This is a genomic window from Paenibacillus sp. J22R3 (genome assembly GCF_056269305.1).
Genome location: NZ_JBWDNS010000007.1, coordinates 57,672 through 171,769 on the forward strand (window position 1 = coordinate 57,672; position 114,098 = coordinate 171,769).

General features: G+C 51.1%; 111 protein-coding genes and 1 riboswitch (2 of these 112 cut by a window edge). Of the genes, 39 read left to right on the forward strand and 72 right to left on the reverse strand.

All coding sequences use genetic code 11. The features are described from left to right. A protein-coding gene (locus tag AC0YN4_RS26195; RefSeq protein ID WP_475837176.1) for a dihydroorotate dehydrogenase crosses the window boundary here: on the forward strand, positions 1–1,785 show its 3' portion. The gene continues 165 nt to the left of window position 1, outside the view; only the last 1,785 of its 1,950 coding nucleotides appear in the window; its start codon lies off the left edge, out of view; its stop codon occupies positions 1,783–1,785. Here the strand turns inward: AC0YN4_RS26195 and AC0YN4_RS26200 are convergent. After that, a complete protein-coding gene (locus AC0YN4_RS26200) occupies positions 1,760–2,995 on the reverse strand; it encodes an FAD-dependent monooxygenase (protein ID WP_475837177.1) in 1,236 nt (411 codons plus the stop codon). The two genes, AC0YN4_RS26195 and AC0YN4_RS26200, sit on opposite strands and share 26 nt — an antisense overlap. 18 nt (positions 2,996–3,013) lie before the next feature. Between AC0YN4_RS26200 and AC0YN4_RS26205 the strand changes: the two genes are divergently transcribed. Further along, positions 3,014–3,907 carry a nucleoside hydrolase gene (locus AC0YN4_RS26205; protein WP_475837178.1) on the forward strand — a complete coding sequence of 298 codons (894 nt, stop codon included), beginning with the start codon at positions 3,014–3,016 and terminating at the stop codon, positions 3,905–3,907. A 141-nt stretch (positions 3,908–4,048) separates the two neighbouring features. Here AC0YN4_RS26205 and AC0YN4_RS26210 read toward each other — a convergent pair whose 3' ends face one another. The 5 genes from AC0YN4_RS26210 to AC0YN4_RS26230 are packed head-to-tail and all read right to left on the reverse strand — an operon-like array spanning position 4,049 to position 6,971. After that, a complete protein-coding gene (locus tag AC0YN4_RS26210) occupies positions 4,049–4,975 on the reverse strand; it encodes a DMT family transporter (RefSeq protein ID WP_475837179.1) in 927 nt (308 codons plus the stop codon). Positions 4,976–5,004: 29 nt separating this feature from the next. Next, entirely contained in the window at positions 5,005–5,370 is a 366-nt protein-coding gene (locus AC0YN4_RS26215; protein ID WP_475783799.1) for a VOC family protein, read from the reverse strand. Positions 5,371–5,391: 21 nt separating this feature from the next. Then, on the reverse strand, positions 5,392–5,769 hold the full coding sequence (locus AC0YN4_RS26220) for a VOC family protein (RefSeq protein WP_475837180.1): 378 nt from the start codon (positions 5,767–5,769) through the stop codon (positions 5,392–5,394). A 1-nt stretch (position 5,770) separates the two neighbouring features. After that, positions 5,771–6,538 (reverse strand): sigma-70 family RNA polymerase sigma factor, encoded by a 768-nt coding sequence (locus AC0YN4_RS26225; RefSeq protein ID WP_475837181.1) that lies wholly within the window; start codon positions 6,536–6,538, stop codon positions 5,771–5,773. Positions 6,539–6,545: 7 nt separating this feature from the next. Beyond that, positions 6,546–6,971, reverse strand: a complete 426-nt coding sequence (locus tag AC0YN4_RS26230; protein WP_475837182.1) for a VOC family protein — start codon at positions 6,969–6,971, stop codon at positions 6,546–6,548. A gap of 251 nt (positions 6,972–7,222) precedes the next feature. Between AC0YN4_RS26230 and AC0YN4_RS26235 the strand changes: the two genes are divergently transcribed. Together AC0YN4_RS26235 and AC0YN4_RS26240 are read left to right on the forward strand one after the other, a co-directional pair. After that, the gene (locus tag AC0YN4_RS26235) at positions 7,223–7,720 is read left to right on the forward strand and encodes a HugZ family pyridoxamine 5'-phosphate oxidase (RefSeq protein WP_475837183.1); all 498 of its coding nucleotides are present in this window, start codon (positions 7,223–7,225) and stop codon (positions 7,718–7,720) included. A gap of 19 nt (positions 7,721–7,739) precedes the next feature. Then, positions 7,740–8,219, forward strand: coding sequence for a DinB family protein (locus AC0YN4_RS26240; RefSeq protein WP_475837184.1), 480 nt, complete (start codon positions 7,740–7,742; stop codon positions 8,217–8,219). Positions 8,220–8,327: 108 nt separating this feature from the next. Here the strand turns inward: AC0YN4_RS26240 and AC0YN4_RS26245 are convergent, their stop codons facing one another. After that, entirely contained in the window at positions 8,328–8,816 is a 489-nt protein-coding gene (locus AC0YN4_RS26245; RefSeq protein WP_475783793.1) for a YfbM family protein, read from the reverse strand. A gap of 195 nt (positions 8,817–9,011) precedes the next feature. Further along, the gene (locus tag AC0YN4_RS26250) at positions 9,012–9,803 is read right to left on the reverse strand and encodes a peptidoglycan-binding domain-containing protein (RefSeq protein ID WP_475837185.1); all 792 of its coding nucleotides are present in this window, start codon (positions 9,801–9,803) and stop codon (positions 9,012–9,014) included. A 317-nt stretch (positions 9,804–10,120) separates the two neighbouring features. On the opposite strand from AC0YN4_RS26250, the gene AC0YN4_RS26255 reads away from it, so the two are divergent. The 3 genes from AC0YN4_RS26255 (at position 10,121) to AC0YN4_RS26265 (ending at position 11,856) form a co-directional block, all read left to right on the forward strand. Next, a complete protein-coding gene (locus AC0YN4_RS26255) occupies positions 10,121–10,567 on the forward strand; it encodes a VOC family protein (protein ID WP_475837186.1) in 447 nt (148 codons plus the stop codon). 160 nt (positions 10,568–10,727) lie between these two features. Next, a complete protein-coding gene (locus AC0YN4_RS26260; protein ID WP_475837187.1) occupies positions 10,728–11,234 on the forward strand; it encodes a hypothetical protein in 507 nt (168 codons plus the stop codon). Continuing rightward, positions 11,227–11,856 carry a TetR family transcriptional regulator gene (locus tag AC0YN4_RS26265; RefSeq protein WP_475783789.1) on the forward strand — a complete coding sequence of 210 codons (630 nt, stop codon included), beginning with the start codon at positions 11,227–11,229 and terminating at the stop codon, positions 11,854–11,856. Before AC0YN4_RS26260 ends, AC0YN4_RS26265 begins: the two co-directional genes overlap by 8 nt. A gap of 60 nt (positions 11,857–11,916) precedes the next feature. On the opposite strand, the gene AC0YN4_RS26270 is transcribed toward AC0YN4_RS26265, so the two are convergent. After that, entirely contained in the window at positions 11,917–15,066 is a 3,150-nt protein-coding gene (locus AC0YN4_RS26270; RefSeq protein WP_475837188.1) for a discoidin domain-containing protein, read from the reverse strand. Positions 15,067–15,243: 177 nt separating this feature from the next. On the opposite strand from AC0YN4_RS26270, the gene AC0YN4_RS26275 reads away from it, so the two are divergent. Next, the gene (locus AC0YN4_RS26275; RefSeq protein WP_475783787.1) at positions 15,244–16,896 is read left to right on the forward strand and encodes a response regulator; all 1,653 of its coding nucleotides are present in this window, start codon (positions 15,244–15,246) and stop codon (positions 16,894–16,896) included. Between the two features lie 81 nt (positions 16,897–16,977). Here AC0YN4_RS26275 and AC0YN4_RS26280 read toward each other — a convergent pair whose 3' ends face one another. The 9 genes from AC0YN4_RS26280 to AC0YN4_RS26320 form a co-directional block, all read right to left on the reverse strand. Further along, positions 16,978–17,964, reverse strand: a complete 987-nt coding sequence (locus AC0YN4_RS26280; protein ID WP_475783786.1) for an aldo/keto reductase — start codon at positions 17,962–17,964, stop codon at positions 16,978–16,980. 31 nt (positions 17,965–17,995) lie between these two features. Continuing rightward, positions 17,996–19,627, reverse strand: coding sequence for a response regulator transcription factor (locus AC0YN4_RS26285; RefSeq protein WP_475783785.1), 1,632 nt, complete (start codon positions 19,625–19,627; stop codon positions 17,996–17,998). Continuing rightward, complete coding sequence (locus tag AC0YN4_RS26290; protein ID WP_475837189.1) at positions 19,599–21,401, reverse strand: sensor histidine kinase; 1,803 nt, start codon at positions 21,399–21,401, stop codon at positions 19,599–19,601. Before AC0YN4_RS26290 ends, AC0YN4_RS26285 begins: the two co-directional genes overlap by 29 nt. 46 nt (positions 21,402–21,447) lie before the next feature. Beyond that, positions 21,448–22,332: a carbohydrate ABC transporter permease gene (locus tag AC0YN4_RS26295; RefSeq protein ID WP_475783783.1), complete on the reverse strand. Its 885-nt coding sequence runs from the start codon at positions 22,330–22,332 to the stop codon at positions 21,448–21,450. A 13-nt stretch (positions 22,333–22,345) separates the two neighbouring features. Beyond that, positions 22,346–23,242: an ABC transporter permease gene (locus AC0YN4_RS26300; protein WP_475837190.1), complete on the reverse strand. Its 897-nt coding sequence runs from the start codon at positions 23,240–23,242 to the stop codon at positions 22,346–22,348. 99 nt (positions 23,243–23,341) lie between these two features. Next, a complete protein-coding gene (locus AC0YN4_RS26305; RefSeq protein ID WP_475837191.1) occupies positions 23,342–25,048 on the reverse strand; it encodes an extracellular solute-binding protein in 1,707 nt (568 codons plus the stop codon). 151 nt (positions 25,049–25,199) lie between these two features. After that, complete coding sequence (locus AC0YN4_RS26310; protein WP_475837192.1) at positions 25,200–26,876, reverse strand: glycoside hydrolase family 127 protein; 1,677 nt, start codon at positions 26,874–26,876, stop codon at positions 25,200–25,202. Between the two features lie 40 nt (positions 26,877–26,916). After that, complete coding sequence (locus AC0YN4_RS26315) at positions 26,917–28,245, reverse strand: glycoside hydrolase family 140 protein (RefSeq protein WP_475837193.1); 1,329 nt, start codon at positions 28,243–28,245, stop codon at positions 26,917–26,919. A gap of 36 nt (positions 28,246–28,281) precedes the next feature. After that, on the reverse strand, positions 28,282–29,424 hold the full coding sequence (locus AC0YN4_RS26320) for a glycoside hydrolase family 172 protein (RefSeq protein WP_475783778.1): 1,143 nt from the start codon (positions 29,422–29,424) through the stop codon (positions 28,282–28,284). A 331-nt stretch (positions 29,425–29,755) separates the two neighbouring features. On the opposite strand from AC0YN4_RS26320, the gene AC0YN4_RS26325 reads away from it, so the two are divergent. The 3 genes from AC0YN4_RS26325 to AC0YN4_RS26335 all read left to right on the forward strand — a co-directional run bounded on the left by AC0YN4_RS26325 (position 29,756) and on the right by AC0YN4_RS26335 (position 34,484). Continuing rightward, positions 29,756–32,326, forward strand: coding sequence for a bifunctional 2',3'-cyclic-nucleotide 2'-phosphodiesterase/3'-nucleotidase (locus AC0YN4_RS26325; RefSeq protein WP_475837194.1), 2,571 nt, complete (start codon positions 29,756–29,758; stop codon positions 32,324–32,326). A 215-nt stretch (positions 32,327–32,541) separates the two neighbouring features. Then, the gene (locus AC0YN4_RS26330) at positions 32,542–32,991 is read left to right on the forward strand and encodes a MarR family winged helix-turn-helix transcriptional regulator (protein ID WP_475837195.1); all 450 of its coding nucleotides are present in this window, start codon (positions 32,542–32,544) and stop codon (positions 32,989–32,991) included. Next, complete coding sequence (locus AC0YN4_RS26335) at positions 32,988–34,484, forward strand: DHA2 family efflux MFS transporter permease subunit (protein ID WP_475837196.1); 1,497 nt, start codon at positions 32,988–32,990, stop codon at positions 34,482–34,484. Before AC0YN4_RS26330 ends, AC0YN4_RS26335 begins: the two co-directional genes overlap by 4 nt. Before the next feature lie 61 nt (positions 34,485–34,545). On the opposite strand, the gene AC0YN4_RS26340 is transcribed toward AC0YN4_RS26335, so the two are convergent. From AC0YN4_RS26340 to AC0YN4_RS26400, 13 genes are all read right to left on the reverse strand, one after another. Then, a complete protein-coding gene (locus AC0YN4_RS26340) occupies positions 34,546–35,163 on the reverse strand; it encodes a DUF975 family protein (RefSeq protein ID WP_475837197.1) in 618 nt (205 codons plus the stop codon). 181 nt (positions 35,164–35,344) lie between these two features. Then, positions 35,345–35,872: a DUF2306 domain-containing protein gene (locus AC0YN4_RS26345; protein ID WP_475837198.1), complete on the reverse strand. Its 528-nt coding sequence runs from the start codon at positions 35,870–35,872 to the stop codon at positions 35,345–35,347. 102 nt (positions 35,873–35,974) lie between these two features. Then, positions 35,975–37,258 (reverse strand): hypothetical protein, encoded by a 1,284-nt coding sequence (locus AC0YN4_RS26350; protein WP_475837199.1) that lies wholly within the window; start codon positions 37,256–37,258, stop codon positions 35,975–35,977. Beyond that, entirely contained in the window at positions 37,239–37,790 is a 552-nt protein-coding gene (locus AC0YN4_RS26355; protein WP_475783771.1) for a sigma-70 family RNA polymerase sigma factor, read from the reverse strand. Before AC0YN4_RS26355 ends, AC0YN4_RS26350 begins: the two co-directional genes overlap by 20 nt. A 149-nt stretch (positions 37,791–37,939) precedes the next feature. Continuing rightward, positions 37,940–38,524, reverse strand: coding sequence for a DUF975 family protein (locus AC0YN4_RS26360; protein WP_475783770.1), 585 nt, complete (start codon positions 38,522–38,524; stop codon positions 37,940–37,942). An 80-nt stretch (positions 38,525–38,604) separates the two neighbouring features. Then, positions 38,605–38,781 carry a hypothetical protein gene (locus AC0YN4_RS26365; protein ID WP_475837200.1) on the reverse strand — a complete coding sequence of 59 codons (177 nt, stop codon included), beginning with the start codon at positions 38,779–38,781 and terminating at the stop codon, positions 38,605–38,607. Continuing rightward, positions 38,781–39,242: a flavodoxin gene (locus AC0YN4_RS26370; RefSeq protein WP_475837201.1), complete on the reverse strand. Its 462-nt coding sequence runs from the start codon at positions 39,240–39,242 to the stop codon at positions 38,781–38,783. The genes AC0YN4_RS26365 and AC0YN4_RS26370 overlap by 1 nt, the downstream gene beginning before the upstream one ends. Positions 39,243–39,507: 265 nt before the next feature. Continuing rightward, a complete protein-coding gene (locus tag AC0YN4_RS26375) occupies positions 39,508–40,086 on the reverse strand; it encodes a TetR/AcrR family transcriptional regulator (protein ID WP_475783767.1) in 579 nt (192 codons plus the stop codon). Positions 40,087–40,179: 93 nt separating this feature from the next. Further along, positions 40,180–40,944, reverse strand: coding sequence for an SDR family NAD(P)-dependent oxidoreductase (locus AC0YN4_RS26380; protein WP_475783766.1), 765 nt, complete (start codon positions 40,942–40,944; stop codon positions 40,180–40,182). Positions 40,945–41,208: 264 nt separating this feature from the next. Beyond that, positions 41,209–41,829, reverse strand: coding sequence for a DJ-1/PfpI family protein (locus tag AC0YN4_RS26385; protein WP_475837202.1), 621 nt, complete (start codon positions 41,827–41,829; stop codon positions 41,209–41,211). Between the two features lie 34 nt (positions 41,830–41,863). Then, positions 41,864–41,943: riboswitch (ZMP/ZTP riboswitch) on the reverse strand. Between the two features lie 182 nt (positions 41,944–42,125). Further along, positions 42,126–42,767, reverse strand: coding sequence for a DUF2306 domain-containing protein (locus tag AC0YN4_RS26390; protein WP_475783764.1), 642 nt, complete (start codon positions 42,765–42,767; stop codon positions 42,126–42,128). 63 nt (positions 42,768–42,830) lie between these two features. Next, positions 42,831–44,117, reverse strand: coding sequence for a ferredoxin reductase family protein (locus tag AC0YN4_RS26395; protein ID WP_475783763.1), 1,287 nt, complete (start codon positions 44,115–44,117; stop codon positions 42,831–42,833). 111 nt (positions 44,118–44,228) lie between these two features. Next, on the reverse strand, positions 44,229–45,320 hold the full coding sequence (locus AC0YN4_RS26400; protein ID WP_475783762.1) for a branched-chain amino acid aminotransferase: 1,092 nt from the start codon (positions 45,318–45,320) through the stop codon (positions 44,229–44,231). Positions 45,321–45,458: 138 nt separating this feature from the next. Between AC0YN4_RS26400 and AC0YN4_RS26405 the strand changes: the two genes are divergently transcribed. Then, complete coding sequence (locus tag AC0YN4_RS26405) at positions 45,459–46,346, forward strand: LysR family transcriptional regulator (protein WP_475783761.1); 888 nt, start codon at positions 45,459–45,461, stop codon at positions 46,344–46,346. A gap of 66 nt (positions 46,347–46,412) precedes the next feature. Here the strand turns inward: AC0YN4_RS26405 and AC0YN4_RS26410 are convergent, their stop codons facing one another. Together AC0YN4_RS26410 and AC0YN4_RS26415 are read right to left on the reverse strand one after the other, a co-directional pair. Beyond that, positions 46,413–47,231, reverse strand: a complete 819-nt coding sequence (locus AC0YN4_RS26410) for a helix-turn-helix domain-containing protein (RefSeq protein ID WP_475783760.1) — start codon at positions 47,229–47,231, stop codon at positions 46,413–46,415. 24 nt (positions 47,232–47,255) lie between these two features. Next, complete coding sequence (locus tag AC0YN4_RS26415; protein ID WP_475783759.1) at positions 47,256–48,062, reverse strand: VOC family protein; 807 nt, start codon at positions 48,060–48,062, stop codon at positions 47,256–47,258. A 284-nt stretch (positions 48,063–48,346) separates the two neighbouring features. Between AC0YN4_RS26415 and AC0YN4_RS26420 the strand changes: the two genes are divergently transcribed. Further along, the gene (locus AC0YN4_RS26420; protein WP_475783758.1) at positions 48,347–49,159 is read left to right on the forward strand and encodes a CPBP family glutamic-type intramembrane protease; all 813 of its coding nucleotides are present in this window, start codon (positions 48,347–48,349) and stop codon (positions 49,157–49,159) included. A gap of 57 nt (positions 49,160–49,216) precedes the next feature. Here the strand turns inward: AC0YN4_RS26420 and AC0YN4_RS26425 are convergent, their stop codons facing one another. Both AC0YN4_RS26425 and AC0YN4_RS26430 read right to left on the reverse strand, forming a co-directional pair. Then, positions 49,217–50,227: an ABC transporter substrate-binding protein gene (locus AC0YN4_RS26425; protein ID WP_475783757.1), complete on the reverse strand. Its 1,011-nt coding sequence runs from the start codon at positions 50,225–50,227 to the stop codon at positions 49,217–49,219. A 110-nt stretch (positions 50,228–50,337) separates the two neighbouring features. After that, on the reverse strand, positions 50,338–51,171 hold the full coding sequence (locus tag AC0YN4_RS26430; protein ID WP_475783756.1) for a helix-turn-helix transcriptional regulator: 834 nt from the start codon (positions 51,169–51,171) through the stop codon (positions 50,338–50,340). 196 nt (positions 51,172–51,367) lie between these two features. On the opposite strand from AC0YN4_RS26430, the gene AC0YN4_RS26435 reads away from it, so the two are divergent. Then, entirely contained in the window at positions 51,368–52,156 is a 789-nt protein-coding gene (locus AC0YN4_RS26435; RefSeq protein WP_475837203.1) for a TetR/AcrR family transcriptional regulator, read from the forward strand. Between the two features lie 46 nt (positions 52,157–52,202). On the opposite strand, the gene AC0YN4_RS26440 is transcribed toward AC0YN4_RS26435, so the two are convergent. Then, entirely contained in the window at positions 52,203–52,994 is a 792-nt protein-coding gene (locus AC0YN4_RS26440; protein WP_475783754.1) for an ABC transporter permease, read from the reverse strand. Then, the gene (locus AC0YN4_RS26445) at positions 52,991–53,878 is read right to left on the reverse strand and encodes an ATP-binding cassette domain-containing protein (RefSeq protein ID WP_475783753.1); all 888 of its coding nucleotides are present in this window, start codon (positions 53,876–53,878) and stop codon (positions 52,991–52,993) included. Before AC0YN4_RS26445 ends, AC0YN4_RS26440 begins: the two co-directional genes overlap by 4 nt. Positions 53,879–54,318: 440 nt before the next feature. On the opposite strand from AC0YN4_RS26445, the gene AC0YN4_RS26450 reads away from it, so the two are divergent. Genes AC0YN4_RS26450 through AC0YN4_RS26470 form a run of 5 tightly spaced genes read left to right on the forward strand, consistent with a single transcriptional unit; the run spans position 54,319 to position 58,994 of the window. After that, on the forward strand, positions 54,319–54,807 hold the full coding sequence (locus AC0YN4_RS26450) for a MarR family transcriptional regulator (RefSeq protein WP_475837204.1): 489 nt from the start codon (positions 54,319–54,321) through the stop codon (positions 54,805–54,807). Between the two features lie 26 nt (positions 54,808–54,833). Continuing rightward, entirely contained in the window at positions 54,834–56,282 is a 1,449-nt protein-coding gene (locus AC0YN4_RS26455) for an aryl-sulfate sulfotransferase (protein ID WP_475783751.1), read from the forward strand. Positions 56,283–56,316: 34 nt separating this feature from the next. Next, positions 56,317–57,372 carry an ABC transporter substrate-binding protein gene (locus AC0YN4_RS26460; RefSeq protein WP_475783750.1) on the forward strand — a complete coding sequence of 352 codons (1,056 nt, stop codon included), beginning with the start codon at positions 56,317–56,319 and terminating at the stop codon, positions 57,370–57,372. A 12-nt stretch (positions 57,373–57,384) separates the two neighbouring features. Then, complete coding sequence (locus tag AC0YN4_RS26465) at positions 57,385–58,218, forward strand: ABC transporter ATP-binding protein (protein ID WP_475783749.1); 834 nt, start codon at positions 57,385–57,387, stop codon at positions 58,216–58,218. Then, on the forward strand, positions 58,215–58,994 hold the full coding sequence (locus AC0YN4_RS26470) for an ABC transporter permease (RefSeq protein ID WP_475783748.1): 780 nt from the start codon (positions 58,215–58,217) through the stop codon (positions 58,992–58,994). The genes AC0YN4_RS26465 and AC0YN4_RS26470 overlap by 4 nt, the downstream gene beginning before the upstream one ends. A gap of 67 nt (positions 58,995–59,061) precedes the next feature. On the opposite strand, the gene AC0YN4_RS26475 is transcribed toward AC0YN4_RS26470, so the two are convergent. The 3 genes from AC0YN4_RS26475 to AC0YN4_RS26485 all read right to left on the reverse strand — a co-directional run bounded on the left by AC0YN4_RS26475 (position 59,062) and on the right by AC0YN4_RS26485 (position 61,723). Then, entirely contained in the window at positions 59,062–60,390 is a 1,329-nt protein-coding gene (locus AC0YN4_RS26475) for an amino acid permease (protein WP_475837205.1), read from the reverse strand. 81 nt (positions 60,391–60,471) lie between these two features. Continuing rightward, the gene (locus AC0YN4_RS26480; protein WP_475837206.1) at positions 60,472–60,810 is read right to left on the reverse strand and encodes a DUF5658 family protein; all 339 of its coding nucleotides are present in this window, start codon (positions 60,808–60,810) and stop codon (positions 60,472–60,474) included. Between the two features lie 118 nt (positions 60,811–60,928). Then, positions 60,929–61,723 (reverse strand): alpha/beta hydrolase, encoded by a 795-nt coding sequence (locus tag AC0YN4_RS26485; RefSeq protein ID WP_475837207.1) that lies wholly within the window; start codon positions 61,721–61,723, stop codon positions 60,929–60,931. 199 nt (positions 61,724–61,922) lie between these two features. Here AC0YN4_RS26485 and AC0YN4_RS26490 point away from each other — a divergent pair, with 199 nt between their 5' ends. The 4 genes from AC0YN4_RS26490 (at position 61,923) to AC0YN4_RS26505 (ending at position 65,677) form a co-directional block, all read left to right on the forward strand. Continuing rightward, positions 61,923–63,329 carry a glycosyl hydrolase gene (locus AC0YN4_RS26490; RefSeq protein ID WP_475837208.1) on the forward strand — a complete coding sequence of 469 codons (1,407 nt, stop codon included), beginning with the start codon at positions 61,923–61,925 and terminating at the stop codon, positions 63,327–63,329. Positions 63,330–64,206: 877 nt separating this feature from the next. Further along, a complete protein-coding gene (locus AC0YN4_RS26495; RefSeq protein ID WP_475837209.1) occupies positions 64,207–64,656 on the forward strand; it encodes a carboxymuconolactone decarboxylase family protein in 450 nt (149 codons plus the stop codon). Between the two features lie 93 nt (positions 64,657–64,749). After that, positions 64,750–64,893: a hypothetical protein gene (locus AC0YN4_RS26500; RefSeq protein WP_475837210.1), complete on the forward strand. Its 144-nt coding sequence runs from the start codon at positions 64,750–64,752 to the stop codon at positions 64,891–64,893. After that, on the forward strand, positions 64,859–65,677 hold the full coding sequence (locus tag AC0YN4_RS26505) for a sigma factor-like helix-turn-helix DNA-binding protein (RefSeq protein ID WP_475837211.1): 819 nt from the start codon (positions 64,859–64,861) through the stop codon (positions 65,675–65,677). Before AC0YN4_RS26500 ends, AC0YN4_RS26505 begins: the two co-directional genes overlap by 35 nt. Positions 65,678–65,706: 29 nt before the next feature. On the opposite strand, the gene AC0YN4_RS26510 is transcribed toward AC0YN4_RS26505, so the two are convergent. Then, positions 65,707–66,156, reverse strand: coding sequence for a YdeI/OmpD-associated family protein (locus tag AC0YN4_RS26510; RefSeq protein WP_475837212.1), 450 nt, complete (start codon positions 66,154–66,156; stop codon positions 65,707–65,709). Positions 66,157–66,179: 23 nt separating this feature from the next. Beyond that, positions 66,180–66,809 (reverse strand): hypothetical protein, encoded by a 630-nt coding sequence (locus tag AC0YN4_RS26515; RefSeq protein WP_475837213.1) that lies wholly within the window; start codon positions 66,807–66,809, stop codon positions 66,180–66,182. Positions 66,810–66,921: 112 nt separating this feature from the next. Here AC0YN4_RS26515 and AC0YN4_RS26520 point away from each other — a divergent pair, with 112 nt between their 5' ends. Continuing rightward, complete coding sequence (locus AC0YN4_RS26520; RefSeq protein WP_475837214.1) at positions 66,922–67,590, forward strand: phytanoyl-CoA dioxygenase family protein; 669 nt, start codon at positions 66,922–66,924, stop codon at positions 67,588–67,590. A 35-nt stretch (positions 67,591–67,625) separates the two neighbouring features. Here AC0YN4_RS26520 and AC0YN4_RS26525 read toward each other — a convergent pair whose 3' ends face one another. The 3 genes from AC0YN4_RS26525 to AC0YN4_RS26535 form a co-directional block, all read right to left on the reverse strand. Continuing rightward, positions 67,626–68,585: a D-2-hydroxyacid dehydrogenase gene (locus tag AC0YN4_RS26525; protein ID WP_475837215.1), complete on the reverse strand. Its 960-nt coding sequence runs from the start codon at positions 68,583–68,585 to the stop codon at positions 67,626–67,628. Between the two features lie 66 nt (positions 68,586–68,651). Further along, on the reverse strand, positions 68,652–69,473 hold the full coding sequence (locus tag AC0YN4_RS26530) for an ABC transporter ATP-binding protein (RefSeq protein ID WP_475837216.1): 822 nt from the start codon (positions 69,471–69,473) through the stop codon (positions 68,652–68,654). A gap of 26 nt (positions 69,474–69,499) precedes the next feature. Beyond that, positions 69,500–70,414, reverse strand: coding sequence for an ABC transporter transmembrane domain-containing protein (locus tag AC0YN4_RS26535; RefSeq protein ID WP_475837217.1), 915 nt, complete (start codon positions 70,412–70,414; stop codon positions 69,500–69,502). Positions 70,415–70,548: 134 nt separating this feature from the next. Here AC0YN4_RS26535 and AC0YN4_RS26540 point away from each other — a divergent pair, with 134 nt between their 5' ends. From AC0YN4_RS26540 to gdhA, 5 genes are all read left to right on the forward strand, one after another. Next, positions 70,549–71,532 (forward strand): diaminopimelate dehydrogenase, encoded by a 984-nt coding sequence (locus tag AC0YN4_RS26540; RefSeq protein ID WP_475783737.1) that lies wholly within the window; start codon positions 70,549–70,551, stop codon positions 71,530–71,532. A 121-nt stretch (positions 71,533–71,653) separates the two neighbouring features. After that, positions 71,654–71,989, forward strand: coding sequence for a hypothetical protein (locus AC0YN4_RS26545; protein ID WP_475783736.1), 336 nt, complete (start codon positions 71,654–71,656; stop codon positions 71,987–71,989). 45 nt (positions 71,990–72,034) lie between these two features. Then, positions 72,035–72,328, forward strand: coding sequence for a transporter (locus AC0YN4_RS26550; RefSeq protein ID WP_090984054.1), 294 nt, complete (start codon positions 72,035–72,037; stop codon positions 72,326–72,328). Positions 72,329–72,448: 120 nt separating this feature from the next. Next, entirely contained in the window at positions 72,449–72,676 is a 228-nt protein-coding gene (locus AC0YN4_RS26555; RefSeq protein WP_475783735.1) for a hypothetical protein, read from the forward strand. A 202-nt stretch (positions 72,677–72,878) separates the two neighbouring features. Then, entirely contained in the window at positions 72,879–74,255 is a 1,377-nt protein-coding gene (gene gdhA, locus AC0YN4_RS26560; protein WP_475783734.1) for an NADP-specific glutamate dehydrogenase, read from the forward strand. A gap of 68 nt (positions 74,256–74,323) precedes the next feature. Here the strand turns inward: gdhA and AC0YN4_RS26565 are convergent, their stop codons facing one another. Together AC0YN4_RS26565 and AC0YN4_RS26570 are read right to left on the reverse strand one after the other, a co-directional pair. Then, on the reverse strand, positions 74,324–76,147 hold the full coding sequence (locus tag AC0YN4_RS26565; RefSeq protein ID WP_475783848.1) for an ABC transporter ATP-binding protein: 1,824 nt from the start codon (positions 76,145–76,147) through the stop codon (positions 74,324–74,326). A gap of 82 nt (positions 76,148–76,229) precedes the next feature. After that, on the reverse strand, positions 76,230–77,975 hold the full coding sequence (locus AC0YN4_RS26570; RefSeq protein WP_475783733.1) for an ABC transporter ATP-binding protein: 1,746 nt from the start codon (positions 77,973–77,975) through the stop codon (positions 76,230–76,232). 100 nt (positions 77,976–78,075) lie between these two features. Here AC0YN4_RS26570 and AC0YN4_RS26575 point away from each other — a divergent pair, with 100 nt between their 5' ends. Continuing rightward, positions 78,076–78,774, forward strand: a complete 699-nt coding sequence (locus tag AC0YN4_RS26575; RefSeq protein ID WP_475837218.1) for a polysaccharide deacetylase family protein — start codon at positions 78,076–78,078, stop codon at positions 78,772–78,774. 333 nt (positions 78,775–79,107) lie between these two features. Here the strand turns inward: AC0YN4_RS26575 and AC0YN4_RS26580 are convergent, their stop codons facing one another. Together AC0YN4_RS26580 and AC0YN4_RS26585 are read right to left on the reverse strand one after the other, a co-directional pair. Next, complete coding sequence (locus AC0YN4_RS26580) at positions 79,108–79,389, reverse strand: hypothetical protein (protein WP_475783731.1); 282 nt, start codon at positions 79,387–79,389, stop codon at positions 79,108–79,110. 134 nt (positions 79,390–79,523) lie between these two features. Beyond that, positions 79,524–80,012, reverse strand: coding sequence for a peptide ABC transporter substrate-binding protein (locus AC0YN4_RS26585; protein WP_475783730.1), 489 nt, complete (start codon positions 80,010–80,012; stop codon positions 79,524–79,526). Between the two features lie 185 nt (positions 80,013–80,197). On the opposite strand from AC0YN4_RS26585, the gene AC0YN4_RS26590 reads away from it, so the two are divergent. Further along, positions 80,198–80,728, forward strand: a complete 531-nt coding sequence (locus AC0YN4_RS26590; RefSeq protein WP_475837219.1) for an SRPBCC domain-containing protein — start codon at positions 80,198–80,200, stop codon at positions 80,726–80,728. A 108-nt stretch (positions 80,729–80,836) separates the two neighbouring features. Next, positions 80,837–81,121, forward strand: a complete 285-nt coding sequence (locus tag AC0YN4_RS26595) for a YczF family membrane protein (protein WP_475783728.1) — start codon at positions 80,837–80,839, stop codon at positions 81,119–81,121. On the opposite strand, the gene AC0YN4_RS26600 is transcribed toward AC0YN4_RS26595, so the two are convergent. The 11 genes from AC0YN4_RS26600 to thiM all read right to left on the reverse strand — a co-directional run bounded on the left by AC0YN4_RS26600 (position 81,083) and on the right by thiM (position 91,749). After that, the gene (locus tag AC0YN4_RS26600; RefSeq protein WP_475837220.1) at positions 81,083–82,198 is read right to left on the reverse strand and encodes a GerAB/ArcD/ProY family transporter; all 1,116 of its coding nucleotides are present in this window, start codon (positions 82,196–82,198) and stop codon (positions 81,083–81,085) included. The genes AC0YN4_RS26595 and AC0YN4_RS26600 overlap by 39 nt on opposite strands. A 19-nt stretch (positions 82,199–82,217) precedes the next feature. Then, a complete protein-coding gene (locus tag AC0YN4_RS26605; protein WP_475837221.1) occupies positions 82,218–83,438 on the reverse strand; it encodes a Ger(x)C family spore germination protein in 1,221 nt (406 codons plus the stop codon). Positions 83,439–83,457: 19 nt separating this feature from the next. Next, positions 83,458–85,032, reverse strand: a complete 1,575-nt coding sequence (locus tag AC0YN4_RS26610; protein WP_475837222.1) for a spore germination protein — start codon at positions 85,030–85,032, stop codon at positions 83,458–83,460. A 137-nt stretch (positions 85,033–85,169) separates the two neighbouring features. Next, positions 85,170–86,051 carry an aminoglycoside phosphotransferase family protein gene (locus AC0YN4_RS26615; RefSeq protein WP_475837223.1) on the reverse strand — a complete coding sequence of 294 codons (882 nt, stop codon included), beginning with the start codon at positions 86,049–86,051 and terminating at the stop codon, positions 85,170–85,172. Between the two features lie 174 nt (positions 86,052–86,225). Continuing rightward, a complete protein-coding gene (locus AC0YN4_RS26620) occupies positions 86,226–86,663 on the reverse strand; it encodes a rhodanese-like domain-containing protein (protein WP_475783723.1) in 438 nt (145 codons plus the stop codon). Between the two features lie 97 nt (positions 86,664–86,760). After that, on the reverse strand, positions 86,761–87,657 hold the full coding sequence (locus AC0YN4_RS26625) for a LysR family transcriptional regulator (protein WP_475783847.1): 897 nt from the start codon (positions 87,655–87,657) through the stop codon (positions 86,761–86,763). A gap of 88 nt (positions 87,658–87,745) precedes the next feature. After that, entirely contained in the window at positions 87,746–88,798 is a 1,053-nt protein-coding gene (locus AC0YN4_RS26630) for a cysteine peptidase family C39 domain-containing protein (protein WP_475837224.1), read from the reverse strand. A 121-nt stretch (positions 88,799–88,919) separates the two neighbouring features. Beyond that, the gene (locus tag AC0YN4_RS26635) at positions 88,920–89,213 is read right to left on the reverse strand and encodes an RNA polymerase alpha subunit C-terminal domain-containing protein (RefSeq protein ID WP_475837225.1); all 294 of its coding nucleotides are present in this window, start codon (positions 89,211–89,213) and stop codon (positions 88,920–88,922) included. Between the two features lie 237 nt (positions 89,214–89,450). Next, positions 89,451–90,128, reverse strand: coding sequence for a thiamine phosphate synthase (gene thiE / locus AC0YN4_RS26640; RefSeq protein WP_475837226.1), 678 nt, complete (start codon positions 90,126–90,128; stop codon positions 89,451–89,453). Further along, positions 90,125–90,940 carry a bifunctional hydroxymethylpyrimidine kinase/phosphomethylpyrimidine kinase gene (gene thiD / locus AC0YN4_RS26645; RefSeq protein WP_475783719.1) on the reverse strand — a complete coding sequence of 272 codons (816 nt, stop codon included), beginning with the start codon at positions 90,938–90,940 and terminating at the stop codon, positions 90,125–90,127. Before thiD ends, thiE begins: the two co-directional genes overlap by 4 nt. Beyond that, positions 90,937–91,749: a hydroxyethylthiazole kinase gene (thiM, locus tag AC0YN4_RS26650; RefSeq protein ID WP_475837227.1), complete on the reverse strand. Its 813-nt coding sequence runs from the start codon at positions 91,747–91,749 to the stop codon at positions 90,937–90,939. The genes thiD and thiM overlap by 4 nt, the downstream gene beginning before the upstream one ends. A gap of 385 nt (positions 91,750–92,134) precedes the next feature. On the opposite strand from thiM, the gene AC0YN4_RS26655 reads away from it, so the two are divergent. Both AC0YN4_RS26655 and AC0YN4_RS26660 read left to right on the forward strand, forming a co-directional pair. Next, entirely contained in the window at positions 92,135–93,718 is a 1,584-nt protein-coding gene (locus tag AC0YN4_RS26655) for a class I adenylate-forming enzyme family protein (protein WP_475837228.1), read from the forward strand. Between the two features lie 77 nt (positions 93,719–93,795). Further along, the gene (locus AC0YN4_RS26660) at positions 93,796–94,122 is read left to right on the forward strand and encodes a hypothetical protein (protein WP_475783716.1); all 327 of its coding nucleotides are present in this window, start codon (positions 93,796–93,798) and stop codon (positions 94,120–94,122) included. A gap of 175 nt (positions 94,123–94,297) precedes the next feature. On the opposite strand, the gene AC0YN4_RS26665 is transcribed toward AC0YN4_RS26660, so the two are convergent. The 5 genes from AC0YN4_RS26665 to AC0YN4_RS26685 all read right to left on the reverse strand — a co-directional run bounded on the left by AC0YN4_RS26665 (position 94,298) and on the right by AC0YN4_RS26685 (position 103,300). Then, complete coding sequence (locus tag AC0YN4_RS26665; RefSeq protein WP_475837229.1) at positions 94,298–96,100, reverse strand: MBL fold metallo-hydrolase; 1,803 nt, start codon at positions 96,098–96,100, stop codon at positions 94,298–94,300. A 14-nt stretch (positions 96,101–96,114) separates the two neighbouring features. After that, on the reverse strand, positions 96,115–96,726 hold the full coding sequence (locus tag AC0YN4_RS26670; RefSeq protein ID WP_475837284.1) for a 2OG-Fe(II) oxygenase: 612 nt from the start codon (positions 96,724–96,726) through the stop codon (positions 96,115–96,117). A gap of 464 nt (positions 96,727–97,190) precedes the next feature. Next, positions 97,191–98,090 carry an AraC family transcriptional regulator gene (locus AC0YN4_RS26675; protein ID WP_475837230.1) on the reverse strand — a complete coding sequence of 300 codons (900 nt, stop codon included), beginning with the start codon at positions 98,088–98,090 and terminating at the stop codon, positions 97,191–97,193. A 53-nt stretch (positions 98,091–98,143) separates the two neighbouring features. After that, positions 98,144–99,046, reverse strand: coding sequence for a DMT family transporter (locus AC0YN4_RS26680; protein WP_475837231.1), 903 nt, complete (start codon positions 99,044–99,046; stop codon positions 98,144–98,146). 171 nt (positions 99,047–99,217) lie between these two features. Then, on the reverse strand, positions 99,218–103,300 hold the full coding sequence (locus AC0YN4_RS26685; RefSeq protein ID WP_475837232.1) for an S-layer homology domain-containing protein: 4,083 nt from the start codon (positions 103,298–103,300) through the stop codon (positions 99,218–99,220). 194 nt (positions 103,301–103,494) lie between these two features. On the opposite strand from AC0YN4_RS26685, the gene AC0YN4_RS26690 reads away from it, so the two are divergent. Continuing rightward, positions 103,495–104,229, forward strand: coding sequence for an ABC transporter substrate-binding protein (locus AC0YN4_RS26690; RefSeq protein WP_475837285.1), 735 nt, complete (start codon positions 103,495–103,497; stop codon positions 104,227–104,229). 84 nt (positions 104,230–104,313) lie between these two features. Here AC0YN4_RS26690 and AC0YN4_RS26695 read toward each other — a convergent pair whose 3' ends face one another. From AC0YN4_RS26695 to AC0YN4_RS26710, 4 genes are all read right to left on the reverse strand, one after another. After that, positions 104,314–105,159 (reverse strand): GNAT family N-acetyltransferase, encoded by an 846-nt coding sequence (locus tag AC0YN4_RS26695; RefSeq protein WP_475837233.1) that lies wholly within the window; start codon positions 105,157–105,159, stop codon positions 104,314–104,316. Positions 105,160–105,280: 121 nt separating this feature from the next. After that, a complete protein-coding gene (locus AC0YN4_RS26700) occupies positions 105,281–105,517 on the reverse strand; it encodes a hypothetical protein (protein ID WP_475783710.1) in 237 nt (78 codons plus the stop codon). Beyond that, entirely contained in the window at positions 105,498–106,094 is a 597-nt protein-coding gene (locus AC0YN4_RS26705) for a TetR/AcrR family transcriptional regulator (protein ID WP_475837234.1), read from the reverse strand. The genes AC0YN4_RS26700 and AC0YN4_RS26705 overlap by 20 nt, the downstream gene beginning before the upstream one ends. 189 nt (positions 106,095–106,283) lie before the next feature. Then, positions 106,284–107,123, reverse strand: coding sequence for an AraC family transcriptional regulator (locus AC0YN4_RS26710; RefSeq protein ID WP_475837235.1), 840 nt, complete (start codon positions 107,121–107,123; stop codon positions 106,284–106,286). Positions 107,124–107,300: 177 nt separating this feature from the next. Between AC0YN4_RS26710 and AC0YN4_RS26715 the strand changes: the two genes are divergently transcribed. The 3 genes from AC0YN4_RS26715 (at position 107,301) to AC0YN4_RS26725 (ending at position 110,425) form a co-directional block, all read left to right on the forward strand. After that, the gene (locus AC0YN4_RS26715) at positions 107,301–108,197 is read left to right on the forward strand and encodes a carbohydrate ABC transporter permease (RefSeq protein WP_475783707.1); all 897 of its coding nucleotides are present in this window, start codon (positions 107,301–107,303) and stop codon (positions 108,195–108,197) included. After that, positions 108,194–109,027: a carbohydrate ABC transporter permease gene (locus AC0YN4_RS26720; RefSeq protein ID WP_475837236.1), complete on the forward strand. Its 834-nt coding sequence runs from the start codon at positions 108,194–108,196 to the stop codon at positions 109,025–109,027. The genes AC0YN4_RS26715 and AC0YN4_RS26720 overlap by 4 nt, the downstream gene beginning before the upstream one ends. Before the next feature lie 75 nt (positions 109,028–109,102). Further along, complete coding sequence (locus AC0YN4_RS26725; RefSeq protein ID WP_475837237.1) at positions 109,103–110,425, forward strand: ABC transporter substrate-binding protein; 1,323 nt, start codon at positions 109,103–109,105, stop codon at positions 110,423–110,425. 61 nt (positions 110,426–110,486) lie between these two features. Here AC0YN4_RS26725 and AC0YN4_RS26730 read toward each other — a convergent pair whose 3' ends face one another. Beyond that, the gene (locus tag AC0YN4_RS26730; protein WP_475783704.1) at positions 110,487–111,320 is read right to left on the reverse strand and encodes an RMD1 family protein; all 834 of its coding nucleotides are present in this window, start codon (positions 111,318–111,320) and stop codon (positions 110,487–110,489) included. A gap of 195 nt (positions 111,321–111,515) precedes the next feature. Here AC0YN4_RS26730 and AC0YN4_RS26735 point away from each other — a divergent pair, with 195 nt between their 5' ends. Then, positions 111,516–112,229 (forward strand): VOC family protein, encoded by a 714-nt coding sequence (locus AC0YN4_RS26735; RefSeq protein WP_475837238.1) that lies wholly within the window; start codon positions 111,516–111,518, stop codon positions 112,227–112,229. A 56-nt stretch (positions 112,230–112,285) separates the two neighbouring features. On the opposite strand, the gene AC0YN4_RS26740 is transcribed toward AC0YN4_RS26735, so the two are convergent. Beyond that, entirely contained in the window at positions 112,286–113,245 is a 960-nt protein-coding gene (locus tag AC0YN4_RS26740; RefSeq protein ID WP_475837239.1) for a DUF4838 domain-containing protein, read from the reverse strand. Positions 113,246–113,268: 23 nt separating this feature from the next. Further along, positions 113,269–114,098: the 3' portion of a GNAT family N-acetyltransferase gene (locus tag AC0YN4_RS26745; RefSeq protein WP_475837240.1), read on the reverse strand. Its footprint extends 289 nt past the window's final position; only the last 830 of its 1,119 coding nucleotides appear in the window; its start codon lies off the right edge, out of view; it ends in the stop codon at positions 113,269–113,271.

The window sequence follows — 114,098 nt, forward strand, 5'->3', positions numbered from 1 at the left end:
CGCAGCCAAGCATGCGGCGTCGATTTCATCACGCCTGTCGGTCTGTCCGGCACGGTTGATCCTTCGGGCACCGCCCACCTAGCGGTGGCGCAGTTCGGTCTGGGCTTTATCGAGATCGGTCCGATTACGACGGAGCCCATCTTTGGTGCAAGCGCGGCGCCAATTCAGTTGAACCAAGGGGAACGAAGCATCACCTACCCGTCTTACAGCGACAATGACGGTGCAGCCGTTATTGCTGCGCGGATCGCCAAGCCCGGCCATAAGCTGCCGCTGTTTGCAAGACTGACACCGCTGCTGGGGAGTACGCCGGAGCAGTCGTTTGACCAGCTGCTGACTATGATTCGTCGGCTACGTAAGGCAGGTGCCGCGGGGTTTTATCTTGATATTTTGCAGCAGCCGGCATTATCAGAACCTATTATCGCGCTGCTCCAAATCATAGCGGCGTCGAATGTGGCCGAAGAGAACCGCTTGTTCCTCTACATCCCGCATGATCTATCAGAGCAGACGCTGCGACTCGTGCTCGATGCCGCTGATTTCACAGCGTGGAGCGGGGCCGTTGTGGGGGAAGCTCGTGCAAGTGATGGCGGACTCACAGTGCGGCCTGCAGATAAGCAGTCGTGCGTTGCGAGACTTGCCTTGCTGCGACGGTTTGGTCCACAGCACTTCGTGCTCAAAGCATCCTGCGGCGTCTATGAACCACAGGATGCCTTGGATTTGATCGCTGCTGGCGCCGACTACATCTTACTGCACGGCGGACTCATTGATACCGGACCGGGACTACCCAAGCGGGTCAACGAAGCCATCCTGTATGAGCGGGTCCGACACCTTCCTGATCCTAAGCCCGTATCCTTCTGGCGTCACTGGGGCTGGATGTGCTTACTTGGCATCGGGATGATCATTGGCGGAATGCTTGCCTGGATAATCGCGACCACAACGGTGCTGCTCCCCTATGATGAGGCGTTTCTAGGCATCAACCGGGATAAACTGCATCATCTGAATCACCGTCTGCTTCACTTCATGTCGCATGACCGCATTACGCTCGCCGGCACGATGATTTCCATCGGCGTACTTTATTATCAGCTTGGCAGGCATGGATTGCGGTACGGTATGCATTGGACGAGGACTGCTCTGCTCGTATCCGGTATTACCGGCTTCGCCAGCTTCTTTCTCTATCTCGGTTATGGCTACTTCGATCCGCTTCATGCAGTTGTGGCACTGATTCTTCTTCCTCTGTTTCTGCTAAGTATGCGCGCTAACCCCGACAAGCCGTTTCGCAATCCCGTCAACTTACGCAGCGACAGGATGTGGAAGCGGGCTATGTGGGGGCAGTTCTGCATGGTGGTACTTGGTTTTGCGCTCGTAATCGGCAGCATTACCATCTCCGGATTCGGTGTGACGCGTGTGTTTGTACCGCAGGACCTGGATTACATCGGACTCACGTCGGAACAGATTTCGGCAATCAATTCCCGGCTCGTTCCTCTTATCGCCCATGATCGTGCAGGCTTCGGCGGCGCTCTGTTTTCCGATGCACTGGCCCTGCTCACGATGGCATTATGGGGAATCCAACAAGGGGAACGCTGGTTGTGGTGGACCTTTCTAATCGGCGGAGCCCCGGCGTTCTTCGCTGCCTTCTCCGTTCATTGGCACATTGGCTATACGGACTTCGTTCACTTGTCGCCCGCCATCTTCGCCTTATTGCTTTATATAGTCGGCCTTATATTACTCTATCCTTATCTGACGCGATCACCGGTCACTGCGGTCAGCGAACCACAAAACCAACGATAGGATCAAACCGTTTCACGTAAGCAGCACCGGGCGTTGCGGCCATGACCGCATTACGGAAGCGGATAAGCAGCGTATGCTCAAGCTGCACCATTCTCCCCATGGAGCGCGATAGTCGAACAATTCTATAAGCTCGTGCCATACGTTCCTTCTCGTAAGCCCGCAGTGCAGCAGGTACATCCGTTCCCGCTCCCACCGAAGCATCTGTCTGCTGCAGGCATCGTGCCAGCACTACAGCATCCTCGATGGCTTGCGCACCGCCCTGCCCCAGATTAGGCAGCATCGGATGCGCGGCATCGCCGAGGAGCGTCATGCCGCCGGAACTCCACTGAGCGAGTGGGGCTCGATCTACAATGTCATGGGCAAGAATCGTCGCCGGCTCCGTCGCCTCAATCGCGTCGACAACCGGCTTGTACCAGCCGCGAAACAAGGCCATTAGCGCTGACTTACGCTCCGCTGTCGGCAGAACGGTTCCCTGCGGCGCATTAATCGCCGCAAACCAGAACACCCGGCCATTGCCCAGACTCGAGAATCCGAATCTTCTGCCTTGTCCCAGCGCTTCGAATCCGCCGCCTTCCGTTGCACCAACCGGGACCTCATCCAGTGTACATACCCCTCTTAAAGCGGTATAGCCGGCATAACGGAGTGGACTTGCACCGAATAACTGCTCTCGAATCGCAGAATGAATGCCGTCAGCTCCGATCACAAGCTCAGCTTTCTCTTGCGTTCCGTCATCAAACACAGCCGTTACCGCATCATCCGTCTGCTCACCATGAATCCATTGCTTACCGGTATAAACCGATGCTCCCGCCATGACCGCTCGCAGGAGAATCGACTGCAACTCCGCTCTATGAATGACATAGCTATGCGTACCGTATTTCTCCGCTTGCTTCGCAGCAGGAAGGCTCGTAATCAGCTTGCCGTCCCAAGTCCGAATATCCGCTTGCATGACCGGGGCGCCTGCTTCTCTGACACCGTCGCCAACACCTAACAAATCCAGTGCTTTCATCGCGTTGGCTGCAAGCACGATACCTGCTCCCGCTTCCCGCAGCGCAGCAGCTTTGTCGTACACCGCCACCTGCCAACCGCGCTGCTGCAGCGCCAAAGCCGAACACAATCCGCCAATGCCCGCGCCAATTACAATTGCTCGTCGCTTGTCCATGCTGCTCATCCCTTTCATCCCGCGATCTTCTCCAATCACTGGTTCCATCATACCCAAGGAGGAATGACGATGACTACCCTTAAAGTTTGGCTGGACACGGACATCGGCGGCGATATCGACGATGCGCTTTGTTTGGGTTATCTGCTGAGCCAACCGAACTGTACGCTGATTGGCATCTCCACCGTAGGCGGCGAGGTAGAGAAACGAGCCATGGTTGCGGACGCGATCTGCAAAGCTGCCGATCGGAGTGTTCCTGTGTATGCGGGAGCAGACAATCCGATCATGCCAACCAGTGTCTATCCTACGCCGGACGGTGCATCCAAACTGGCGAATTGGCCGCATGAGACGACCTTCAAGGCCAACCAAGCCGTAGATGCGATGCGTGCTGCGATCTATGAGAGCCCTCATGAAATGATGCTGCTCGCTGCGGGTCACCTCACCAATATTGCCCAGCTTTTTCTACTCGATCCCGAGATTCCGAAGCTGCTGAAAGGACTTTACATCATGAGCGGCGTATTCTCCGAAGAGCTCGAAGCCGGCCCTGATATGCCGATGGGGAATTGGAATTCCTGGATGGACCCGCATGCCTGCGCCATCGTGTATAACACGCAGGTAGCCATTCATCGCACGTTCGGTTTAAATGTGACTTCACAACTTGTCCTTGAGCGAAACGAGCAAGCAGACTTGTTCGACGCGCCGGTCATGCGGGCAGTGGAGGATTTCGGATCACCCTGGCTGGAGCAGCATGTGATGACATTCCATGACCCGCTCGCAGCGGCATGTTTATTTGAACCGAATCTCTGCGAGTACGCGTGCGGCTCTGTTGAAGTGGACTACACCCACGCGGATACATTCGGCCGGATGGCTTTCCAAGCTGGCAGCACAAGCGATAACCATGAAATTGCGACAACCGTCGACCGCAAGCGATTCTTCGAGCATTATTACTCCATTACTTCACTCTAACGCAGCACGCAACAAAGCCTCTTAACCGCAGCAATGCGATTAGGAGGCTTCTTAGTTACCTTTTTAGTACATACAGCAAGCGGCCTTCGATCTTTCGGATTTCGGATTTCACAATACACTCGCCTATCCGGCTTTATGGATTCAGTTCATAACATCCTTCTTCTCCCCCACCCCGAGCATGCTCCCCAGCTTCTGCACCGGAACACTGCACAGAATAAGCAGCGCGGCGAGGCCGTCCATCAGCGTCAGCCGTTCATCGAGCAGCAGCATGATAAACACCAGCGTGACAAACGGCGTAAAGAAGGTGAAGCTCGCAATGAGCGAAGCCGGCGAATAGCGCAGCGCCCGGAAATACAAGAGGAAGCCGAGCACGATGTTGCACATGCTTAACCAGAACACCCCACCGAAGTCGACAAGCCGGGGCAGCATGAGGTTCGAATAAACAAACAGGCCACCGGCGGACAGCACAAAGGCCACAACCGTGATGAAGAAGGTGCTGATCAGCATATCCTTCTTGTTTCTCTTCACCAGATTAGTGAACAATCCCCAGCTAACCGCCGCCAGAATCGCTAATACATCGCCGGTCAAATTCGTCAGCTTCAGCGCCGAAATATCCCCTTTTGTCATGAGCAGCACCGTCCCCGCGAAACCCATCACGATGGAGAGCAGCTTGTATCGGTTCATTTTCTCCTTGTGGATGGGGATCGCGAAGATGACAATAAAGATAGGAAACAGATAATTCAGCATGGATGCCTCGACCGCCGGAATCCGATCAAGCGCTTGCAGGTAGAGAGCATCATATAAGAACGCGAACAACCCGCACGACGCAATAAGCACCATTTGTCGCCATGACCACATGCGCAGCGTTCTCCATCGCACTTTATGCAACACGATGCCTGCGAATACGACAACTCCAATTCCATTCATATAAAATAACACCTGGTAGCTGTCCAATTGGCCCAGCACCAGCTTACTCACTGCCGCCACAGAGCCCCACAGCAGCAGCAAAATCGGCATGAGCACATAGGGGTTCCGCGATAATTCCGACTTCGACTGACTGACCTGCATCCTGTTCTACTCCTCACTTCATACGTTCCTTAGCGGCGGTCAAACCGGCAAATCATCAGCGCATTTCCTTCGCAATCCTTGAAGCTGAAACAGGCATGATCGCTATATGCCTTTATAGGTCCCGGTTCCACGCCCAGTTCAGCCAACCGTTGATGCGCCTGCCGAAGATCAGCCGTATCAAACGTGAATGGAGCCTGTGATACTGGCCCGGCGTCACCTTCTGATTGTAGCAAATGCATGACATAACGACCATCAATCGCAAGCTCAACGAACGCACGGTAATCATAGGCGGTTATTGTAAATCCGAGCGTGTCGCAGTACCATTTTGCCGCAGATTCCAAGTCCTTCACATAGTGCATGACCCCGATAATATCTTGCTTAATTAATGGCTGCATCTGCTTCACTCACCTCGTCTATTATTTAACAACCCCGTACTTATTGCCATCCGGATCGTACAGTGGGAAGCCGGTAATGCCGTCATCATAATGGACGATCTCCCCAATATCGGCCCCCTTGTCCTTTAAGTTACGGTAGGCCTCTTCCACATCGTCGGTATGAAAATTAAAATATTGCTCGACCTGATAGTCGTTCTGCGGAAACGCATGCTGCACGATGTTATACGACTTCACGAGACAGAACATGATGCGGTAATCATTCATCATCATCACGGTTGCTTTGGGCTCGTCTCTGCCTGTAATCTCGAAACCCAGCATCTCCGCATACCACCTTGTGGAACGCTCCAAATCACTCACCGGGACAAATATCCCTACGCCATATAAAGCCGGTTTACTCATATCATTGTTCCTCCTGCTCGGATTGAATCGTTCTGAAAGGCGTCGACACCATTAAGACATTGCCATCGGGATCTTTAAAATAAAACCAAGCTTGCCCTCGGACCACCGTGACCCGGTCAATCGCGATCCCAGCCCCGGACAACTCTCGGTAGGTACGGAACATCGCCGTCATATCCGCTTCGCGGAACGCTCTCACGAAGGATTCGAACAGCTCCGTGCCGGGCTGTCGATTCATCGCTGTTTCTTTCGGGGAACCGGCCGTGGTGTCCAGCCAGTGGAGCTGCCGTTCTGCTGCTTTCTTCAGCCGCGTACGCGCTCGGTGAAGCACAGCTTTGATCGCCGTAACCGGCTGCCCCAGTGCCCGTCCGGTCTCGGTAGGAGAGAAGCCGAACACGTCGGTCAGAAGAATGAGCACCACCTGCCTCGGCTCCAGCGCATCCATCAAGTATTCGAGCGACTCTCGCACATCATGACGATTCCATTCGGAATAAGCCAGGTTGTTATAGTCGGCCAGAAGCTCCGGCAGGAAGGCGATTTTGCGGCGGCGGCAGCTATCAAACCACGCATTGGCGGCAATACGGTACAGATATGGCTTGCTCAGCTCGCGCTCCGGCCAGCGAATGAATCTGCGATAGGCTTTGAGCATCACCTCTTGAAACAGATCCTCGCCATCCCAGGCTGAGCCGGCTAATTTGCCGCAATAGCGGAGCAGCTCCGGTTTGTACGGTGTCGTCTGCATCTCGAATGTTTCGTCATTGTAGGTTGTCATGGGGCGATTAACCGTTGTTATATTTCTGTTTGTGAGGATAGAACGTCGAATTCGGCAAATCTTCCACGATGCCGATCAGGTTGCCGTCCGGATCCAGACAATCAAAGAAACGGGTTCCGCTCGCATCCTCGACAATCGGCAGCACTTCCGCCCCTTTCTCACGAAGCGAAGCATGGGAGTATTCGATATCAAAGGACTCGAAATTATAATACGGAATCCGCACCCCGCCTCCCGCATCGAACTGCGTCGGTACCGGACACTCTACTTTCCATAGATTAATAAACGTAGCCTCACCCGGAAAAGCGAGTCCTGTGCAGCAGTCCGACAGATCGATCGTCTCCAGATCAAACATCCGTATGTACCACTCCGTGGAGCGCTGCATATCCGTTACAGGAATAAAGATACCGCTAATTCTGCTTACACTTCGTCGCATGAGACTCCCTCCTGATTGGAAATTCACTACACCTATCATAACGTGGTCAGAAGGCGCACAGATACGGGATCCAAATAATATTTTTCATACTGATCCTCGTATCATTTTCAGTAATCTATTGAATATTTACATATGCTGTTATAAACTAAATACTATTGATAATGATTATCAATACCAATTAATGCGGAGTCGCACCGATTGCATCTATTGCCGGAGGCGCTGTTTACTACCCACTACAAGGAGGCATTTCCATGAAACAGCCCAACATCGAAGAATCACGCGGGAAGTACATCGACTTTATCGAAAGCCGCAAATCGCTTATCATCAGCTCGCAAGATGCGGAAGGTACTCCTTTCATCAGCTATGCGCCATTCGTTAAAGTAGACGGCAAGCTCTACATCTACATCAGCCGTATCTCCGATCATTATCGTTTTGTAGAGAATAACGAGCGGATTCACGTGATGTTGATCAATGACGAGTCGGCTACGCCGAATGCATTTGCCCGTGAGCGCGCTCGCTGGGTATGTGAGTCGCAGAACCTCGGCAACGAAGGCTATGAAGCCATCTTCGCCGCATTCGATGAGAAGTTTGGCGACAAAATGATGGCGATGCTGCGCGGGCTCGACTTCTCCTTGTTCGAGCTGACCCCATCGGCAGGTCGATATGTAGTTGGTTTCGGACAAGCATTCGATGTCGATCTCGCCGGCGACCGTTTCGAGCATGTTGTCGTAGATCGCAAAGATAAATAATAATGAGGACGGTGTAAGCATGAGTTATGAAGCGGTCGGCCCTATTTGGCGCGTAGTTCGTGATCGGTTTCAGACAATGGTACAAGGATTAAACGAAGAAGAACTTCTTCTGGCGATGACACCCGGAGCCTCTTCCATCGCTCATATGATTCGGCATAACGCTGAGGTTGAATATATGTTCGCGGAGTGGTTCTTCGGTGCAACTGTTCCTGAGGGAACGGAATACATAGCAAGCGGTCAAAGCGGCGCGAAGAATGAGCATGCCCTTTCCCTGCAGGAGTTGATTGCGTTCTCTGCGGCAGCTGATGCTTTTCTGACGAAAGCGATGAAACAGCTAAGCGATGACGCTTGGGATACGATCGTCGAATCGAAGATCGGACCGTCCTCTCCGCGCGAAGCGCTTGGCCGTGCCATCTATCATACAGGTCTGCATGCCGGTCAAATCGGACTCATTCGCAAACATATCCCACAACCATCTTCAGCACAAATCATACATTAAGTACGTCGGGAGTTATTAACTCCCAACCTCTCATCATACCACCGTACATGCCGTTTGGTATTACGAGTACAAAGAAAGGGGCGAGCCTGTCTAGGCTCGCCTCTCTTGTTAGCTAATGTACAACAACATAGCCTGCTCGTTCTCAGCAGCCACCCGATAGTATTGAACCAACTCCCGATAGTAATCCATCACGTATTCACGATCACCGTCATCATCCCAGCTCAGTGAAGGGTAAAGATCTATCTCCCTCATATGCTCAGGATTATAGCGCTTTAGAAGGCTTTCCTCTGAAATAGTAGCCAGCGCTTCGTGAATTTGTTTTACCTGCGTAACGGTCAAATAACGTGTCGGCTCCTCTTCCTCGTCAGTCTCCTCACCAATCGGTGTACCTCCGAGAACGGTATGTACAAGTGGTTCCGTGCCTTCCCATGCAGCCCCATTGAGCAAATAATGAATGGCGTGCCATGACTTATCAAGATATAACGATTCGGTTTCACTTCCGCCGTTATATAACACATCTTCCAACTCCACTTCCCCTTGAAGCAGATCATGAAGTAAATCGGACGAGATTCGTTGTAAATTTCCTACCATGCTCATTGAAAACGCTCCTCTACCATCGGTTAAGAACTAAGTGAGAAAAATCTAAACTTATAAAGTAATATAAGTCGGTTTCTATAATTTGTAAATATTTATCTGAATGCCACTTTATGTGTCATTTCTTAGATCTGAGCAGCGCAATAAAAGAAGGCAGGTCCTCGTGTGGAGGACCTGCCTTTGTCTTATCAGCCAAGCTTAGTGGCCTTTGCTCTTGTTATCTGTATTGTCTTGATTGTCCTTACTGCCTTCATTGTTTTGATTGTCTTTACTACCTTGGTTATCTTGGTTGCCGCCTTGGCTTCCGCCCTGCGAACCACCGTTATCCTTGCCTTGCTTCTCAGTACCTTCTTGCTGCGACTTCTCTTCGACTTGGCCTTTCTCTTGTCCTTGCTCGGTGCCTTGTTCTTGTTTTTGCTCTACACCGCCGCCTTGACCGCCACCAGCACCGCCGCCTGCGCCGCCACCAGCACCGCCGCCTGCGCCGCCACCAGCACCGCCGCCTGCACCGCCGCCTGCACCGCCGCCTGCACCGCCACCTGCACCGCCGCCTGCACCGCCTCCTGCACCACCGCCTGCACCGCTGCCTCTACCGCCGCCGCGAATACGTTTAGCGCCACCCATGCCTCTGCTCTTCGCCTTCATCTTCACGCCTGACTTCTTAGCATCGTAAGCGTACACGATCGACTTCAGCGTACGTTTATCTACTTTGCCGGTCATCGGCAGGCCGTGCGACTTCTGATAGTATTTGACACCGCGAACAGTCAACGCATTATAGCGCCCATCGATCGGTCCGGAATAGCTGCCTAATGATTTCAGCATTCCTTGAATAACGTAAACATCCGGCCCCCTTGCCCCTTTTCCAATAGCCGAGCCGACATTTGGCGCACCAACAAGAAGGGTTAGCACCAACAAAAATGATCCAAGAAACTTAGCAGCCGATCTCAAGGATTTACCTTTAGATCCATGAGAACGTTTATTTGCTTCCATGTAACAAGACACCTTCCTTTTGGATGTAGTGAGCACGATTTGCCACAGACCTTACTATACCCAATACCTATTTTCCATTATGCTTCTTCGGGGTAAAGGTTTGGCAGTTTCGTTCGGATGCTTGAAACGGTGGTATTTGCAGAAACATGCCGAGTGATGGCGGTCCGTATGAGAGAACCCAAATTACTGGTATGATTTGTATGAACGCGCATCAGTGAGCAGGCTCATATACAAACCGCACGGTGCAGAGTATCCATAAGAATCTGCAGTTATCCCTGTATCCTGCAAATCCGTAACTTTTAAGGAGGACTCTCGTTATGATCCACAACCGCTCTGTACCAACTAACCATGTATTGCCGCATCTTTACTATGAGAATGTCGCAGAGGCGCTGGATTGGGTAAGCCAAACCTTCGGTTTCCAAGAACATTTCCGCTTCGAACTCCCGGACGGGCAGCTGCATGGAGCGATGATTTACCTCGGCGATGTATGGGTGATGCTGAAGAGTATCGGCCAGCTAACAGCCAGTCCGATCAAGCTCGGAGCAACGACACAGTCGTTAATGATCTTCGTGAGCGACATTGAAGAGCACTATAATCGTTCAAAATCAGCCGGAGCAAGCATTGCAGAGGAGCTCTTCGAAACGGAATACGGGGAGCGGCAATATGCGGCAGTGGATAGCGAAAACCATTTATGGCTGATCTCGCAGCATGTCAAAGACGTTGACCCTACTGCGTGGGGAGCTACTCTGGCAGCTCGAACATAAACAAGATAGCCGGGAGCTTCTCGATAAGAGAAGTCGCCCGGCTTTTTTTGCGCCGATTGACATTGGAAGCCATCTCCATTAAAATTTGATTAAGTAATCAATTTTTTGATTAAATGCTCAACGCACTGATAATCCGTATAATTAAAAAGGAGAATGTCTGATGAACGAACCTGTCAAAGAAGCCCCATCCTTATCCGGTTGGAGATCGCTCCCTCTAAACACGCTTGGTCTGCTCGCTGTATTAGCCGGTATTGCTTTTCCGCTGGTCACCTGGCTGCTCTTCCGAAATTCATGGGATTCTCCTGACTTTCATTGGTATGAATGGATCACCCCCATCGCGTTTCTGCTTGGCGGTGCAATGAGCTGGCTGGCAGCAGCGATGCTATTCAGCCGCAATGCTGTAGGCCGCGATGTGCTGGAGCTGGCGATCGCCATCGTGCCAATTACACTGGCGATGCGCTTGCTGATTGTGATCGTTGTGTTTATCGGTACGGTCGCACGCAAACTACTCGATGGATCGGTGGTCGAATTCTTCACAGGGCTGGAGATTACATCCGGCAAATTGCTTATTAATATCGCGCTAATCTTGGTTATCATCACGCTGATCATCATACGTACCAACGCTAAACCCAAACCAACACCACCGAAGGAGAACAAGGATGACTGAACGTAAGGAGGGCGAGAAGCAATCGTTTATAACCGAAGCAAGAAGGTCGCAAATCATGAACGCGGCCATCACTACGCTCGATGAAATCGGTTATGTGAATGCCAGCCTCGCCCAAATCGCTAAGAGAGCCGGTATCAGCACGGCGCTTATTTCGTACCATTTTAAAGATAAGAACGATCTGATGGACCATACGCTGATGATGCTAGTTCAGGAATCGTCCTCCTATGTGCTGAACAGAACGGCCACCGCGGCGACTGCCACGGAGAAGCTTCGTGCGTATATTTACGCCAGCATTGCCTATCAAGGCACTCGGCCTCAACATAACACGGCGCTGATTGAAATTGTATTTCACGCACGGACACCGGATAATGTGCCCTATTACAAGATTGGCGACGATGAGGAAGATCCGATGCTTGCTCGGCTCCAGCAGATCTTGTTCGATGGGCAAGCAACAGGCGAGTTCTGTGCGTTCAACGTCCTCATCATGGCAAGCACCATTCAAGGCGCGATCGGCGAGTATTTGGTGAACGCGAATCTGATCGCGCAAGTGGACATGGAAACGTACAGCGCTGAGCTGGTTCGTACGTTTGAACGCGCCATCCTCGCTTCGCCATCCGCGTAATGGAAGGCAACGAATAAACGGCTGCACGGGATGAATTCCATCCGGTGCAGCCGTTTTCTGTTAAGGCATGCTATTGACCATAATAAGGATCGGCTTCTCGGCAACGTTCACTGTTACCTTGCCTGCGGATATCGTAAGCGACGAGGCGTTGCCCGTACTGCTCTCGTTCAGCTGCACCAACGTAGCGGAAGTCGCACCGCTCACGGTGAGCTGATAATTCGAGACGACCGTGTTGTTGCTTGTAGGCGCCCACACGACATAAGCACCTGCTCCTGTTGTTGGATGCTTGATTTTATAGATGAGTACATTGCTGTTGCCGGATGCTTGCTCGCCATTGAACCGCATGCCGGTCAAGCGATTCTTCAAGGTGTTGATATAGTACCAGGCCGGCTTCTTCTGATACTGGGTGTAACCTGCAGCCGTATATTGATTGATGTCACAGCCGGACCAGGCCGAGCAGAAGAAGGTCAGCCCTGTTGTCAAATCCCATTGCGACGAGAACGGATTGGAATCGCGGATCGCGTAATAATGCATGCGATCTACTCCTGCCGCCAATCCGGCCATGTACGCACGAATTGTCCACATACCCTGTACCTCTAGGCTGCTATAAGGACCAATCGGAGGTGCATACATCCAGTTGCCCGCTTTGGTCCCCCATCCGAATTCGGAGAACCACACTTCCTTATCGGGTTCGTTCGTATCGCGCCATGCCGTTAAGGCTTGCAGTCTCCCTTTCAGGTTGTCGGCCTCAGGACTAATGCCGTTGCCCGAGCAGCAAGCGGCCGAGCTGCTGTAGTGATGAACGTTAATGACATCCAGCGGCAGCTTGCCGTCTTCACGGTTAGCCGAAGCCCATGCCTTCATACCAGCCAAGAAAGGAACATCGATCTGGAACAGGCCGCCCATGACCATGCGGGCAGTCGGATCTGCGTTCTTCACGCCAAGCTTATCGGCGTTCGCCATGCTGCGGCAATTGGCGTCGAAGTCTGCGCTCGACATCGCTGCGAGCTCTGCCGGCGAGAATTGCGCGGCTGCGCCCATCCAGTTCTTGTCGGGCTCATTCCAGTTCTCAAAGTAGCGGACCGAGTTCAAGCCGCTTAGTCTTGGTTGATCCGGCGCTAATTTGAGGTTCGCATCCGGGACCGTTTGACTGCCGTAGCGGGCAACAAACTGGTACATATGCTCGGCTTTAGCCACGTACGAATTCGGGTTGGTCGTGCTTGCCCCTGCCGGATATACCGGCTTATCTTCATGCCCCCAAGCAATGAAGTTCGGCGTTTGCCAGATGACCGGACTGACATCTACGCCAGCTGCTTTATGCGTGGCATATACATTGTCAAAGTTCCATGGATCGCCGGAGTAGCTCGGATTAAACTTCAGCAAATTGTTCGGATATGGGGCGGAATTGGTTTCATCCCATGGCCAAGGGTGGTATTCGCGCAACGCGCCGCCCACGGTCTGGATATCAACCGGTACATCATTAAATCCATTCACACCAAGGAATTTATCCACGGTATGTTGAACTCTCGGTGCATAAGGTCCGCAGTTTGCGCTCGGAGCCGAGGTAGTCGCGTTCACGACATTGGAGAGGGCAGAGATGAGCCCGACATCATCGGTTGTTTTCATCGCAAAATAATAGAGGACCTGCGGCTGAAGCCCCGTTACGCTGAACGATTGCGCAGAACCCGGCGTTCCCGGAATGGGCTCATTATTAGCCTGCGTCGCACTGCTCCAATTGCTTGCTGTAATTGGCGCTGTGCTGAAACGAACGTCGTAGGAAGAGGCATAACCCGCCGCACCGTCATCCCCCGGCGCCGTCCACTGCAGCGTCACCGATGTGGAAGATACGGTTCCTTTGGCCAGATTCGTGACAGCGCCCGGAGGTGTTGTATCCGGACCGCCGCCACCGCTCGCTGTGCCGTAGAGCACAATTTCAGCCATTTTGGCATCCAGGGAGCCCATGGTCAATCGAAGATAACGCGTATTCACGTTAACCGCATGCGGATTCCAGACCAGATAATTCGTCAATCCATCTGTGAATAAGGAAGTCCAGCTGCCAGGTGTACCTGAAGATACCCCATAACTTCCTGAACCTTGGTGGTCGTACAGATAGATATGGCTGAGCTGATAGGATTGACCTAAGTCAATCGTGACACTGGCAGGATAAGAGCTCGGATTCCAACCCGGGTGCCAATAGTTAGCCGGATTACCGCCCGCCCCGCCTAGCGGATTGCCTGCCAGCGTTTGCTCATCTACCAGAAGCTCTGCGCTGCCTAAACCGGATTCATTGGTGAGCATCGCCGGAGAGAGCGTGATCTTCGTACCGGTTCCCCCACCGCCGGTGGAGGATGTCGTGATGCTTGCAATATTCGATAGGGCCGATAGATTAGGAACCTCATCATTCGTGCGAATAGCAAAATAATAAGTCGTGCTTGCTGTTAAGCCTGTTATGTTCATGGACTGGCTGGTTCCCGGAGCAGCAGGCACCGGTTCGCCGCTCACTTGCGTGGCACTGCCCCAGTTAGCCGTTGTAATGGTTGATGTGCTGTAGCGTATGTCGTAGGAGGAGGCGGTACCTGTGGTTCCATCATCTCCCGGGGAAGTCCAACTAAGTGAAGCAGAGGTGGTCGTAGGCGAGCCGGCAGCCAAATTCACAACTGCGGCAGGCGCGGTCGTATCCGCACCGCCCGAGCCCGAAGAGCCATAGATCACGATTTCAGACATCTTCGATTGATCGGTCAGCATCGTCACGCGTACATACCGTGTGGATACATTAACAGCATGTGCATTCCACGCCAAATATCCGGTTAGCGGATCGGTAAACAGCGGTGTCCAATTCCCCGGCGATCCTGATGATACTGTATAGTTACCTGCACCTTCATGGTCAAATAAATAGATGGCACTCAAGGTATAGGACTGGCCCAAATCAATGTATGCGCTTGCAGGATATGTGCTGGCCGTCCATCCCGGATGCCAATACGTGTTCGTGCTGCCTCCGGCACCTCCAAGCGGGTCGCCCGCAGCACTCTGTTCATCCACTAACATGCCGGCAGTACCTAATCCGGATTCATTCACGACCATGGATGCTGTCAGCGTTAGCTTCGGGTCGACCGCGTAAGCCGTATTGGCCGGGCCCAAAGGAGAGAATACAGTCAGTAGGGCAAGACACATGATGAGTGTTGCGGGCACTAACCTTCGGATTCCATACATAAATGACCTCCTCCATTCTCAATATACGAACTCTTACAAACGCAGGCCCCCCTTTCAGTCCCAGTATATTCCTATTCTCCCGATCTAAAATAATAGGATTCCCACTATTCTTGCCGTATGATTACTTCTTTCGTTTCCCTCATAATATAAACAAATACTGGAATTTGGAGGGGTGGCATGTTCCGACTCTTGATTGTCGATGATGAACCCATTATCGTACGCGGACTATGCGAATTGTTTGAGGAATTGGCATCTGAAATGAGCTTGGATGTCTATGGCTCAGACTCCGCGGATGAAGCGCTGGAGTGGATGAAACGAATTCGAATCGATATTATTCTGACCGATATTCAGATGCCGGGGAAGAACGGAATTGAGCTGCAAGCGATTGTCAGAGGCAACTGGCCGCTCTGCAAAGTGATCTTCTTGACCGCCTATACCGATTTCGCTTACGCCCAGTCCGCGCTTCGTAACGGCAGTGTCGATTATGTGTTGAAAACGGAAGGCGACCGCCCCCTTATTCAAGCGGTGCGAAGAGCCTGCGAGCAAATCAAGCTGGATATGGACAATACGACCTTCTTCGAACAGGCTAAGCTGCAGTACCGGGCATCCCTTCCCATTCTTCGGAAAGAGCTGCTGCTAAACATGGTTCATGGTCATATGCCGGCTCCCCCCTCAGCGGATTCCTTGTCCAAGCTGCACATGCCCGTAAACCTGGCTGACCGCTTCTACCTCGTGATGGGCAGAGTGGATCAGTGGAACAAACCCTACTCCGGACCCGATCGCACGCTTCTCTTGTATGCGGTAAACAATATTGCCGATGAGCTGCTCAGGCATAAGGCAAACCTAATGAGTGTTCAAATCGAGGCAGACCGCTGGGTATGGCTCATTCAACCTAAGGAGGCTGCTGAACAAGAGAACGGTGAGAACTGTATCTCATTGGCTACCTTCATCCACGGGAATATCGAAGCCGTACAACTACATACGAAAGAAATGCTGAACCTGCCCTGTTCCTTCATCGTGCAATCCACTCCGATTACATGGTGTCATGCTGCTGAAACCTTTGATCGAATTCAGTGCAGAATGAGCCTGGGACTAGGCGCAGACGACGAGATGTTAATTATCGATGTCGAAGAGCGAGGACATGGACAGCCCTCCTCAACATTCTCTTTAAAAGCCTTTCGGCGCAAAGTCACCGAGCTCGAGACGCTCCTCGAGAGCGGCCAGCGTGAGCTTTTTCAGTCGCAGCTTCGCTCTTTGCTTCATTCGGTAGCCGCAACCCGGCCCCATTCGCAGAGCACCACGTATGAAATCTATTACCAGCTCGCCCTTATGATGATCTCCTGCTGTAATCGGATCGGCATGTGTGATGACGATCTTCCCTCCATGGATTTGGAGCTGCTGTTCCAGATGAAAGGCCTTTCCTCATGGTCGAAGATGGAAGCGATGCTCTTGCAATTCTCCCAACGATTCCTGCGCTTTAGAGACAAGCTCCGCACTAACCATACGCATGTGATTGTCAGAAACATTCACACCTACATCCAGCAGCATCTATCCGGTGATCTCTCCATCACCCATCTATCCGAAATCGTACACTTGAATCCCAATTATCTGTCCCGGCTCTTCAAACAAGAGAGCGGCGAATCCATCACGGCCTACATCTTCAACCTTCGAATGAATCGTGCCAAAGAGTTGCTGCTGCTGGATCCTTTGATCAAAATTCACGATATTGCCCATGCGGTCGGGTTTGAATCCCCTTCCTACTTCACGCGCATGTTTAAACGTGCAGCCGGTCTGGCTCCGCAAGAATACAGAGATATGGTGCTGAACTGAGAACAAGGGGCTTTCCACAAGTCGGAATGACTTGCGAAAAGCCCCTATTGGCGTGAAGCTGCAGCGCCATGGCTACCTCTGTTACATCGGACTTCCGCCCGTTAGGAACAGCAGCTGTTCCTTCGTCAGCGTTATCGTTCCGGCCGCGCAGCTATCCAGCATATATTCCCGCTTATTCGCTCCGGCAATCGGGAAGACCGGGATCGGCTGCGAGATCAAATAGGCGAGCGCAATGCGTGAGGCTGTCGTACCAAGCTCATCCGCAAGCTGTTTCGCACGATCCAGCCGGTCGAAGCTGGCTTCGTTGAAATAATGCGCTTTGACAATATGCGCGCTGCCGCCCATCTGAATGTCCTGCCCTCTGAAGTAGCGTCCGCCAAAGAACCCGTTCGCCTGCGAAGAGAAAGGCACAACCGCCAGGCCGATCTCCTTGTAATAGGCGAGCGACTTCTCGTCCATGATCGCAACCGTCGGATCATTAATGATCCCCTCATTGAGCACCGCGAGGTTCCACAGAGGCTGGCTCGCCGCGAAGCTCGCAATCCCTCTGCGCTCAGCATATTGGCGAGCTTCCTCGATACGCTGGGCACTCCAGTTCGAGCAGCCGAACGCGCGAATCTTGCCTGCGCCCACTTGTTCATTCAGCGTCTCGATGATTTCTCCTGCAGGTATCGACGGGTCATCTCTGTGCAGCCAGTACAAATCAATATAGTCGGTTTGCAGATGGCGAAGGCTTTGTTCGAGATCATGAATGATCTCTTCCTTGCTTAGCCGAGACACGGACATCGATTGCAAATCCGGATGGCCGCCCTTAGTCGCAAGGATGATCTTGTCTCTGCCTCCACGCAATCGGAGCCACTCCCCGAGTGTACGTTCACTCGTGCTCTTGCCTTTGCCAAGCCAATCTTCATAGACATTGGCCGTATCCAGAAAATTGCCCCCGAGCTCGGTGAATAGATCCAGCAATTCGTAAGCCTCTTCCTTCGGCAGCGTACCGCCATAAGCGGACGTTCCAAGACAGATAACGGAAGCCTCGAGCGGCGTTCCCGGTATAGTGCGCTTATTCATTCTAACTGCCTCCCCCATGATCCGTTGCCTGTTACTCCGATGACCGAATCGCTGCTTTCTCCCGATATTCTTGAGGAGAAAGGGTCGTCATTTTCTTGAAATAGCGGGAGAAGTAACCCGGATCCAGTCCGATTCGGATCGCAACCTCGCCAATCTTGAGCTGAGGATCACGAAGCAGCTCCTTCGCTTTGGTCAGCTTCAGCTCGGTGATGTACTCGGATAAACCGCTCCCCGTCAGCTGCTTGTACAATCTGCACAAGTAGCTGCTGTTGAGCCCCACCAGATCCGCCAATCGGGACAACGAGAGATCGCCTTCAATATGCTCATGGATATAGCCATGAAGCTGATCGACGACCTCATTGCTCTTCGCCGACTTATCCTGATCGAGCAGCGCGAAAATCACTTCGGCCGTTCGTTTGAGATAGTCGCCTGCCACCTGCCAAGACACATGTCCATCCAAATGAAGCAGTCGATTAATGGGTTGCTTGTGGGATACAGCCTCGTAAACGCCCCATCGATTCATGTTCGAAAGCAGCAAAGTCGCAATCATATAATACGTTTCCTGCACGATGCCATACGACCGCCCGGCTGTTCGCCCTAAGATGCTCTCCAGCAGCTGCAAGAAAGCATCCCGATTGCCGCTGTCAAGCAGGGTGCCCAGCTGGTTGAGCTCGCTGTGCCAGCGGGAGATGCTGGTCTCCGAATCCGGATCCTCCTCCTGCTTCTCGTAGAGCAGCATCCGATCGCCTTGTCCAAGCCCCCGAATAAGAAGCCTGTTCAAGCGTCCGTAATAATCCGGCAGCTCGTTCCAAGCAATCTCCTGCTCCGTCGAGGCTAACGAAATCGGTACACTGAGCAGCGATTCGCATTGATTCTGAATAAAATCGAGTGATTCCTGAACAAATCGGGATGGAACTTCAGCAGCAGCTTCGCCGCCGCCTACTTGAATGAACCAGAAGAAACGTGAGCGATCGCTCATCACGGGGACGAAGGTACCCGCATGGCTGAACACTTCTTCAGCGATATTCTGAACGGCGTACAGGAGCAGCTCCTTGTCCATTGTGGAATACTTCTCATCCCAGCGGTCTATCCGGCCTACGACAAGCATGAACGGTCGGTCAGCTCGCAGCCCGAGCTCCAGCTCTTGAAACCGCTTGGCTCTGGTCGCATCGTCGGCAAGCGGCTCGCCTTCTGCAAGCTCAGTCAGAAACCCTCTCTGCAGCACTGGCTGTGCCTGGCGCATACGGAGCTGCGCTTTCTCGATCGAGACTTGCACATGCTGTTCACCGTTCATGCCCGCAATGACATTGGCTACGGCAAGCACGATTTCCTCTTCATCGTCCGTCTTGAGCAAATACCCTGCGCTTCCCTGCCGAAGGGCCTCCTGCACGTACGAGAACTCATTGTGCCCGGATAGGAAAATCACTTTGCAAGCCGGCCATCTGCGCCGAATTTGGGCGAGCAGCTCAAGCCCTGTCATGCCGGGCATTCGGATATCGCTAAGCACAATATCGATTCGCGTCTGCTCCAGCCGTGCGATTGCGTCCATGGCCGAGCCTGCGCAATAAATATCCAGCTCGAGATGCTCCGCTTCCTCGAACAACTCCTTCAAACTCGAGACGATATACGGCTCATCATCTACAATCAATAGCCGGTGCATCATGTTCCTCCTTTACCGGAATATAGAGCTCGACTTTCAGCCCTCCGAGCGCCTCGCTGGTCGTTACGCGAATCCCGCTTTCCTTCCCATACATCAGTTGAAGCCGCTTGTGTACGTTGATCATGCCCGTAATTTCCAACTGCCCCTGCGAGTGGCTCAGTTTACGGTTCAAGGCGTATATATCTTCCTCGCTCATCCCTTTGCCGTTATCCTCGATGACAACGGTTAGCAAACCGCCTGCTTGCCTGAACGCAATGCGCAGCTGCCCTCCGGATACAACATCCTCCAGCCCATACTTATAGCAATTCTCGATAATCGGCTGCAAAGTCAGTCTTGGCACCAGCAAATCCGCATAATGCTCAGGCAATACTTCAATATCGATATGGATGCGGTCCTCAAACCGAATCTTCTGAATTTCCAAATACGATTGGGCGAAAGCCAACTCTTCTCGAAGCGCAACCTCGTCGGAGGCGTCGCGCGTAATGAATTTGAAATAGTTGCCTAAGTGCTTCGTGAACGGCTTCAGCTTCGGATAATCCTCTACCTTCACCATCCGGTTCAGAATGAAGAAGGTGTTATATAGAAAATGGGGATTGATCTGCGCCTGCAGCTGCTTCAGCTCCGAGCGCTGCGAACGGATTTGCTGCTCGTACACTTCTTCAATTAATACGTTCACTCGTCCGATCATCGAGTTGAACTGGCTGTACAAGTATTCAAATTCATCGCGGGTTGTGGGGTTAAGTCGCACATCAAGCTGCCCTTTCTCCACTTTGCGAAACGTTCGGACCAGCTGCTCAAGCGGCTTATGAATGACCCGGTAAATCCAGTACGAGAAGAACAATACGATAATGAACGAGGTGAGCGAAAGCACCCACAGCCATACGTTATATTTGGCAATCGGCCCAAGCGCGTTCTTCACCGGCATGTACATGACGAGCGTCATATCAAAGGAAGACTCGTGCTCCAAGGTAAGCAAGTACGATTTGCCTTCATAATCGACCGTATCCATAGCCGTCACTGTGTCGCCTTTCACGAGGCTCTTCGCAACTTGCCGTATATGTTCAATTAATTCGGCGTGATCGTCATTCGTGATCGACCAATCAAAGTCAGTGCCGAAAAGAATAGCCTGTTCGTCTTGAATATTGCTAAATTGCTGCAGCTCCTGCCGAATGGCCTTCTTCGAGATTTCTTCATTCAAGAAGAACGTGAGCGAATCGGGGTACCCGATATCGGGGTATTTCTGCGTAATGAACAGCCTGTCCTGCCATGACTGGACAATGGGATGAATGCGGTCCGTTTCATCGATGAGCGCCTTCAAATAAGCTTGATCCGCAGAATCATAATTGTTCTGCGAATTGATGACCTTGCCTAGCGTCGGTATATAAGCGTTGAAGCTCGCGATATAATTACTGGAATTCTTCACAAGCGCGAGCCGCTCCTGCAGCCTGATGATCGTCTGGGTCCGATCGTTATCGGACATGATTTCACTGGTTACGCTCAGCCTCTGCAAATCGCGGTCATTAATGAAGTCCCACTGCAGCCGCTGGATCCGTTCAAACTCCACAACGAGAGATTGAATATAGAAGTGGACTCGGCCTTTCATCGACTTCGTAATTTCATCGCGGACGCTGGCTGCGCCCCACTGATTCAGAAAGAGGCTTATCGTGTACATCGGAATAATGACGAGCATGAAGGCGATGACGAGCTTTCCGAAAATCGGGATTCGGAGCTTGGTGGTTCGTCTCAGAGGAATCGACTTCCTTTCGGATCTTAACATCTGGTCATTATAACATGCCCTCGCTCATCACCTTCGCTTGGCGTCGCTACTCCTTCACGCTTCCGAGCACGATGCCTTTGACGAAGAAACGTTGCAGAAACGGATAGATTAACAGGATCGGCAGCGCCCCCATGAAGATTTGAGCGGCCTTGGATGTGCGGTCAGATACCTGCGCAAGGGAATCCAAATCCTTCGCGGACTGCATCGCCAAATCAATCTTGATGACGACCGTGTGCAGATAGCTTTGAAGCGGATAATTCTCCGGGCGGTGCATGAAGATCAGCCCGTCGAACCAGGAGTTCCAGTGGTGCACGATGGTAAACAGCACGATCGTCGCAAGCGCAGGCATGGATAGCGGAACGAACACCTTCCACAGCACCGTCCACGCGCGAGCGCCGTCCACGAAGGCAGCCTCCTCCAGCTCCTTCGGCAATCCCCGGAAGAAGTTAAGCAGCAGGATCACATTAAACACAGGCACCGCGCCGGGGATGATCAGCGCCCAGATGGTATCCATTAAATGCGTCTTCGACACCACGATATAACTCGGGATCAAGCCGCCGCTGAACAGAATCGTCAGCACGAAGAACCAGGCGTAAACCGTGCGGTATTTGAACGTCCGGACTTCCTTGGACAGCGGATAGGCCAGCAGAATGGTCAGAAACATATTAACGAGCGTGCCAAGAGCAACCCGTTCTAGGGTAACGAAGAAGGATCTCGAGAACTCCGGTTTGTGAAGCACGTATTCGTAGGACTGCAGCGTGAAATCGACGGGCCATAACACGACGTCACCTGCGGCAGCCGCAGTCTTGTCGCTAAGCGAAATTGCGAAAACATGGAGCAAAGGCAGAATGCACAGAATGGACAATCCGATAAGAAACGTATAATTGGCTGCTTGGAACAGCTTGCGGCTGGTCGTTAATTGATAAGACAAGTTCGCGCACCTCCTAGAATATGCGATAGTTGGCCAAACGGTAGGCGAGTAGATAGGAAGTCGATATGAGCACGAACGAAACGAAGGATTTGAACAATCCGACCGCCGTCGCAGGTCCGAACTGCGCCTGCTCAAGTCCAAGGCGGTAGACCAGCGTATCAATGATATCTCCGCTTTCGAATACTTGCGGTGAATAGAGGTTGAAGATTTGATCAAAGCCGGCATTAAGCACATTGCCAAGGCTTAATGTCGTAAGCAGTACGATAATCGGCACCATGCCCGGCAGCGTCACATGCCAGGTTTGCTTCCAGCGGCTCGCTCCATCCACAACCGCTGCTTCGTAGAGCACCGGATTAATGGACGTGAGTGCAGCCAAATAGACGATCGTGGAGAAACCAAATTCCTTCCACAAGTCGCTGATGACGACCGTAAAGGGGAACCACCGATTATCGCCGAGAAAATAAATCGGCTCTACGCCGAAGAGGCCAAGGATGTGGTTCACGATGCCGCTCGATGGCGACAGAACATCGATCAGGATGCCGCCAAGGATGATCCAAGACAGGAAGTGCGGCAGATAGATGAGCGTTTGAATGCCCCGCTTGATGGCGGTCTTGGTCACTTCATTAAGCATGAGTGCGATGAGTACGGGAAACACGAGCCCCGCCGTGATTTTCATAACGGAAATATAGATGGTATTCCAGAGCACGGTTAACGTCTCCGGCATATCCCACACATACTGAAAATTCTCCCAACCGGTAAACTCCGAGCCGGAGTAGCCGAGCGCAGGGATAAAATGCTGAAATGCCATGACAATGCCGAGCATCGGGCCATAGCTGTAGATCAGCACGAGAATGACACCCGGAAGCAGCATCAAATGAAAGGGCATCTGGCTGATTCTATTCTTAACCATTGCGGTCCCTCCGTCTTTCGTATGTCGTATTTGCGGTAGATGAAAGAAGAAGAAGAAGGATAGGAAGATCACTATCGTTCTTCTTCTTTGTCTTCTGAATTATTTGCTTTGCTGCGCGGCCCACTCGGCCACTTCTTGCGTAATTTGATCGCCGCCAAGCTTCTTCCAGTCGGCTACGAATTTGTCGAAATCTTCGATTGGCGAGCCGAGGATGATTTTGGTGAACACTTCTTTTTGCATTTTATCAAGCGTCGCCATTTTCTCCGCCATGGTCTTCGTCTTGGAGCCATAGAACTTCGTGAAGTTGATGTTCTGATCCTTGTTCTGATAGATGCCGTCTAGGACGCTATACGCGCTTTCCGTACCGAACACGCGCACGGTGCCCCACGTTGTACGGTCTCCGCCTTGGAAGGCAACGATTTTGTCGTAATAGCCTTTCTCCTCCGGATTGAGCGGTGTTGCATCCTTGGAGTCGAGCGCGCTAATCACTTTCTTATAGTGGCCGTAGTTTCCGATCGGGTCGGAGCCTTTGACCATCATGACGTTCTCTTTGAAGTGCGCATATTCTTTGTCCCCTACGATTTCCGTATGGAACACTTTCGGATCTGCTTTACCGCCGTAGAGCTTCTCTTGGCTTGTGTTCAGCAGCTTGATGAGCGCTTCAGGATGCTCCATCTTCTTGCTGACAACCATGTACTCATTGAATTCCAACGCGCCGGTGTACTGAACCGGTTTATCGGTAGCGGAAATGCCCGGAAGCACGACCCAATCCGCATCCGCATTCTTCGTTACGCTATCTTGCAGCGGCCAAAGCGGATTCCACAGCGCACCGAAGTTCACGCCGATTCGGTTATTGGCATAATCCTCGCCGACCTTGCCGGAGTCCTTCACGCCGAATTCGCGATCGATAAGTCCCTTGTTCTTCATGTCTTGCAACTTAAGCAGCGCTTCTCTCACTTCCGGCTGAATACCGCCGTAGCCGATTGTGCCGTCTGCTTGCTGAACCCACGTGTACGGCTGTGCGCCGAATGCGTTGAATACGCCCGTTGCTTCCGCAACGCCGTTCTTGTACAGGTCCTTCGTCAGTCCCATACCGAACGTATCCTTCTTGCCATTGCCGTCCGGATCTTGATTCACGAATGCATCCATGACCTTCTCCAGCTCAGCCCATGTCTTAGGCGCTTCAAGGTTCAGCTTCTTCAACCAGTCTGCGCGGATATACATCAAGGACAGTCCGCCCTCGAAGGAGCCTTCATCCGGCGGAATCGCCATCAGTTTGCCGTCAAACGTCGCAGAAGCTTTGGCCAGCGGACCCATTTCGATCGATTTCTTCGTCAGCTCGGACGCGTATTTGTTATATACATCAGTCAAGTCGGCAATTAAATCAGCATCCACCAGCTGTTTCAATTGCGCGCCGTTTACTTTCATAATGTCCGGAATATCCCCGGAAGCGATTGCAACATTGAGTTTCTCATAGTATTGATCCGATGGAGCGATCCAATCGTATTTAAGCGTAATGCCAAGCTCATCCGCATAAGCTTTGGTCCAGTTGTTGTTCTCGAAGTCGTCGCCTTCATTGAACGCCATGGATGGATCTTGGTCACGAATGGCCGTAACGGTAATCGCCGGATCATACTTTGCATTAATGTCGATTGTTTCTTCAGCCGCGTTGGCCGAATTGTTGTTGCCTGCAGCAGGTTCGTTTGCCGCATCGGTACCGGACGTATCATTCGATTTGCCGCATGCTGAAGTAAATACGACCATGGTCATTACCGTCAACAGCAAAACGTGTTTCATAGATTTCATCTTTGCAACCTCCCGTTTATATATACGCTGTCATTCTTGCTGCTTCATCATACCGAACTCACCGGGAGGCGAAAATATGAATGTATTGACATGAAATGACCAATCTTTACTTTAGTAAACGAAAGAGTACGGAAGTCAATACATTCCTTATCTAGCGGAATAGAATCGGCTTCTTAGCTAGGGCATCCTGTTTCGCAGCCTTGCGGATAGGACGATAGATCGGCGAGAATTCGTGCTTATTCTTCTCATCCCGATAAACCGCGTTTCCGAGGGGCGTAAGCTTAGATCCGGCTTGAATGGATGCAGCGTCGACGTCATGCGGCCCATGAAGAAGAAGCGCACCATGACGCAGCGTAACCGGAGCTTGACATTCTGATTCACTGCTGCTTCGAATCGGGACTTGCTCCAGCTCGATGTCGAAGGAAAGCTCGAGCTTCGCCCCTGTTGCAAGAATCACCGCCGGAGTTTCAATAAACCCGTTACTCAGCACGGCATCGTTCACCAACTCACCATTAAGGCGAAGCGCCGCTGAACCCGCCACGGAGTAGCTTGGCACGAATAGCCTGATCGTCTTGTGTGGAATGGAATCCGGACATTGCACGACGGTAAGTGATGCATAACCTTCATAAGGGTAACGCGTCTCCAGCTCAATCGACACCGTGCCTTCTGCAAACGAAAGCTCCGCTTTGTTAGCATGATAGAAGGGCACTGTTACTTCGTCGTCTCTCAGCCAGTAGCTGTATTCCGCAGCGCGTGAGAGTCCTTCTCCACCGCGCATCGTGCAGCACCAATACGCTTCGTACACATTCTCGAGCGCGTATAGGGAAGGCTCCTCTTCACGCGTACAGCAATCGCAGCCGAAGCCGCCGTTCTCGCGCTGACCGTGGCTGATTGCGTTGTAATAGATGAGATGCGCCGTCTCCAGATAATGTAGATGATCTGTATATCTCCATAGCTCTACGGCGGCTACGAATGAGTCCACGACTGCACAAGGCTCTGTCCACCATGGGCGGTTGAACCAGTTGCGATTCGCATAATTCTCCGTCTTACCTTCGTTTAAATATAAGGAATAAATAGACTCCGCCGCATGAAGCAGCTTCTTGTCCCCGCTCATGCCGTAATAGCGAAGAATGCCCCGCAGCGCGGATAACGTCGCATGTGTTTGCGCGTTGATACCCGCGAGATCGATCGCGAGGAAACGCTCGATCATTTCTTGGACGGTCGCTTCGAGCTCCGGCCATTGCAGCAGCTCATAAGCATGTGTCGCCCCATCGAGCATGATGAAGGCGCAGCCGATGTCCGTCGACAGGTACCAGTCGCGAACCGTCTTGTCGGCGAGCGTGCCGGACGCTTCGCCGCCCTCCGCCCGCTCGGACGGATCGGTCGGATAGTGCGCGAAGTGGCTGTGGGCGGGCAGCAGCAGGTTCTTCACGACGCGCCCGATTTGGTCCAGCACTTCCGGCTGCTGCTTCCAAGCATACAGCTCGCACAAGGCGCGCAGAAACCAGCTGTTGCCGGAGAGCTGCTGCTCATCGGTAATCCCCTCAGGCAGAATATTCCCAAAATAGCCAAGTCCATTCAAATAGAACGGAAGCTTCGCCAAGATGGCGTCCAAGTGAACGGCATCCTGGCCTGTTGCGCGGGCGGTCAAGATTTGGGCGAGCAGCGTTCTGCCTTCATTATCGCCCGGCCAATCATAGCTCGATGGCTTAAAGACTTCCTCCGGGCTATATAGAGGGTCTGCCAAACGAGCCGCATTCGCTCTTAAACGATCAAGCAAATCCCCTTGCACGGCGATCTGTTCCAATTGGACTGTATTTCGAATCATACCGATTCCCCTTCTCTCCTCGTATTGTTCCAGTTACTGCTTACTGCTCTCCGCGGTTCACAGCAGCATCGTCCAGTATTAAGACCCAGTCCTCGCCAATTCCTGAAGTGGGCGGCACGAACGATCTAATGCCGTGGTTCGGAATCTCCTGATTATGTACGCTCGCGCTCAGCGTCTCGCCCGTACGCGGATCGTACCAATAGGCGCGAACCCGGTCGCCTGTTATACGCCCCATATTCACTTCGAAAGGCTGCCCGGTCGCACTGTAAACATACAAATAACCGCGCCCTCTTGCCGCCCGAATATGATTCGCCCCTTCAAGCTGATCCGTGATCAGACTCTGATCCGGCACCAGCTCCAGCAAAGGCCGCGATTCGAAGAGCGCCCGCACATGCTTCATCTGGTCGGCACCTGGGCGGCTGAGCGCTTCCCGCCAGTGCAGCTTCGCGCCGCTGTAAGCCAGACGGCCCGGCTCATAAAACTGCCATACGCTCGTATGGCCGTAAACATGGCCGAAGGCGCCGGCCATGACCGCCCAGTATGCCGCCTGCCGAACGTCATAATCGAGGAAGAAACCAAGCTCCTCGTTCCAATTCACGGAGTGATCCTCATAACGGGGTTCCCCATCAATTGTCGGCTTAGGCGGATAGATATGATAGTCCTTAGCAATCAGGTTATAGTTCGCCAAGTGCCGCCCGAAATGGCCGGATTGATGCGTGTGATAATCACACCAGTCGTCGTGATGGAACCAAATCGAGGAGGAGAAGCCGCCCATCGGATGGTAAGTGATCAGATGATTGCCGCCATCTCCTTCGCGCAATCCTCCTGCCATCGCCCGCCACACTGCAATACGCTCATCCGGATTCCGATCTCCGCCGAGAATCCATACGATATTCGGCTTGTCTTTGTATCGCTCACCTACGTAACGACCGAATTGGCGGGCATTGTCCACATTGAAGATCTCAGGCCCTTTGGCAAAAGGATTTCCCAGCAGCACTTTGTCTCCCCAAGTCGGCACGATGCCAACAATGAGATCAAGCGATGCCGCATAATCGACGACGTAGTCGATATGCTTCCAATAATCGTAGCGATCCGCAATTTCCGCGGGAAGCGAGGGATCGAAGATGCCCGCCTCATTCTGCAGCAGCGGCACCTCGCCGTACGCGTTCTGTTCGGCCAGCCCTTCAAGCTCGAAGAGAATGACCGCTTGTACGACATTGAAGCCCTGCTCCTTACGGGTTTCCAAATACACTGCGGTCTGCTCGCGGTCCAACCGGTGGAACAGCTCCCATGCAGTATCGGCCATGTAGAAGAAAGGCGTACCGTCTTCTTTGACCAGAAATCGTTTATTCTCAGCTATGTTCAGCATTGTCCCGTTTCGCACCTTTCGAACTGATTTACTTTGTTAGCCTTGCGGTCGCTGTGTCCGCCACTCGTTGCCCCACAGCTTCGTTCCGCCGCCGAACGCTTTGCGGTATTCGTGCCGCCAATAATGCACATCATGCAAATTGAGCATCGGCATGTTCTGCCTGCCGGCCCGATCAGGCAGCTTCGGATAAGGCTTATGCGGCTCTGATTGATACCAGTACGCAACGGTCGCAAGGTCCAGCGTCAGCACGTTTCCGTGACCATGTTCCATACTCGCGCGCAGCGATTTCTCGAAATACACCGGATCCTCCAGCATGAATCGGTAGCAGTGCGTCCGTCCCAGAAACCCGGTTTCCCCTTCATTGATCTTGGCGATGCCGAAATACGGATGCATGAACACTTCCTTCGGACACCACGCGGTATTAAAATAATCCTCCGTTCCCGTGCCATGCAGCGATCCCGGCCATTCTTCGCCGTCAATCATCCACATATCGTCGCCTTCCCCGTACCACATCGGACTCGGATTATCGACGAAGTAATTCAGCCCGACGAAATGACCTTTTCCTTCTATATCTGCAAACACGTAATTGTTCTTGTCATCCAAAGTCGGCTTCAGCGGTACGATCTCAAGCAATCCCTCGTTCTCGCCATCCTCCGGATCTGCTTCTGTCAGTTCGCGGCGCCAGTGCGCGTGGAATCTGCCGACATCATCCCCGAGCTCGTCATGCTCTTCATAATCCACATAGTAATAAAGAGCATCCATCGGCGTGTCCGAATCATTCTCCACCGTAATGACAGCCCCTTGACCGAACGGCATCGGAAAATAACAATTCAGTCCTCTTCCTCCTTGCGGAGCCGCTGCCAGCGGCAAAGAAAGGAACGGATAGGACTGGCCCCAGCCTTGTCCGAAGAAATCCCCGATCGGTGATTCCACGCTCGGCTCGGTCTCCCCATCCCAGTACATGCGCAGCACTGCATGCCGGCGAATCATGGGATCACTCGTGCTGATGGTCATCCAGATATGGCGGATAATGCCCGATCCTTCAATCCGTGCGATTTCCCGGACCTCTCGCGCCCCGATCGGCACGGAATCCTTGTTGAAGCCCGCTCGGTCATAGCTCGATATCCGTTTCGTTCTTCTTCCGTTATGAAGCTTGTAAAGGCCATCTAGTATGGACATGATGATCGCTCCTCTATGGATATAATAGAAATGATCCGATTTGATAAATCCGCTTACCCCAAAAAAACTCCTATCCTCAGGTGGACAGGAGTTATCGAATCTCGGCTGCTATGTAGGTTTGGCGTTCGTTTCCTATCTCGATTATAGAGCCTGCGCAAGCACGCCTACAACGTGAAATCGTTGACTCTTGTTGTCTTTCATTTACCTTTTTGCCGATCGTCGATTACATTTTTTGACGGTGGTCTTTTCGGGTGACTTCAACTAAGATAAGAGAGGTTCATTAATCGATTCAAAAATTTTTGAACAAACTTTACTAGGGGAGTGGAGCAGCATGAGAAACAGAGAGACGAAAAGAGCTGGCAAGTTTGTTGCAACTACATTAGCAGTAGGAATGCTCGCAGTACCATTTAGCGGGATCGTTTCCGCAGAAGCAGCAGACGCTTCGACTTTGAAGCTTAGCATTATGGAAACAACGGACATTCATACGAACCTGATGTCCTACGATTACTATAAAGATGCTGCAGCTCCAACCGTAGGTTTAGCAAGAACAGCGAACCTGGTCAAACAAGTTCGTGAACAATCCCCGAATACGTTCTTGGTCGATAACGGAGACCTGATTCAAGGCACGCCGCTCGGCACGTACAAAGCGAAAGTCGCTCCGCTGAAAGCAGGCGAGATTCACCCGGTTTACAAAGCGATGAATCTGATGGACTACGACGTAGCTACGCTTGGCAACCATGAGTTCAACTACGGCCTAGATTACCTGAACCAAGCGATCAAAGGCGCTAACTTCCCTTACATCTCCGCTAACGTCTATGTGGATGATAAGGATAACAACCCTGACAATGATAAAAACAAATTCGAGCCCTACAAGCTCATTGAGAAGAAGTACAAAGACGAATCCGGCCAAGAGCAAACGCTCAAGATCGGCGTCATCGGTTTTGTGCCTCCGCAAATCATGGACTGGGACAAAGCTTCGCTTGAAGGCAATGTCATCACGAAGGACATCGTCGAAACCGCTGAGAAATTCATTCCTGTCATGAAGGCCGAAGGTGCAGATATCATTATCGCTATGGCGCACACCGGCTTTAACGGCAACGCGCAAGCACATGTGAAAGCAGAAGATGCTGTCTTGCCGCTTAGTAAAGTGCCTGGCATTGATGCGATTACTTTCTCCCACACGCATAAGGTATTCCCGGCAGTTGACGAGAAATCCCTTGATGCCCTGTTCAAAGACGCTTCTGGCAAAGTATTGCCTGGCGTAGATAACGCTAAAGGCACCATCAACGGCGTTCCTGCTGTACAAGCCGGTTACGGCGGCAGCGACCTCGGCGTCATCGATCTTACGCTTGAGAAGCAAGACGGCAAGTGGAAAGTGGCGGCTTCCCAGTCTTCCACGAAATCCATCTATGACAAAGTAGCGAAGAAACCGCTTGTTGAAGAAGATCCTGCTATCGTAGCAGCTGTTAAAGCGGATCATGATGCGACTATTCAATATGCAAACAACCCAATCGGTACGACGACTTCGCCGATTCACAGCTATTTTGCCCTAGTTCAAGACGATCCATCGGTCCAAATTGTAACGAACGCGCAGAAATGGTACGTGGAACAATATGTGAAGGACAACTTGCCGCAATACAAAGACACGCCGATTCTGTCGGTTGGCGCTCCGTTTAAGGCAGGCCGCAATGGCGTAGAAGAATATACGGAAATTAAAACAGGCCCTCTTGCCATTAAGAGCGCAGGCGATCTTTACCTCTACGACAACACGATGAAAGCCATCCTGGTTAAAGGCTCTGTTGTGAAAGAATGGCTGGAAATGTCGGCAGGCAAGTTCAATCAAATCGATCCGACTGTCAAAGAAGAGCAAGCTTTGCTGAACGCCAGCTTCCCTGTATACAACTTTGATGTCATTGACGGCGTAACGTATCAAGTCGATGTTACGAAGCCGGCGAAATATAAAGTAGACGGTACGGTTAACAATGCAGATTCCAGCCGTATCATCAACCTGAAATACAAAGGTAAAGCAGTAGACCCGAACCAAGACTTTATCGTCGTAACGAACAACTACCGTGCAAGCGGCGGCGGCAACTTCCCAGGCGTTAAAGGAAGCAAGTATATCATTGATTCCACAGAAGAGAACCGCCAAATTCTGATGGATTACATCACAGATAACAAAGAGATCAACCCGTCGATCGACAACAACTGGTCCATCGCGCCAATCTTCGGTGATGTGAATGTAACGTTCGCTTCTTCGCCGAAGGCAGAAGGTTATGCGAAAGCCACAAGCAACATTCGTTACTTGGACAAAACCGATGACAAAGGCTTCGGCATCTTCTCCATCAACTTGAACAAATCGTTCCGTGACGTACCTGCTTCGCACTGGGCTTACGCATCTATTCAGCGTCTAGCCGCTAAGCAAATCGTTCAAGGCAAGAACGAAACGGACTTCGATCCAAACGCGCAAGTTACGCGTGCGGAGTTTGCAAGCATGCTTGTGAAAGCATTGGGCCTTAAACCAACCGCGACTGCAGCATCGTTCAAAGACGTTCCGGCTGGCAGCTGGTACGCTGACGCGGTAGCAGCAGCTTACGGCAATGGTTTGGTTAAAGGCATCAGCAGCGATCTGTTTGCTCCTGCAGCAAGCATCACGCGCGAGCAAATGGCCGTGATGGCTAAGAACGCGCTGGATCTTCAAGCAGCGGAAGCTGCAGCTGCGGCTGCTGTTGTATTCACAGACAGCGACATGATCAGCACTTGGGCCAAATCCAGCGTCGATGCCGTTACAGGCAAAGGCATTATGAATGGCCGCGGCAACAATACGTTTGTTCCGAAAGCAACATCGACACGCGCGGAAGCAGCTAAAGTGATCGATCTGCTCATGGCAAGCGCAACAAAATAATAAATGAAGTGCAGGTCTAAGACCCGCGAGATGGACACTTGAATTCAAGTGACCTCTTGCGGGTCTTTTTTTGACGAGGATTAAGGGTACCCTAATCAGGTACCTTTTTCTATTTTATATATCAATATTGACATATGAATTGGATCGGAGCATAATACTTCGTATGCGAAAGTTCGTATGCGAAGTAACTGCAATTAAGCAGGAGGTGGACGAAAGTGGACGATGAACAGCGAATGCTTCACATTTTTCATAGCTACCGCGAGGTGAATCAAGCCTTCTTCCAAGTGATGAAGAAAGTGGCGCAGCAGCATGGAATCACGCCGATTCAGCTCATCGTCATTCGCATCCTGAGAGACCATCCGGAGATCAAACTGACGGAGCTGGCCGAGAAGCTGAATCTTGGCAGCAGCACGACTAGCGGCATTATTGATCGCATGGTGCGGGATGAGCTTGTATACCGCGAGCGGACCGAGGCAGATCGACGGGCCATGACGCTCACGCTTACCGATAAAGGACGAACGTTGTGGGAAGAATCGAACGAGACTCGTACGCTGATGTTCCAGCCTCTTCTTCAATTGTCCGAGGAGGACCAGCTTCAATTTCTCCGTATCCAAACTGAAATTTTAGGCATCTTAAGAAAAGTGAAAGAGGATGGTGCTATATGACCAGCATGATAAGCTCAACCCTGCGCAAAGGTCCGATCATGGCCTCGCTGCTCCTTGCAGCATTCGTAGCGTTGCTCAGCCAAACCGTATTAAATGTCGCCTTACCCAAAATGATGGAGGACCTCAACGTAAACGAGAGCACGATTCAGTGGCTGTCCAACGGCTACATGCTCGTAAACGGCGTTCTCGTCCCGATCAGCGCCTTCTTGTTCAACCGGTTCTCCACACGCAAGCTGTTCTTGGTGGCCTCTTCCTTGTTCGCCGTTGGTACCATCATATGTGCCTTCTCCGGCGACTTCGGCGTACTGCTCTCCGGACGCCTTGTGCAAGCTGTCGGCGCCGGCATCCTTATGCCGCTCATGTCCGTCGTCATTCTCACGATCTTCCCTGTAGAAGAACGCGGCAAAGCGATGGGGATGATGGGAATCGCGATGATTTTCGCACCGGCCATTGGTCCTACGATGTCCGGCTGGGTCGTCGAGCATTATAACTGGCATGTCCTGTTCTACATCATCATGCCGCTAGCTATCTTGGCCGTCATCATCGGTGCCATCTTCATGAAGGATGTTATTAAGACCAGTCTTCCTAAACTCGATTCCCTTGGGGTTGTGCTATCCACCATCGGCTTCGGCGGACTCTTGTACGGCTTTAGCGACGCTGGCTCGGCCGGCTGGGGAAGTGCAACCGTTATTGTCTGCCTGGCATTGGGCGGGCTGTCTTTACTGCTCTTCGTCATTCGGTCACTTACGGCAGAGAAACCGCTGCTTGACTTGAATGTATTTAAATATTGGATGTTCTCCTTGACGACACTGATCAACGCGATCATCACGATGGCCATGTTCTCCGGTATGATTCTGCTTCCGATCTTCCTGCAGAACATCCGCGGCTTCTCCCCGCTGGACTCCGGTTTGCTGCTGCTTCCGGGAGCCATTCTAATGGGGATTATGTCTCCAATCACGGGGATGATCTTCGATAGAGTCGGCGCTCGTTGGCTGGCGGTTGTCGGTCTCGTCATCACGACGATTACAACCTATGAATTCAGTCATTTGACGGCGGACACCACTTATAATCACATGATGCTGATCTATACGCTGCGTATGTTCGGGATGTCGATGCTCATGATGCCAATTCAGACAGCCGGCATGAACCAGCTGCCGCGCCGCCTGAACGCTCACGGTTCGGCCATGTCGCAGACGCTTCGCAACGTCTCCGGCGCACTCGGCACCGCGATTCTGGTTACGCTTATGACGAACAAGTCGGCGTCCCACGCCAAGGAGCTCATCATTGCTGGCCAAATCGATACGACCGACCAAACCAAAATGGCAGAAGTCACGCAAACGGCGATGATCTACGGCATCAATCATTCCTTCATCGTAGCAACTTGGCTGACCGTGGCCGCACTCGTTCTGGCGTTCTTCATTCGCAAGGCGAAGCCGCATGAAGAGCCTGCAGCTGCACGCACGGACTTCACTGATTTTGCCGATGTAGATTAAGGAACGACAAAAGGCCGGAAATTCTCCGCTTAAGGAGATCCCGGCCTTCTTTATTGCCATTCTATGCGACGATATGATCTTCTTGCATGCCACCGCCACTTCGCAGATCCTCATAGAAATGCGCCATCGACGTGCTGAAATACGGTCCCAACCAGAGCAATCCAATCCCAAGCGTTGGGAGGCATAACAAGAACCAGCCGAAGAAGGATAAGTAGAGCACAAACAGTCTCCATTTGTGACCTGCCATCATGGCTTTACTGCGGTTAATCGCTTCAGTTGGCGCCATGCCCGGGTTATCCCCCAGGATATAATAGGACTGCGAGTAACGAAGTGCCGCGATGATACCGGGAACGATGAGCAGCAGCGTCCAAAGGAACGTAAATACCGACATGATGACGTAAAGCACCAGCGAATCTCTATATCGCTCAAAGCCTCTAAGAACACCGGCGGTTTCCGGCACGTTCCTTCGAGCATAATCTAAGTAATGATTGTAGATCCCATACGTTAACGGAGCTTCCATGAGGATACTGATGATCCACCCAATATAATCAATTTTTCCGGTGACGGTACTAACGATAATCGAAATGACCACGAACAATAAGAAGTGCAGAACAGCCGGTTTCCAATTTCCGGATAAGCTTTGCCTCGCTCTGGCACGGATTTGAGGACGAGTGAGCATGTGTCGAATTTCCCCCTGGCATACAATAGTGGATTGCAAACCTATCTTACCTTGCCAAGCCGAGGCTTCACAACCCTTTTATTCCCGCCGTTTAGTTAGAATTACCCATTCTACAAGGACAAAATCGATGACGATCGCCGTCCAAATATTCACATTCAGTACCTCTTCAATCATCCCCTCTCTACCTTCCGGCAGAGAAAACCCGTTCAACACACCATAGGTTAGCAGCAGAACCGGAACTGCCACGCGCGCACACGGCCACCAGCGTAACCCCGTAACTGCGAATCATCCACTTGCGATGTTCGTCAAACCTCCGAAGCGCCGCCGTACGATACCCTTTCCAGCTCGTAAACAGCCATAGGCTGGTCAACACGAGGAAAGACACCGCTTTTGTAAAATCCTCGACATACAGAATGACCACCAGCGATAGCATTCCGCTTAGAAAAACACTGCCGACGTACACACGTCCCAATTGCCGATGCACGCTATGATACTGCCTGCGGATATGCCCGACGAACTGAACCCAGCCCGTAAGCAGAGCGACAAAAGCAAAGCAGATATGCGCAACAAGCGCCGGATATTGAATGGTCGCGGAGGCGATGCTCACCCGACTGTTATCCGAATCAAATGTCAAATAAGGGAGCATGAATGGAATCATCACCCCAAGCGAAACAACGAGCAGAATCCACCAACGCCTATTCGTCCTCACAACTACCACGCCACCTAGGTTTTCTTTTCATTGTACCTGCTCATTCTATCGAATCCGTAAAGGAATTCTAAAAAAAGGCTAAACAAGAATCGCGCCTGCATCCTAGGATGGGTTAAGCACAAATGACCAAGGTCCGCGGATCACCACTCCCGGCCGGTTTATTGTTAAGCTGACCCGCTTGCTGCCCGGCTCCATGTCGACCTCCATATAAACAACCTTCCCCGTCTGCTCATCCAGCTTGAACATGCTGCTCCTATTTAATCCGAAGTCATATAGCGACGCTGTAGCCTGATCGTCATCATGCATATCCAGGTAAAGTCGCAGAGCAGTCTCGTTTATACGTTCCACTTTCGTAATCGTGACCGGAAAACCGGCGATCTCGAAGGTCTGATTCAGATGCTCGTTTGCAGCGGTTGGCACCTTGATCTGCGCCTCATCGTTATACGTAACGCTTATTTCAGGAATTGTTAGCGTATAGCGCTCACTAACAGCTTGCTTTGGCACGCTAAAGAAAAACTCGCTTGCCGGACTGCTGACACCGGGTATTTTCTCGATCTCCAGGCTCTTGCCCGTTTCATCCGCCACCTGCAGCTTCAGGCTCTCATCATGCAGGTACACGCCATTAATGCCATAATCATAGACGTTGAAATCATCAGAATGACGAGAAACCAAGGAAACTCTAACCTTCTCGTCCATCCGGTCCGTAATCGCCGTTATGGAGACTCCGGCAGCTGTATCCGTTGCACCTAATTCCGTATAGCTGGCGTAAGTCGCGGCCCTCGACAGTTTAACTTCTACTTCAATAGCGGGATCAAGCGGCAGGATCAGTTTAACCTGCCCACTAAGATCCAACTTTTTTTTATGCCAGAAGTCAGACGTCCATTGCGCTCCGCCCTGAACGGCCATAGAAGAACCAAGGGTGAACTTCATTCCCTTCTCATTCACAATCTCAATCTGTTTGAACCGCGGCACATCCTTGCCTGCCATCGTGAGATAGGTCATCTCTTCGTCGGACATAAATCCCGTAATGAGAATCGACCCTTCCCCGACTTTCACCGTAATCGGCTGCTTCATCACATACCGTTCCATAGGAACAGCTTCTTCTTTCACAATGCCGATGCCGGGCACGAATTGCAATGCCTTCTGAATGGCTGCCCATACTCTCGAGTGATCTACAAGCGCCGCAGTCATGAGGATAACGATTATTGCTGCTGCAACTGCGATCAATCTCCTCTTCCTCGCCGGTTTCACTCTGCTGCTTATAGAACCGCTAATGGCCTGTTCTCGTTCCGCAGCAGCTTTCTGAATGCCTAACCGGCTTCGCTGCCCCAGCTCGGAAGGTATAGGTATCGTTTGCAATCGGTCTTTAATTGGATTTGAACTCACGACTATCGCCCTCCTCTACTCGCATGCGAAGCTTCTTAAGCGTCCGATACAGCAATGTTTTCCCAGTCCCCAGTGGAATGCCCATGATTTCCGCCACTTCTCGAATCGTAAAATCATAATAAAATCGCAACATAATGATGTGCTTCTCCTCTGCCGTCAAGGACTCGATCAGATCCTGCAGCGACACAGACAGCGGAATATCTTCTTCGTCCGTTACCGTTATAGAGTCCAAGTAGTCTGCGCTCCATTGCACTTCTTTCTTCCTTTTACGAAGCATATCGATGGAGCAGCTGATGGCGATTTGAATGAGCCATGTTTTGAAATACTGAGGCTCCTTTATATTCGCGATCGCTTTATACGACTTATAGGCTGTTTCTTGTACAACATCAAGGGCGTCCTCTGGACTTCCCAAGTAAACATAAGCCGTTCGGTAAATATCCGCTTCATACTGCTGAAACAGCTCTAAATACGCTTGCTCATCACCTTGCTGAGCTTTCTTGACCCGTTCAATAATCCTCATCACCTGCTTCACATTTACCTTCCTAACGATTAGACGCACAAAAGGGGCATTTGGCTCTGCGAATTGAAATAAAGGCTGCAACATCAAAAAAGCCGAGAACCTCCGCTAACGGAGTTCCCGGCCTTCACTCATCCTTTAAGACTCAAGCCGTACGTTTCTTGTTACTTTGCAATATCCTCGTAGAAGTGTCCCGCCGCCGTACTGACATAAGGGCCTAGCCAGAGGTATCCGATCCCGAGCGTTGGAATGCACAGCAATGCCCATCCGATGAAGGACAGGTAGAGCGTAAACAATCGCCATTTGTTCCCCGCCATCAACGCTTTGCTGCGGTCAATCGCTTCAAGTGGCGATATCCCTGGATTATCCCGCAGTATAAAATAAGATTGCGAGTAGCGAAGCGCCGCGATAATACCCGGAACGATCAGCAGCAGAGCCCACAGCATCGTAAAGATCGCCATGACAACGTAAACAATGAGCGACTCCTTGTAACGCTGAAATCCGCGAAAAATCGCTGTCGCCTCCGGCACCTTCCCCCGAGCGAAATCCAAATAATGATTATAGATCCCATACGCTAATGGAGCCGTCAGCAGAATGTTGATGATCCAGCCAATGAAATCAATTTTATTCGTGATCGTGCTAATGAGGCCCGAAACCACCATGTACAACAAGAAGTGAAGTACGGCCGTCTTCCAGTTGCCGGATAAGCTTTGCCTTGCTTTCGCTCGAATCTCAGGACGACTCAGCATACATCAGTTCCCCCCGAACCAGTATCGTTTAGCTTCAAACTATACTACGTGGGAGAAATCCGAATTAGTCCAAGTCTGCGTTAATTCGTCGTTTCTTTCCCTGGAGCGACTTCATTTACATCCCTGCCGCCAATAGGTCGGGCGAGCAGCTCAATTAGCGATAGTGGAGTATCCGCCTTTTCGATTTGATTCCGCATATCCGAACGATCGTCCTCCATCTCTTGCACTGATTTATACAGATTATATAGCAGTCCCATTATACAGATCCTCCAACCCCGGCAAGCGCGCTGACAAATTGTCTGCCAAACTGTATGCAGATTTCTTTCTCAGCGGGGCTTGGTCCGAATTCTATTTTTAGCCCTTCCAGCACAACCTCTGAGCCCAGTTCCTTGAGTTTATCCATCAAGATATCTACAGCAACTCCGTAAGCAGAGTAAGAGGAATCGCAGGAGCCGAACACGGCGGATTTAGTACCTTGCAGCTGCAAGCCGGTCATTTGCCCATAGTAATCAAGAAACTCATCCGGCAGTTCTCCGTCCCCCCACGTATACGCGCCAAGGACAATACCATCGTAAGCCGCCAGGTCGGCAGCAGCAGCATCCATCACCATCTGAACCTTGAGAGTTCCGCCTGCCTCGCGAATGCCTTGTGCAATTGCATCCGCCATATCCTCCGTATTACCTGTCATGCTCGCATAAACCAGCAGTACATTTGCCATGCCTACAACACTCCTCTACCCTATGTCTCCATAGTCCATTGCTTGGGTATGCGTTCCTTACGTCCCGCATTTCCTCTCTCATATTATTTGATAATGATTCTCATTGTCAATTAATCTTTTGAAAATAATTCCCATGCCATGATGACGTTTGTCTATTTGGAGAACACTCTGCAAGGGTAAGGGGGGTTCACTTGTGCGGCGAAACCCCATATAAAAAGCCGAAACCCCTTATATAGAAAGGAGTTCCGGCTTTCGGGACAATCATTTAATGGTACAAGATGCTCTTGGCCATATCGGCTATGCGGTAAAGCTTGTCTTTCTCCGTAAGTGATCGCGTCAGCACTCGCAAGCCAAGCAAATTGTTGTGCAGGCTTTCGGCGAGCTCCTCCGCGCTGCGCTTCGACGTAAAGTCGCCTTGCTGCTGACCCTTGCCAATAACATCTACAAGAATTTGCTCCCAATAATCGAAGCTTTCGCTCACCCTGGCTCTTGCCTCGGGATCAATCGAAGCCAGCTCAACCGCCATATTCACCATCATGCAGCCGGCGGGGTTATCCTCGCTTGTGCCCTGAATCGTGTAATCGAATATGAAATCGATCGCCTGACTAGGCGTGGAGTTCGGAATGAGGGCACCAAGTCGGTTATTGGTCAATGTTTTGTACCGATCAAAGGCCCTTAGATATAGCATATGTTTATCACCGAACGTATCATACAAGCTCCTGCGGTGAATGCCCATACGCTCGACAAGATCATTAATCGATGTTTTCTCGTAGCCCTGCTCCCAGAACAGCTTCATTGCCTTCAGCAGTACGACGTCTTCTTCGAATTCTTTCGCTCTAGCCATAAGCATACCCCTTTCCAGTCGATTTTACCATATTGAGAACAATCGGTAAAGAATCCCCTGACAAGGTGTCTTCTACTCCGGCGACTTTTGGGCTTATCGATATACCGGTGCACCGAACGGGGATGAGCCGCCGCCGCCGTCAACACTGATTTCGGCGCCTTGCACGTACGAAGCATCATCCGAAGCCAGGAACAAAGCAACGTTTGCGATTTCTTCCGGTTCACCCAAACGGTTTAGCGGAACCGATCGCGTGAGTTTGGCTTCCATTTGCGCAAGCCCTTCCGGCTGACCCCAGATCGGAGTGCGTGTAGGACCTGGCGCGACTGTATTTACGCGAATGCCGCGCGGCGACAGCTCGGATACGAACACTCTAGCCATGCTGGCAACTGCAGCTTTGCTCGCCGCATAAGCCGCCCATCCCGGGCTTCCTGCATTGGCAAGCACTGAACCATTCAGAATCACCGAAGCACCTTCCTTCAGGTGAGGCAATGCAGCTTGCACCGTGAAGAATACGCCTGTCACGTTCACGTTCATAACCTCTTGGAATAAGGCTAGTTCCGTTCCACCCAGTGGAGTATGACCACCAATGCCGGCATTAGCGAATACGACGTCCAGTCGGCCGAATTTCTCGACTGCTGCAGCTGTTGCTTTCTCCAAGCTCTGCGGATCGGTCGTTTCGGCTTGAATGCCGAAGCTATTCGCCGTGCCCAGCTCCTCCACTGCTGCGTCGAGTTTAGCTTGATTACGACCTGTGATGACGACTCTAGCTCCTTCGGCTACAAACAATTTCGCAGTCGCAAACCCGATCCCGCTGTTACCACCTGTGATGAATGCTACTTTACCGTTTAATTTACCCATTATGAATCGCTCCTTTGTCATGTGCTTTATTATGCTTCCTTTTTCGAGAATGATCGTTCTCGAAAAGGTTAAAAAAAATTGTACTGCAGCCACACTCCATTTACCTTTCGGGAATGATCGTTCTAGTATTCCCAATAAAAAAGGAATGCATCTCATGGCTCGATTGCTTCCTTCTTGCTTACGAGATCATCTTAGCATATTGAGAACGATCAGTAAAGAATTATTTTAAGAACTAGCCCACTGCTGTGGACTAGTGCAATTTCTTTAGGAACGTGACCAATCATATTCCATCAAGCTCGCTGCCAGAAGCGCGCGCTCCTCGCCCAGCAGTTTACCGATCACATAAAGGGACGCATCGATCCCTGCTGAAACGCCGGCTGACAGAATAATCTTCCCATTGTCCACGTAACGCGCTTCTTCGTGAATAACAGCCGATTCCGGTGCTATTGCTCGAAGCTCATGCATCGCCAGCCGGTTCGTAGCTAGCTTCAACCCATCTGCCAGCTGTGCTTTCACAACAAGAAGCGCACCTGTGCAAACGGACAGCACCAGCTCGGCTTCTCCCGCAATCTTACGGATCCAATCCGTCATGACCGTATTGTGCATTTCGGTTTTGGTGCCCGGGCCTCCGGGGATGACGAGAATGTCCGGCTTCGGACAGTTCCGAAAGTTGTAAGCCGGGTTAATGCTCAGGTTGCCAAGCGCTTGAATCGGGCCATCGTGTTCCGCCACGGTGAACACGTTCAAATCTCGGCCATAGTTACTTCCGGATAGGAAAGCTTCGAATGGCCCTGCAAAATCCAACACTTCCACGCGATCAAAGATCAGAATCGCTACATTCCTTGCCTGCCGCACCTGCTCCTGCTCCATTTCATCATCTCCCATGAAATAATAAAAAGTGCTCAGTCCAAAAGACCAAGCACTTCGCCCAGGCGTACGGCATATGAAATATGTGCTCCCTCGTGGTACTCCACGTTTACGCCAGTCACACACACCGAATACTGCCTTTATTGTAGTCCGAATATTCCCACAAATCAATCGTGAAGTTCTTGCTACCACACTGGGAGCCCGCCTCGCATCTGCATAGTTCGCCCCAGACCGGCTCGGGAAATACAAATGTTGCAGAAAAGAGCCCCGTGAATCCTCAGCCACTGCTCCGACCATCTATATGATGACTGGATCTACATTCCCTTGCTCCTTCGCCCATATACGACCCGAATGACGAACTCGGCTGCAAGCAGCAGGAACAGAATCGCCCCATAAACGCCGATGGTGTAGCTGTGCGTGTAAGATACGCCGAATCCTTGGTGAACCACGTACGTAATCGCATGGATGCACAGATTCGTATAACAGAACGCGTAGCTTCTGACCATCCAATTCCGGTGGGCGATGCGCTGTTTTCGTCTTACTTTCACGATCGCAATCACCGTCATGGCCGTCCACAGCATGCTCAGCAGGTTAAACGGAACGCTGTTCAGCTTGCCACCGGTCGCATAAGGTGCCATGTAGCCGGAAGTTAGCACCACAACAAGGATCACGCCAAAATAAACATACCCGATCGCTCGGTGGGCGCGCCGGTATTGGGTTTGAACCTTCGAGGCAAAATTAACCGCTCCCGCAACCATCGCGATGCTCGCGCAAACCACATGAACATACATCACATTAAGCCAAACCGGCTTGTTTAAAGAGTGCTTTAAGTTGATTTTGTGACTAAGAAAACGATCCGCCTGGGGATCTACGAAGAAATTGATGGTGATCACATATACGATAAAGCCGATCGCAATCGTCAGCATGCACAGATAGAGAATTTTGGATTTCTGCATAGCTAAGTTGTACCTCGTTTCAACATTAGAGCTCTGCCGCGGACCTTCGCACACGCACAGCGCTCATCGGAACCGGAATTGTTCATAGTGAATCGAACCCGTGGGAACGCCGCTACGCCGAAATTCCAGCTGGAACGCCGCAAGCATCGGAGCCGGTCCGCACATATAGATCTGTTTTGCCGCCACAGCCATCTTACCCTGCATCGTGCTGACTACACGCTCGGCAGTGAGTCGCCCCTGTTCCGCAGAATAGTGGACATGCACCTTGAGGTTATCGTGCCGCCGCTCGGCTGCACGTATCTCGTTCAGAAACAGCGCTTCCTCTTTCGTTCGCACCGTGTAGAAGAAATCAACATGATGGGGAAGACGCTCCGGCATATCTCGAATCCAGCTAAGGAATGGCGTCACGCCAATACCGCCGGCGATCCATATTTGATTCGTATCGCCTTTGCGGTAATCCATAGTGCCATAACCGCCTTCAACAACGGCTCGCGCGCCTGATTTCAAGTTTCGGTTCAGGTAATCGGTATAATCACCGGCGGATCGAATCGTCAGCCTGAGGCCGGACTCCTTGGGTGAGCTGCTGATGGTGAAGGGATGCCACTCGGACAGCACCCTGTCTCCTTTGAACCGGATAAACAGAAACTGCCCTGCTTCAAATCGCAGCTGTTTCTTCTCCGGAAAGAGCGTCACCTCGACTGCTCCTGCGCTCAACTGCCGTACTTCGCTCACTTTATAAGCCGCTCTTCGCCTTACGAATCTCGCTATGAGCTCCGTATATAAATAGGAGGTTATCCCGACAACGATCGCAATCATCAAGAGTGTAAACGGCACGGTAGTCGTTCGAACGAGCGGATCAACCAGCAGCGAATGCGCCGTGCCGATAATGAAGAAGAGCCCGATAAACCGATGCGTGATTCGCCAGCCTCGGTAGCCTATTCGCACAATCCGCCGAACCACCGGTATCCTCGGTGCCAGTGAAAGGAGAATGAGAAGGACAAAACCTCCAAATGCAATATAACCGGGAGCTCGTCCGGGGGGGATCTCATTAGGATTAAGCGGCATCACAAGCAAATGAAGAAAGAGCAGCAGGAACACAAATATACCCGCGTTTCGATGGACGACATACAGCTTATCCAAGCCGCCAAATAATCGTTCCAATACCCGGAATCTCGTTGCGAGCAATAAAGTGAAGGCCATCATCATCATCATTGTAGAGCCAATTACTTCGCCTAGATAACGCTGGGAAAACGCAGGCTGTTGGCTATTATCCATAGGTGGAAAAGCAATCCACACGGCGGCATTAACAAGCGGTAGCAAGAAGATTAGAAAATGGCGAGGCTGCAGCATGCACGTGCTCCTTTTCTCGAGTGAAATCCTTGTCTACTTCTGATTCTACCATAGACCTCACTCGAAAAATCTCACAGTACGATGAATATCTGCCGCGCCCCGCCACAATTATTACTTCTCGCTGAATTCGACTTTCTTCACCCAACCGAACGGATCAGCAACGGCACCGGTTTGGATGCCTGTCAGCGTGTCATAGATGGATTTCGAGAGCTGCCCGGTCACGCCTTCGCTGATCACGAGCTTCTCTCCGTTCCAGTTCATCTCTCCAATAGGCGAAATAACCGCAGCTGTTCCGGTTCCGAAAGCCTCCTCCAGCGTGCCGTTACGACCCGCTTCATAAAGCTCCTCAATGGACAGCACTCTCTCTTCAACAGGAATGTCCCAGTGCTTCAGGAGTTGGATGACCGAATTCCGTGTAATACCCGCCAAGATGCTGCCGTTCAGTGCAGGCGTTATAACCGTTCCATTGATCTTGAAGAATACATTCATGCTGCCGACTTCTTCAATATATTTGTGCTGCGTGCCATCGAGCCAAAGTACCTGCGTATAGCCTTGCTCCTTAGCGGCTTGCTGCGATTTCAAGGCTGCGGCATAGTTGCCTGCGGTCTTCGCTTCACCTACGCCGCCCACAACTGCGCGAACATACTGGGATTCCACGTGGATTTTGACCGGATTAATGCCCTCGGGATAGTAGGCACCGACAGGCGACATGATAATGATAAATTGGTAATTCTCAGATGGAGACACGCCAAGCGTCGCTTGCGTAGCAATGACGAACGGTCGAATATAGAGCGATGTGCCTGCAAGCTCCGGAATCCAGTCTTGATCGACTGCAATGAGCTGCTCCAGAGCATCAATCGCCACATCAATATCCAGCTCAGGTACACTCATGCGATCATTGGAGCGGTTCATACGGGCAAAATTATCGCGCGGACGGAACAGTTGAATGCCGCCGTCTTCGGTCTTGTAGGCTTTCAAGCCTTCGAAGATAGTTTGTCCATAATGGAACACTTTCGCGGCCGGATCGAGTACGATCGGCTGGTAGGGCGTGATGCGCGGGTTATGCCAGTCTTGCTCGACACTATAATCCATTACAAACATGTGATCCGTAAAATAAATCCCGAAACCAAGCTGATCCTGCGCTGGCTTGGTCTTCTTGTTCTGACTGCGTTCAATCGAAACGGCTTTATTGGCTGTTGTCATGGTTTATTCACTACTCCCTTACTTTCATGATTGGTGATTGCATAATACAACTTGTTGAGGTATATATAAAATATCTATTATGTTCACTATCCATACCTTTAGAGTATGTAAATAGATCTTCAAATTGGGGATGCTTACATGGATTTTCGACAGCTAAAATACTTCTTGGCCATCGCGCACGAGAAGCAAATTACACGAGCGGCGAAGCTGCTGCATATGGAACAACCGCCCCTCAGCCGTCAGCTTATGCTGATGGAAGAAGAGCTCGGTGCGCAACTGTTCGAGCGGAGCCGAACCCAGCTCACGTTAACCGCTGCTGGGCGGCTGCTCAAGGATCGGGCGGAGTCGTTGCTGCTGCAATTAGACGAGACGATGAAGGAAGTCAAGGAGCTCGAGCTTGGCGTACGCGGTACGCTCTCGCTCGGCGCGGTTGTTTCCTGCGTCTCCATTCTCCCTCGCCCGATTCAGCAATTACGAGAGAAATACCCGCAGGTTACGTTTAAGATTTCCGAGGGCGATCATTATCTGCTCGGCGAAATGCTGGAGCGGCGCTCGATTGAGCTCGTCATATCCCGATTGCCCTTTGAGGCACATCTGCTTCCGAATAAATTGGATATGCTCCCGCTCCCTTCCGATCCCTATGTTGCCTTGATGCCTGCCGCGTGGGCTTCTCCTGGAAGAGGGAACGATATCAGCATTGAAGAGCTCGCCCAATATCCGCTGCTCACGTTAAAGACCGATAAAACGATCAAAATGCACGAACAGGTTGTCAACGAGTTCCGTCGTCACGGCTTCGAACCGAATATCATCTGCGAATGCTCCAGCGTCGCCATTATTATGTCCCTAATTGCCGCAGGAATCGGCGCAACGGTGTTTCCGAAATCGGTTATTTCCTCGTTTCCCTCCGGGGACGTCATCACGCTCAGTATACGCGACGCCGATTTCCAATCCGAGGTCGGAATTCTATGGCTGAAGGATCAGCTGCTGTCCAAGCGGGCGCAGCATTTTATTGAGTGCTTTCAATAACCTAGCGAGCAAACAAATGAAAGGCCGATATCGCTCCGTTCGAAGGAGAATACCGGCCTTTTCTTATTATTCAAGCTCCTCTTCACGCTCTTCTGTTCCACTGCTGTGAATGACCGGAATCATCCACTGATAGCGCTGACGCTCGTGAAGTTGATGACGCTCCAGATTAGGTCCATCCGGCTCGAAGCCGAACGATTGCAGAACGAGCATCAAGCTGAAGCAGGCGTAAGGATCGTTCGATAAACAATCCAGCGTCACGAACAAGGTCGGCTGCATCCGCTCCAGCTCGATTTCGAAACGTGTCTCCTGCTTCCAGCTATTCGGCATGTTCGTTTTTGAGGGCAATCGGAATCCGACCTGCCCGATCATCTCGTCGCCGATGATTTGCTGCTGCCGCACGAAGGCTTCTTGCGCAACCAGAATCCCGTGCTTGCTTAAATATGCCGCGCTCGCTTCTATGGCTTCCGCATAAGGCTGGAGCTGACGCTTCACGCGATGCCGGAACCAGAGCATGCTCGTCGCATGAGACCACCTCACAAGCTGGACATGCTCATCGACCGCATCAACTACGCCATTCAAGTATTGCTTCGCTACATTCAGAGCCAGCAGCTTGGCATCTACATCTTGGCGCCATTTGCGCAGCCATCCTGTCTGACCCTCTGTACCGGCGATAAGATATTGCCGAATCTCGGACAAGGCTATATCTGCCTGTCGAAGCGTATGAATTTTCAATGCGCTCGGTATTTGTTCTTCTTGATAATAGCGATACCCGTTATCCGCGCGGTAGCTGGGCTGGAGCAATCCTTCTTTCTCATAATAACGGAGCGTGCTGGCAGGCAGACCCGTTCGCTCGGCGAAGCTCTGAATCGTCATGCCCGTTCTCAAGCGGATCCCCTCCCTGCAGCTTTATTAATAGTAGCTCCAAACGTTTAATCGATTGCCGTCCGGGTCGTAGAAATGGAATCCTTTCCAGCGCTCCCCGATAATTGCTGAAGCTTCAATTCCCTGATCCTTCAGCCAAGCATTCGTCTTATATAGATCCTCTTGCTGCTTGATATGAAAATATAAGCGTGCGCCGGGATTGGCCTTACCTATAGGCTGAGCCTTCTCCTCTTTGAGCTGCTCCAACCATACAAAGTCCCATTTGCTTTTCTGATCGCGCATCAAGGCAAACCCCTGGTCCTGATAGTTTTTCTTCGACCGGCCCCAGCCGAAAACCTGCTCGTACCAAGAAATAGAAGCTTCCAGGTCAGATACACCAAGCCATAACGGCTTAGCTGCATACTGCACGATGCGAGCGTCAGGGAATTTCCCTTCCAGCTTGCGGTCTTCGCTTAGCGTTAGGCGAACATTCCCGAATGCCAGAATATCGGCAGACCAAGTGCCATCAGGCATCTCGAACGGTTCGGTACAAGTAACATCCTGTGATCTAAAGTAATCCAACGTCTCACGGAGATTAGCCGTACGGAAGCAGAATCGGCAGTTTCCTTCGGCATAATCGTTCAGAGTGAAATGCTCAAGCTCGCTTTCGAAAGATTTCAGGTTTGCTTGTCCAACGCCGGGCAATTTGAAGAAAGCCTTCCGTCCGACAGGTCCGTCGCCTGTCCCTTTCAATCGCCAACCCATTTTCTCGCGATACCATTCCACGGCTTCGTCAAATTGCTGCCAAGGTACCATAATAAATCCGCCGTCGAATTTAAAGTAAGGTGTCTCCATCCATTCCAACCTCCGCTTTTGGGAAATTTTTGCTAAGACGATCATACACCTTAAAGTTACTTGAAGGTCAACAGCGATTTTAGCCCGAGTAACCGATAACATCCGCTCGAACTTCCCATTATGTTCGACATCCAGACAATGCTATTTACGAGATTTACAGTTAGTAGAATTTACCTCATGCAACGTGGTAGAAAATGCCTTCATCCCAGCATAGACTCTCCGTTCCACGAATATGTTGTCTTGAACCTTCGAAATGTGGAAAGCAGTTAAAGGGGCGAACCTGAATGATGAGACGATACCTTGGCATGCTTGCGAATGTAGCGCTGTATGTGGCCATGATAGTTGCCGCGATTGTGATCTACAATGCGGCCGTAAATCCGCTGCTCGGGTGGGGAACCTTCGGGGAGGGCGAACAATTGCCTGCGCAAGTCTTTATCGTGCTGGGGCTGTCCGCCTTGTTGTGTTATCTGGCCTATCGCGTGAAATATAGGCTGATCGTACCGCAGACACCGCCGCCCGGCTTCCTACGGATGCAGCAGTATCTGCCGATTTCAACCTTACGAGCCGTACATATGATCACCGTCGGCATCGGGTTTGCCTTCTTCTTCACCGCCTCCCTCAAACTCCTGCTCCATCAAGGAGTAAGCGAGCTGGCAGCCTTCACGGATCAATATGCCGACGTTTCGACCGGCTACCTCATCATCTCTGCCGTTATCAACACCACGCTTGAGATCGTCTTGTTCATGGGCATCCTCTTCAATGAAGCACGCCGCAATGTGGCCGTCTTCTGGGCGGTTCTACTCGTTTCCATTATTATTGCCGCTCTACAGCCGGGAGGGATCGCCATGCAGCTGCTTGGCATTCCGCTAGGTTTCCTGTATGGCTACATGTATCTCCGCCTGCGTTCGATTTGGTCGGTAATTCTCATTGGGTGCTCCTTCAATGTGCTGTTCTTTGCTTTTGTCAAAACGTCTGCTTTCAACTGGTTCGATGAGCTTCATGACAGTTGGCTTATCGTCATCATTGCTGTTACAGCGGTCTATATGGCAGCAAGCGTCCTGAAGTACAACCCGAAGAAGAGTCCGAGTCCCTTGTAAGCACAAAAAAGCGTCTCTCCCATGAGAGACGCTTGTCTATGTAGACCGGAATCGTTTCTATTCTAAAGCTTCAAGTACAGCCTGCACGCCGTAGCTGTTGCCGATTGGACCGTAGCCCATAGCCAGCTCGCCGTTAATGGCGTAGGTTTGTTTATTTTGAACAGCCTTCAGACTTTTCCAGACGGTATTCTTCTCCCAATCGTCTGTCATTGCCGGCTGCGACTTGTCGACGTAATTGAAGTAGCCCAGGAAGAGGTGATCAGGATTAAGCTTGCTTAAACCCTCAAGCGAAAGCTCTACGCCTTCCTCCATAGCCGGATCGTTCGGCGCTTTCAAGCCAAGTCCGCCTCCGTAATACTGCGTCAAATACTTCGTTCCGCCAAGCCATACCGCATTGTTCCGAACTTGGACGAATGCTACTGTTCCTTCTACCTTCGCCAATTTCGTTTTGACATCTTGAAGTTTCGCATTGTAATTGTCGATGTATTGCTTCGCAACATCCTCTTGTCCGAGGATTTCCCCGAACTTCGTAACGACCGCCTGCCAGTTGCTCCATATATCTGTTTTGGCTTCATCAATAACGACCGTCTTTGCGATCTTCTCCAGTTGATCCGTAACTTCAGCGTTGATGCTGTTACCGGCGATGATCAAGTCCGGGTTATAGCTCAGCAAAGCCTCCATATTAACCGTTGTATTCTCGCCAACGACGACCATTTCACCCAGCTTGTCTACATAAGGCTTATAGCTGTCCGTATGCAGCGCCGATGACTTCTCCGTGAAAGGAAGCGCAAGCGCAGCCGACTTCAGATCAAACAGCAGAATCGAGTCGATATAACCCCAATGTACCACTGCCACTCTTTCCGGTTTCTTGGTAATTTCGATTTGGCCATTCGCTGCATCGATGGTACGCGGGAATGCGCTGGTCGACGCGTTGTTGCTCTCCTCCGCTTCACCGCTCGGCGCAGCATTAGACGCTCCATTATTATTCGAACCGGAGCATGCGCTCAGGATCAAAGCCAAACTCAACAGAGCGATTAGTACCAAATAAGATTGCTTTCTCAGGTGCATGTCAAGCTTCCCCTCTTCTATTCATCTCGATAACGATTCTCATTATCAACTAAAAGAGTACCATCAGACGCGGAATAATAGAATAGAGAAATTCCCGACTCTTCAATGGACTATTTCTTCTGATGCAGATGACCGACCATACTTGGCGCTATGCCTTTATATTTCTTGAACAACCGGCTGAAGTAATACGGGTCTGCGTATCCGACGCTCTTCGCAACGGCCGATACCGAAACCTGCTCGGTCAGCAGCCACTCATGCGCTTTGTTCATGCGGAAATGAATCAAATAATCGATTGGTCCGGTGCCTGTATATTTGTGGAATAAATAAGAGAAGTATTTGGGCTTCAGTTGATAGCGCTCAGCTAGCCCGGCAAGCGTCAGCGAATCCATGAAGTGGTCATGAATATGTCCGAGCGCGTCGTCGATTACCGAGTAGCTGTCTTTGTTCTGGCGGTTACGCTCAGACTGAAGCAGCTTGGCTACGTATTGGTAGAACAACGACTTCTTCGCAAGCATTCCCATATTGTCAGGAGCCGAAGCGGCTTGAAGCAGCTGCTCTTGCAATCGCAGCAGCTCAGGATCTACCGTAACCTCCAGCAGCGTAATATCATGGTTACGCTCTAAGCTCCCCGGCACTGCTTCCGCCGTGTTTGGCATATAATGCACGATGTTATATTGAAAGCCGCTGTCTCCCACGATGATCTCAAGCCTTCTGCCCGCTCCCCCAATCAGTATTTTGCCGGGCTCCAGCCGGTAGCGCTCCTCGTCATCGAAGATAAATTCGGCAGCTCCGCTAAGGGCGCAAATAATCGCGCATTTCGAAGTCGGCTTGTCCACATGCCCGCTGTATACTTCGTTCGCTTCAAGCTGTGTCCGGTACACGCCAAACAGATCAACAGATGTATGAACAAACCCTCTTGCCAGCTCTTCATAGCTGTAGGCCATGTGTATCCACTCCCTTCATTCTCCCCATCATATAACAAAATGTACAAGCTTACGAGACGACTGGTCGAGCAGCCGAGAGAATCGAGAGTTGTACCCGCAGTGCGGCCCAGCACCATCTCTGTGGCCGAAAATTATGATATACTGTTTACTACATATACACTTATGAAAGCGCTAAGCTGATGGAGGAATAAAGGCAATGTCCGACAATAAGGAACACAATGATGACGAAGCGATTCAAAGCTTACCGGAGAGCGTCAAACTGAGCTGGGGGATTATTAAGCCATCACGCCGAGGGCCTAAAGGCGAGCTTAGCATTCCCTTAATCGTAGACACCGCTGTCGCGATTGCCGATCAAGACGGTCTGTCCGCCGTATCGATGAGCCGCGTTGCCGGAGCGCTCGGTTTCACTACGATGTCCCTTTACCGATACATAACCAGCAAAGAGGATTTGCTGCTTCTAATGCAGGATAGAGTCTGTCCTCCCCCACCTGAAGCGGATTCGGACGCGCCCAAGAAACATTGGCGCGAGGAAATGCAGGACTACGTGCAATTCTGTATCCTTGTCTTTCGGGATCATCCCTGGTTCGCCGATATCCCCATTCGCAGCGTCCCTATGATGCCCGGCAATCTTCGCATTATTGATTGGATGCTTCGCATTATGCGTGACTTCCCGGTTAATGATTTTGAGAAAATGTCTTTCGTGCTCCTGATTAGCAGCTATGCGAGGGCATCCGGCATGATTGCCAGAGATATGGATTTGGTCATCAAGGCGGGCGACAGCTTCTCGACTTTCAGCGGATTGAGCTACACGGCCGCATTGAAGCAGCTCATTACGGAGAGCAGCTTCCCGGACCTGCATCCGATCGTCATGTCAGGCGCCTATACAGGTGAGGTTGAGAGTCCGATTGGAGACGATTTGGCCTTTGGGCTGGAGCGTATACTTGATGGTATCGAGCAGTATCTTGAGGTACGACGTCAAATGTAAAAAAGCAGCGATTAGAGCTCATTGGCTCGAATCGCTGCTTTTTATTTTATCGCTGGCCGGCCTTCCGGCGGAACGCGAGCGTGCACCATATTAAGGCCAGTATCAGGATGGACGTGCACCAGCCGATCGCCCACCAGCCGTTGTCTCCGATCGGCGTGCCCGAGAGCAGTCCGCGAATGGTCTCGATGACCGGCGTGATCGGCTGATGATTGGCTAAACCTTGCAGCCATGAAGGCATCGTACTGGTCGGCACGAAGGCGCTCGACAGATACGGAAGGAAGAGCAGCGCGAAGCCGTAGCCGCTTGCGGCCGACGGGCTTCCGGTCACCAGCCCGATCGCGGCGAATAACCACGTGAACGTCAGGATGAAGAGGATGATGACGCCAAGCGCACCCGCCCACTCTAACACGCTTGCGTCCGAGCGGAAGCCCACGGCCAGCGCAACGCCGATGACGATACAGGTCGCAAGCAAATTACGGACCAGGCTCGCGACCACGTGTCCAACGACGACGCTTAGTGAACGAATCGGCATCGTGCGGAATCGATCGATAATGCCGTTCGTCATGTCTGTCGCGACATCGACTGCGGTGCTGGAAGAACCGAAGCCTGCGCACAACAAGATGATGCCCGGTACAACGTAATCGACATAGTCGCCCGAAGGGTCGATGGCCCCTCCGAACACATACGTGAACAATAACATGAGCATAACGGGGAGCATAATCGCCATCACCAGCGACTCGACGTTGCGCAGACTGTGACGGAGACTGCGTCCGATGAAGACAAGATTAGTCACGCCGAAGGAAGCGGGCTTCGGTGCCCGTTGCTGTAAGGTTCTCATGCCGGTGACGCCTCCTTCTCCATGCTCGTTAACGCCAAGAAAACATCATCCATGCTCGGCTTGCGGATACTGAGCTGCGTGCCTTCAGGGAAGGAATGAACGACACTTCCAAGCGTTTGCCACACATCAACGATGGTCCCGCTCGTTGGCAAGGTTCGAAGCAGCTCATTGTCCTTATTGCGCAGCTCGATGACTTCGCCGCCCACACGCGCCTTCAGCTCGGCCGCTGTCCCGGACGCGACTACTCGCCCATGGTTTATGACCGCGATCTGATCGGCCAACTGATCTGCTTCCTCCAAATACTGCGTCGTCAGGAAGATCGTGATCCCCTGTTCCTTCAACTGCTGAATATTCGCCCAGAGTGCGCGGCGGCTCACCGTGTCTAGCCCCGTCGTCGGTTCATCCAAGAACAGCACCGGCCGGTGCACGACAAGACTGACTGCAAGATCCAGCTTCCGGCGCATTCCCCCGGAATAGGTCTTCACGCGTTTGCCTGCAGCAGCTTCCAGATCGAAGCTTCTGAGCAGCTCCGCCGTGCGGACGCGGCTTTCCGCTGCTGACAATCCGGACAAGCGGCACATCATGTTCACATTCTCCGCCCCCGTCAACACCTCATCCACTGCAGCGAACTGGCCGGTCAACCCAATCGACTGGCGCACCCCTTTCTTATCTGCCACAATGTCATACCCTTCAATTCGCGCACTGCCGTCATCTGGTTCGATCAAGGTCGATAGAATATGAATAAGTGTCGTTTTGCCGGCACCGTTTGGGCCAAGCAGCGCGAAGATCGTCCCTTTCGCGACCGCCAAGTCGATACCGTCCAGCACCGTTTGACTGCCGAAGTTCTTACGCAGCCCGGCGGCTTCTATTGCAAGCTTTGCCATTTATCATCATCCCCTCATTAATTGTGTATTGTGTAATCAGTATATTATGTACACAGTTAATTTACAACAAGAAAAAAAGGCCCGGTGCATCTTTTCGGATACAACTTGGACCTTTCTTCTTAAAACCATCGGACTTGCTGTAATTGGTGAGTGTTAGCCATCAAATAATGAATAATTCAAATAAAATATTAATACCCACTTGACTGATTGGAATTATTGGATTAGTATCAACTCATGATCCTTTAGCGGTCATTATTTTAGCACTAAAGTAATTGCATATGCCGATTGGATAACCAAAGGCCACAACAGTTCCCTTCACTCGGGATGACGTTGCGGCCTTTTTTGGCGCTCTTAAGGAAGATTGCTGCGGAAAGGAGAACATGGTGGACACTGACATTACATGGGAACAGCTGGAGGAAATTGATTGGCTCTTTAGGCGGATGGTTCGAAAGTTTATTAAGGAACGTGACAAGGTCTCCATTGAAGGGATTGCATTACCCGGCATCCTTATCCTGCACAAGCTCGTCCGCGATGGACAGCAGAAGCTTGGCGATCTGGCGGAACAACTCGATTTGACCTCCGGAGCGATCACAGCACTTTGCGACAAACTCGAAGAGAAGAGCTTCGCGAAACGTCATCGCAGGACGGAAGATCGACGCACTATTTTGCTCGATATTACGGATGAAGGACGTGCCTTATTGGCACGGAATCAAGATGTTGGGAAACAGTGCATCACCCTCCTATTCGGTTCATTCACAAAGCATGAACTCGACGCACAGAAGACTACATACACCCAAATTACCGACAATCTGGAGCATTTCGCAGAGACAGTGCTAAGCCTCGTCAACAAACCTGCGAAACCGCAAGAAGACGACACCCCTAAGACTAAGCCGGCGCCGGTACAACCAAGCCGGTACCTGCATTACTAATCCAACTTATCAGAGGAGAGATGAACATGGGACACCCTACTATTCACCCGACAGGAACAACCGTCTACTTACCGGAGAAAGCATGGAGCGGATACACCATCTATCAAGCAGCTGAAACCGGCGCGCTTCTAATCGACATGAGCGGCAAGGAAGTCCATCTGTGGCAAGGACTCCGCGGCTTCCCGAACAAAATTCTGCCAGGCGGCTTCGTAACCGGAAGCACCAAGGAGAGAGATCCGAGATACGGCTTCCAGGATGAAGCTGACGTTGTGCAGGTAGATTGGGATGGCAATATCGTGTGGCGCTTTAACCGCTATGAGCTGATAGAAGATCCCGGCTACGAGCCGGAATGGATGGCCAGAGCACATCATGACTATCAACGCGAAGGCAACCCGGTCGGCTATTATGCGCCCGGACAGGAACCGAAGACTGACGGCGGGCGCACGCTCATCCTCGCCCACAAGAACGTCTCCAAGCCTGAAATTTCCGATAAAGTGCTGCTGGACGACACGATTATCGAGGTGGACTGGGAAGGCAATATCATTTGGGAGTGGGCGGTCAGCGACCACTTCGAAGAACTCGGCTTCGACGAGGCAGCGAAGAACGTCCTGTTCCGCGATCCGAATGGCCGCCATTTCGGCAATGATACAGGCGGCGATTGGATGCACATTAATTCCGCGTCATGGGTTGGCCCGAACAAGTTCTATGATGCTGGTGATGAGCGTTTCCACCCGGACAACATCATCTGGGATGCGAGAGAATCGAACATTACGGCCATTACGGATCGACAAACAGGCAAGATCGTCTGGCAGCTGGGCCCGGATTTCTCGAAACCGGAGTTCAAGCATCTCGGCTGGATCATTGGTCAGCATCACGCCCACATCATCCCAAACGGGCTTCCCGGCGAAGGCAATCTGCTTGTGTTCGATAATGGCGGCTGGGCCGGTTACGGTCTTCCTAATCCCGCTTCTCCTTATGGCCAGAAGAACGCGGTTCGCGATCACTCGCGCATTCTCGAAATCAATCCGGTTTCCCTTCAGATTGAATGGCAATATACGCCGACTGAAGCCGGCTACCTAGCACCACTTGATTCTTATCGTTTCTATAGCCCTTACATCAGCTCTGCACAGCGGCTGCCTAACGGCAATACGCTCATTACGGAAGGCGCCGATGGGCGAATCTTCGAAGTGACAAGCAAGCATGAATTAGTATGGGAGTACATTTCCCCTTATAAGAACAAACGCAATTCGAACATGGTCTACCGCGCTTACCGTGTGCCTTACGAGTGGGTACCGCAGCTGTCCAAACCGGAGGAAGAAGCGATCCTGCCGATCGATATCGCCGATTACCGTGTACCTGGCGCTGCAGCGAAAGGGTCCAGCTCCATTGTGACCATCGCAGGCACAAGTTCCTTCGAGGAAGGTGCATTCTGCGTAGCCAGTACAGACGAGAAACCGGCGGGACAGGATTCCTAGTTTGATTCCACAATAGAAAAGTGAGGGGTTCTACATGAAAACAGCCAAAAAGAATCGTTCCTTATACAGCTTACTGATAGCCACCCTATTATTAACGGTCGTGCTGAGTGCGTGCGGCAAGGAGAAAGCCGCGAATACGAACGCAGTACCGGCGAACACCTCCCAATCGGAGGCCGTGAAGTCTGATCCGGTCAAGATTAAGATTGCCGATATTCTGACCAATCCCGTATTCCGAATCGCTAAGAATAAAGGTTTCTTCGACAAGTATGGCATAGACGCGGAGATCATTACGTTTGCCACGCCGGCTGAAGGGATCAACTCCCTCTTCATCAAACAAGCCGATGTCGCCTTTGGAGCGGATTTCCCGGTCTTAAATGCCGTAAGTAAGGGTGATTACTCCATTATTGCAGCTACAGGGACCAATACGGATCTCGCCGCCTCCCAGTGGAAGCTATTCGTCAGAGATGACGTGAAGCAAGTATCCGATCTGGCCGGCAAGAAACTCAGTACATTGCGAGGAACGTTCCTCCCCTACTTGTGGGATGAATATCTGAAGGAGAATAACATTGCTCTGGAGGACACGAAGCAGATTGGGCAAGGCGGCTTCGACGAAGCCTATGTAGCGCTCAAGAAAGGGGAAATAGATGCAACTTGGATTGTAGGCGCCGCCATGATCGGCAAGTTTCAAGCCATCGAAGGGGTTCACGAGCTGACGGATATGTCCAAGACGAAGGTGCGTATTGGCGGCGGCATCGTAGCGCCGAACAGCTTGATTCAGGAGCATCCGCAGGCGATTTCAAACTTCTTGCTCGCCCTCGATGAGGCATCTGCATATATCACAGCCAATCAGGAAGAAACGGCAGATATTCTTTATAAAGAAGTGAAGCAGCCCAAGGATGCCACGATTCGCGATCTGCCGACGAACAACTGGGAGATTGGCTTCAAGCAAGAATCCTTCGAGAGCTTATCCAGTCAAAAAGCCTATATGGTCAAAGTCGGCATCATTAAAGAAGACTTCGACCTCACGGCCAAGCTGAGTCTGGATGGCGTGAAGCAAGCACTGCCGGACCGTGTTACTTACGGCCAATAAGGGGGAATAGCGATGTCCGCAGCAACTTCGTCTTCAACTTCTTCTACATCATCGTCTTCGTTATCCAACACCATTACGATAGAACGGCTGAACAAAAGCTACGCCGACCACAAACCTGGTGCCGTCCACTATATCATCAAAGATATAGACTTGGTCGTCAAAGGCGGAGAATTCTTCGTCCTGCTTGGCCCGAGCGGCTGCGGCAAGTCGACGCTGCTGAACATCATTGCAGGGTTCGTATCCAAGACCGGCGGCAATCTGCGCGTTGGCGATGTCGAGATCGATAAGCCCGGCCGTGAACGGGCGGTCGTCTTCCAGCAGGCCGATTCCTCCCTTTTCCCATGGCTGACCGTACGTCAGAACGTAGAATTCGGACTCAAAATGAAAAAGATGCCGAAGGAGCAGCGCAAAGTGATTTCGGATCGATTCATCAGTCTTGTAGGCCTATTCAGCCACGAGAATAAATTCCCTCGCGAGCTGTCCGGCGGCATGAAGCAGCGTGTGCAGCTGGCGCGCGTTCTGGCCAATGACCCTGCTATTCTGCTGATGGATGAACCGTTTGGGGCACTCGATGCCATGACTAGGCGGACGATGCAGAAGGAGCTCAGCCAAATTTGGTGGGAGACGGGCAAAACCGTTATTTTCGTAACGCATGATATCCAAGAGGCCATCCTGCTTGGCGGACGTATTGCCGTCATGTCTTCCGGACCGAATGCCAACATCTCGGATATCTATGACATCCCGTTAGCCTATCCCCGCGACGCGTCATCATCGGAATTTCAATCGCTGCACAGGCGCATTCAGTCTCACTTCGATGCTGAGCTTGAAGGAGGGCTGCACCCATGAAGCAAACATGGCGCAATAAATGGATTACCCTCCCGTTACTGTGGGTATTGGCATTCTTCGCCTGGCAGGTTGGCGCTTGGATCTATGGGCCGGAGATTATCCCCGGTCCCATAGCGACATGGCAAGGCGCACAGGAGCTGCTCTCCGACGGCTCTCTCATGAAGTATATCGGCATCAGCTTCTACAGAGTCTTTACCGGCTGGGCGCTCGGCAGTCTTCTCGCCATTCCGATTGGGCTGACGATTGGCAAAGTAACGGCCATACGCATTTTCGCAGAGCCTTTTCTCAACTTCATTCGGTTCATTCCGCCTATTGCCTTCATTACCTTGTTTCTGGTCTGGTTCGGGATCGGAGAGCAGTCGAAGATCGCCTTAATTATGTACGCGACTCTATTTATCGTCATCATGAATACGTTAACCGGCGTACTCTCCGTAGAAGAGGACAAAATTCGTTCGGCACGCAGCATGGGCGCTTCCGAATGGCAGATTGTGCTGCATGTCGTCATCCCCGCGACCACCCCTTATATCTTCACCGGCATTCGGCTGGCTATGGGTACCTCCTATATGGCCATTATCGGTGCAGAAATGATAGCGGCGAATGAAGGCGTCGGCTTTCTGATTTGGAATTCCAGGCTGTTCTTCCGTACGGATTGGATCTTTGTCGGCTTGATCAGCCTTGGCCTCATGGGGTTCATTACGGATCGGATAGTCGGATGGATTGGGCGAAAAGCTTTATATCGATATGGCGTGGTCAGCTCCGCACCGAACCGCCGATGATAACAAAAGCCGTGATGCTGACTGTGAGGTCAGTTCATGGCTTTAGGTTTGTCAACCATGAAGCGCTTCAGCGGCGCTTGTTACCGCACACCATTCTGGACGCCATGAATACGAGCAGGATCAACGCTAAGCTGAGGCCGAGTCCAATGCGTTCATTGCGATGCAGGAGCGCGCCGGAGATTGCGACCAGAATTAGCACCATTCCGATATAGGCACCATAGGGATGCGATAAGGCTCGAAGCTTGCCTCTTGCCGCTTCATAGCGGCTGCGGCTGCGTAATTTGAGCGAAGAAGCAAGAATGAGGATCCAGTTCAGAATAAGCATGGCCCCGGCAGCCGTGCTCACATACTCATACATCGTATGAGGCAGCACGTACGAGCAAATAATGGTGACAGTCAGGGCAGCCGCCGTAATCCAGAGTGATTTTGCAGCGACGCCGCGAGAATTCAGCTGCTTCAGTGAACGCGGGGCATCGCCATCCTCCGCAAGCGAGACCATCACCCGGCTAACACCGAATAACGCCCCGACCATGGTAGAGAATGCTGCACTGATGATAACGAGATTAAACAGCGTGCCGAGATAGGGAATATGAAAACCAGAAAGCGCCGTTACAAACGGGCTGGTTGCGTCGTTGATTGCAGACGCCTCCGTCATTTTGAGTACCCCGAACAAGGCAAGCACGTAGACCACGACCAGCACCACCAGGAGCGTAAGCCCTGCCTTCGCAATCTCTTCCCCGCGCTTCAATTCCGAAGCCGTAACGCCGACGACCTCAATGCCTCCGAACGAGAAGAAGACAAAAATCATAGCAGACCACAGACCGCTAAAGCCGTGCGGGAACCAGTCATGCGCCCCAATAGGTTGAATCGGCACTTGAGGCGAAGCAGCGATCAAACCACACAGGAACAGCACGCCAAACAAGATAAACAGGATTAGAATGGACAGCTTGATGACGGCAAACACCAACTCGGTGGCTCCGAAGTTACGCACACCCATGAAGTTAATGCCAAACCCAAGCACGGCATAGACCACGGAAAAGACGCCCAGCGGGATATTAGGGAACCAATATTGCGTGAAGGTAGACAGCGCTACGATTTCGCTGGACATAATTAATACGCCGGCCAGCCAGTAGATCCATCCGGACATGAAGCCCGCCGAGCGGCCAAAAGCCAATCTCGCATAGGTCCGGAACGAGCCCTGCTGCGGGTCGTTCACGGTCATTTCGGCCAAAGCAGCAAATACGATAAAAGTAGCAACGCCCGCAATGATGTAACCGATGAGCACAGATGGCCCCGCCATCCCAATCGACAGACCGCTCCCTAGGAAGAAGCCTGCTCCGATAATCGAGCCCATTCCGATCAGCGAAAGCTGCCACCATGCTAATCTTTTATGCATCCCAAGTACCCTCCACGTCTAATCATCGCATTAGTATGCTCTGGTATAGTGGAGAAGTTGCGGTGTATCGAGAGCGCATTGTTAGAGCACAAAAGCTAGGAGCATCCATACGAGATGATACATGGCGAGCAGAGCGTAGATGAGGGTCACGATGAGAATCCATTTCTTGATAAAGGACGATTTTGATACATTTTGTATCAAATAGAACAGAAGTAACGGCAACATAATCTTATACGCGTAGAAGACGGTCGGATCGGTCTCGTACAAATAAGCAGCAAACGGATTCGCTTCCCTGATCGCGCGCAATCGAATGCCCATATCTGTCGCGAATGCATCAAAAAAAGATAAAACAACCAGCCATGTCAACGTGCTTTTACCCGGACGCAAGCTCCTGATAGCAACTTTCGCTCGAGCGGGCATCGTACCACCTCCTTATTTTTAGATACATATTGTATCATATTCTACCGAATAAATACACTCCCTTGCATCTAGCAAAAAAGAGCAGCAGCAACACCGTCGCTCTGCTCTTGTATGCTTCTCAATCTCTCGATGCCTCATACAGCTTCTGCGCCAGAAGTGCAGGCTGCGTTCTGAAGAAGGTCATATGATCGCCATGCGATCGAATCAGCCGGAACACGCCAAGTCGGCTCGACATATGCGGATGCCAGCCGTAGCCCTCTCCCTGCGGCAGCAAATTATCTTCCGTGAGATAGAGATAGCTTCTCGGGATGTTCAAACTGTAGAACTTCTTCAAGTCCAGCTTCTCAAAGGCAGGCTTCGCCGGCTCCGACTTCGCTTCGCTGTACAGCTGCTGCGCGAGCTTCAGGTCCGCCAAATTCGTGAACAGCTCGCGGAAGACCGGGAACGGCAGCACGAGCGCATCATCCGGCGAGGATTGTCTAAGCTGCTCGAACATTTGCTGCACAGGAGGCGGAAACTGATCCACCACCGATTGCCCGTCGCCAAGCACGAAACCATCCATAAAGACGAGCCGTTTGATGCGGTCGGGAACCTGCTCCGCCGTCTTCTGGATGACCGATCCGCCGAAGCTGTGCCCGACCAATATGATATCGCGCAAGTTATTCTTGATAATGAAATCCACTACCGCTTGCGTAATCATGGCATGCGTCACATTCTTGTTTGGATCGCTCCCATGGCCGGGGTACTCAGGGGTATATACGCGATGACCCATCCTGCGGAGCATGACGGCAACCCCATTCCAGAAGCTGGCATCCGCCCATGAACCGTGGACGAGAACGAAGGTAAGCGGCTGCTCGCGCTCCTTTGCTCTTTGCTCCATCACATACTGCCAACCGGGAATCCACTCACTCACGCTATTCCTTATATCGAGATACATGACCTTTATTCCTTTCGTACATAGCATTGGTTTATAGCCTAGTCTATGTCCGAAGCGGCTTGGGGGTGCTTTCCATGGCGGTACTTCCATTTGATATATGTACATTCAACCGACATATAAATTCAGCTATAGTGAAAGAACAATAATCCATTCCAACAATTGAGGGAGATATCCGATGGAAACAAGAACAAGTTGTTCGATTGTCGTTCAGGCCGACGAAGGCCGTTTGCAAGGCGTTGCAGTTGCACAAGAGACACCCGGTTACAGCGGATCCGGTTACGTGAATGGCACGGAGAATGAAGGAGATTGGCTGGAGGTTGATGTACAGATTCAGGAGGAAGGCTTCTATGAGCTTAGTGTCCGTTATGCCGTACCGGACGGCTATCGCTCCAATGCGCTCCTCATCGATGGCAATTGCTATGGCTATGTAAGATCTCGTCCGACCGAAGGCTTTGTAACGGAGCGTCAGTGCAGCGTTTTTCTAGAGGCTGGCACACATACGCTTGCCATGCTCAAAGCCTGGGACAGCGGCGTGGAAGTCGACTGCTTCCTGTTATCCGCAGTGGACACGCCCGAGCTCAGCCGTACGCCGCGCCAATTGATTAACCCTAAAGCAACGGCAGAAACCGTGTCGCTGTGGAACTACTTGAACAGCCAGTTCGGCAGCAGCCTCCTTACGGGTCAGCATACCGCTTCGGGGTTTACACCCGTGAAGGAATTCACTTATATCGAGCGTGTGACCGGCAAACAGCCTGCCATTCGCGGATTTGATCTGATTAGCTATACGCATGCTACCGAAACAGCAGATCCAACCCCGCATAAACTGCTCGAAATTGCAGAGAACAAAGGCTCCATCGAATCCGCTATCGAGTGGACAACCGTGCATAATGGGATCGTAACCTTGACTTGGCACTGGTATGCGCCAACCGGCGGGACGGACAAAACGTTCTACACGAAGAACACCGATTTTAACCTTCCGCTCGCTTTGCAGTCTGATTCGCAAGAGCATCAGCTGCTGCTGGCTGATATCGATGCCGTTGCGGAGCAATTGAAGAAGCTGCAAGATGCCAATGTCCCTGTGCTATGGCGTCCTTTGCACGAAGCTGACGGCGCTTGGTTCTGGTGGGGAGCATTCGGTGCCGAGCCATGCAAGCAGCTATGGCGATTGCTGTACGATCGACTGACGAATCTGCATCAGCTTCATAACTTGATTTGGGTCTGGAATTCTCATGTGGAGGAGTGGTATCCGGGAGAAGGCGAAACCGACATCGACAGCTGCGACATCTACGCGCCGTCAGCCAATTACGGACCGCTGCGCAAGCCGTTCGAGCAAGTGGACGCGCTGGCCGGGGGCAAGAAGCTCATTGCACTCGGTGAGAACGGATCGATTCCGGATCCGGATCAGCTCCTCGCGAGCCGCACGCCTTGGCTGTGGTACATGACATGGGGCGAAGGCTTCGTGCTTGATGGTCAATCCACGACTGACGAACAGCTGAAGAAGGTCTATCATCATCCGAGCTGCATTACGCTTGATCGACTTCCGAATTGGAGAGATGTCGGTGAAGCTGGGGAGCAGCAATAGCTGAACAATAAGTCTCTGAGCGCGCCCGCTCGAAGTTAGGCTGAAGCGAAACCTACATTTGTTCAAAATGGTAGGTTTCGCTTTTTGCTTGCTATTAAGTCCCCTAATTCAATTGGAAAGTACCTAGGGAAATCAGATACTCTTCCCTTCCGACAAACCCCTTGTGATGTAAAAACTACACTTCAAACGGAGAATTTGTGGAAGTGTATGTAGTTAACGTGCAGCCCATACAATTGAACTACTGAAAATTAGATGTTTTCCGTACATATATAGATTTGACTTGTACTCCATACATTTCACATACCACGCGAGGCATGAAAAGCGAGATTGTATTGTACTCCGTGCATGCTAACGTCGAGTCATGCAGTAGGTGTGATCTCGTACCCTAACACTTTGGTACCTTTGCTCGAGATGACGGGACGAAGTTTACCTTGAAGACCAGTTTTCGGATATGGCATAGTGTCGTGCGATAATTGCGAAAATCTAACGAACTGTTAGGGCGTTAATAGGTCAATTTTCGGGGCAACGAAAATCTAACGAACCGTGGAGGAGGCCTTATTTGGAGATAATCCGGTCCCAAAAACTCAAAATCCACCAAATAGCCCCTCCACGGTCGTTCGTTAGCATTATTTCGGAGCCATCATTGGGCAAATAAGCCCCGTACGGCTCGTTAGAACATTCCGCACTCCTGAACTGCTCAGCCAGCAGCCCCTTCGGGGCTACGCAGTCTGCCCAAGAATTTCTCGGGCAGACAGGCTCCGAGCGCGCTCGGAGTTTTTTTTGCATCCGAGGTGGCGGCACTGTCACAGAATAAGAGCTTCAATTGTCTAAATAGATGTAATAACCAATTCGACTAGAATCCACGGGAGGAATCGATATGAACTTACGAATGAACGCATCCAAAGCCAACCCAACAGCTTACCAGGCGATGCAACAACTAGATGGAACGGCAAAGGAGTTAATTGCAGACAAGGTAATCTATGAGCTCATCAAAATCCGGGCTTCCCAAATCAATGGCTGCGCGTTCTGCGTGGATATGCATACAACCGATTTGCGGAACATGGGTGAAAGCGAGCGTCGGCTAAACCTGATCGTCGTTTGGCGTGAATCTCCTCAATTTACAGAGAAGGAACGTGCTGTACTCGGATTGACCGAAGCGGTTACGCTGATCTCCGAAGGCGGCGTGCCGCAGAACGTGTACGACGAAGTCCTTAAGCACTTCGACGAAAGCGAGTTTGTTGCCCTGCTGCTCGCCATCAATGCAATCAACGGCTGGAACCGGATCGCGATTGCTACAGGCATGTACCCGGACTGTTTTGCGAAATAAGTGAACGAATCTGACAAGCCACCCCGCCACGGGTGGCTTTCTTTCATGCTCTTATCTTGATAAAATGCATCTAGAATCGGAGGGTGATGCGCCTTGACGTCGATCGATCACACGTTGGAAGCGGAACAATTATACCGCGAGCACAAGACGCTGCTTACCTCCATTGCTTATCGCATGCTCGGCTCAATGAGTGAGGCCGAGGATGCCGGATCAAGATGTGTTCGTCACGATAAGTAAGCTGGGTAAGCTCGATATGACTCACCCGAGAGCCTACCTGGTCAAAATGGTTACCAACCGCGTGCTCAATGTAATGAAAGCAGCGCCGCGCAATCGCGAGAGCTACACCGGCCACTGGCTGCCGGAGCCTGTCATCGAGCTTGGCACCGCGGCCGCGGATACGCCGCTTGCGCGCGTCATTCAGCACGAGCAGCTTGGCTATGCCATGCTCGTGCTCCTGCAAATCTGCACGCCCCAGGAGCGTGCCGTCTTCGTGCTGCGTGAATCATTCGGCTACGAATATGCCGACATCGCGTGCATGCTGGATAAGTCCGAGGCCGCCTGCCGCAAAATCTTCAGCCGTGCCTCCGCGAAGATCGGCCACTTATCGCGCACGCGCAATGAACCGACCATGGACTCGTCAGTCGAACGATTCGTTCAGTCTTTCACGCAAGCGATTCATACCGGCCGATTAGAGGGCTTCATTCATCTGCTGACCGAAGATGCGGTCATGATCAGCGACGGCGGCGGTATTGTCCGTGCCGCCATCCATCCTATTCTGGGTCGCAGCCGGATCAAGGCTTTCTTCGAGGGGATTGCAGGCAAAGGCTCCCTTATCGGGCAGCTCCACCTTGTATCGATCAGCGGCCAGCAAGGACTGCTTCTGCAGCGGGAGAATAGACCTCCCTTTGCGCTCGTGTTCGAACCGAGTGAGGATTTCAGCGCCATTAGAGCTGTTTATATGGTCTCTAACCCCGAGAAGCTTACGCGCATTAGCGGGCTTGATCAGAAACAGAGCTGCTGAGGTCACGCCTCGGCAGCTCTGCTTGGTTCCTATGGAATGCGGCTCTCGCTTAACGCCTGCACAGATTTCTCGATACGCCGCTGCCTGGTTTCGGCCGTCTTCGCACCGTCGATGGAAAGTACGATTCTGCGCTTGTTACTGTAAGACAAGCCGTCGAAGAATACGCGGGATGCCGGTGCATCGCCGAGCGCAGCAGCGAAATCTCCAGGCACTTCAAGCTCCCGAGGCTCGGTATCCAGCTCAAGCTCGACTTCAATTTCTTCTCCTGCCGCAACACCGGCGCCTTGGCGATGCTCCGCGCTGAGCGGAAGCATGAAGCGTCCGTTCATTGTAGCAACCGTACTGCGGTAACTATACGAGCCAATCTTCACCTTAACAGCCGGCTTCTTGCTTGTCCCAAGTGACGCCACTACTTCACTCGGCACCTCAAGCCCGGTTGCGGTCTTGCCGCCAAGCTCGACTACCGTTCGAAATTTCATTCCCTTCGCCTCCTTATCATCCACTATTCTCTGACCGCCGCCTGCCGCTCCATCCTAGCAAACTGCAATATCGCAACTGCAGCCTGTTCCCGCCGAACTGCATCCTCGCCTCGCATCGCTGCTTTCAGAATGTCGAGCGCTTCCTGAATGGTCGCATCGTCGACCAGCCTCGTTCCGGCTTGTTTGGTCATCAGCAGCCGTTCAAGCTGCTCCTTGCCAACCGCTCGCCCGAACATGCCAAGCTCCCCTTCCTGCTCCAGAAAACCAAGCAGCTCCTGATGCAGCTCTTCGCTATGCAAGCTTCGCAGCCAAGTCACGCCGCGCCTATGCCCGATCTGATCCTGCGCGTTGTCGAAATCATCGAGATAATAATAATCGCCGAGATCGCCCAGATACATGCGATCGCTATCCCTTACGATGATGTAATCGCCGTCCTGCATGACCTGCGCGAAACAGTAATGCGCCTCTGCTTCGCGTTCCAGTTCGGCTCCATCCAGCCCATAACCTTCAGCGAGTACCTCTTCCAGCTCTGTTCTGCTCAACCGGCTCATATCTCCGACGCCAGGTCTGCCGCAGCTTATATAATGATTTTCCACAAATTCAGATAACCCGTTCTTGCCTTCCGACTCCACCTGCATCCGAAACAACTGCATGTCGATATCGCCCCTTTACACCATTATCCGGTTGCTTTACCATTCATACTATAACGCCCTTTAGCACGGTTTGCCATTCATTCCGCATCATATCGATTAGGAGGCAATGAGCATGACAGCAGCCATGAAAGAAGAGTTCGATCGACAAGGCTATTTCATTCTGAAACAGCTTTATTCGCAAGAAGAGGTGCAAGCCTTAAAGGCGGAAGCAGCCGAGATTCTAGCCAGACATGATGTCGATAATAGCGGCGTTTTCCTCGGATTAGCGTCCGAAAGCGAATTATTCAAGGATGCCGCACGGACACCTGAGCTGGCTCGCGCGTTGAAAGCGGTCATCGGCGATTCCGTCCTATTCATGAACGACAAGATCGTCTTCAAGAATGCGAGCACGGACTTCGGTTCACCTTGGCACCAAGACTATTCCTACTGGCACGGCAGTCACAAATTCTCCGTTTGGATTGCGCTTGACGATGCGACCCCGGCTAACGGCTGCTTGAGAGTGCTTCCCGGCTCCCATCGATCGACAGTCAGCCATGATGGTGACGCCGCGGATAACAACGGGTTCGTTCATCGCTTAAATGAGGATCAGATCGACGCTTCGCAGGTCGTCGATTTCGCTGCAACCAAGGGAGACGCCATCGTGTTCCACGATTTATTGCTGCATGCCTCGTATTCCAACACGTCCGGCGCAGACCGCTGGGCGCTTATCTCTACCTACAAAGACGGAACCCAGCCGGATCCCGAATATCCATGGGCCAAAGCTGCTTTCGCGCTGAAGTAACGCTCTTCGCCGCCGCTGCCGATGCGGCTCATTCGTTAGTACCTCTTCTTATAATCGACCAAGTTGCGCAAATCAGCAGCCTTCCCGGACAAATACAGCTCCAAATTCGATAGGAACAGCTTCACGAGCCGCTCCCCGTTGCGAACCGTCAGCCCGCCGGCATTATGCGGCGTGAGAATCACGCTGGGCATCGCCCATAGTGGATGATCCGCGGGCAGCGGCTCCTCCTCGAACACATCAAGTCCCGCACCGGCGATAACGCCTTTATCCAGCGCCTCAACGAGATCCTCCGTTCTTACGGTCGCCCCGCGCCCCACGTTGATAAAATAAGCCGTACGCTTCATCACGGCGAATCGTTCAGCATGAAACAGATGCTGCGTCTCACCCGTAAGCGGCAAAATATTGACGACATAATCCGCTTCCCGCAGTGCATCATCAAGACGCGGCGTCTCGTAAACGACGTCCGCTTCCGGCATCTGGCCGCCCGATCGGCGAACGGCAATGACGCGCATATCGAACGCGCGAGCGATCCGCGCCACTTCGCGGCCAATTTCGCCTGCGCCGACAATCGCTACGGTGCCGCCGTTCATCTCAGCAAGCGTATCCGGGCTTTCCCATAGGCCTGTCCGCTGATTGCGAACGGCCGCGGCAATGCCGCGCGACAGCCCGAGCATCATGGCGACTGCCGTCTCGGACACCGATCTGGCGTGCACGCCGCTGGCATCCGTCAGCAACATGCCGCGTTCTTCCAGCCGATCTAGCGGCAAGCTGTCGATCCCCGACGACCAGCTCTGCACCCAGCGCAGCTTCGAGCCCTCCTGCAGCGCAATCTCTGTCACCCTCTTATCCCATCCGAGAATAATTTCCGCTTCGCGAAAATCTTGATCGCTCGCCGCGGACTTCCCGCCGAAAATAATCGCCGCACTCGGTGCCGCCTGTCGCACTGCCGCTTGCTGCTCCGAAGTAAGCTCTTGTAAACAAAGTATCGTTGTCATAAGTTAGAATGCCTCCTTGTTTGTTGTCCATTGTCTGCATTGTCTGCATTGCCTGCATTGTCTGCATTAGCTCACAAACTCATGAATATGCTGGTTTCTCCAGAAATCCGAGAACCGCCCTTTCGCTTGCAGCAGCTCCTTAGGAGAGCCCATTTCCTGTACGCGTCCATTCTCCAGAAAAATCACGTAATCGACATCGCGAATCGTCGATAACCGATGGGCAATGATGATTTTGGTACTAGCTCCCGCCCACTTCGGCAGATCACTCTGAAACATCGCTTCTGTCTCCACATCAAGCGCAGAGGTGGGCTCGTCCAGAATGGTGACCGACGCCCGCCGAAGAACAGCTCTGGCTATACCTATGCGCTGTCTCTGCCCATGGGATAGCTTAATGCCCCGCTCCCCAACCAACGTATCCAGCCCTTCCGGAAGCTCCCGAATAAACGCCGCTTGTGACAGCTCAGCAGCTCGAAGGATGTCCGCCTCCGTCGCATTCGCGAACCCAATCGCAATATTTTCCCGAATCGTGCCATCGAACAAATACACATCTTGAGTAACCGCGGCCAGCTGCCCCCGCAGCGATGCGATCGTAAACGCCTCAATTGGACGTTCATCCAGTCGAATCGAGCCGCCGCTCGGCTCATAAAACCGGTAGAGCAGTTTAATCAACGTGCTCTTCCCGCTGCCGCTTGGGCCGACCAGCGCTACGGATTTGCCAGCCGGAATCTCGAAGCTGACGTTATGAAGGACCGGACGATCCTCTTCGTAAGAGAAGGAGACATTATCGAAGCGAATGGAGCAAGGCTTTGCCGGAAGTACGTTTCCTCGATCCTTCACTTCAGGTGCCATCTCCATGACTGTAAGCAGATTCTCCGCTCCGGCCGACACTCTCTGCAGCGAGCTAATGATAGCGGTTATGCTGACGAAAGGCTCGCTAACCTTATCGAGCAGCGTAAGAAAGGCAATGATCGCACACCAGGGCCAATATCCCCGTTCACCATCAGAACAGCACCAACGGTAATACCTAGTAGATACCCGATTTTCTCCGGAATGAGCCTTGTAAACTCGCGAAACGCCTCCATTTTCTCAACGGAAACCCAGAGCCGGATACCCTCCTTGCACACCTTCTCGAACCTCGCAAATACCGACTGCTCTAATTGATTCATTTTCACTTCTCGAATGCCCGAGAGTGTCTCATCCATATGGAAGAACACTTCGCCCCCGTTGGCCTGCTGTTCTGCAATGAGATCCTTGAATCTCCCTCGCATCACCAGATTGCTGAGCAGCTGAAACGGACCTACAAGAACTGCGATGGCTCCGAGCAGGGGATTAACCATAAACAAATAGATGCCGACAGCGACGAATGATACGGGCAGTGAAATCAGTCGAAGCATATCGAATACGATAAAATGCTTGAACACTTCCAGCTCATTAAAGAGAATATTCTGCGTGTGAGCGCTGTGGGTGCGTTCATGATACTTCAGCGATAGATTGGTTAGCTGCCGCAGTATGATCTGCCTCATTCTGAACACAATATTGGTGTTTACGACTTGGTTGCAAATCCTTGCTCCCAGCGAGAAGAACAAGCCTAGCATGACCATCACGGCTATGCCGATGATTAATCGGACAAGCTCTGCATGAGACAGCTCCGTGCCGCCGTCGAAGATCCTTCTGCTCAGCTCCGCGAGCAGGAGTGCAGCCCCCGTACCGCCAAGCTGCAGCACCAGAACGGCCAGATATAAATATTTGTAGCGCTTACAAAGCTCTAAAAATTGCCGGAATCCCTGTCTGCGAATCAGGCCCGTGACGCTCCTGGTCGATGTGCTCAATCCGTTACCTCCGTCTCTAGCTACTACTTTCTTAGGCATTTTCAAAAGAAATAGTTTACATTCCATGTAATATCTTTATACTTAATAAAGATCATCCATACATGCAGAATACCCCATATTAGGAGGAATTTGAAGTGAGTAAAGCAATCAAAATTGGCATTGTAGGTTACGGAAACCTCGGCAGAGGCGTTGAGAAAGCAATCGTTCAAAATCCAGATATGGAACTTACTGCGATCTTCACCCGCAGACAGCCTGAGCAAATGACCGGCGGAGAAGGCGTCCGCTTCGAACATATTTCGGCAGCTGAGCAATACAAAGGCATTATCGATGTTATGATTCTCTGCGGGGGTTCGGCTACCGATCTTCCTGAGCAAACACCTGTTATTGCAAGCATGTTCAACACGGTAGACAGCTTCGATACCCATGCCAAAATCCCTGAGTTCTACGAAACGGTCAACGCTGCCGCGCAGCAAGCCGGTACGCTCAGCATTATTTCGACAGGCTGGGATCCGGGTCTGTTCTCTCTTAACCGCCTTCTTGCAGAAGCGATTCTGCCGGTTGGTAAAGACTTCACGTTCTGGGGCAAAGGCGTAAGCCAAGGTCACTCCGATGCGATCCGCCGCGTACCCGGTGTCAAAGCAGGCGTTCAATACACCGTGCCTGTTCAAGAAGTCATCGATCAAATCCGCTCGGGTGAAACCCCGGAGCTGGCAACTCGCGACAAACATTTGCGTGAATGCTACGTTGTTGCTGAAGAAGGCGCGGATAAAGAAGAAATTACACAAACCATCGTGAACATGCCGAACTATTTCTCGGATTACAACACGACGGTGACGTTCATTAGCGAAGAACAGCTGCAAGCTGAGCACCAAGGCATGCCGCATGGCGGATTCGTCATTCGCAGCGGGATTACGGGCGCTGGCACGAAACAAATCATTGAGTTCGGCCTTACGCTCGAGAGCAATCCCGAGTTTACGGCAAGCGTGCTGGTGGCTTGCGCGAGAGCGGGCTACCGTTTAAGCCAAGAGGGCAGTAAAGGCGCGAAGACGATCTTCGACCTGCCAATCGGCTACCTATCCCCGAAATCAGCTGAACAGCTCCGCCGCGAGCTGCTCTAGTTTCCAAGCTCTGTCAGCTACTATAAACCGCCTCTTCGATCACATTCGGAGAGGCGGTTTTTTCACGCCCAGCTAGGCCTCTGCATAGGATAATTCATGTTCAAAATGGAGGTTATCAATCATGAGCTCGCAAAATAAGTCCGTGCAACAAGAGCTAAAGCCGATCTATCAATGCGACTCCAAAGTTCATCACACGCTGCAATCCGTCAAAGATCATCTTCATCAGCTATGCGCGAATCACGCACACCGGCTGGTTAAGGTTGAAACGATGGACGGCGATGTGTTCGAAGGACATATCGTCCATTGCGACAGGAGTATTCTCTACATTTGCCTGTCGAATGAAGGCGCCCGTCGCGGTTTCTTCCCCAGCCCGGGTTTCCCGCCACAGCAGCAGACATACAGTAACGTAATCCTGCCGCTGGTTCTGTTTAATCTTCTGGCCATCTCGCTGCTTTAAGCTTGTAGTTTGCAGTCGACAGTCAACCACAAAGGAGTGATTAGCATGGCTTTTATGCCACCGGTCGGACCTCAGGGTATGCAGCAGCCCCCAAGTTCACCTCCGCCGCAAATGGTTCCTCCCAAACCCCTTACTACTTCGACGCTTGCTGTTGATCCGGGAGCGATCTCCCGCTGTATGTTCCGCCAAACCTATATATGGCCGCGCAGCGGGCAGGGCTTCTGGTTCTATCCGGTCTTCCTCGGTCGGACTTCGGTTTCCGGATTTCGTTGGAACGGCTTCTTCTGGATGTACACCGGCTTAGACCTTAACCGAATCGATGCCTTTACTTGTTTCTGAATCGCAAGATTGCTAAGCCCGGAAGCCCTCGCTGCTCGCGTGCGGGAGTTCCCGGGTTTCTCATTGTCATGGAATCTGACAAGCTCGCTGCAAATACAATTTCAAGTGGAGATTGTTACGATGAAAGCAGGGATCTATGTCATGGGGAGCAAGCAAGAGTTTATCGTTGTGGTCGTACCGATGTCGGAAATCAAGAAGTTCGTCGTGATCGATATTATTGGTGGTACCGTTTTGTACTATTTGATCAAGCTGCCCCTCCATTCCTTCTATGCAGCAATGGTGGGAAGCGCGGTTGGTCCGATGCTCATCCGCCGCTCCATGAGAGGCCCGAAGCCTCGTAAAAGATAGCCCATCAGCATAGATGTCATATGACCTGCCATGACTATATGGCAGGTTTTCTCACATTTATGTTATAAATGTATTTTATCAGTCCGCAAAGATTAATTAATTGGTATTCTATTAACCACGCGTTTACAATGTATAAAAATACAAACTTTCAGCAGAAAAATGCAAATTCGAGCACTTATCATCTAAAGGAGCGTTGGTTAAATTGATAACCGTTATACCTGATCAGCAATTGGCAGCGGCCGAGGAATACGTGCAATCCGTATACGAAACAATTGTTCAACGCAACCACCACGAGCCTGAATTCCACCAAGCCGTGAAGGAAATTCTGGATTCACTCGTTCCGGTACTGGCTCAGCATCCGGAGTATCAAGACAATAGCATTCTAGAGCGAATTACCGAACCTGAACGTGTCGTATCCTTCCGTGTACCCTGGGTAGATGACAAGGGGAAGGTGCATGTGAACCGCGGGTTCCGCGTTCAGTTCAACAGCGCACTAGGCCCGTATAAGGGTGGGCTGCGGTTCCATCCGTCCGTAAATGCAAGCATCATCAAATTCTTGGGCTTCGAGCAGATCTTCAAGAACAGCTTAACCGGCCAGCCGATCGGCGGCGGCAAAGGCGGATCGGATTTTGATCCGAAAGGCAAATCCGATTATGAAATTATGCGCTTTACGCAAAGCTTCATGACGGAGCTCTATAAGTATATTGGGCCTGAAGTCGATGTTCCTGCAGGCGATATCGGTGTGGGAGCACGGGAAATCGGCTACATGTTCGGGCAATACAAGCGCATTCGCGGCGGCAACGAGGCAGGCGTTCTAACGGGCAAAGGCATTGTCTACGGCGGAAGCCTGGCGCGTAAGGAAGCGACCGGCTACGGCTGCGTTTATTTCGTGAACGAGATGCTTGCAAGCAAAGGCTTGAGCTTCAAAGTCAGTACGGTAGTCGTATCGGGCTCGGGCAACGTCTCTATCTATGCGATTGAGAAGGCACAGCAGCTTGGCGCTAAAGTGGTTGCTTGCAGCGACTCCGGCGGTTATATCTACGACCCTGAAGGCATCAACCTTGATACCCTCAAGCAGTTGAAGGAACTGGATCGCAAACGAATCAGCGAATATGTGAAATTCCATCCACACGCTACCTACACGCCGGGCTGCGACGGCATTTGGTCCATTCCTTGTGACATTGCGCTTCCATGCGCAACACAGAATGAGATCGACGCGGCGTCCGCACAGCTGTTAGTAGATGGCGGCGTGAAGGCAATTGGCGAAGGGGCGAACATGCCGTCAACGTTGGAAGCCATTGATGTGTTTCTGAATAACGACGTTCTGTTTGGGCCTGCTAAGGCTGCAAACGCGGGCGGAGTCGCTGTATCTGCACTCGAAATGGCGCAGAACAGCATGCGACTGTCGTGGACCTTCGAAGAAGTAGACGCCAAATTGCATAGCATTATGAAAAATATCTATGATAACAGCGTCAAAGCATCGGTAGATTACGGACATGCCGGTAATCTGGTCTATGGTGCGAATATTGCCGGATTCATTAAAGTAGCCGACTCCATGATTGCTCAAGGCGTCGTATAAATCTTGGTCTAACCTAAATATACAAAAGGTCCCCAAAGTTGCCTCAACCAACTTTGGGGACCTTTTATTTAACCTTCGCCGAGCACGGCTCCGAACTGGTTCTTAAACATATTGGCATATACGCCCTGCTTCTCGAGCAGCTCTTCATGGGAGCCCTTCTCCATAATCGCCCCACGGTCAATGACCATGATCGTGTCGGCGTCACGAATCGTATTCAACCGGTGAGCGATCAAGAAGCTGGTGCGGCCATGCAGCACACCTCGCAGCGCATCTTGGATATGCAGCTCTGTCCGGGTGTCGATGCTGCTGGTCGCCTCGTCGAGGATAAGAATCGGCGGGTCGGCCAGAATGACCCTTGCAATGGCAAGCAGCTGCCGCTGACCTTGACTTAGGTTGCCGCCGTTCTCGGCGAGCACCGTATCATATCGCTGAGGAAGCCTGCGGATGAAGGAGGCGGCATTGGCCAGCCCAGCCGCTCGCTCCATCTCCTCATCGGTTGCGCTTGGCTTACCGTACTTGATATTCTCCCGGATCGTTCCGGAGAATAGATAGGTATCCTGCAGCACAATGCCGAACGCCTGCCGAAGACTATCCTTCGTATAATCGCGGATGTCGCGTCCGTCAATTCGGATGGAGCCGCCTGTCACATCGTAGAACCGATTTAGTAGGTTCACGATCGTTGTTTTGCCTGCGCCTGTAGGGCCGATTAGCGCCGTGCTTGTGCCCTCAGCGGAATCAAAGCTGATGCCCTTAAGAATCGGCACATCGGCGCGGTAACCGAAGGACACATTGTCGAAGACGACATGTCCGCGCGGATTGACGAACGTCTTCGCCCCTGGACGATCGGCCGGCTCCTCTTCTTCATCGAGCACCTCGAATACCCGCTCCGCCCCCGCTACGCCCGACTGCAGCACGTTGAACAAATTTGCAAGCTCGATGAGCGGCCGCACAAACTGGCGCGAGTAGCTGAGGAAGCTGGCGATAACGCCAACCGTAATATGTCCATTCACCGCCAGCATCCCGCCGACAATGGCTACGGACGCGAAGCCGACGTTGTTGATGACATTCATAATCGGCATAAGGAAACCTGAGCGAATTTGCGCTTTAATGCCAATCTCACGCAGCTCTTCATTCACCACCTCGAAGTCATCAATGACCTTGTCTTCGCGGTTAAACGCCTTCACGATCTGGATCCCCGAGATTGTTTCTTCAATATGTCCATTCAGCTTGCCGAGCTTGCTCTGCTGCTGCTTGAACAAAGGCCCTGTTGCACGGGCAATCGTCCGCGTCAGCAGGAATACGGCCGGCACCGTAATCAAGCTCGCCAGCGTCAGCACGGGGCTGAGCACCAGCATCATAACGAGCGCACCTGTAATGGCTACTGAACCCGTCATGACTTGAATAGCCGACTGCGCGATGGTATTGCTCACATTGTCGATATCATTGGACATCCGGCTCATCAGTTCCCCGTGCGTCCGCGTATCGAAGAAGCGGATCGGCAGCTTATGCAGCTTGGCGAATAAGGAGGTCCGCATGCGCCCAACGATACGCTGGGAAACGCCGGCCATCAGCCACCCTTGCAGGAAGGTCAGACCCCCATCAGCGATGTATGAAGAGACAAGCGCAATGAGCGCGATCTGAAGCAGTCCGAAATCGACCGGGCTGCCATCGTTCCCTGTGGACATGGCGTCAATCGCCACGCCAATGAGGTAAGGCCCAGCCAGTGTAATAAGGGCATCGATCAGTACGATGACGAAGATAATCGCGAGAAGCTTTCTTTCCTTGCCAAAATACGACCACAGCCGGCCCAGAGTCGCTTTCAAGTTCTTCGGCTTCACAACCGGCCCCCGGCCCATAAAGCCGCCTCGGCCCGGGACGTTCACGGCAGGCATTGGCGGCGGCGTCCCCTGAGCTTGAGCTTGAGCCTGAGCCTGCGCTTGCCTCAGCGCCGGACCCTCAGATGTATGATTCCGTTCAGACATTGGCACGCGCCTCCTTGCCGGTCTGCGACCGATAAATTTCCTGATAAGCCGAGCAGCTTAGCATCAGCTCTTCGTGTCGCCCGGAGCCCACGATCTCCCCATTATCGAGCACGATAATACGGTCCGCATCCATCACGGAGGACATACGCTGCGCGATTAAGATGCAAGTCAAGCCTTGCGCATATTCCCGAAGCGCTTCCTTAATGCGGGATTCCGTCGATGTATCCACGGCGCTCGTGCAGTCGTCCAGAATCAGAATGGACGGCTGGCGAATGAGCGCCCTAGCAATGGAAACCCGCTGCTTCTGACCTCCGGAGAGATTAACGCCACCCTGACCGAGCAGCGTATCATAGCCTTCAGGACAATCCATAATGAAGTCATGCGCCTGCGCCATTCGCGCCGCCAGCTCGATCTCCTCATGGGCAGCGTCTTCCTTGCCCCACAACAGATTCTCCCGAATGGTGCCGGAAAACAGCACGGCTTTCTGCGGCACGATGGCGATTTGCTCCCGAAGCGACTTCAGCTCGATGTTCCGTACATCCTGCCCGTCCACTTCCACCGTACCTGAGGTAGCATCGTAGAATCGCGGAATAAGATTGACGAGCGTGCTTTTGCCCGAGCCTGTCGAACCGATGATCCCAATTGTCTCGCCCGGCCGGCAATCCAGCGTAATATCGCGAAGCACCGTATCCGAATTGGCATACGAGAACGATACGCCTTTGAACGCAATGCTTCCTTTGCCGCCGATTTTCCCGGAAGCCCGCTGTCCTTGTCCCGCCTCTCTCACCGTCATCGAATCCTTCTCCGCGAATACCTCGCCGATCCGCTCTGCCGACGCCTTGGCTCTTACGAACATCGTGAACACACTCGAAATCATCAGCAGCGAGAACAAAATTTGCGTCATATAGTTAATAAATGCAATAATATGGCCAACCTGCATGTGGCCTCCGTCAACCCGAACGCCGCCGATCCAAATCACCGCGGTAATCCCCAGATTCACGGTCAGCATAATGCTTGGACTGAAGATCGACATCAAACGCATCGCGCGAGTCGACGCTTCCTGATAGCTGTCATTGACCATGCCGAACTTGTCCGTCTCGTAATCGACCCGGTTAAAAGCTTTCACAACACGGACCCCGGATAAGTATTCGCGCGACACGCCATTAACCCGATCGAGCGCACGCTGCACACCTGCAAACAGAGGAAAACCAATACGCATATTGATCACAATGAGCAGCGCCACGAAAGGAATGACAACCGCCAATACAAGCGATAAAGGCGGATTCAATCGAATCGCCATAATGAGACTGCCTATACAAATCAGCGGAGCTTTGACAAAGATACGCATGAGTCCGTTTGTGAAGTTTTGAATTTGGGTCACATCGTTCGTCAGCCTTGTCACCAGAGAAGCGCGATCGAATTTGTCGATGCTGTCAAACGATAACGTCTGAATCCGGCGAAACAAGTCCGACCGCAGACGCGTGCCGAAATTCAAGGAGACATGGCTGGAGATAATGTTGCGCATCGTCGCCCCTGCGGCACCAATAGCCGTTATGAGCAGCATGTAGCCGCCGAAACGGAAGACATAATCCAGATTTCGGTTCGCAACACCAACGTCAATAATCCGCGACATCAGCGTGGGCTGCATGAGATCACATAACGCTTCGAGCATCAGGAATAGAATCGCTGCGGCAAACGGTTTTCCGAATTGGCGAAAATAAGGCTTTAGAAAGCTCAACGTCCAGGACTCCCTTACAGTTTGTCTTCCTTATATTGTAACGACTATTGCTATGCTAATGGAACCCGGTTAACGAAAACTAATCAAGGAGGTACCCTGTATGAAGAAAAAATTAATCATTAGCGCAGCTGTCCTTGTCCTCCTTATTCTGATTCTATTTGGCATGCTGAAATGGATGAACTCGCGCACCTTTCAAGTATTCGGAGGCATAACCAACCATGTGGCGACGAATCAGAAGGTCATCGCACTCACCTTCGACGACGGCCCTACCGGCAATGTCGATCAGCTCCTGCCGCTGCTGGACAAGTACAAAGCAAGAACCACTTTCTTCCTCATTGGCGGGGAGCTGGAGCAGCACCCGGAGGAAGGACGCAAGATTGTAGAAGCCGGACATGAGATCGGGAATCACACCTTCTCTCACGACCGGATGGTCTTCAAATCACCCTCGTATATCAAGGAAGAAATCGAAAAGACAAATACGCTTATTCGCCAAACCGGCTACAAGGGAGATATTCTCTTTCGTCCGCCTTACGGTAAGAAGCTGATTGGACTGCCTTATTACTTGCACAAGCATCATATGAAAACGATCACTTGGAGCCTTGAGCCGGATACGTACTATTCGACGACTGCCGATAAGGTACGCTATGTGGAAGAGCAGGTGAAGTCGGGGGACATCCTGCTTCTTCATCCCATGTATGACCAGAACGAGATCGCCGCAATCGATGAAATCCTGCAGGCGCTCACGGAGCAAGGGTATTCCTTCATCACCGTTAGTGAGCTGTTGAAGCTGCAGCCGTAAGGGCTTGTAACTTGGCTTACCCCCAAGTGAAAATGATGCATATTCTGCAACATTTCAAGACAAAAGGTGGTCCTAAGCAGGAAATGTTGCACAAAAGGCACTTTTTCCACCTCATATGGCCTCTCGGCTGGCCAATCTTCTTGAAATGTTGCATTTTGAGCAGCATTTCGCCGTAGTAGGCCATTGGAAGAGGTGAAATGTTGCGTTCTGTGCAGCATTCAGCCGCAGTAGACCATTGAAAGCGGCGTCTCGACACCAAATACGGCTGCGGGTTCGTTACATTACCACTATAAAATCAAAAAGGACCGAGCAGACGCTCTGTCCTTTTCTATCTTACAAATAACGAATGGCTGTGCCGTAGGCATTCAATGTCCCAGCCGCCAGACCGGGAGTAAGCAGGATGCCGATGACTGCATCACACTCAGATACTGCGCCACCGGCGCGACCGAGCTGCTGCAGCAAATTAACAGGCGAGCTGTTGCTTATCCTGCCGGAGTAGACAGTGCACAGTACTTCATACGGCTGAGGCAGCGAATGGACGGTATACACCGGGACGACCCGCACCGTCTCCGCTGCTGCCGGCTCAGTTGTTTTCGCATTCTTATTGCCGAACATGGATCCATCACCCCGACTGTTGTTTTGCAACTATCATAGCAGATGACTCCATGCTCGCATACAGGCTTGGCTCAATTAAGCTTCCCGCCACAGGATTGCGCGAGCTCAGCATGATGCTTATCCCACCTAATTGACTAGCTTATCCATGTCATGTCTGCCTTCTTCACTTGCCATTCTCCGTCCTTTAATTCCACCACAACTTTCATTCCAATCGCACCGTCACCGGACCGATACTTGGAACCTTCTACAATAAGCTGTCTCGCTGTGAGCTCTGCCTTATCCACTTTCAACAGGATGCCGTCAAGTGACAGTGTATTCTTATTAAATAACCCTTTGGCCTCCAACTGCTCATAGGTCGCTTCCATCACGTCAACCTTGTAGGTTTTGAAATGGTCCAGAATCTGTCCCTTATCTGCCCCATCAAGGTCCTTCAAGTTACTCATATCAATGGCAATGTATTTCATTCCGCTATTGAGGCCTTCATCAACCGGCATATAAGCGTCGAGAGCCAAGCTGTACAGCTCGCCTAAATCCGGAGCAGCGACTACAGACTTCTCCCCACATGCACTCAATAGCAACATGATCGCACATAAGGATACCCACATCATTTTTTTGAAAAGCATGCTCGCCTCACATCCATTTCGGCTCTATTGCTATACAAGACGGCGTGAATAGTTAAATTGTTGCCAGGGTAATGATATATAATCCGCCCTAGCAGCATCTGTGAATCTATTCCGAGTATTCCTTGACAGGAATATTCCGTATAGAGTATATTCAAAGCAAGAAATTTAACTCTGGAGGTATCATAATGACCGATAACCAAGCTGTAAGCGCCAATGAAGTAAGCACGAAGGATGGAAAATTAGTCATTTCTCGTACCTTTAACGCACCGCGTGAGCTGGTCTTTAAAGTTTTTACGGAAGCCGAGCATCTGAAGCACTGGTGGGGACCGAAGGGTCTGGATCTTGAAGTTGTACAGCTTGATCTGCGTCCCGGCGGCATCTTCCTCTACACCATGAGCACGCCTGATGGACAATCCATGTGGGGCAAATTCGTTTATCAAGAAATCGCGGCACCGGAGAAGCTTTCTTTCTTCAGCTCGTTCTCTAACTCTGAGGGCGGCACGGAACGTCCTCCATTCGCGCCGCAATTTCCGCTGCAAGTCCTGAATATGGTTACTTTTACCGAGAGTGAAGGCCAAACGACGATTAAGCTTGAAGGCGGCCCTCACGAAGCAACCGCTGAGGAGAACGCATTCTACAAAGGCATGTTCGAGTCCATGCAACAAGGGTTCGGCGGCACCTTCGATAAGCTCGACGATTACTTGGCAAGCCTGTAAGCTACAGAAACAGGGCCGTGATTATCACCCGTATGGGCGATTGTCACGGCCTTTTGTATGAAATTTAGGGAATAATACTTGCATCAACAGTAAGGAAGGTGCCCCATAATGAAGAATCATAAGCATTACGCTGTATTCGCCTTACTTTTCCCTTGCATCATCGCATGGGATTTGTCCATGGATTTCCTCCAAGGGCTTCCTCCGGACCGCATGATCAGAAATTTAATATTCCCGTTCGCCATGCTGGATTTGGTCGAGAGAATCATGCTTGCGGCACTCCTCTTCTTCTATGTTCGCAAGCCGTTTACGGCTCTTGTACGCAAGCTCATGCCAGCGCCTGACAACCCAACCTCGTCAGGAGGAAGTGACGGATCGCCCTCTGCGCCGAATTAAGCCAATCAGCATGAGTACGGTTGGAATCGCGTACTGGAGAGGCAGATGGAGGTAATACGGCACGATCTTAAGTCCCTCCTGCAGATGTTCCGTTAAGCTTCCCGCGATCGTAAGCGATGAGAACAACACAATTAAGCCAATCGGCATAATTAGTGTCTTATGATCTGTAATCCAAAACAGATCGCTAGCGGCCAAGATCGCGGCAAACATGAAGGTGCCGATTTTGACGAAGCTGGTAATGATAAATAAGAAGAGCACAATCGAATCCATTCGCTGCACAATTTCAGACAACCTTAGTCGACTCAAGGACGTAAACAGAGGAAATGTCGCTCGCGAAGCGATTTCGGTGCCCAGCACGGACGTATTCACATAGGTAGCAATGCAGAGCAGTATCGCGCTGAACACCATCGCCCCGGTACCGATTTTGACCGCTTTATATTTCTTGTTCAGGTAAGGCAGGAACATCGTCATGACGATCATCTCGCCGAATGGAAACGTAATGTTCGTGGGAAACAGTGCCTTCCAGACGGGGGTCCATCCTTCGCCAAGCACCGGGAGCAGCCGCTTCCCATCCGACAAATCCGAGAACATCACCAAGACGATGATGAACAGAAACATGAAGCAGCAGATCAGGAAGAAAACAAAGGTTGTTCTTCCAAACACCTCGACTCCCAGACGAATCGTATACCCGACCGCGATCAGCATGAACAACGAGAGCGCGAACAGCGGTGTGACATCATAAGCGGCAGCGGATAACAAATCGGCAAAGTCTCTGACATCGCGCCCGGAAATATAGATGAAATAAAGCAGGTACACGAAGCCCAGCATCCATCCCGGAACAGGGCCTATGATTTGACGTATGTACCCTGTCAAGGGAAGGTCGGGATACAGTCTGTACAGCGTGCCGAACACCCCGGCAAACAGGGCAACGCCGCACAGGCAGCCGAGTACAATGACAATCCAGGCATCCTGCTTTGCTTCCATCCCCATCTGAATGACGACGGCTGTTCCCAGCTCGAATAAGGTAATCCATGCAAACAAATGCAGCGGCCCAATGTGTACCACCCGGCTTTTCATGCTGCCATTCCTCCCTGTATCAAGGCTTCTCCATTAGCGATTTGCCCCTCATGCCCGATCTCATGATCTGCCCTTGGAAGGTGATGCTCACCTCCGCTTCCGAGAATGCTTCCGCCCAATTGTCTTGTACTTGCTTCCATGCCTTCGGATGACTGCGCTGCAGCACTTCACCGAAACCAAACACATCGGAATGGACGGCTTGCGCACGTTGAATCGCCGCCATCATGCTGGATTTGACCAATTCACCCCATTCTTGCTCCAGCTTGTTCAGCACGGATAGTTCCGTAAGCGGAATGCCGCATTTGACTTCGGCCACGTTTCCCTCTGCTTTCACGACGATATCCACATTCACATGACCGTCTTTCATCGAAACCTGCGTCTTCGTTTTACTTTTTATTACTTCAAGCGCAACGCCATCTGCCTGCCCTTCGCATGACAAATTCATAATCGTGCTATTCATTCCATTGATGATGAACATGTACCCGCGCGCTTCTGAGTTCTCCAGCCATCCCGCGAGCTTCTTGTCATGAAACATGGCAATGCCTGAAATTTCAAGGTGATAAGGAAGACGTGTCTGCCCCAGGTTCTGCTGCTGCGTCACGTTCTGATTATCCCCTAGCAATCGGAGTCCGCTGATGGATGGATCTGCCCCCGGATTGATCAACTTCCGGATTACCTCGTCAATTCCGATGTCGGGAGAGCTGGACCAAATTTTCGACGAGAATTCGCTTGCTCCCAGAACAGCCTCGGCTTGCAAGGGTGCAAGCGGCGTGATCGTACTAATTAATTTCCCTGGGGAGCTGCCCTTGGCAACGAGCAGCATTGAAGTTAGCCGCACCTCATGCGATCGTTCGAAAAAGTCGAAAATTTCTTCGATTCCCGCCTTTGCGAGCCTCTCGCCGAGAACCACAACTTGAATGTGAGAGAAGAATAACTGCCTCGGCACCTGCTTGGATGCCTTACGTATGCCTTCAAACAAGGTTTTGGAGCGCACGCTGTAAATGGAGAACGGCGCACCTCCTCCACCTCCGCTATTGCTCGACTTCGCTAACTCGCCCGGGATGACAACCTGGAAGGTGAGCTCGTATTGATCGGAATGCTCCGCTTTGTCGATAGCCATAGCCGTCACAATCGCAAGCTTGTTCAGCTCTCTGCTGTTCCAGCAGCCGGTTGCGAACAAGGCGGAAGCCAATGAGACTGCAATTAGGGCAAGCTTAGCCAATCGTTTTCCGATCTCCATTAGACTGAACCTCCCTGACTCACTCGCTCTCTGGTTTTTGCCCCGGAGGCATCCGAACGGTATCCTTCGCCGTATCGTCCGGCCGGGCTTCAAGGCTCCAGTGCGGGAGACGGACAAACACGTCTTTCATCTGCTTGTATTTGAATGGCACGAGCGGAGACAAGAAGGATACGCCGAATGAGCGCAATGCATTCAAGTGGGCTACCATCATGATCATGCCTAGTACAATGCCATAGAAGCCAAGCAATCCGGCCGCCATCATGAATAGGAATCTCAGCATGCGTGCCGTAATGGCCAGATTGTAGGCCGGAATGGAGAAGTTCGCGATCGCGGTTATGGACACTACGATGACCATGATCGGGGATACGATGCCTGCCTGGACAGCCGCTTCACCCAGAACCAGCGCGCCTACGATCGACACGGCTTGTCCAACCGCTCGAGGCATCCGAATGCCGGCCTCCCTTAGGATCTCAAAGCAAATCTCCATAATGAAAGCTTCGACCAACGCCGGAAAAGGGACACCTTCCCTGGACGCCGACAAATTGATGAGGAGTGTCGTTGGCAGCATCTCTTGATGAAAAGTCGTTAAAGCGATATAGGCAGCCGGTCCGAACAACGAAATGATGAATGCCACATAGCGCAATAATCGGATGAAGGTGCCAATATCATAGCGCTGGTAATAGTCTTCTGCAGCCGCGAAAAATTGCGAAAGCACGGTTGGTACCACCAAGGCAAAAGGCGTTCCGTCAACCAAGATCGCAATACGTCCCTCAAGCAAATTAGCGGCGATGACGTCGGGTCGCTCCGTGTTGTACACCGTTGGGAAAGGAGAGCTCCAGTTGTCTTCGATGAACTCCTCGATATACCCGGATTCCAAGATCGCGTCTGTATTGATTTTCTCCAACCGGCTTCTTACTTCTTGCTTGATGTCGTCCTTGACGATTCCCTCTATATAAAGCATCGCAACAGAGGTTTGTGTAACGGAGCCAATCTTGATTGCTTCAAAGCCGAACTTCGCGCTCCGTATCCGGCGTCGCACCAGTGCGATATTCGTCGCGATCGATTCGGAGAAGCTGTCCTTCGGTCCCCGAATGACAACTTGAGTGCTCGCCTCCGAAACGGCACGTTTCTCACCGCCAATCGTGTTGCCGCAGACACACTGGCCCCAGCCATCGACAATGAGGAGTGTCTTGCCGGTCAACAATTCGAGCAGCATGGATGTCCAATTATCGAGCACTTCGATCTGCCCGACCGCGAGCGCATTATCGCAGATAAACCGGAAAGCAGCCTCCGTAGAATCCGCGTCCTCCGGGATTTGCGGCAGAAATGGCGACATGAGCGAGCGCATCACAAATTCGTTCACCATTTCTTTATCTGTAATGGTATCCAGATAAACCGCCGCCACGTGAAGCGGTAGTCCCGTACGCAGCGTGAATTTACGCACAATGAGATCCGGGCTGGATACCAGCTCCGTTCGGATTCGGTTTATATTGGCATCCAAATCCGTTTCAAGCTGCCCGGGCGCAACGGCGCGATTCTCCTTGCCGCCACCACCCGCCCTGCTATGGCCGAATATCGCTCTACGTATCCTCATCAGAGTTGAATCTCCTTCGACCTGCAATTGATCTGCGTGCCACATTGGCTAGTATGCCTTGTTCGCCCTTTTTTTACCTATTGGGATAGAAAAAGCCGGCAACTCTCCCGAATGAAGAGTTACCGGCTATTTGTTTGTTAATTAGACTGCTCATACTCGCCTTTAATAATATCCAGGACACGTTTAGCCTCTACTGCCGCAGCAGACTCTCTGTCATGCCAGTTGTAGGTGATAAGCGCCTTCCATAGTGCCCAGCCGCATGCCCGGTGGCGTGTTCCTTCGTCACAGCCAAGTTCACGCAAGAAGACCTCCCTGCTTACGGGATCGAAGAATGTCCATGCCATCGCGTAATCGCAGGCCGGATCGCCAACGCCCAGTATGCCAAAGTCGATGACGCCGCTAAGTCGCCCAGCCTGCGCCAAGAGATTGCCCGGAGCGATATCACCGTGCACCCAGACCGGCGTACCCGTCCATTGTGACTGTAAAGCTAGGTTCCACATTTCATGATACACCTTTGTATCGAGGTCCGACTTCAGATTCTCGAGTGCAGCCTTCGTTTCCTCATGATAGACAGTTAGTGAACCGCCTCGATGGAAATTATGCGCTCCCGAAGGAGGTCCTTCCGAAGCCGGAATGGCCTGAAGCTCTTGTAAGAAAGCGGCTAAATCTATAGCTAGTTGATTCAGATCGTCTATTGAAGCAAGGCTTACGGTTTCCCCTTCAATCCATCGATTGATGGACCATGGCCACAGATAGCCTTCCGCAGGATTCCCTTTAGCTAAAGGAACCTGTATAGGTAAAGTAAGGTGCGGTCTAAGCTTAGGCAGCCAAGTTAATTCTTTCTCGACCTGCGCCGCATACGACTCATGACTTGGCAGCCTGACACTCATCGTGCTACCTAAATGGAAAGTGCGATTATCATGGCCGCTATTGGCAACCGGATAGATCGGCAAGTCCGCCCATTGCGGGAACTGGCCTTGGATAAGTCTGCTTACTAGCTCTGCGTTAATCTCCGTCATTCGATATCATAAACTCCTTCGTGCTTTGTGAATATTGATTTGTCCCGCCCCACAAGACGATTCGCGCCATAATGTTGCATAATGCGCAACAAATCCACCTTGTCGGCTGTTATAGGCTACTTTTGTTGCAAGAAAAACAACATTTATTAGGTCGAGTCGGACCGCAGCGACTCCTTACCCGATCAAGGGAGCCGATTGTCCAAGTGTCCCTTCCACTTCGTTCCCTTCCTTCCGCCAGTATTCGATGCCGCCAAGCATCTCTTTGACTTGAAAGCCAAGACCGGATAATCGCGCCGCGCCTTTGGTGCCGCCATTGCAAGCCGGTCCCCAGCAATAGACCACGATGACTTGTTCCTTCGAGAATGCAGCTGTCGTCTCTGGGCTGATGTTGTTGGAAGGCAGGCTGATCGCGCCAGGAACATGGCATTCTTCATAGGCTTTCGTGCTGCGAACATCGATGAGCAGGAAGTCATTCAGACCCTGCTGCATGTCATACCGTACATCCGCAACATCGGTTTCCACAGCTAGTTTGTTCATAAAGTGACGATGCGTATGCTCAGGCGATGCAGCTGGTGTTTCGAGCACGAGAGATTGGCGTGTTTGAATGGTCATTTGGATTACCTCCGGTAGGGTTGTGGTTGTTGTTTGTTGATCTCAATGTATCACAGCCCCTAACCATGGAGTTATCGATAGAAATCTATACTATACTTCACTCATTTCGATAATTAGCAGTTCCGCCGGCGCTGAGCAGTTCCACGAAGCCATTGAACGCCTTTGACTTCCATTTCTTCTTCGAGTAGATCAATTGCGTGTAGAACTTACAGTCCGGGTGGACAAAAGGTATCGCGATTAGCTGGCCTTTGCGGACTTCCTCGGCCACCGTAATCCGAGGCACCAAGGCAATCCCAAGTCCATAGATGACACACTGCTTGATCGCTTCCAAATTGCCAAACTCATAGGAGAGACTGAAGCTCACTTGATTGCCCTTCAGCACCTTGAGCAGCATCGCCCGGTATGTGCAGCCATCCTCCGTCAGAATGAGGGACTCGCTCTCCAAATCCTCGACATGGACTTCGCTTTGTCCATTTAATTTATGATTGGGGCTTGTGATGATAACAAGCGTTTCTTCTCGCAGGATGCTGCTGTGAAGCTCCGGGTCCGTGAACGGAGGATCCAAGATGATTCCGATGTCGAGCTCTCCTTCTTTGACCGCTTCGATAATAAACGGCTCATTCGCCGGCTGAATGACAATGTTAACGTCCGGAAACTCGCGGCGATAAGCCTGTAGATGCGGCGGGAGGTAGAAGGCTGCTAATGTCTCAATCGTCCCAATCGAGAGCGTCCCCTTGGCTTGTTTGGCTACGACTTCTTTGGACTCTTCATGCAGTCTGTAGATATCGTTGGCATAGTGCAGGAGCGCTTCACCGGCCATCGTCAGCTTCATGCCTCTTCCGAACCGCTCCAACAGGACTGCCCCGTAAGCTTCTTCCAGCTTCTGAATCTGCGACGTGATGCTCGACTGGGCATAACCCAGCGACTCCGCTGCTCGCGTATAGCTTCCACACTTGGCTACCTCGCGAAAAGTCTTCAAGTACGTCAGTTCCACGGGTACCGACCCCATTCCTATAAGTTCCCGCTACTTTATCATGATCTCGCCGTTACGGCAATCCATACGTAGCTGAGCCATGTGCGGCTTATAAACTCGAATGGAGCTCTCGCAGCGTGATTAATGCTTTCGATTCCAATGCCTGGAGCTCTCTCAGGAGTACTGCGCAGTGTTCGCTCTGTTCGAGTGTTTGCGTGCGTGGTTCCGTATATGGATACATGTCCTTTAACGCCTTACCCTTAGCCGCGATTTCGTTATAGGTGAGTATGAGTTTATCTAGGAGGTTGAGGTTGAGATTCGTCATGCTCGCTCTGATTTCGGACAGAAACCGGGCTGCATGATGCCTTGCTTCCGTTATGATTTCGACGAACAAACTGAAGAAATATTTATCTAGCCGCTTGCATTCAAGTGCCGTTAACCAGCGCTCATAGGCATGCGATCCGACGAAATAGGTTTTGCCGGACCATTGATAGAAGCCTGTCTCATTTAACTGGATGACGAACTCGAGTGCTTCTTTCAGAGCAGCCTGATTCTCTTTCGCGGCTGGAATAGACTTTGCCCAGTGCAGTGAGATTAGTCGGCTGGTGGAATCCGTTTGCGTTCCTGACGACTCACGATCATGTACACAATTGATGCACGGGCATTGACTTAACCCTAACTGATTCCACGGTATCACATCTTCACTGTGCTCATAACCCGTGTGCCAAGTATAGGTGTAGTACCCTTGATCGTTGTACGCATAGATGACCGACGACTGGTTGCCGATATCGATGTTTTTGGCAAAGACAGGCTGCCCCGCGTTGATGGCTTCTTTTGCTTTCTCCCAAGCCTCCGCTTGTAATTGAGTGAAAGCCTCTCCCTCTGCATGTAAGTGATAACCCTCAATATCCACGCCAAAATTACGAGCGAGCGCAAACACCTCCGGTTCAAGCGGTCCGCCATTGGGCTCACACATGTTCTCGTCAAGGATGTGCAGGAAGGCAATACCAGTCATGCCATAGATCCATGATGTCGTTAGCGGAAGCTGATAGTAGTCAGCAACCGACTTGATGGCACCGACAAGTGAGGCATCCAGGCCGCTGAACTTATAATTCTCGAGCTTTACCACAATGCTAGGCTGAACGATCGTATCCTCTTGCATTTGGCAGCACCACCTCCGCAATATCTTACAGAGACCATTCACCATTATTATCCAGATTACCTGCCGCACATAAAAAAATACAGAGCAGCGGCGATACGCTCACCATGCTCTGTACGCAGACTTACTGCTTAAAAGACAACCCAACTGCCTCCAACGCCGCTCTCAGCTTAGGCATTGAACCGGGTCCCATCCCGTGAAATTTGAGTATGTCCCTTTCACAATAGCTAGATAGCTGCTCTACTGTCGTAATCCCGTTATTCTCCAATGCTCGTCTTGCCGGGGCCGACAGCTGAGACAGAAATCCATTCTCTGGCTTCCGCTCTTGCTCGCAGGTCGGGCAGGTAGGACAATCCGTGCTTTTATAATACTTATGTCCTTTCCTGCAGGTACGTAAGGACTTCTCAGTCGTTGTCATCGGTGTAAAACCATCCTCTCCCGGGAATGTTCCGTTTTGTTTATTGTACCGCAAAAAGACCGGTTGCTGTCGCCTCCGGTTGTCCTCCGACAATAAGTTGAGCCAATGCTGCAAATTCACTAGCATGTAGACTTCCCGGTGGGCTACATGGGACCCAATGCTGCAAATGATGACCCTAGCAAAAAAGGCATGGGACACTGCCAACACAGTTTCCCACGCCTTTTTACTTATCTGTTCTCACCCGACGGCCGCGTCGACGAGCTGACGCAGCTGCTTGGATGACGCGAACGGCTCCTCGGCCAGCGATATCGCAGAGATCAGAGATATCCCGTCAGCTCCGGCGCGGACCACATCAGCCGCATTCGCGTCCGTAATTCCGCCGATGCCGACGATTGGGATGTGCATGCCCAGTTCACGCATCTGCGTAAGCACGCTAAGGCCCGAGGCGTCCTTGGCATCCTCCTTCGTGCGCGTGGAGAACAGCGGCCCTATGCCTAAATAGTCCGCACCGCAACGAATTGCCGCTTCAGCTTCCCGCGCATCGTAGGCAGAGACGCCAAGCAGCTTGTCATCGCCGATCAACCGGCGTACGGTCGATGCCGCCTCATCTTCCTGGCCGACATGGACACCGTCCGCGTCCACTTCCAGGGCCAGCTCGACATCGTCGTTCACGATGAACGGAATGCGATGCTCACGGCACAGCTCACGAAGCCGCCAAGCAAGCTCTACTCGGGCATCGCCCACAAGCGCGCCGCTGCCTTTCTCCCGGAATTGAAACATCGAGACGCCGCCTCTAATCGCTTCCGCCAACACCTGCACGGGATCGCGTCCCGGCAAGCAGTTGTTGCTCCCCATGATGAAATAAAGCCGCAGCGCCTCACGAATGGCATCATCCTGCCATGCCCCAGCGCTCATCGTCCGCTCTCCTGATCGCGGTACGCCCAGTGATTGGTCGGCCCGTGCCCTTGTCCAAGACCAAGCGGGTATTCGATCGCCGCCTGGATGAATGCTTTGGCAACCTCGACAGCCTCAGTCACGTCGCGGCCTTTGGCAAGCTCAGCCGTAATCGCGGAAGCGAACGTGCAACCCGTGCCATGGGTATGACGCGTTTCTCTCCGCTGGCTGCTAAATTCATAGAAGTCCCGTCCATCATAGAGAATATCGATTGCTTGGCCGTCATCGGACAGGTCATGGCCGCCTTTGAGCACGACATGCTTGGCGCCGAAATCAGCCAACCGTTTCGCTGCTTCTTTGCGTGCAGCAATGCCGGAGATCGTCATCCCCGTCAGCGCTTCCGCTTCCGGCACATTAGGCGTGACGACCCAAGCAAGCGGAAGCAGCGTTTCTTTCATCGCGCGAACCGCTTGATCCAGCAGCAGCGATGCCCCGCCTTTGGCGATCATAACCGGATCGACAACAACCTTGCTCCAGCCGTAGCGGCGGATTTCCTCGGCAACCGCAACAATAATTTCATCGTTGAACAGCATGCCCGTCTTAACCGCATCCGTGCCGAGATCATCGCCAATGGCCTCAATCTGCGACCGAACCGCATCAGCCGTAAGCGGATAAATCCCCCGCACGCCTAGCGTATTCTGCGATGTAACAGCCGTTATCGCCGACATCCCATATACCCGCAGCTCTTGGAAGGTCTTCAAATCCGCTTGAATGCCGGCACCGCCGCCGCTATCCGAGCCTGCAATCGTTAATGCTCTCGCTATACTACTCATGCTTCAATCCGCTCCACTCGGCCCAGCTTCTCGATATCCTCTACGGTTACGTTCGACAATTGATCGAGGAACGCGATTTGGAAGCTGCCGGGTCCTAGTCCGACCGCCTTTACGGCAGCAAGCTCAGCTGCTACGCCGTATGCCGCCAATGCAGCGACCGAAGCAATGATTAGATCGCTCTCCACTGCCGCGAATGCGCCGATAACCGACGTCAACAGACAGCCCGTTCCGGTAACGCGCGTCAGAATCGCATCCCCGTTACGCACGGCAAACGTTCTCGTTCCGTCAGAAACGATGTCAGCCTCACCGGTAATTACAACGACTGTACTAAGCTGCGTAGCCGCATACTTAGCCAATTCGACAACATCGCCGCCGCTTGTTCCGGCATCGACGCCTTTGATCGACCATTCGCGACCGACAACGTTTGCGATTTCGGCGGCATTGCCCCGAAGGATGCTGATTTTCACCTCTGCCAGCAATCCTCTCGCAGTATCCGTGCGATAAGCCGAAGCTCCCGCTCCAACCGGATCCAGCACGATCGGTACACCATGCGCGTTCGCTGAGTTTCCCGCCAGCTTCATCGCTTCGATCTCTGTTTCGTTCAGCGTTCCAATATTAAGCACTAATGCTCCCGATATTTTGGCGATATCCGCAACTTCCTGTTTGGCATAGGCCATAACCGGCGATGCTCCCAATGCCAACAGGCCGTTTGCCGTGAAATTGGTGACGACGACATTCGTAATATTGTGAATTAACGGGTTCGTTTCCCTTACTTGTCTCAGCTTGCTTGCTACTGCTTGAATATTCATAGCCTCGGCCACCTCTACTTTGCTATTTTGCCAATCGAGTATCAAAAAAACGCCTTACCCGCAAAAAGAGGGTAAGGCGCAACAATGCGCACGACAGCCGTGAACTTCCTACGATGGCATTACCCAACAGGTTAAACGGTCTACGACGGATTAGTCGTACTCTCAGCCTGTTTCTACAAGCTCCCGCGCTTATTCGATTGTGATCAGTGTAATCCAAGACATCCAAAATTGCAACGAAATTCGCAGGCTCCGCACGCCTTATATAATAAAGACTTTCTTCGGCTATAAGTAAACACGATTTGCCCGCAAACCGTTCTAGTGGTACTTTTATTACAAGTAAAATAATGGGAATAATAAGATTTGGAGCGAGGAGGTTATTGACGCTATGCTGCTGTCAGAGATTTTGCCTCATGTGGCTCGTATGCTCCCTGCCAACTGCGCCATGAAGCGTAACCGCGAAACGCTGACTTACGCTGAGCTACTGCACCAAGTTAGCTGTGTCGCCTATGGTTTTCACAAGCTTGGCATCAAGCCTGGGGATCGAATTGCACTTCTAAGTGACCCCTCCCCTTACCTTGCCGTTGCAGAATGTGCAGCGGTCGCTATTGGCGCAATTCCGGTAGCCCTATTTCCCGCTTTAACGCCGACTGAACTGAAACAGATCCTTCAAGACGCCTCTCCCGCTGCTGTCGTGTACGACGCCGATCAATCGAACATTACCGCAGCAGTCACTTCGATATCCATAGCTAATCTCGTTTCTTGCAAGTCAGCAGGTGGCAATTCCGCCCCGCATTCCATCGAACAGTTCATCTCCCTGTCCACACCTCTCGAACGATGGTATGCCGCGAACCCTGATGATATTGCGCTAATTATTTATACAGGCGGCACGACGGGTCGTTCCAAAGGTGTTATGCATTCCCATCGCAGTATCCGTAATTGGTCCTTTATGAATCCCGATCGAGTCGGAGGGCACAACCCAAGCAAGAAATCTCTTGTCCCCAATCAAGCTCATCTAACCGGCCAATTCATTCTATGGACGACCTTATTCGAAGGCGGCTGCCTCATTTATCCGGATTCCTACCCGCTGCAAGCTGCAGAGGTTGTCGATCTAATTGAACGTGAACAATTAAAGTTCCTCGGTACAGTGGGGCTTCTCTTCCGAGACATTGTCCATTTGGAACATATTCAATCCCGAAACCTACAGTCTATAGAAGGACTCTCATGTGGAGGAGCTCCTATAAGCAGAAAAACCTTCCTCCAGGCACGAGAAGTTTTTCCGAATGCACATGTGACCGAAGTGTACGCGCAAACCGAAAGCGGTCAATTCATCAGTCACCTCTCCATCAATCAGTGCTTCGCAGAAGGTAGAGCGGATAGACTTTTGTCTGTGGGAAACCCCTCACATATCGCCGGTTGGGGACAGAAACCTTTTGAAATACGGATCGTCGATGATTCTGGTATTCACGATGTCGCGCGGGGAGAAGTAGGCGAGATTATTTGCAAAAGCGATCAAATCATGCTCGGTTATTGGAACAATCCGGAGGAAACAGACAAAGCGATTCGCGGTGGCTGGCTGTATACCGGAGACTTGGGCAGGTTCGATGAAGACGGATATTTGTATCTACTCGATCGAAAGAAAGATATCGTCATCGTTAGCGGCTCCAATGTGTACGGCTCTGAAGTCGAGGAGGTCTTAAGTAAACATCCCTCCATTGTTGAAGTTGCCGTTATCGGAACGCCATTACCGGATGAGGGGGAAGAAGTCACTGCCGTAGTCACTATCAGAGAGGGCTCGGCACTCACCTTAGAAGAAGTAAGGCTGTACTGCCAGCAACGTCTTGCGGAATATAAGCTGCCTACTCGTTTGGAAGTCGTTCAGAGTCTCGCGCGAACATCGGTGGGAAAGCTGGACAAAGCGGCAATTCGCAAGCGCTTCTGGCGACTGGGAGGAACACGGGTGATTAACTAATTCTATCGAGTAGTCCTAGCAATCTGAAAATACTAGAATAGAATAGTGTATCCCGCTCTGAAAGGAGGATACACCTCATGGCAGGTTTGAAAACGTTTGTGAATACCACCGGAGCCGCATTGGATATTACGCTGTTTATCCGCGCAGGATTTGAGCCTTACAACCAATATGGCACGGAATCCTTTACCCTTGGACCGTTTGGGACAGAAGAGGTTGCTTACGGCGACGACGACAACACTTATCTAAATGGGATCCTGATTTTCACGATTTTCGAAGGTGACCTCTATAGCAAAATGCAATTCGTCGTGACCCTCGAAAGCGATTTTGATGCCTTAATCAACACGAACAGTACCATTACGTATACGCTTATGAACACGGATTATGTGATTTCAGGCAGCAACTAATACTACTTTGATTAGGCTCGCGAATAAAATGGCCCCCGCTTCAAGGGCTTGAGCAGTGTGCATGCACGAACCGAGCACACTGCGGATGCAATAGATCCCGCTTCCTTTATAGCTACGACAAAAAGAGAGCAGGCGACATTGCCTGCTCTCTTTTTGGTATCATAAAAAACTGAAATCACTTCACCGTCACAAGCGCTTCCGCCTGCTGACCCAGCTTCTGATCTCCAATCGTAATATCGACGGCGATTCGGGCACGCTTCACAGAGACCCCTGCAGGAACTGTAATAGCGAACTGTATCGTCTCCACCTGGTGTGGATCGACCTCCAGCTGCTGCTCATCCGCCTCCGTGTTCCAGCTTGGAGGTGTAACCAGTCGAACGGTCACCTTTTCCCTGCGTGAGAACGGATTTAACACCTCAACCGCAATCTCAGTCGTTTCCCCGTTGCCGACCTCGACTTGGTAAGGTTTAATCCATGCACAGTACCCTTCCGCACCTAGATTAATCTTCTCCAAAGGCAGCAGTTCATCATGCAGCTGCTTCAAGCTTTCCCCGTCCCGCTTCAGCTTATCGAAGTAACCTTCCTCCACCCATAGCGGGTCCCAGTGGCCGGAAACAATGAGGTCAGGATTCAGCTTCTTGTACAACTCTGCACTCCACACATAGTCATGCGAACGGAACCGATTCTGATACACGTAATTATTCAAATTCCCGTCGTTGCCCTGCTGATCTCCGATAGCCAATACTCGCTTACCATCGACTTCGAACGAGATCGCAACCGCATAGAGTGTATGGCCGGGCTGCTCGTAGAGACGGATGTCATACCCCTCCCAAGAAACAGTCTGCTCGAGGGGGATTCTGCGGTCTACAGGGATCGGATCATACCAAATGCAGGGCACGTCGTAGTGGGATGGATTTTCGAACAAATCGGCAAAATTATCGGCTACCCACGTCTCCGTACCTTCGACATCACGCAGAAGGTTAAACCCGGCCACATGATCATCATGATAATGCGTTGGTATGACCACATCTATCTTGTTCACGTTATATTGCTTTTTCAACTGCTCAATGGGGAAGAGGGATGGCCGGCGTGAGGCGCGATCCGTTCCTGCTATGAAGATTGCAGGTAGGTTTGCATAGCCATAATCGATGAGAAGCGCTTTGCCGTTCTCGGAGAGGAGAACATAGGAATTGGCAAAGCTGCGCGCATTCCAAAGCAGATGAGGGGTAATTTCCCGAAACTCCGGTTCCTTGAAAGACTCGAAATCCGAATATTGGCCACGAAGCCGGAGAAGCTGCTCTAGTTTCTCGATTAAGGGTTCAATCGCAGCGGTGGGCTGCTCCATTATTTCGCCGTGTGACGGAAGCAGCATTTGTAAGCCTTTATCCCGCAGAGCCGTTAATGAACAGATCGTATTATTGACCCCTTCGCAGCCGTTATACGACCACTGAGTGGCCGACATGGACCAAACTTTCCCCGAGCCGGCGATCAAATCCCCTGTAAATGCAACATGGTTGCCATCCAATACGGTTGTCAGCGTAATCGACCCTGTGGTGTGACCGGGGGTTGGAACAACGTTAAACGAATACCCGCCAAAGTTGTGGTTCGCATAATCCTTCAGTGTCCCAGCTATCGAGATGGGTTCGAGCAAGGAGAATTTATCTTGGCGTACATTGTAATTCACGAGTATTTCACGGCCCTGCCAGTGTTGGTCCACTTGGGCAAACAAATCCTGCTCATAATGGGGAACCCACACGCGCACCCCGGCCGCAACCGCTTTGTCCAGTCCTTGTCCTTGATCGCGATGATGGTGCGTCATTAGCACATCCGTTACCTTGTCGATGCCGATCGTTGCCAGCTCTTCCAGCACAGCACCTGATCCAAAATCGATTAAGACCGCTTCGCTCCCGTTCTTAATCACATACACCAGACAAGTATCCTCATATTGAAATAGACTCGTGGAAATTTGCTTCAACATAACCACTAACCCCCCTATTCATAGCGATGAATTTGTCTTCTCATCCACTGGGTCGCCACCCACTTCTCACCAACCACAATGGGATTTCCCCCATGCAAGGTGAGCTCATTTAGCCGCTCTTCAGTATAGAAGTATTCAAAATAGACAGCGCTTCCTTTTCTAGGCGTTACTGCAAACTGAAGGGAAGGAAAGTTCGTTTCTCCGCCTTCCTCCACATCATTTAAATACATGATTAGCGTGCTAATGCGATTGTTTACGGCGTGTCCGGATTTAAAATAGTCATAATGAGGTTGATACTGTTCACCGGCTTGATAATGTAAAATTTGCAGCGGCTCTGCATGGGCGATCGGTATATTCATGAGCTCAGCTACCCGGGTTTCGATTCGATGAATGGATTCGTTCTCGCTTTCCTCGAAGAACATGCTGCTGCTGGTGCGAATATCGCTTACCTCGTGGGACTTGCCGATCTTGGCACGCTGCATGCGGTTTGCAGCCAATTCGATCAACGTATCACACTCGGCGTGGCTCAAAACATTTTCCAAGATGAGAATTAGCGGTTCTTCGATCCTGCCGACAATCGTAATTTCCTGATCCGTGGTTATAATTTTGTTTCTGCTCACGTTCATAATCGTCTGCTCTTTAATCGACAATGTCCCGTCCTCCTCTACCTCGAATACTGAGGATGTAGTCGAGTGAAACGGTATTCCAGTTGGTTACTCATTCGTCAGAGGAGTCGGAAAACCCTTCCATGTGATGGATTGGCCACACTGCGCAGACGCAAAAAAGGTACAGGATTCCCCTCCTGTACCACCAGATTGTCCTTACACCACCCGCGCCACGAGATTTTAACGAACCGTAGGGCAAACCACCAAATAAGACCTGTAGGGTTCGTTAGCATTTTTCCGGAGCTATTTTCAGGCAAATAAGACCTGTACGGTTCGTTAGCGCATTCCGCTACACGCTGTTCGGGACGCACCGCTGCTCATGCGGGATTCCAATGAGAACTAAGCGTCCGAACTGCAAAAGAAGGGCCGAGAATAATCCCGTGAGGAGGATTCCCGGCCCTTCTTTTAGCATCCACGTGTGCAATTTAAGCGATTTTCCTCACAGCAAACCATAATTCAAAGTAGTTCAGTCCGTCCGAACCGCCGTAGATTTCAAAGTCCAGTCCATCGACCTGCTCGTATCCCGCCGTTGGCAGCCACTCTGTGAAGAAGCGCCGATATAACGTCTCGATAACCTCATCGAATGCATCCCAAGTGAATGGATCTGAGGGGAAAATAGCCCATGTATATGCCGGAATGGTTATTGTTGAATACCCGTCCGTCTTACTGGATTCGCTCTTAAAGGCACACAACATATACGGAAATGTATCGTCGTCGGTTGGTTTATAACTACATACCGCATGTACTTTACTTAAATTCCGACTCACGAATGCCGGCAAGTCTCCTGCATGTGCAGCTAATCGCTCCACTTCGCCATTCGCATGGCATTGCTGCCACAATTGTGCCGGTGTAGGCTGATCCTCGCTGTCCGGGTTAGTTTGAAACACGCCTTCAATGCCGAACACCTGGAAAGCTTCTTTCGATTCAATCCGATAATTCATCGCCTCTGCCCCTTTAATTGCGATAAGGAAGGAAAGACGAGGATAAGCTTTGAGTGCAATCCCGTCTTGCCGGGCCATTGCAGGTGTGACACCATGCAGCAATTGAAAGGCTCGTGCAAAAGAAACCGGCGATTCGTACCCATATTGAAGTGCAACATCGATTACCTTGGCAGCAGCGTTATTCTGCAATTCCAGTGCGGCAAGCGTAAGGCGTCTACGCCGAATATACTCGGCAAGCGTCACATCCGTAATGAACGAGAACATTCTTTGGAACTGATAGGATGAACAGCATGCCTCACGAGCCACTTTTGCCAAATCAATCTCTCCGGTTAGATTCGCTTCGATGTAGTCCATAGCACGATTCATCCTCGTAAGCCAATCCATCTCATTCCCTCCTTTCAATTGAAGTATAGAGCAGCGGTAATTGGGAGTCGCAACTATTCCTGCACGATAATGTTTCTCCTAATTGGCGGCAGCTGCGGAATAATCATCCCCACCAACATAAACACACAACCGACGACGCCGCGTGTATCCAGCAACTCACCGAGGATCAAATAACCGCCTATAACCGCGAATACCGTTTCCATGCTCATAATAATCGCCGCCTGCGTAGGATGCGCACCCTTCTGACCAACAACCTGCAGGGTGTAAGCAATCCCGACAGAGCAAATTCCGCCATACAGTAGAGGAATAAGGGCCTGCGACAGTCCTGTCCATTCGATCGTCTCTGTTGCAAAAGCAACGATAAAGCTAAGCACGCAGCAGGTTACCACCTGGAAGAACGACAGCTTAATGACATCCGTTCGCCGAGATAGCTTGTCGATCAGCAGAATATGCGCCGACCAGAAGAATGCCCCTACGAGCTCGTATAAGTCGCCGGTTCCGAGCGTCAAATCACTCTTTAAGCATAGTAAATATAAACCGTAAACCGCTATAATCGCACCTACTGCACTGTTCGCATTAATCCGCTGCTTTAGAAACAAGCCCAGAAACGGTACAATAACAATATATAGACCTGTGACGAAAGCGGCTTTGCCCGCTGTTGTGTAAATGAGTCCGATTTGCTGCAACGACGCCCCGCAGAAGAGGATCAGACCTGCTATGAAGCCGGAGACGGCTGAGCTCTTGACCGAAGCCACAATTTCTTGGGATGATTTTCGAGATTTTCGATCCAGCCAGATGATGAGGGGAACCAAGGATAATGCACCTAGCGCAAATCTAACGGCATTAAAGGTAAACGGCCCTACATAGGACATCCCTTCGCGCTGTGCGACAAAAGCGGACCCCCAGATGCAAGCCGTAATAAGAAGCAATAAACTGGATTTCATTTGTTTACTCATAAGATGTCGTCTCTCCCAGCCAATCTTTTTGAAACACCAACTAACCATACCAAAAATACCGGAACCTTTGTATACTGATTTACCCCCTAAAAAAAATTGAACCGCGATGCCCCTCATATAAGGGGTCATCGCGGTCCGTTTTTCAAAATTAAGTGAGGGAAAGTTGTACTTTTAGATGAATTTTAAATTCCCCAACATGCGATAAAGCAACTCTGCAAATTCAGCACGCGTCGTTTGTTTGGAGGCTTGAATCGGGAACTTCTCATCCTTCAGTATGATACCTTCTTGCAGAAGGGCATCCACCGCCTGCGCCGACCACTTTTTATAACCGGCATTCTCATTGAATTGCCTTGGCACCAAGACATCCGTATGCGTATATCCTCCGTACTGCATCGCCTGGTACACGATTGCGAGCATTTCTTGCTGGGTAATCAATTCGTCCGGGTGGAAGGTACCGTCCGGATAACCTTTAAACAAGCCAGCCTGTGCAACAGCAGCAATGTATCCTTCGTACCAAGATCCTTTGACGATATCTGTGAACTTTGAAGTTGTACCGACAGGCATAATGCCCAGTGCTTTGACCAGCATCGAAGCCGCCTCTGCACGCGTTACAAAACCTTCCGGCTTAAAGGAGCCATCCTCGTAACCCTTAATGACCATACGTCCCGCCAGCTTCTTAATCGCTTCTTTGGCAAAATGTGTAGTTAATACATCACTGAAATTAGCTTCTTTCTTTACAACAGAATACATGGAATTCCCTTTTCGATAGATCACCGCAGTAATTTTGTCCCCTTCTTTCTTAAATGTCGCAGGAACGGGAATGATTTGATTCGTTTCGGTATCGTACATTACAGCGGATAGCGTTTCAATCGGTTGTGTTGCGGCATGTAGCGTAATAACGTGTCCAATATATTGGTCGGCATTATGAATCTCAACTGTAGCTCTGTTCGTTTTATACGCCATAATTTTAAAATCGTACACTTGACCAACAAGCTGTAAAGACTCATTGTTGATCAGCTTCTGCACAGAGTCGTTAAGTGAATCTTTCAATGGCGTTACTTCAATTGAATAATGATCAACACCGTATAGATTCATAAGGCTTACAGGAATAACCATGCCCCTCTCACCTTGCAAGTGAATGACGGCCTTCTCATCTTTGCTGCGTATTTTGGTCAATTGGTCGGCGCTCAGAACGAGTGTCACTCGTTCTGATTTGTCCTCCACTATAATATCAAATTGATGATTTGATTTATCCCAGTTTGTTAAATAGATGTCCAGCGCCTTATCATCCAGTTTGACGACAAACTGCTTCGTGCCATCAGGATTATCGACCGTTTCGCCTGTGGCTTTGATTCCCCCAGATGTATCTTCCAAGTTCGGCAGCATGAAACCGCCGCCTCCAAAGATGGGTATCCCACCACCACCGCCACCGCCACCGCCGCCGCCGACTCCACCGCTATTGTCCTCGCCATTTGTCGGAGTGTACTCTTTTAACACGTAGAAACTCTCACGTTTGCCTGGAGAAGTTACCGTGACGAACAGTGCCGGCAACTGATTGTCAAGATTCAAGCCCGATAACGTTGCAGAAGTTTGGCCTGAACTGACTACACTTTGTCCATACAAGACACCTTCGTAATTGAAAACTTTCACGATGTCTCCTGATTGAAGACCAGTTACCGTGACAGAATCGGATGTCCCATTTACGTTGGACACTGAGATTTGCGACTGGTTCGGCGTAATAGTCATTCGATCAAGAATTTCGATAAGGGAATATCCCGGCGCCCCTTCCTTGTTCGAATCTTCAACCTGAACCGCAAGCACTATTGCGCCATTCGGTATGACCGTATTCGCTGGAAGCGTAAACGAATAACTTGCCGCACCTGTTGCATTCACGTAGCCGATTGGATCACCGAGGACATCATCCTCTCCACCGAACCAAATGGCGTACCTGCTTCCTGCCATCTCACCTGAAGCTTTATCGAAGGTAACTTGTCCACTGATTTTATTCGTATCCGCATTTGTATCATGAAAAACAAGGTTATTTACATAATAGCTATCCGTTCTCCACAAATGAATAAGGCGCTCCGAGTCTTCCATGACCAGTGTTTTGTTTAAAGGGAGTGATACGACAGGCGTTACTCCGATTGTCGTAATGGCCGCTGGCATCGATTTGTATAACGTATGAACATAGCTGCCATTGTCTTCCCGATCATAAGAGTAGCTATAATCGTCACTTACATCAGGAATTGTTCTACCATTCGCATCGTAATATCGAATTCGATATTTGGTGTCGCTAACTGCCATTAGGCCAGGGTAAAACGTTAAGTCACCTTGGATCACACTCTCAGTTTCACTTTCGTCTATAAAGCTTGCATACACAGGATGATAACCGAGCTTAATTTGATTGCTTAAATCATCGACATCATTGAATTTCATAAGCGCGTATACCGGATCAGGACCCATGCCTACAGTAGTAAACAAAAGGATTGATCCGTCATTTTTAACGTATCCATACGATGCTGTAAATGGGAATGTGTACGATGGATTGAAGCTATCCCGATCGTATAGTCCGTTAGCAGCAACTACGATAGGACCGCGTGCATGAAGCAGCATGGCGTTATAATAATCATTTTTGTAGACGCCGTAGACAGTCGCCAGATTCTCAGATGATAACCGATTCGACGCGTAATAGATGAAGTGGTCATTCTCATCCTGAATGATACTTTCAGGTGGATTCGAATAACTCGTCGGCGTCGATGAGATAATCGTATTTGTCGACGTATCCATCTTAAATAGCTGACCGCCTGACGTATCAGTCTCTCCGATATATAGAGCAGCACCGTCAGAGGAGAGCTTCAAGAATGGCGTGCTATAGCTGAGCGGCAATACTGTCAAAGTGGAATCGCCGTTCACAATGTTAACATTGCCAAAGCCTCCAGGTGTCGTAAAATAGGCCGTTCCATTACCGACTTCGACGTTGCTCGTATAGGAACCCACTTCAATTTCAGTAATCGGCGCTAGAAATTGGGTTTCATTCTGTGTGTCAATCTTTACTAAATGTGTACTGCCACCAAGCGAAACGTAGATAATACCATCCCTGATATCGATATCCGTCGGGCTGATGCCAATATATCGGTCTTGAACGACTTGAAAGTTGTCTGTATCGATTTGGAGCAACCGGTTTGAATTCTGTGCAATCGCATAGACGTATTGCTCGTCTTTGCCCATAGCAAACGCGGTCAAATTATTGTCTAGCAGAATGCGGTTATGTTCGGGGTCCGAGACATACTGAATCGCCGGGAGATCAGCGCTCATTTCGAAGGTCCTTTTGCGAATCATCGGTGAGCTCCTGACCTCGTAGGTATAGACGCTCCCATTCTCGTCGATGGCCAAACGCTCGTCACTATTGGTCGAATCGGCTATTTTTACAACAGTCTTTGCTTCGTCTTTCGTCACGATTGCGCCATTAGAATACAAAAATTCGTCCGTTGCAGCCTGATAATAGCCGGCAACTGATCTTGAAATGATAACGTGGTTCGCGCTGTTAATCCGAAGGTTTCCATAGTAAACAGAACCATCCTTAACGAATAACGTTCCCGCAAATCCCCCACTAGGCTGAATCGTCCACTGTTTAGCACCATCCAAGGAATAAGCGTTAAGTTCGTACGCGGAAACCTCTGTTTGACCAGCGTAGAGAACATGTGCCTCACGGTCAATTGTTAATAACGGATCTCTCGGCGAGCTCTCGAGCTTCGTATCTGAAGCTTCGGAATTGGCTAGATCTTTACGGTAAATCGCACTAAAAGGAGCGTCATTAGAATAGAACAGAATATCTCCATCAACGGCCAAATGGATCGGTTTGCCCGTTGTAGGAAGCATCGTAGTTACAACCTGTTCGTCCAAATCGATGACGGCAATAAATGTAGCCCCGCTCAAAGCAACGTAGAGCTTATCCCCGTCCATATCTATTCCATTTGGCGTCGAACCAACATTTATGCGCTTCTCAATCTGAAATGTAACTAAGTTTATGATTAGCAACTGGTTCGTATCTCTAGTGGTCACGTACATCTTGTCCCGTTCATTGTCCACGAGAGTTTTATTTATAGCTGAGCCCATATTCAGCGAAACATCGGTCAATGCAGGTGTCGGCGCTGATGAAGCACTTGCGTAATTACCAAATGGAACTATAAAGGTGAAAATAAGTGCTGCAATCATAAAAACGTTTAATCCTCTAAAGCCCCTAATACATTTCATACGTGTGGTCTTCCCCCAGAAATCGTATTTTTTAAAGGTGATGTGAGCTGATTTGTAATTTATCGACATCTTTTCACAAGATTGTTAACTCCCGCTAATTTTATGTCATTTTCCGTGAAAAGTTTGTCGTTTCCTAGATCTAAACGCGCATTATTTTTCGACATCTCGGTGTTTCCGTCAGACAACATCCCACAATCACTAATAGTGCGGTCTTTCCAAAAAAGAGAGCACGATATCAGCGTAACCAGAAACTTAAAGTTGCCGCGTACAGCTGGATCAACTTCGGTCAATTGCTTGCCCTGCAGCAAGCACAGCCAGATTACATTATCGGGATTGAGGATCTTATTCCGCCGGAAGAGCGTGCGAGGTTGAATTCGATAGCGCCTACCCTGTTTCTGCGTAACGAGGACGATTGGCGGCGTCGACTGACATTGATTGCGGAGCTGCTTGGCAAGCCGGAAGTAGCACGCAAATGGCTGACTCGCTACGATCGCAAAGCAGCCGCGACCAAAGAATCGCTGTCACCTCTGATTAGACAAGACGCCTTGCTTGTCTTGCTCGTCTGCCGGGACCAGCTATATGTGTGGGGGCGCAGAGCCGGTACGGTGTTGTACGACGACCTGGGCATACCCGCTCCGACGACCCTATCCGAGCTCGAATGGAAGCGACCTATCCAGCCCCATGAGCTTGCTGAATTAGCGGCCGATCGAATTCTGCTTCATGTAGAAGGCGATGAAGCCGCGCAAGCGTTATGGGGCCGGCTCTCCCAATCCGAAGTGTGGCGCGAGCTCGCTCCTGTCCGCAACGGCAAGATCCATCTCGCCTCCGGTTACTCCTGCTTCGAGGCTCCATGGAGTGATTATGCCGCGAGTCAGCACGATATTTTTCTCAGCAACGTTCCGCAGCTCTTCTCCTCGCATCTCGAATGAATCATGCTTATAACTACAACAAGGCCGGGATTGTCATCTGTTAGATGGCGCTCCGGCCTTTCGTCTATTGCTCAACCGTATGAATTACAGCGTTTTCCGTGCAAATTGCATCGTGTATTTCTCTTCAAAGCCAAGGCTATCATACAGATTTCTGGCGTAATTCCCGACAACGCACCAAAGGTCGACGTTTGCATGACCACGCTGATAAATCTCGTTGCACAGGTACATTATGAACTTTCTTCCAATGCCAAGCCCCTGTAGGTCTGCACGAACAGAAATACTGCTAAGCTCATGATTAGAAAGATGGCCATACGCGGCAATTTCCCCATTTAGGACGTAGACAAAACGATCTTGGGCATCCTCTTGCCATGATTTCCGCTCTTGTTCATTGGGTTCCGCAATGATGGAATCAGGAAAGGAGCCGACACGGACACGCATCTCATGAAAAGCTCTGGCATACAACGACTGACTGACCGTATAGTCTCCGTCCGTGTATACTCTCACCGGGAGCTCCTCCGAGGGAAAGGGCCCGAGAGTCCGCCGCAATAAGCTCGATGAGAAGTATTCGTCATAACCGAGCTTGCGTGCAAACGTCAGGGTTGAGAGGTGACTGGCACGAAAGGAACTCCTGACTTTCTGGGTTCCGCCCGTTCGCAAGCGCTCCTCCGCATACCTTACCACCGCAGAACCGATGCCCTGCCTACGATAGGTTGGAGCGACATACACGGTTAAATAGGACAGCACTCCAGGCTCGTTCACTTGAGCCAGCGCAACCAGCTTATCTTCCATAAACACCGTAATAAACAGTTGCGGCTCTGCATCAAGCACCCGAAGAATATTTTCGCCTGCATCATCCTGGCTTAATAGTTCTCTTGCGGCATCATAATCTTGTTCATTTAAACGTTCGTACCGGATAGCTGCTGTATTCATCTGCCTGGGACTCCACCTTCCCCTTCGTATTCGCACCACACTCTGGCGGCCTTTTTTGCGTCGATGTGACAGAGGGCTGGCGCTCGATATAGATGCATGCCGATCTTAACTCCATCTCTTTTTACTCTGAAGAGTTGGTAGCAATAGGCTTCGTAATCGAAACAAGCACAAGCCCCACAACCAGAATGACAGCCCACGCGATGAAGGACGGCAGCCCATTAGGCAGTAATCCAAGGAATTTATAGGTGATGGGGTGGCCGAAAAGAGCCTTAATCAGCGGTTGCACAACTGTTGCCAGACCAATGAGACTAAGAACGATCCCCAGTATCTGCAGCCCGTTATTTTGAATTTTCTTCATGATCATCTCTCCTTGTTGCGAGGATAAAGGTATGAATCGTTTCTTGAATGGCCTCATCGAGATCTTCGATCTCGTTTGTCGCAATTTTTCCGCTTAACGTATCGATGGTGCTCCTAACGATCATGGCCATTAATCCGGTCGAAAACTTCCTGAAGCTCTTCTCTTCCTCTTGCCCGTATTGAAAAATCTCGATAAGCGGCTGATAGATGAGATTGTCTTGATCCGAGAAGACCAGCCGGCCATCCTTGTTTCTATGGTTCGCAATAATGTGCATAATAGCTAACGTTCGGTCTCGATTATCAGCCACAAAACGCAAGTTGGCGTCAATATAGGACTCCAGCGCTTCGGGCGCGGTTCCATCAATGACCATATGGCTAGCCATATGCGCCGCCGCATCATGAAAGAAGCCCTCTACAAGCTCTTGTATAATCTGATCCTTTTGCGAAAAATGATACGTGACCACGCCCTTGCTGATTCTCAGTAATTCCGCGATCGCCCCTAACGTAAATCCGGCGTAGCCGTTTCTGGCCAATAGCTCCTGTGAGGCAAGCAGTATTCTTTCTCTTGTATCCTTCATGCTCTTCCACCTTTGCTTTCGAACCATGCCGATGTTTAGTTGCTCGCTTATATTTTAGTACGATCGAGCTAAAGTGTAAAGCGGATTTAGTACGATCGTGCTAAATTCCTGATCAGTCAGGCTTCAAGTTTGAATTAAAAGGACCTTGCATCACATAAAGTGCATGCAAGGTCCTTTCTCCGACTCCATCTACCCTTCTATTCGGTGCATCTTCCTATATTTGTGCGGCGGCAGGCCAATCGTCTTCTTGAACACGTTCTTGAAGTGGGTTTCACTCTGATAACCGACCAGCTCGGCGATTCGGTACACCGGCTCCTTCTCTGTCCTCAAGTAATGCTTGGCGACCTCCATCCGGTAGCCAACCAAATACTGAATAGGGCTGATTCCCTCGGATTGACTAAACACGCGGCATGTATAACCCGGACTGAAAAAGGAAGCCTTCGACAGCTGCTCAAGCGTAATCGCGTCCATGTAATGATTATGAATGTATTGTTTAATAGCGGTAACTGTCCGGTCGCTGCTTGTTGACGTTCCCTTGGCAAAGCCGGTATAGACGATTTTGGCTAGCTCGATTAGCAGAATGGCCAAATAATATCGGATGCTTAGCCCTCCGGGTACATAAGGATCTTCCGCTAAACGCAGAATCATCCGTGACAAGGATACTACCTCATCGTAGCGATCACCCAGCTCGATTACCGGGCTAATTCCGGCTTTCATAAAGGTCCCCGGCGGCAGATCGGTAAGCTGGAAAGCTGCGAAAGAAATCGAAATGGCCTTAAACGGTTGCGAGGCGTCCGCTAACTCCTCATGCCATACGCCGGTGTCATATACCAGCATCGTTCGCGGACCTACTTTATAGGTGTGACCATCGATCTGAAACGATCCGCTTCCTTCGGAGATAAGCAGCAGCTGGGCTAGCTCAGGGTGATGATGAAGTGGGAATACGAATTGCTCGCCCTGTTTCAAATCGAAATTTAACACAGCAGGCACAAACGGCAGGAACGGTTCGACAAAAAGCGATTGGGTCAAACGGATCACTCCTTTGTTATAAAAACAAAAGCGCATATCTTTTCGACCAGTATACCCTCTGCAAAGCGCTTATAAATTATCATATACTCGGGTTACCAGTTGTTGCAAGCGCTTTCCAATCAACCGGCGAAGTGGCAAATCAAATATGAATGCAACACAGCGTGAGGTGAAAGAGCAGTGGGAAAAGAGGGAAAACGCGAGGCAGTCGCAGGTTATCTGTTCATCGCTCCGTGGATCGTCGGTTTCGTCGTATTCGTGCTCGGAGCCCTGATAACCGCTTTTTATGTAAGCCTGACGGATTGGGATTTGCTTACACCGTCCAAGTGGATTGGAGCAGACAATTATAACACGCTCATTCATGACAAGAAGTTCTGGATCTCGCTGAGAGTTACGGTCATCTACGTCGTAACCGCCGTTCCGCTCGGCATCGTATTCGGCTTCTGCATTGCACTGCTGCTCAATCAGAAAATAAAAGGGTTGTCCGTCTGGCGGACGATTTACTATTTCCCCGCCATATTATCAGGTGTCGCCGTTTCGCTCATGTGGATGTGGGTGTTGAATCCCGACTTTGGTGTCATTAACCTGCTCCTCTCTTACGTCGGCATACAGGGTCCCGGCTGGATCGCGAGTCCGGACTGGGCCCTCCCATCACTTGTCATTATGAGCGTCTGGGGTGCGGGAGGCGGAATGATTATTTACTTGGCCGGACTCCAGGGCATTCCTACCGAGTTGTACGAGGCCGCCGAAATTGACGGCTGCAGCAAGTGGATGAAGCTGTGGAAAATAACCATCCCCCTGATGACATCCGTTATCTTCTTTAATCTGATTATCGGAATGATCAGTGCGTTCCAGACGTTCACGGAGGCATACGTCATCACCAATGGCGGACCGGATAACGCTACGCTATTCTATGCGATGTATTTGTACCAGAACGCCTTTAAGTTTTTCAAAATGGGTTATGCTTCCGCTCTGGCCTGGGTCTTGTTCTTAATCATTCTGCTGGTGACTGTCTTATTGTTCGCGACCTCGAGGAGATGGGTGTATTATGCGAGCGGAGAGGAGAATCGGGGATGAGGTCAGCTGCCGGGCTGTTGCAGAAAGTACTAATATATACCGTTATTGGATGCGGCGCATTATTCCTGCTCGTTCCGCTTTGGTGGATGATTACGACTTCGATCAAGCCTTATGCGGACGTGTTTATATTCCCGCCGGAGGTCATTCCGTCGCGATTCCGATGGTCTAACTATCCGGACATCTTCCGGATATTGCCGTTCGGCAAATACTTTCTGAACACCCTATTCATTGCCGTGTTCGTCGTCAGCGGCACGGTCTTCTCATCCGCAATGGTTGGTTACGGCTTTGCCAACCTGAGATTTCCGGGACGCAGCATCCTCTTCATCGTTATGCTATCGACCATGATGATCCCCTATCATACCACCTTGGTGCCCCAATTCATCATTTTCAAAGAACTCGGTTGGCTCGACAGCTATTTGCCTTTAATCGCACCTGCTTTCTTCGGGACGCCATTCTACATCTTTCTGTACCGGCAATTTTTCATGAATATTGCCAAGGAGTACAGCGACGCCGCCAAAATCGACGGCTGCGGCTATTGGAGCACTTTTATCCGCATCATCATCCCGATGTCGCTCCCCGTCATTGGCGTCGTGACCATTTTCTCATTCAACGGCGTTTGGAACGACTTCCTCGGACCGCTCATTTATATCAATTCCGAGAAGCTGCGAACGATTCAATTGGGAATTAACGCGCTTAGGGGCTTGCATACCGTGGAGTGGCATCTACTGATGGCAGCTTCTGTCATCGCGCTCATTCCGACTGTTACCATCTTCTTCTTGTTCCAGCGCAAGATGATTCAAGGCGTGGTCGTTTCCGGAATCAAAGGATAACGGAAGGGGTGATGTTTAGAGCTGTGCCGGATTTCGTTTCATGAAGCAGTTTAATATTAAGGGGAGGCAACACAAATGAGAACGCTGACCGTAGTGAAATCGAGTCGTTTAATCATGTTGTTCACTGTCGTTTGTTCGCTCGTCTTCGCTGCAGCATGCTCAAACAATAATTCAGGCGGTTCCGGAGATAAGGTCACGATTACCATGACTTATACCGGCGATGAGAATGCGACGAAAGTGTTGAAAGCACGGATTGATAAATACTTAGACAAATCACTCAACATCGATGTACAAGTTACACCGATACCCGGCGGAGAATACTGGGATAAGGTGACGACGATGTTTGCCGGCGGCACGCAGCCGGATGTTCTGTTCATGAGCGAACCGCTCAAGAAGTTCGCAAGTCAGGGCAAACTGCTTGACATGAATCCGTATATCGAAGCCAGCTCGACATTTAATAAAGACGATTTCTATCCTGCGTCACTGGAATTTTATCAATACGACGGCAAACAATACGGTATTCCACAGGACTTGAATACGGCGCTCTTCTTCTATAACGAAGATATGTTCAAGGCTGCCGGATTGAAAACACCTTGGGAATCCTACGAGGAAGGGAACTGGACGTGGGAAACGTACTTGGAGGATGCCAAGAAGCTGACGCTGAAGGACGGCGATCGTTTCACGCAATTCGGCACCAGCTATCCTGGAATCGGGCCGTGGTGGTATAGCGCTTGGGTGTTCACCAACGGCGGATCCTATTTGAACGAGGACAGCACGAAATCGGCATTTAACGATCCGAAAGTCATCGCAGCGCTTGCGTTTACAAGTGAGCTATCCAACAAGTACAACGTAGCTCCGTCACCGGCGGGCGGCGGTCAAGACGTAACGGGCATGTCGTTTGCGACAGGCAAGATCGCCATGGAAGCAAACTTCTCTTGGGCAATCGGCGGTTATAAGACGTTACCGTTCAAATGGAATGTAGCGCCGATGCCAGTGGCAAGCACCGATATTGATCCGCTCACCACTTATATTCACAACTCGGGCTTCTCCATCTCCAAGGACACGAAGCACGCTGACGAAGCATGGGCGGTCATCGAAGCGCTCTCGACACCGGACTCTTACTCGGATGACGCAGCCAGCCGTGGCATTATTCCGCCAAGACCGAGCGTCGTCGACAAGAAAGAAATCTTGAACGCGGAAGGAATGCCGTCCAACGCCAAAATCATTTCGCAAATGCTGCAAAAAGGAAAGTTGTATCAGTTTACAGAAACGACGGCGGAAGAGGATCAGGTGTATATCACTTACGGCGATCAAATTCTGAACAAGAAGGTGACACCGGAAGAAGGCGCCAAGAAGATCGCCGAAGAAATCGACGCCATATTGAGCAAGGAGAAGTAACGATCGGCAGAAAAGGGGCGCTTCCATCAATCGGGAGCGCCCCTTATTATTTGTCATCATTTTATAACCATCCCACGATTTGCAAAACCGTCAGAACAACCTCGATGACAATGAGGATTACAATAATCCATTCCACGAATAGTCCCCGAATGGAATGGCTAATCGTCGAAAACCCCTCCATGATGTGATACAGCACTTCCGTTTTGCTCTTCATGATTTTATATCGGTCGCTCAGCTCGAAGAATTCCATCATCTTGTCGTAGAATTGACCTGCACTGCTGCTGGTCCATGTGATATCGGGCTTATCCAGAATCATGATATAAGCAAGAGTATTGTATTCATGACGAACGATGATCGCGGTCGTTCTTGCCAGTTCCTTGTTGCCGATTCTAAGCTTTCCTTTTTCCAGTCGGTCTAATAGCGTTTCGAGCTTGTCGTTGATTTTGCCCAGCTGCTCCTCTATTCGCTCAAGCGCTACTGACTTTGCGAGTACGGTTGAGATCAGTTCAGGGTATACACTTTCGTACTCGTTCACCACGATGTATTCGTCGGTTAGCTGGGTGGTTTCCGTTGCCCCGATGTGAAGACTATAATCATCCGTATAATAATCCGCACTCTGAATATCGATTTCCGGCTCGAAGGACTGGATATAGCGCAGAAATTCCGTGATTTCGCTCGCTTGGGCGTTATTGACGAAAACAACACAGCCGAATGAAAAAACAAGCACCTGCTGCATCTCGTCTACATGTTTTCGGAGGATGGATGCCAGAATACCGTCTCTTAGAATTAAGGGCTGTTCCCAGGTGTATTTCTTACGAATGCCGCAATGAACGGCGATTTTGTTCAAGTCGATCTCGTTGGAGATCGCGAAGGCTTTAAACGTCGTGTCTTGCATGTTATCACTCTACTTGTAAGTGTGACCTTACTAAGTAATATGCTCCGATTGGCAGAAAAATCCCAGCGTTGGCTCCAGCAAGAGCTCTGATGCCGTTCACCGCTATCCGGAATATTAACGAAACCTTCTCATGTGCATGAATGTTGTACGATAGAGGTAGCAGTAAAAATTTATCGAATGAAAGGGGCTTTAAAATTGAATAAAATCAAACCCATTTTGCCGTGTCCCTCCATTAAGGAGCAGATTGCCTTTTACGAACATTTGGGCTTCGAAACCGTGTATACCACCAATCGCCGTCCGTATGCCGTTGTAAAGTACGGCGAGCTGGAGATTCATTTCTACGGAAGTAAAATGACAGTACCCGCCGCAAATTCGCAAATGTGCTACGTGCAAGTGGATGACGTCAATCGGATCTATGAAGCTTTCACTTCTGGCTTGAAACAAGCGATCGGCAAAATCCCCCGTTCCGGCATCCCTCGCATTTCGAAGTTGAAGGACTTGGCGGACGATCGAAGATTCATCATTACGGATTTAGGTGGAAATACGCTGTTTGTCGGAACGCCTAATACCGAGATTGCCAACCCTGCTTTCTTTAGAACCATTGAGAGCGCGGATTGGGCCAATCCCTTCGAGACCCTCTTCGATTTGATGTATTCAAAAGAAGACAGCCAGTCCGCGTTCATGATGCTGAGGAAGTTTTTCCCTGCAGATCTCAATACGTTGAACGTCAGAAGCTTGGATTTAGCTAAAATCCTGCTGGTTGCCTTGGACATTCATTTGCAGCTCCATAACGTCGTCGATCAAGCGATGAATAATCGAATAAAGGCGTTAATTGACGATTGCGATAAGCATAATGCCGATTGGATACGAATTTCGCAGCAGTATGAAGACATCATGAACGCCGAATAAGAAAAAAACAGAGCGTCGGTGTTCGAATCACCGGGCTCTGTTTTTTTAATTTCTGCTTATTCCCCAATAGCGCGAGCATAAGCGACGATCGGCGGCTCTCCGAAAGCATCCGCGTAGTCCTCGCCTAACCATACGCCGAAGCTGGTCTGCCGGTTGAATCCGAGGCTCCGATAATACTCCGCGTCTTGACGGATGACCTCTTCGTAGAAAGGCAGCGGCATCAATGGTTTTGTCCATTTTAAGAACCGGGAATTGTCCATCCAGTACTCCAGGATTTGAGCACCTTCCTGACCGAATAGCTGCAGCAGGCCGGGCAAGTGTTCGAGTTCCTTATAGTTCTCCGGGCAATCGGGGTCGTTAATCGGAAGAGCTGAATTCCGATAGATAGGAGCATATTCCAGAAATATACCAGGGTCTGGATTTACCTTCACCGGCGCTTGGATCGTGTCTTGATAGGCCAGATAGCAGTGCTCAGCCGATGGATCGAAGCGCCGAATCCCCCGCAGGATATGATTATAGAAAATCATCGCCTGGTCGGAGGTAGACAACGTGCGGCATTCCTCGCAGTGGCAGGCACTATTCGTCACGTCGTCGATCCAGAAGTAGTATCGCCCCGATAATGTAGGCAAAGCACGAGCCAGCTCTTCTGACCGCGTCTCCAAGAATTCGATTGCCTCCTTGTTGGAAGCACACAAGTTAAAGTCCGGATTGCGACTTCCTGTCTCGTCCAGACGGAACCAGTCGGAATGCTCGGAGAAGAGTGCTCGCGGAACAAGCCATGACATGGCGTGGGATTCGAACTCGAGATCCACATTCAGCTCCTTCATCCGTTCAACGAACTGCTCAAAAACCGGCGTTTTCACGAAATCCAGCATATTCTCAAGCTCCTCAAGCGCTCCCGCTCCCCAGCCCGGATGGATGCCCACCAGATTAAGGCCCGAACGGGCAATCAGGTCCGCCCAATAAGGGCCAACCTCCTCGGGTAGAATAAGTATGCCGCGTTTATCTGCTTTCATGTTAGTTGTCTCCTCTTAGGCTGTTAGAATTTATCCGCCGTATACCAGAAGATAGGAAGCGGAAACCATCCGGCAGGCACGTTTGCTCTCGAATAACGACCTTGCGGAGTAAGGAGAAGCGTCTGCGCCTGCTTCTTATCCAGCTGATCTGCGCCGGGCTTAGCCGACCGTTCCACCGTCACGCCGTTCTCATCTACGCAAGCGGTAACAGGCTGGCCATCCAGCACAGCGGAGAACTCACCCGGCTGAAGTCCATTCGTCCGATGAGCAAGGGTTAGATACGCTTCAAGCACACGGGCAAAATCGATGATATGGTACATATCTGATGTACCTATCGCGTAATTTTCTGCAAAGCTGCTCAGGCTTGCATTCAACTCCGTCTCATACTCCGGTACGAATACAGCTATCCATTCTTGACCTGCATGAGCCAAATAACCTTTGATCGCACGCGGAATGTCGTTTACATTCTCCATCGCGAGCTCCGTTATTTCATTACCCGCTTTATTGACGACCATATAGCCAATTAGCTTGTCCCCATCCAACACACCGATCGCTCGCTGCTCGAGTCCATTCAGTATGTGCGACATGTGCTGCTCGTCACGGTGAACGAATGCAGGCCGAGCATCGTTCAGCTTACGTGCGTAGGCCGCTGCGCCCTCAACTTCGAACAACGGAGGGAATGACAGCCCGTTTACATTCACATCGCACAAGGCATGACGGCAATTGACCTCGCCTACCGAATACTTGATTTTCACCCCTCCAAGGGTAAAATCGAAATACTCGTACCGTTGCCGCTGACCATATAGGACAACCATATCGTACAATTCTGGTGCTTCTTCCAGCCATTTGTTCA

What these genes read in the sequence shown, in the direction of transcription:
- AC0YN4_RS26200 (WP_475837177.1), bottom strand. Translation starts at nt 2,995, where the DNA reads ATGATGGAACCAGTGATTGGAGAAGATCGCGGGATGAAAGGGATGAGC.
- AC0YN4_RS26205 (WP_475837178.1), top strand. Translation starts at nt 3,014, where the DNA reads ATGACTACCCTTAAAGTTTGGCTGGACACGGACATCGGCGGCGATATC.
- AC0YN4_RS26210 (WP_475837179.1), bottom strand. Translation starts at nt 4,975, where the DNA reads ATGCAGGTCAGTCAGTCGAAGTCGGAATTATCGCGGAACCCCTATGTG.
- AC0YN4_RS26215 (WP_475783799.1), bottom strand. Translation starts at nt 5,370, where the DNA reads ATGCAGCCATTAATTAAGCAAGATATTATCGGGGTCATGCACTATGTG.
- AC0YN4_RS26220 (WP_475837180.1), bottom strand. Translation starts at nt 5,769, where the DNA reads ATGAGTAAACCGGCTTTATATGGCGTAGGGATATTTGTCCCGGTGAGT.
- AC0YN4_RS26225 (WP_475837181.1), bottom strand. Translation starts at nt 6,538, where the DNA reads ATGACAACCTACAATGACGAAACATTCGAGATGCAGACGACACCGTAC.
- AC0YN4_RS26230 (WP_475837182.1), bottom strand. Translation starts at nt 6,971, where the DNA reads ATGCGACGAAGTGTAAGCAGAATTAGCGGTATCTTTATTCCTGTAACG.
- AC0YN4_RS26235 (WP_475837183.1), top strand. Translation starts at nt 7,223, where the DNA reads ATGAAACAGCCCAACATCGAAGAATCACGCGGGAAGTACATCGACTTT.
- AC0YN4_RS26240 (WP_475837184.1), top strand. Translation starts at nt 7,740, where the DNA reads ATGAGTTATGAAGCGGTCGGCCCTATTTGGCGCGTAGTTCGTGATCGG.
- AC0YN4_RS26245 (WP_475783793.1), bottom strand. Translation starts at nt 8,816, where the DNA reads ATGAGCATGGTAGGAAATTTACAACGAATCTCGTCCGATTTACTTCAT.
- AC0YN4_RS26250 (WP_475837185.1), bottom strand. Translation starts at nt 9,803, where the DNA reads ATGGAAGCAAATAAACGTTCTCATGGATCTAAAGGTAAATCCTTGAGA.
- AC0YN4_RS26255 (WP_475837186.1), top strand. Translation starts at nt 10,121, where the DNA reads ATGATCCACAACCGCTCTGTACCAACTAACCATGTATTGCCGCATCTT.
- AC0YN4_RS26260 (WP_475837187.1), top strand. Translation starts at nt 10,728, where the DNA reads ATGAACGAACCTGTCAAAGAAGCCCCATCCTTATCCGGTTGGAGATCG.
- AC0YN4_RS26265 (WP_475783789.1), top strand. Translation starts at nt 11,227, where the DNA reads ATGACTGAACGTAAGGAGGGCGAGAAGCAATCGTTTATAACCGAAGCA.
- AC0YN4_RS26270 (WP_475837188.1), bottom strand. Translation starts at nt 15,066, where the DNA reads ATGTATGGAATCCGAAGGTTAGTGCCCGCAACACTCATCATGTGTCTT.
- AC0YN4_RS26275 (WP_475783787.1), top strand. Translation starts at nt 15,244, where the DNA reads ATGTTCCGACTCTTGATTGTCGATGATGAACCCATTATCGTACGCGGA.
- AC0YN4_RS26280 (WP_475783786.1), bottom strand. Translation starts at nt 17,964, where the DNA reads ATGAATAAGCGCACTATACCGGGAACGCCGCTCGAGGCTTCCGTTATC.
- AC0YN4_RS26285 (WP_475783785.1), bottom strand. Translation starts at nt 19,627, where the DNA reads ATGATGCACCGGCTATTGATTGTAGATGATGAGCCGTATATCGTCTCG.
- AC0YN4_RS26290 (WP_475837189.1), bottom strand. Translation starts at nt 21,401, where the DNA reads ATGTTAAGATCCGAAAGGAAGTCGATTCCTCTGAGACGAACCACCAAG.
- AC0YN4_RS26300 (WP_475837190.1), bottom strand. Translation starts at nt 23,242, where the DNA reads ATGGTTAAGAATAGAATCAGCCAGATGCCCTTTCATTTGATGCTGCTT.
- AC0YN4_RS26305 (WP_475837191.1), bottom strand. Translation starts at nt 25,048, where the DNA reads ATGAAATCTATGAAACACGTTTTGCTGTTGACGGTAATGACCATGGTC.
- AC0YN4_RS26310 (WP_475837192.1), bottom strand. Translation starts at nt 26,876, where the DNA reads ATGATTCGAAATACAGTCCAATTGGAACAGATCGCCGTGCAAGGGGAT.
- AC0YN4_RS26315 (WP_475837193.1), bottom strand. Translation starts at nt 28,245, where the DNA reads ATGCTGAACATAGCTGAGAATAAACGATTTCTGGTCAAAGAAGACGGT.
- AC0YN4_RS26320 (WP_475783778.1), bottom strand. Translation starts at nt 29,424, where the DNA reads ATGTCCATACTAGATGGCCTTTACAAGCTTCATAACGGAAGAAGAACG.
- AC0YN4_RS26325 (WP_475837194.1), top strand. Translation starts at nt 29,756, where the DNA reads ATGAGAAACAGAGAGACGAAAAGAGCTGGCAAGTTTGTTGCAACTACA.
- AC0YN4_RS26335 (WP_475837196.1), top strand. Translation starts at nt 32,988, where the DNA reads ATGACCAGCATGATAAGCTCAACCCTGCGCAAAGGTCCGATCATGGCC.
- AC0YN4_RS26340 (WP_475837197.1), bottom strand. Translation starts at nt 35,163, where the DNA reads ATGCTCACTCGTCCTCAAATCCGTGCCAGAGCGAGGCAAAGCTTATCC.
- AC0YN4_RS26360 (WP_475783770.1), bottom strand. Translation starts at nt 38,524, where the DNA reads ATGCTGAGTCGTCCTGAGATTCGAGCGAAAGCAAGGCAAAGCTTATCC.
- AC0YN4_RS26365 (WP_475837200.1), bottom strand. Translation starts at nt 38,781, where the DNA reads ATGGGACTGCTATATAATCTGTATAAATCAGTGCAAGAGATGGAGGAC.
- AC0YN4_RS26370 (WP_475837201.1), bottom strand. Translation starts at nt 39,242, where the DNA reads ATGGCAAATGTACTGCTGGTTTATGCGAGCATGACAGGTAATACGGAG.
- AC0YN4_RS26375 (WP_475783767.1), bottom strand. Translation starts at nt 40,086, where the DNA reads ATGGCTAGAGCGAAAGAATTCGAAGAAGACGTCGTACTGCTGAAGGCA.
- AC0YN4_RS26380 (WP_475783766.1), bottom strand. Translation starts at nt 40,944, where the DNA reads ATGGGTAAATTAAACGGTAAAGTAGCATTCATCACAGGTGGTAACAGC.
- AC0YN4_RS26385 (WP_475837202.1), bottom strand. Translation starts at nt 41,829, where the DNA reads ATGGGAGATGATGAAATGGAGCAGGAGCAGGTGCGGCAGGCAAGGAAT.
- AC0YN4_RS26390 (WP_475783764.1), bottom strand. Translation starts at nt 42,767, where the DNA reads ATGCAGAAATCCAAAATTCTCTATCTGTGCATGCTGACGATTGCGATC.
- AC0YN4_RS26395 (WP_475783763.1), bottom strand. Translation starts at nt 44,117, where the DNA reads ATGCTGCAGCCTCGCCATTTTCTAATCTTCTTGCTACCGCTTGTTAAT.
- AC0YN4_RS26400 (WP_475783762.1), bottom strand. Translation starts at nt 45,320, where the DNA reads ATGACAACAGCCAATAAAGCCGTTTCGATTGAACGCAGTCAGAACAAG.
- AC0YN4_RS26405 (WP_475783761.1), top strand. Translation starts at nt 45,459, where the DNA reads ATGGATTTTCGACAGCTAAAATACTTCTTGGCCATCGCGCACGAGAAG.
- AC0YN4_RS26415 (WP_475783759.1), bottom strand. Translation starts at nt 48,062, where the DNA reads ATGGAGACACCTTACTTTAAATTCGACGGCGGATTTATTATGGTACCT.
- AC0YN4_RS26420 (WP_475783758.1), top strand. Translation starts at nt 48,347, where the DNA reads ATGATGAGACGATACCTTGGCATGCTTGCGAATGTAGCGCTGTATGTG.
- AC0YN4_RS26425 (WP_475783757.1), bottom strand. Translation starts at nt 50,227, where the DNA reads ATGCACCTGAGAAAGCAATCTTATTTGGTACTAATCGCTCTGTTGAGT.
- AC0YN4_RS26430 (WP_475783756.1), bottom strand. Translation starts at nt 51,171, where the DNA reads ATGGCCTACAGCTATGAAGAGCTGGCAAGAGGGTTTGTTCATACATCT.
- AC0YN4_RS26435 (WP_475837203.1), top strand. Translation starts at nt 51,368, where the DNA reads ATGTCCGACAATAAGGAACACAATGATGACGAAGCGATTCAAAGCTTA.
- AC0YN4_RS26440 (WP_475783754.1), bottom strand. Translation starts at nt 52,994, where the DNA reads ATGAGAACCTTACAGCAACGGGCACCGAAGCCCGCTTCCTTCGGCGTG.
- AC0YN4_RS26445 (WP_475783753.1), bottom strand. Translation starts at nt 53,878, where the DNA reads ATGGCAAAGCTTGCAATAGAAGCCGCCGGGCTGCGTAAGAACTTCGGC.
- AC0YN4_RS26450 (WP_475837204.1), top strand. Translation starts at nt 54,319, where the DNA reads ATGGTTCGAAAGTTTATTAAGGAACGTGACAAGGTCTCCATTGAAGGG.
- AC0YN4_RS26455 (WP_475783751.1), top strand. Translation starts at nt 54,834, where the DNA reads ATGGGACACCCTACTATTCACCCGACAGGAACAACCGTCTACTTACCG.
- AC0YN4_RS26460 (WP_475783750.1), top strand. Translation starts at nt 56,317, where the DNA reads ATGAAAACAGCCAAAAAGAATCGTTCCTTATACAGCTTACTGATAGCC.
- AC0YN4_RS26465 (WP_475783749.1), top strand. Translation starts at nt 57,385, where the DNA reads ATGTCCGCAGCAACTTCGTCTTCAACTTCTTCTACATCATCGTCTTCG.
- AC0YN4_RS26470 (WP_475783748.1), top strand. Translation starts at nt 58,215, where the DNA reads ATGAAGCAAACATGGCGCAATAAATGGATTACCCTCCCGTTACTGTGG.
- AC0YN4_RS26475 (WP_475837205.1), bottom strand. Translation starts at nt 60,390, where the DNA reads ATGCATAAAAGATTAGCATGGTGGCAGCTTTCGCTGATCGGAATGGGC.
- AC0YN4_RS26480 (WP_475837206.1), bottom strand. Translation starts at nt 60,810, where the DNA reads ATGCCCGCTCGAGCGAAAGTTGCTATCAGGAGCTTGCGTCCGGGTAAA.
- AC0YN4_RS26490 (WP_475837208.1), top strand. Translation starts at nt 61,923, where the DNA reads ATGGAAACAAGAACAAGTTGTTCGATTGTCGTTCAGGCCGACGAAGGC.
- AC0YN4_RS26495 (WP_475837209.1), top strand. Translation starts at nt 64,207, where the DNA reads ATGAACTTACGAATGAACGCATCCAAAGCCAACCCAACAGCTTACCAG.
- AC0YN4_RS26505 (WP_475837211.1), top strand. Translation starts at nt 64,859, where the DNA reads ATGCCGGATCAAGATGTGTTCGTCACGATAAGTAAGCTGGGTAAGCTC.
- AC0YN4_RS26510 (WP_475837212.1), bottom strand. Translation starts at nt 66,156, where the DNA reads ATGAAATTTCGAACGGTAGTCGAGCTTGGCGGCAAGACCGCAACCGGG.
- AC0YN4_RS26515 (WP_475837213.1), bottom strand. Translation starts at nt 66,809, where the DNA reads ATGCAGTTGTTTCGGATGCAGGTGGAGTCGGAAGGCAAGAACGGGTTA.
- AC0YN4_RS26520 (WP_475837214.1), top strand. Translation starts at nt 66,922, where the DNA reads ATGACAGCAGCCATGAAAGAAGAGTTCGATCGACAAGGCTATTTCATT.
- AC0YN4_RS26525 (WP_475837215.1), bottom strand. Translation starts at nt 68,585, where the DNA reads ATGACAACGATACTTTGTTTACAAGAGCTTACTTCGGAGCAGCAAGCG.
- AC0YN4_RS26545 (WP_475783736.1), top strand. Translation starts at nt 71,654, where the DNA reads ATGAGCTCGCAAAATAAGTCCGTGCAACAAGAGCTAAAGCCGATCTAT.
- AC0YN4_RS26550 (WP_090984054.1), top strand. Translation starts at nt 72,035, where the DNA reads ATGGCTTTTATGCCACCGGTCGGACCTCAGGGTATGCAGCAGCCCCCA.
- AC0YN4_RS26555 (WP_475783735.1), top strand. Translation starts at nt 72,449, where the DNA reads ATGAAAGCAGGGATCTATGTCATGGGGAGCAAGCAAGAGTTTATCGTT.
- AC0YN4_RS26565 (WP_475783848.1), bottom strand. Translation starts at nt 76,147, where the DNA reads ATGCCTGCCGTGAACGTCCCGGGCCGAGGCGGCTTTATGGGCCGGGGG.
- AC0YN4_RS26575 (WP_475837218.1), top strand. Translation starts at nt 78,076, where the DNA reads ATGAAGAAAAAATTAATCATTAGCGCAGCTGTCCTTGTCCTCCTTATT.
- AC0YN4_RS26580 (WP_475783731.1), bottom strand. Translation starts at nt 79,389, where the DNA reads ATGTTCGGCAATAAGAATGCGAAAACAACTGAGCCGGCAGCAGCGGAG.
- AC0YN4_RS26585 (WP_475783730.1), bottom strand. Translation starts at nt 80,012, where the DNA reads ATGCTTTTCAAAAAAATGATGTGGGTATCCTTATGTGCGATCATGTTG.
- AC0YN4_RS26590 (WP_475837219.1), top strand. Translation starts at nt 80,198, where the DNA reads ATGACCGATAACCAAGCTGTAAGCGCCAATGAAGTAAGCACGAAGGAT.
- AC0YN4_RS26595 (WP_475783728.1), top strand. Translation starts at nt 80,837, where the DNA reads ATGAAGAATCATAAGCATTACGCTGTATTCGCCTTACTTTTCCCTTGC.
- AC0YN4_RS26600 (WP_475837220.1), bottom strand. Translation starts at nt 82,198, where the DNA reads ATGAAAAGCCGGGTGGTACACATTGGGCCGCTGCATTTGTTTGCATGG.
- AC0YN4_RS26605 (WP_475837221.1), bottom strand. Translation starts at nt 83,438, where the DNA reads ATGGAGATCGGAAAACGATTGGCTAAGCTTGCCCTAATTGCAGTCTCA.
- AC0YN4_RS26610 (WP_475837222.1), bottom strand. Translation starts at nt 85,032, where the DNA reads ATGAGGATACGTAGAGCGATATTCGGCCATAGCAGGGCGGGTGGTGGC.
- AC0YN4_RS26615 (WP_475837223.1), bottom strand. Translation starts at nt 86,051, where the DNA reads ATGACGGAGATTAACGCAGAGCTAGTAAGCAGACTTATCCAAGGCCAG.
- AC0YN4_RS26620 (WP_475783723.1), bottom strand. Translation starts at nt 86,663, where the DNA reads ATGACCATTCAAACACGCCAATCTCTCGTGCTCGAAACACCAGCTGCA.
- AC0YN4_RS26630 (WP_475837224.1), bottom strand. Translation starts at nt 88,798, where the DNA reads ATGCAAGAGGATACGATCGTTCAGCCTAGCATTGTGGTAAAGCTCGAG.
- AC0YN4_RS26635 (WP_475837225.1), bottom strand. Translation starts at nt 89,213, where the DNA reads ATGACAACGACTGAGAAGTCCTTACGTACCTGCAGGAAAGGACATAAG.
- thiE (WP_475837226.1), bottom strand. Translation starts at nt 90,128, where the DNA reads ATGAGCGCTGGGGCATGGCAGGATGATGCCATTCGTGAGGCGCTGCGG.
- thiD (WP_475783719.1), bottom strand. Translation starts at nt 90,940, where the DNA reads ATGAGTAGTATAGCGAGAGCATTAACGATTGCAGGCTCGGATAGCGGC.
- thiM (WP_475837227.1), bottom strand. Translation starts at nt 91,749, where the DNA reads ATGAATATTCAAGCAGTAGCAAGCAAGCTGAGACAAGTAAGGGAAACG.
- AC0YN4_RS26655 (WP_475837228.1), top strand. Translation starts at nt 92,135, where the DNA reads ATGCTGCTGTCAGAGATTTTGCCTCATGTGGCTCGTATGCTCCCTGCC.
- AC0YN4_RS26660 (WP_475783716.1), top strand. Translation starts at nt 93,796, where the DNA reads ATGGCAGGTTTGAAAACGTTTGTGAATACCACCGGAGCCGCATTGGAT.
- AC0YN4_RS26665 (WP_475837229.1), bottom strand. Translation starts at nt 96,100, where the DNA reads ATGTTGAAGCAAATTTCCACGAGTCTATTTCAATATGAGGATACTTGT.
- AC0YN4_RS26670 (WP_475837284.1), bottom strand. Translation starts at nt 96,726, where the DNA reads ATGAACGTGAGCAGAAACAAAATTATAACCACGGATCAGGAAATTACG.
- AC0YN4_RS26675 (WP_475837230.1), bottom strand. Translation starts at nt 98,090, where the DNA reads ATGGATTGGCTTACGAGGATGAATCGTGCTATGGACTACATCGAAGCG.
- AC0YN4_RS26680 (WP_475837231.1), bottom strand. Translation starts at nt 99,046, where the DNA reads ATGAGTAAACAAATGAAATCCAGTTTATTGCTTCTTATTACGGCTTGC.
- AC0YN4_RS26685 (WP_475837232.1), bottom strand. Translation starts at nt 103,300, where the DNA reads ATGAAATGTATTAGGGGCTTTAGAGGATTAAACGTTTTTATGATTGCA.
- AC0YN4_RS26695 (WP_475837233.1), bottom strand. Translation starts at nt 105,159, where the DNA reads ATGAATACAGCAGCTATCCGGTACGAACGTTTAAATGAACAAGATTAT.
- AC0YN4_RS26700 (WP_475783710.1), bottom strand. Translation starts at nt 105,517, where the DNA reads ATGAAGAAAATTCAAAATAACGGGCTGCAGATACTGGGGATCGTTCTT.
- AC0YN4_RS26705 (WP_475837234.1), bottom strand. Translation starts at nt 106,094, where the DNA reads ATGAAGGATACAAGAGAAAGAATACTGCTTGCCTCACAGGAGCTATTG.
- AC0YN4_RS26720 (WP_475837236.1), top strand. Translation starts at nt 108,194, where the DNA reads ATGAGGTCAGCTGCCGGGCTGTTGCAGAAAGTACTAATATATACCGTT.
- AC0YN4_RS26725 (WP_475837237.1), top strand. Translation starts at nt 109,103, where the DNA reads ATGAGAACGCTGACCGTAGTGAAATCGAGTCGTTTAATCATGTTGTTC.
- AC0YN4_RS26730 (WP_475783704.1), bottom strand. Translation starts at nt 111,320, where the DNA reads ATGCAAGACACGACGTTTAAAGCCTTCGCGATCTCCAACGAGATCGAC.
- AC0YN4_RS26740 (WP_475837239.1), bottom strand. Translation starts at nt 113,245, where the DNA reads ATGAAAGCAGATAAACGCGGCATACTTATTCTACCCGAGGAGGTTGGC.